Annotated in this window: 113 protein-coding genes and 7 pseudogenes (2 of these 120 only partly in view); 52 read left to right on the forward strand and 68 right to left on the reverse strand. The window is 70.1% G+C overall.

Annotation, left to right across the window (positions count from 1 at the left end):
- Window positions 1-368, forward strand: the 3' end of a protein-coding gene (locus tag DFR74_RS04645; protein ID WP_067510407.1) for an SDR family oxidoreductase. The gene continues 502 nt to the left of window position 1, outside the view; only the last 368 of its 870 coding nucleotides appear in the window; its start codon lies off the left edge, out of view; its stop codon occupies window positions 366-368.
- Between the two features lie 486 nt (window positions 369-854).
- Window positions 855-1,027: pseudogene (locus DFR74_RS04650) on the forward strand (NlpC/P60 family protein); the annotation flags it as partial.
- Here the strand turns inward: DFR74_RS04650 and DFR74_RS37760 are convergent.
- The 3 genes from DFR74_RS37760 to DFR74_RS04660 all read right to left on the reverse strand — a co-directional run bounded on the left by DFR74_RS37760 (window position 993) and on the right by DFR74_RS04660 (window position 4,703).
- Window positions 993-1,253 (reverse strand): alpha/beta fold hydrolase, encoded by a 261-nt coding sequence (locus DFR74_RS37760; protein WP_325050971.1) that lies wholly within the window; start codon window positions 1,251-1,253, stop codon window positions 993-995. The pseudogene DFR74_RS04650 and the gene DFR74_RS37760 sit on opposite strands and share 35 nt — an antisense overlap.
- Window positions 1,254-1,973: 720 nt before the next feature.
- Window positions 1,974-3,059 carry a DUF1214 domain-containing protein gene (locus tag DFR74_RS04655; RefSeq protein ID WP_232331777.1) on the reverse strand — a complete coding sequence of 362 codons (1,086 nt, stop codon included), beginning with the start codon at window positions 3,057-3,059 and terminating at the stop codon, window positions 1,974-1,976.
- Between the two features lie 513 nt (window positions 3,060-3,572).
- Window positions 3,573-4,703, reverse strand: coding sequence for a PucR family transcriptional regulator (locus DFR74_RS04660; RefSeq protein WP_067510402.1), 1,131 nt, complete (start codon window positions 4,701-4,703; stop codon window positions 3,573-3,575).
- A gap of 131 nt (window positions 4,704-4,834) precedes the next feature.
- On the opposite strand from DFR74_RS04660, the gene DFR74_RS04665 reads away from it, so the two are divergent.
- From DFR74_RS04665 to DFR74_RS04675, 3 genes are all read left to right on the forward strand, one after another.
- The gene (locus tag DFR74_RS04665) at window positions 4,835-5,158 is read left to right on the forward strand and encodes a hypothetical protein (protein WP_067510400.1); all 324 of its coding nucleotides are present in this window, start codon (window positions 4,835-4,837) and stop codon (window positions 5,156-5,158) included.
- A 56-nt stretch (window positions 5,159-5,214) separates the two neighbouring features.
- Window positions 5,215-5,610 carry a nuclear transport factor 2 family protein gene (locus tag DFR74_RS04670; RefSeq protein WP_067510398.1) on the forward strand — a complete coding sequence of 132 codons (396 nt, stop codon included), beginning with the start codon at window positions 5,215-5,217 and terminating at the stop codon, window positions 5,608-5,610.
- 379 nt (window positions 5,611-5,989) lie between these two features.
- The gene (locus DFR74_RS04675; RefSeq protein WP_232331776.1) at window positions 5,990-6,961 is read left to right on the forward strand and encodes an alpha/beta fold hydrolase; all 972 of its coding nucleotides are present in this window, start codon (window positions 5,990-5,992) and stop codon (window positions 6,959-6,961) included.
- On the opposite strand, the gene DFR74_RS04680 is transcribed toward DFR74_RS04675, so the two are convergent.
- Both DFR74_RS04680 and DFR74_RS04685 read right to left on the reverse strand, forming a co-directional pair.
- Entirely contained in the window at window positions 6,951-7,328 is a 378-nt protein-coding gene (locus tag DFR74_RS04680; RefSeq protein WP_067510395.1) for a VOC family protein, read from the reverse strand. The genes DFR74_RS04675 and DFR74_RS04680 overlap by 11 nt on opposite strands.
- Before the next feature lie 274 nt (window positions 7,329-7,602).
- A complete protein-coding gene (locus DFR74_RS04685) occupies window positions 7,603-9,018 on the reverse strand; it encodes a serine hydrolase domain-containing protein (protein WP_170160698.1) in 1,416 nt (471 codons plus the stop codon).
- Window positions 9,019-9,137: 119 nt separating this feature from the next.
- On the opposite strand from DFR74_RS04685, the gene DFR74_RS04690 reads away from it, so the two are divergent.
- Window positions 9,138-9,767 carry a TetR/AcrR family transcriptional regulator gene (locus DFR74_RS04690; protein ID WP_067510392.1) on the forward strand — a complete coding sequence of 210 codons (630 nt, stop codon included), beginning with the start codon at window positions 9,138-9,140 and terminating at the stop codon, window positions 9,765-9,767.
- A gap of 37 nt (window positions 9,768-9,804) precedes the next feature.
- Here DFR74_RS04690 and DFR74_RS04695 read toward each other — a convergent pair whose 3' ends face one another.
- Entirely contained in the window at window positions 9,805-10,011 is a 207-nt protein-coding gene (locus DFR74_RS04695) for a WHG domain-containing protein (RefSeq protein WP_325050972.1), read from the reverse strand.
- A gap of 23 nt (window positions 10,012-10,034) precedes the next feature.
- On the opposite strand from DFR74_RS04695, the gene DFR74_RS35825 reads away from it, so the two are divergent.
- Together DFR74_RS35825 and DFR74_RS04705 are read left to right on the forward strand one after the other, a co-directional pair.
- Complete coding sequence (locus tag DFR74_RS35825; RefSeq protein WP_170160679.1) at window positions 10,035-10,463, forward strand: hypothetical protein; 429 nt, start codon at window positions 10,035-10,037, stop codon at window positions 10,461-10,463.
- Window positions 10,464-10,564: 101 nt separating this feature from the next.
- Window positions 10,565-11,116, forward strand: coding sequence for a putative glycolipid-binding domain-containing protein (locus DFR74_RS04705; RefSeq protein WP_067510390.1), 552 nt, complete (start codon window positions 10,565-10,567; stop codon window positions 11,114-11,116).
- A gap of 12 nt (window positions 11,117-11,128) precedes the next feature.
- Here the strand turns inward: DFR74_RS04705 and DFR74_RS37925 are convergent.
- Both DFR74_RS37925 and DFR74_RS37930 read right to left on the reverse strand, forming a co-directional pair.
- Window positions 11,129-11,482, reverse strand: a pseudogene (locus DFR74_RS37925) (flavoprotein); the annotation flags it as partial.
- A gap of 51 nt (window positions 11,483-11,533) precedes the next feature.
- The gene (locus DFR74_RS37930) at window positions 11,534-11,773 is read right to left on the reverse strand and encodes an FAD-dependent oxidoreductase (protein WP_067510386.1); all 240 of its coding nucleotides are present in this window, start codon (window positions 11,771-11,773) and stop codon (window positions 11,534-11,536) included.
- 101 nt (window positions 11,774-11,874) lie between these two features.
- On the opposite strand from DFR74_RS37930, the gene DFR74_RS04715 reads away from it, so the two are divergent.
- The 3 genes and pseudogenes from DFR74_RS04715 to DFR74_RS04725 all read left to right on the forward strand — a co-directional run bounded on the left by DFR74_RS04715 (window position 11,875) and on the right by DFR74_RS04725 (window position 13,533).
- A complete protein-coding gene (locus DFR74_RS04715) occupies window positions 11,875-12,720 on the forward strand; it encodes a helix-turn-helix domain-containing GNAT family N-acetyltransferase (RefSeq protein ID WP_067510384.1) in 846 nt (281 codons plus the stop codon).
- A 209-nt stretch (window positions 12,721-12,929) separates the two neighbouring features.
- Window positions 12,930-13,154: pseudogene (locus tag DFR74_RS36950) on the forward strand (arsenic resistance protein); the annotation flags it as partial.
- A 49-nt stretch (window positions 13,155-13,203) separates the two neighbouring features.
- Window positions 13,204-13,533, forward strand: a complete 330-nt coding sequence (locus tag DFR74_RS04725; RefSeq protein WP_325050973.1) for an FUSC family protein — start codon at window positions 13,204-13,206, stop codon at window positions 13,531-13,533.
- A gap of 18 nt (window positions 13,534-13,551) precedes the next feature.
- Here DFR74_RS04725 and DFR74_RS35830 read toward each other — a convergent pair whose 3' ends face one another.
- A complete protein-coding gene (locus DFR74_RS35830; protein WP_170160699.1) occupies window positions 13,552-13,728 on the reverse strand; it encodes a hypothetical protein in 177 nt (58 codons plus the stop codon).
- A 73-nt stretch (window positions 13,729-13,801) separates the two neighbouring features.
- Between DFR74_RS35830 and DFR74_RS04735 the strand changes: the two are divergent.
- A pseudogene (locus DFR74_RS04735) lies at window positions 13,802-13,909 on the forward strand (LysR family transcriptional regulator); the annotation flags it as partial.
- Between the two features lie 440 nt (window positions 13,910-14,349).
- Here the strand turns inward: DFR74_RS04735 and DFR74_RS04740 are convergent.
- A complete protein-coding gene (locus tag DFR74_RS04740) occupies window positions 14,350-14,757 on the reverse strand; it encodes a hypothetical protein (protein WP_067510376.1) in 408 nt (135 codons plus the stop codon).
- 131 nt (window positions 14,758-14,888) lie between these two features.
- On the opposite strand from DFR74_RS04740, the gene DFR74_RS04745 reads away from it, so the two are divergent.
- Window positions 14,889-15,464 (forward strand): dihydrofolate reductase family protein, encoded by a 576-nt coding sequence (locus DFR74_RS04745; protein WP_084537779.1) that lies wholly within the window; start codon window positions 14,889-14,891, stop codon window positions 15,462-15,464.
- Here the strand turns inward: DFR74_RS04745 and DFR74_RS04750 are convergent.
- Complete coding sequence (locus DFR74_RS04750) at window positions 15,446-16,156, reverse strand: helix-turn-helix domain-containing protein (protein WP_067510374.1); 711 nt, start codon at window positions 16,154-16,156, stop codon at window positions 15,446-15,448. The two genes, DFR74_RS04745 and DFR74_RS04750, sit on opposite strands and share 19 nt — an antisense overlap.
- 63 nt (window positions 16,157-16,219) lie before the next feature.
- On the opposite strand from DFR74_RS04750, the gene DFR74_RS37585 reads away from it, so the two are divergent.
- Window positions 16,220-16,348, forward strand: a complete 129-nt coding sequence (locus DFR74_RS37585; protein WP_267898889.1) for a hypothetical protein — start codon at window positions 16,220-16,222, stop codon at window positions 16,346-16,348.
- An 11-nt stretch (window positions 16,349-16,359) separates the two neighbouring features.
- Here DFR74_RS37585 and DFR74_RS04755 read toward each other — a convergent pair whose 3' ends face one another.
- Window positions 16,360-17,094, reverse strand: coding sequence for an enoyl-CoA hydratase/isomerase family protein (locus DFR74_RS04755; RefSeq protein ID WP_067510372.1), 735 nt, complete (start codon window positions 17,092-17,094; stop codon window positions 16,360-16,362).
- A gap of 199 nt (window positions 17,095-17,293) precedes the next feature.
- On the opposite strand from DFR74_RS04755, the gene DFR74_RS04760 reads away from it, so the two are divergent.
- Both DFR74_RS04760 and DFR74_RS04765 read left to right on the forward strand, forming a co-directional pair.
- Window positions 17,294-18,205, forward strand: a complete 912-nt coding sequence (locus tag DFR74_RS04760) for a fumarylacetoacetate hydrolase family protein (protein ID WP_067510368.1) — start codon at window positions 17,294-17,296, stop codon at window positions 18,203-18,205.
- Between the two features lie 294 nt (window positions 18,206-18,499).
- Entirely contained in the window at window positions 18,500-19,855 is a 1,356-nt protein-coding gene (locus tag DFR74_RS04765; protein ID WP_067510366.1) for a PucR family transcriptional regulator, read from the forward strand.
- Between the two features lie 253 nt (window positions 19,856-20,108).
- Here DFR74_RS04765 and DFR74_RS04770 read toward each other — a convergent pair whose 3' ends face one another.
- The gene (locus tag DFR74_RS04770; protein WP_067510364.1) at window positions 20,109-21,038 is read right to left on the reverse strand and encodes an FAS1-like dehydratase domain-containing protein; all 930 of its coding nucleotides are present in this window, start codon (window positions 21,036-21,038) and stop codon (window positions 20,109-20,111) included.
- Between the two features lie 43 nt (window positions 21,039-21,081).
- Window positions 21,082-21,684 (reverse strand): YdcF family protein, encoded by a 603-nt coding sequence (locus tag DFR74_RS04775; RefSeq protein WP_067510362.1) that lies wholly within the window; start codon window positions 21,682-21,684, stop codon window positions 21,082-21,084.
- A gap of 509 nt (window positions 21,685-22,193) precedes the next feature.
- Here DFR74_RS04775 and DFR74_RS04780 point away from each other — a divergent pair.
- Both DFR74_RS04780 and DFR74_RS04785 read left to right on the forward strand, forming a co-directional pair.
- Complete coding sequence (locus DFR74_RS04780) at window positions 22,194-23,405, forward strand: esterase/lipase family protein (protein WP_084537778.1); 1,212 nt, start codon at window positions 22,194-22,196, stop codon at window positions 23,403-23,405.
- 142 nt (window positions 23,406-23,547) lie between these two features.
- Window positions 23,548-24,567, forward strand: a complete 1,020-nt coding sequence (locus tag DFR74_RS04785) for an alpha/beta hydrolase (RefSeq protein WP_084537777.1) — start codon at window positions 23,548-23,550, stop codon at window positions 24,565-24,567.
- Between the two features lie 4 nt (window positions 24,568-24,571).
- On the opposite strand, the gene DFR74_RS04790 is transcribed toward DFR74_RS04785, so the two are convergent.
- From DFR74_RS04790 to DFR74_RS04815, 6 genes are all read right to left on the reverse strand, one after another.
- Window positions 24,572-25,525 carry an alpha/beta hydrolase gene (locus DFR74_RS04790; RefSeq protein WP_067510360.1) on the reverse strand — a complete coding sequence of 318 codons (954 nt, stop codon included), beginning with the start codon at window positions 25,523-25,525 and terminating at the stop codon, window positions 24,572-24,574.
- A 127-nt stretch (window positions 25,526-25,652) separates the two neighbouring features.
- Window positions 25,653-27,032, reverse strand: a complete 1,380-nt coding sequence (locus DFR74_RS04795) for an ABC1 kinase family protein (RefSeq protein ID WP_067510358.1) — start codon at window positions 27,030-27,032, stop codon at window positions 25,653-25,655.
- Window positions 27,033-27,179: 147 nt separating this feature from the next.
- On the reverse strand, window positions 27,180-28,067 hold the full coding sequence (locus DFR74_RS04800; RefSeq protein ID WP_067510356.1) for a bifunctional helix-turn-helix transcriptional regulator/GNAT family N-acetyltransferase: 888 nt from the start codon (window positions 28,065-28,067) through the stop codon (window positions 27,180-27,182).
- A 79-nt stretch (window positions 28,068-28,146) separates the two neighbouring features.
- Complete coding sequence (locus DFR74_RS04805) at window positions 28,147-29,085, reverse strand: carbohydrate kinase family protein (protein WP_067510354.1); 939 nt, start codon at window positions 29,083-29,085, stop codon at window positions 28,147-28,149.
- Window positions 29,082-30,506 (reverse strand): mannitol dehydrogenase family protein, encoded by a 1,425-nt coding sequence (locus DFR74_RS04810; protein WP_067510352.1) that lies wholly within the window; start codon window positions 30,504-30,506, stop codon window positions 29,082-29,084. Before DFR74_RS04810 ends, DFR74_RS04805 begins: the two co-directional genes overlap by 4 nt.
- Window positions 30,503-31,501, reverse strand: a complete 999-nt coding sequence (locus DFR74_RS04815; protein ID WP_067510351.1) for an NAD(P)-dependent alcohol dehydrogenase — start codon at window positions 31,499-31,501, stop codon at window positions 30,503-30,505. Before DFR74_RS04815 ends, DFR74_RS04810 begins: the two co-directional genes overlap by 4 nt.
- A gap of 136 nt (window positions 31,502-31,637) precedes the next feature.
- On the opposite strand from DFR74_RS04815, the gene DFR74_RS04820 reads away from it, so the two are divergent.
- From DFR74_RS04820 to DFR74_RS04855, 8 genes are all read left to right on the forward strand, one after another.
- Entirely contained in the window at window positions 31,638-32,639 is a 1,002-nt protein-coding gene (locus tag DFR74_RS04820) for a sugar-binding transcriptional regulator (protein WP_067510469.1), read from the forward strand.
- Window positions 32,640-32,709: 70 nt separating this feature from the next.
- Window positions 32,710-34,008 carry an ABC transporter substrate-binding protein gene (locus DFR74_RS04825; RefSeq protein WP_439955904.1) on the forward strand — a complete coding sequence of 433 codons (1,299 nt, stop codon included), beginning with the start codon at window positions 32,710-32,712 and terminating at the stop codon, window positions 34,006-34,008.
- Window positions 34,005-34,982, forward strand: coding sequence for a carbohydrate ABC transporter permease (locus DFR74_RS04830; protein ID WP_067510350.1), 978 nt, complete (start codon window positions 34,005-34,007; stop codon window positions 34,980-34,982). Before DFR74_RS04825 ends, DFR74_RS04830 begins: the two co-directional genes overlap by 4 nt.
- Window positions 34,982-35,833 carry a carbohydrate ABC transporter permease gene (locus DFR74_RS04835; protein WP_067510349.1) on the forward strand — a complete coding sequence of 284 codons (852 nt, stop codon included), beginning with the start codon at window positions 34,982-34,984 and terminating at the stop codon, window positions 35,831-35,833. The genes DFR74_RS04830 and DFR74_RS04835 overlap by 1 nt, the downstream gene beginning before the upstream one ends.
- Before the next feature lie 27 nt (window positions 35,834-35,860).
- The gene (locus DFR74_RS04840; protein ID WP_067510348.1) at window positions 35,861-36,943 is read left to right on the forward strand and encodes an ABC transporter ATP-binding protein; all 1,083 of its coding nucleotides are present in this window, start codon (window positions 35,861-35,863) and stop codon (window positions 36,941-36,943) included.
- 198 nt (window positions 36,944-37,141) lie between these two features.
- Entirely contained in the window at window positions 37,142-37,708 is a 567-nt protein-coding gene (locus DFR74_RS04845; protein ID WP_067510344.1) for a PadR family transcriptional regulator, read from the forward strand.
- A 45-nt stretch (window positions 37,709-37,753) separates the two neighbouring features.
- The gene (locus DFR74_RS04850) at window positions 37,754-38,485 is read left to right on the forward strand and encodes a hypothetical protein (protein WP_067510342.1); all 732 of its coding nucleotides are present in this window, start codon (window positions 37,754-37,756) and stop codon (window positions 38,483-38,485) included.
- Window positions 38,486-38,715: 230 nt separating this feature from the next.
- A complete protein-coding gene (locus DFR74_RS04855) occupies window positions 38,716-39,585 on the forward strand; it encodes an alpha/beta fold hydrolase (protein WP_067510340.1) in 870 nt (289 codons plus the stop codon).
- 92 nt (window positions 39,586-39,677) lie between these two features.
- Here the strand turns inward: DFR74_RS04855 and DFR74_RS04860 are convergent, their stop codons facing one another.
- The gene (locus tag DFR74_RS04860) at window positions 39,678-40,154 is read right to left on the reverse strand and encodes an SRPBCC family protein (RefSeq protein ID WP_067510338.1); all 477 of its coding nucleotides are present in this window, start codon (window positions 40,152-40,154) and stop codon (window positions 39,678-39,680) included.
- A 16-nt stretch (window positions 40,155-40,170) separates the two neighbouring features.
- On the opposite strand from DFR74_RS04860, the gene DFR74_RS04865 reads away from it, so the two are divergent.
- Complete coding sequence (locus DFR74_RS04865; protein WP_067510335.1) at window positions 40,171-40,497, forward strand: ArsR/SmtB family transcription factor; 327 nt, start codon at window positions 40,171-40,173, stop codon at window positions 40,495-40,497.
- A 7-nt stretch (window positions 40,498-40,504) separates the two neighbouring features.
- Here the strand turns inward: DFR74_RS04865 and DFR74_RS04870 are convergent, their stop codons facing one another.
- Window positions 40,505-41,119, reverse strand: a complete 615-nt coding sequence (locus DFR74_RS04870) for a TetR/AcrR family transcriptional regulator (RefSeq protein ID WP_147265737.1) — start codon at window positions 41,117-41,119, stop codon at window positions 40,505-40,507.
- 208 nt (window positions 41,120-41,327) lie between these two features.
- Between DFR74_RS04870 and DFR74_RS04875 the strand changes: the two genes are divergently transcribed.
- Together DFR74_RS04875 and DFR74_RS04880 are read left to right on the forward strand one after the other, a co-directional pair.
- Window positions 41,328-42,143, forward strand: coding sequence for an SDR family NAD(P)-dependent oxidoreductase (locus tag DFR74_RS04875; protein WP_067510333.1), 816 nt, complete (start codon window positions 41,328-41,330; stop codon window positions 42,141-42,143).
- 29 nt (window positions 42,144-42,172) lie between these two features.
- The gene (locus tag DFR74_RS04880; protein ID WP_067510331.1) at window positions 42,173-43,537 is read left to right on the forward strand and encodes a flavin-containing monooxygenase; all 1,365 of its coding nucleotides are present in this window, start codon (window positions 42,173-42,175) and stop codon (window positions 43,535-43,537) included.
- Between the two features lie 266 nt (window positions 43,538-43,803).
- Here the strand turns inward: DFR74_RS04880 and DFR74_RS04885 are convergent, their stop codons facing one another.
- From DFR74_RS04885 to DFR74_RS04895, 3 genes are all read right to left on the reverse strand, one after another.
- Window positions 43,804-44,862: a lysophospholipid acyltransferase family protein gene (locus tag DFR74_RS04885; RefSeq protein ID WP_232331775.1), complete on the reverse strand. Its 1,059-nt coding sequence runs from the start codon at window positions 44,860-44,862 to the stop codon at window positions 43,804-43,806.
- Between the two features lie 6 nt (window positions 44,863-44,868).
- Window positions 44,869-45,696, reverse strand: coding sequence for a GNAT family N-acetyltransferase (locus tag DFR74_RS04890; RefSeq protein ID WP_067510463.1), 828 nt, complete (start codon window positions 45,694-45,696; stop codon window positions 44,869-44,871).
- Between the two features lie 203 nt (window positions 45,697-45,899).
- Window positions 45,900-47,216, reverse strand: coding sequence for an NAD(P)/FAD-dependent oxidoreductase (locus DFR74_RS04895; protein ID WP_067510327.1), 1,317 nt, complete (start codon window positions 47,214-47,216; stop codon window positions 45,900-45,902).
- 137 nt (window positions 47,217-47,353) lie between these two features.
- Here DFR74_RS04895 and DFR74_RS04900 point away from each other — a divergent pair, with 137 nt between their 5' ends.
- Window positions 47,354-48,211, forward strand: coding sequence for a LysR family transcriptional regulator (locus tag DFR74_RS04900; RefSeq protein WP_067510325.1), 858 nt, complete (start codon window positions 47,354-47,356; stop codon window positions 48,209-48,211).
- Window positions 48,212-48,322: 111 nt separating this feature from the next.
- On the opposite strand, the gene DFR74_RS04905 is transcribed toward DFR74_RS04900, so the two are convergent.
- The 4 genes from DFR74_RS04905 to DFR74_RS04920 form a co-directional block, all read right to left on the reverse strand.
- Window positions 48,323-48,739, reverse strand: coding sequence for a hypothetical protein (locus tag DFR74_RS04905; protein WP_147265738.1), 417 nt, complete (start codon window positions 48,737-48,739; stop codon window positions 48,323-48,325).
- A 224-nt stretch (window positions 48,740-48,963) separates the two neighbouring features.
- Entirely contained in the window at window positions 48,964-50,520 is a 1,557-nt protein-coding gene (locus tag DFR74_RS04910; RefSeq protein ID WP_067510321.1) for an MDR family MFS transporter, read from the reverse strand.
- 27 nt (window positions 50,521-50,547) lie between these two features.
- Window positions 50,548-51,030, reverse strand: coding sequence for a MarR family winged helix-turn-helix transcriptional regulator (locus DFR74_RS04915; RefSeq protein WP_067510319.1), 483 nt, complete (start codon window positions 51,028-51,030; stop codon window positions 50,548-50,550).
- 485 nt (window positions 51,031-51,515) lie between these two features.
- On the reverse strand, window positions 51,516-51,932 hold the full coding sequence (locus DFR74_RS04920) for a nuclear transport factor 2 family protein (protein WP_067510317.1): 417 nt from the start codon (window positions 51,930-51,932) through the stop codon (window positions 51,516-51,518).
- Window positions 51,933-52,051: 119 nt separating this feature from the next.
- Between DFR74_RS04920 and DFR74_RS04925 the strand changes: the two genes are divergently transcribed.
- Entirely contained in the window at window positions 52,052-52,636 is a 585-nt protein-coding gene (locus DFR74_RS04925) for a PadR family transcriptional regulator (protein ID WP_067510315.1), read from the forward strand.
- 241 nt (window positions 52,637-52,877) lie between these two features.
- Here DFR74_RS04925 and DFR74_RS04930 read toward each other — a convergent pair whose 3' ends face one another.
- Together DFR74_RS04930 and DFR74_RS04935 are read right to left on the reverse strand one after the other, a co-directional pair.
- Window positions 52,878-53,834, reverse strand: coding sequence for an electron transfer flavoprotein subunit alpha/FixB family protein (locus DFR74_RS04930; RefSeq protein WP_067510313.1), 957 nt, complete (start codon window positions 53,832-53,834; stop codon window positions 52,878-52,880).
- Window positions 53,835-53,926: 92 nt separating this feature from the next.
- A complete protein-coding gene (locus DFR74_RS04935) occupies window positions 53,927-54,712 on the reverse strand; it encodes an electron transfer flavoprotein subunit beta/FixA family protein (protein WP_067510312.1) in 786 nt (261 codons plus the stop codon).
- Window positions 54,713-54,901: 189 nt separating this feature from the next.
- Between DFR74_RS04935 and DFR74_RS04940 the strand changes: the two genes are divergently transcribed.
- From DFR74_RS04940 to DFR74_RS04950, 3 genes are read left to right on the forward strand one after another with little or no spacing between them, the layout of a single operon-like run.
- Window positions 54,902-55,708 (forward strand): class I SAM-dependent methyltransferase, encoded by an 807-nt coding sequence (locus DFR74_RS04940; RefSeq protein WP_407675101.1) that lies wholly within the window; start codon window positions 54,902-54,904, stop codon window positions 55,706-55,708.
- Window positions 55,705-57,261 (forward strand): 1,4-alpha-glucan branching protein domain-containing protein, encoded by a 1,557-nt coding sequence (locus DFR74_RS04945; RefSeq protein WP_067510310.1) that lies wholly within the window; start codon window positions 55,705-55,707, stop codon window positions 57,259-57,261. The genes DFR74_RS04940 and DFR74_RS04945 overlap by 4 nt, the downstream gene beginning before the upstream one ends.
- Complete coding sequence (locus tag DFR74_RS04950) at window positions 57,258-58,520, forward strand: glycosyltransferase family 4 protein (protein ID WP_067510308.1); 1,263 nt, start codon at window positions 57,258-57,260, stop codon at window positions 58,518-58,520. The genes DFR74_RS04945 and DFR74_RS04950 overlap by 4 nt, the downstream gene beginning before the upstream one ends.
- A 322-nt stretch (window positions 58,521-58,842) precedes the next feature.
- Here the strand turns inward: DFR74_RS04950 and DFR74_RS04955 are convergent, their stop codons facing one another.
- On the reverse strand, window positions 58,843-60,171 hold the full coding sequence (locus tag DFR74_RS04955; protein WP_232331774.1) for an outer membrane protein assembly factor BamB family protein: 1,329 nt from the start codon (window positions 60,169-60,171) through the stop codon (window positions 58,843-58,845).
- Between the two features lie 190 nt (window positions 60,172-60,361).
- Between DFR74_RS04955 and DFR74_RS04960 the strand changes: the two genes are divergently transcribed.
- Both DFR74_RS04960 and DFR74_RS04965 read left to right on the forward strand, forming a co-directional pair.
- Window positions 60,362-61,102 carry an acyltransferase gene (locus tag DFR74_RS04960; protein WP_195126000.1) on the forward strand — a complete coding sequence of 247 codons (741 nt, stop codon included), beginning with the start codon at window positions 60,362-60,364 and terminating at the stop codon, window positions 61,100-61,102.
- A gap of 11 nt (window positions 61,103-61,113) precedes the next feature.
- A complete protein-coding gene (locus DFR74_RS04965) occupies window positions 61,114-61,662 on the forward strand; it encodes a DUF1697 domain-containing protein (protein WP_067510302.1) in 549 nt (182 codons plus the stop codon).
- Here the strand turns inward: DFR74_RS04965 and DFR74_RS04970 are convergent.
- The 9 genes from DFR74_RS04970 to ctaD form a co-directional block, all read right to left on the reverse strand.
- Entirely contained in the window at window positions 61,610-62,857 is a 1,248-nt protein-coding gene (locus tag DFR74_RS04970) for a THUMP-like domain-containing protein (protein WP_067510300.1), read from the reverse strand. The genes DFR74_RS04965 and DFR74_RS04970 overlap by 53 nt on opposite strands.
- The gene (locus DFR74_RS04975) at window positions 62,858-63,835 is read right to left on the reverse strand and encodes a class I SAM-dependent methyltransferase (protein ID WP_067510298.1); all 978 of its coding nucleotides are present in this window, start codon (window positions 63,833-63,835) and stop codon (window positions 62,858-62,860) included. It lies immediately after the preceding gene.
- 155 nt (window positions 63,836-63,990) lie between these two features.
- Window positions 63,991-64,761: an enoyl-CoA hydratase-related protein gene (locus DFR74_RS04980; RefSeq protein ID WP_067510296.1), complete on the reverse strand. Its 771-nt coding sequence runs from the start codon at window positions 64,759-64,761 to the stop codon at window positions 63,991-63,993.
- A gap of 322 nt (window positions 64,762-65,083) precedes the next feature.
- On the reverse strand, window positions 65,084-65,905 hold the full coding sequence (locus DFR74_RS04985; RefSeq protein ID WP_067510294.1) for an NUDIX hydrolase: 822 nt from the start codon (window positions 65,903-65,905) through the stop codon (window positions 65,084-65,086).
- A 73-nt stretch (window positions 65,906-65,978) separates the two neighbouring features.
- A complete protein-coding gene (locus DFR74_RS04990; protein WP_067510292.1) occupies window positions 65,979-66,812 on the reverse strand; it encodes an ABC transporter ATP-binding protein in 834 nt (277 codons plus the stop codon).
- A gap of 289 nt (window positions 66,813-67,101) precedes the next feature.
- Window positions 67,102-67,881 carry a peptidyl-tRNA hydrolase gene (locus tag DFR74_RS04995; RefSeq protein ID WP_067510290.1) on the reverse strand — a complete coding sequence of 260 codons (780 nt, stop codon included), beginning with the start codon at window positions 67,879-67,881 and terminating at the stop codon, window positions 67,102-67,104.
- A 1-nt stretch (window position 67,882) separates the two neighbouring features.
- Window positions 67,883-68,338 (reverse strand): protease inhibitor I42 family protein, encoded by a 456-nt coding sequence (locus DFR74_RS05000; RefSeq protein ID WP_067510288.1) that lies wholly within the window; start codon window positions 68,336-68,338, stop codon window positions 67,883-67,885.
- 54 nt (window positions 68,339-68,392) lie between these two features.
- Window positions 68,393-69,628 (reverse strand): phosphoserine phosphatase SerB, encoded by a 1,236-nt coding sequence (serB, locus tag DFR74_RS05005; RefSeq protein WP_067510286.1) that lies wholly within the window; start codon window positions 69,626-69,628, stop codon window positions 68,393-68,395.
- A 119-nt stretch (window positions 69,629-69,747) separates the two neighbouring features.
- A complete protein-coding gene (ctaD, locus tag DFR74_RS05010) occupies window positions 69,748-71,490 on the reverse strand; it encodes an aa3-type cytochrome oxidase subunit I (RefSeq protein ID WP_084537772.1) in 1,743 nt (580 codons plus the stop codon).
- Window positions 71,491-71,728: 238 nt separating this feature from the next.
- On the opposite strand from ctaD, the gene DFR74_RS05015 reads away from it, so the two are divergent.
- From DFR74_RS05015 to DFR74_RS05025, 3 genes are all read left to right on the forward strand, one after another.
- Window positions 71,729-72,520, forward strand: a complete 792-nt coding sequence (locus DFR74_RS05015) for a VOC family protein (protein ID WP_067510282.1) — start codon at window positions 71,729-71,731, stop codon at window positions 72,518-72,520.
- Window positions 72,521-72,737: 217 nt separating this feature from the next.
- Window positions 72,738-73,805 carry an ABC transporter substrate-binding protein gene (locus tag DFR74_RS05020; protein WP_067510459.1) on the forward strand — a complete coding sequence of 356 codons (1,068 nt, stop codon included), beginning with the start codon at window positions 72,738-72,740 and terminating at the stop codon, window positions 73,803-73,805.
- Between the two features lie 107 nt (window positions 73,806-73,912).
- Entirely contained in the window at window positions 73,913-74,785 is an 873-nt protein-coding gene (locus DFR74_RS05025) for a dioxygenase family protein (RefSeq protein ID WP_067510280.1), read from the forward strand.
- A 199-nt stretch (window positions 74,786-74,984) separates the two neighbouring features.
- On the opposite strand, the gene nrdF is transcribed toward DFR74_RS05025, so the two are convergent.
- Complete coding sequence (nrdF, locus tag DFR74_RS05030) at window positions 74,985-75,947, reverse strand: class 1b ribonucleoside-diphosphate reductase subunit beta (RefSeq protein ID WP_067510278.1); 963 nt, start codon at window positions 75,945-75,947, stop codon at window positions 74,985-74,987.
- Between the two features lie 347 nt (window positions 75,948-76,294).
- Here nrdF and DFR74_RS05035 point away from each other — a divergent pair, with 347 nt between their 5' ends.
- Window positions 76,295-77,272, forward strand: coding sequence for a hypothetical protein (locus DFR74_RS05035; protein ID WP_067510276.1), 978 nt, complete (start codon window positions 76,295-76,297; stop codon window positions 77,270-77,272).
- Between the two features lie 28 nt (window positions 77,273-77,300).
- Here the strand turns inward: DFR74_RS05035 and mgtE are convergent, their stop codons facing one another.
- Entirely contained in the window at window positions 77,301-78,665 is a 1,365-nt protein-coding gene (mgtE, locus tag DFR74_RS05040; protein WP_067510274.1) for a magnesium transporter, read from the reverse strand.
- A gap of 357 nt (window positions 78,666-79,022) precedes the next feature.
- Window positions 79,023-79,523 carry a hypothetical protein gene (locus tag DFR74_RS05045; RefSeq protein ID WP_067510457.1) on the reverse strand — a complete coding sequence of 167 codons (501 nt, stop codon included), beginning with the start codon at window positions 79,521-79,523 and terminating at the stop codon, window positions 79,023-79,025.
- Window positions 79,524-79,708: 185 nt separating this feature from the next.
- Between DFR74_RS05045 and DFR74_RS05050 the strand changes: the two genes are divergently transcribed.
- Window positions 79,709-80,701, forward strand: a complete 993-nt coding sequence (locus DFR74_RS05050; protein ID WP_067510272.1) for an LLM class F420-dependent oxidoreductase — start codon at window positions 79,709-79,711, stop codon at window positions 80,699-80,701.
- Between the two features lie 43 nt (window positions 80,702-80,744).
- Here the strand turns inward: DFR74_RS05050 and DFR74_RS05055 are convergent, their stop codons facing one another.
- Window positions 80,745-82,145, reverse strand: coding sequence for a DUF2252 domain-containing protein (locus DFR74_RS05055; protein ID WP_084537771.1), 1,401 nt, complete (start codon window positions 82,143-82,145; stop codon window positions 80,745-80,747).
- Window positions 82,146-82,291: 146 nt separating this feature from the next.
- Here DFR74_RS05055 and DFR74_RS05060 point away from each other — a divergent pair, with 146 nt between their 5' ends.
- Complete coding sequence (locus DFR74_RS05060) at window positions 82,292-82,645, forward strand: DUF6086 family protein (RefSeq protein WP_067510453.1); 354 nt, start codon at window positions 82,292-82,294, stop codon at window positions 82,643-82,645.
- Between the two features lie 53 nt (window positions 82,646-82,698).
- On the opposite strand, the pseudogene nrdE reads toward DFR74_RS05060, so the two are convergent.
- The 6 genes and pseudogenes from nrdE to DFR74_RS05080 all read right to left on the reverse strand — a co-directional run.
- Window positions 82,699-84,393 (reverse strand): annotated as a pseudogene (gene nrdE, locus DFR74_RS37765) (class 1b ribonucleoside-diphosphate reductase subunit alpha); the annotation flags it as partial.
- Between the two features lie 198 nt (window positions 84,394-84,591).
- Window positions 84,592-85,545, reverse strand: a pseudogene (locus DFR74_RS37770) (LAGLIDADG family homing endonuclease); the annotation flags it as partial.
- A pseudogene (locus DFR74_RS37775) lies at window positions 85,534-86,007 on the reverse strand (ribonucleotide reductase N-terminal alpha domain-containing protein); the annotation flags it as partial. The pseudogenes DFR74_RS37775 and DFR74_RS37770, both read right to left, overlap by 12 nt.
- Window positions 86,008-86,069: 62 nt before the next feature.
- On the reverse strand, window positions 86,070-86,531 hold the full coding sequence (gene nrdI, locus DFR74_RS05070) for a class Ib ribonucleoside-diphosphate reductase assembly flavoprotein NrdI (protein WP_067510270.1): 462 nt from the start codon (window positions 86,529-86,531) through the stop codon (window positions 86,070-86,072).
- Between the two features lie 47 nt (window positions 86,532-86,578).
- A complete protein-coding gene (gene nrdH / locus DFR74_RS05075; protein WP_067510268.1) occupies window positions 86,579-86,812 on the reverse strand; it encodes a glutaredoxin-like protein NrdH in 234 nt (77 codons plus the stop codon).
- 435 nt (window positions 86,813-87,247) lie between these two features.
- On the reverse strand, window positions 87,248-87,814 hold the full coding sequence (locus DFR74_RS05080) for an NAD(P)H-dependent oxidoreductase (RefSeq protein ID WP_067510266.1): 567 nt from the start codon (window positions 87,812-87,814) through the stop codon (window positions 87,248-87,250).
- A gap of 96 nt (window positions 87,815-87,910) precedes the next feature.
- Between DFR74_RS05080 and DFR74_RS05085 the strand changes: the two genes are divergently transcribed.
- Window positions 87,911-88,579 carry a TetR/AcrR family transcriptional regulator gene (locus tag DFR74_RS05085; protein WP_407675102.1) on the forward strand — a complete coding sequence of 223 codons (669 nt, stop codon included), beginning with the start codon at window positions 87,911-87,913 and terminating at the stop codon, window positions 88,577-88,579.
- Window positions 88,580-88,585: 6 nt separating this feature from the next.
- Entirely contained in the window at window positions 88,586-89,410 is an 825-nt protein-coding gene (gene nadE / locus DFR74_RS05090; RefSeq protein WP_067510264.1) for an ammonia-dependent NAD(+) synthetase, read from the forward strand.
- 7 nt (window positions 89,411-89,417) lie between these two features.
- Here nadE and DFR74_RS37780 read toward each other — a convergent pair whose 3' ends face one another.
- From DFR74_RS37780 to moaA, 7 genes are all read right to left on the reverse strand, one after another.
- Window positions 89,418-89,600 carry a hypothetical protein gene (locus DFR74_RS37780; protein ID WP_067510263.1) on the reverse strand — a complete coding sequence of 61 codons (183 nt, stop codon included), beginning with the start codon at window positions 89,598-89,600 and terminating at the stop codon, window positions 89,418-89,420.
- 14 nt (window positions 89,601-89,614) lie between these two features.
- Window positions 89,615-89,854, reverse strand: a complete 240-nt coding sequence (locus DFR74_RS37785) for a hypothetical protein (protein WP_067510261.1) — start codon at window positions 89,852-89,854, stop codon at window positions 89,615-89,617.
- A 77-nt stretch (window positions 89,855-89,931) separates the two neighbouring features.
- Window positions 89,932-91,164 (reverse strand): RNA polymerase sigma factor, encoded by a 1,233-nt coding sequence (locus DFR74_RS05100; protein ID WP_067510259.1) that lies wholly within the window; start codon window positions 91,162-91,164, stop codon window positions 89,932-89,934.
- Between the two features lie 2 nt (window positions 91,165-91,166).
- A complete protein-coding gene (locus DFR74_RS05105; protein ID WP_067510257.1) occupies window positions 91,167-91,880 on the reverse strand; it encodes a YciI family protein in 714 nt (237 codons plus the stop codon).
- A gap of 105 nt (window positions 91,881-91,985) precedes the next feature.
- Window positions 91,986-92,354: an iron chaperone gene (locus DFR74_RS05110; RefSeq protein ID WP_067510255.1), complete on the reverse strand. Its 369-nt coding sequence runs from the start codon at window positions 92,352-92,354 to the stop codon at window positions 91,986-91,988.
- A 182-nt stretch (window positions 92,355-92,536) separates the two neighbouring features.
- On the reverse strand, window positions 92,537-92,779 hold the full coding sequence (locus tag DFR74_RS05115; protein WP_067510253.1) for a MoaD/ThiS family protein: 243 nt from the start codon (window positions 92,777-92,779) through the stop codon (window positions 92,537-92,539).
- On the reverse strand, window positions 92,772-93,830 hold the full coding sequence (gene moaA / locus DFR74_RS05120) for a GTP 3',8-cyclase MoaA (protein ID WP_067510251.1): 1,059 nt from the start codon (window positions 93,828-93,830) through the stop codon (window positions 92,772-92,774). The genes DFR74_RS05115 and moaA overlap by 8 nt, the downstream gene beginning before the upstream one ends.
- Before the next feature lie 171 nt (window positions 93,831-94,001).
- Between moaA and DFR74_RS05125 the strand changes: the two genes are divergently transcribed.
- From DFR74_RS05125 to DFR74_RS05140, 4 genes are all read left to right on the forward strand, one after another.
- Window positions 94,002-95,204 (forward strand): molybdopterin molybdotransferase MoeA, encoded by a 1,203-nt coding sequence (locus DFR74_RS05125; RefSeq protein WP_067510249.1) that lies wholly within the window; start codon window positions 94,002-94,004, stop codon window positions 95,202-95,204.
- A gap of 43 nt (window positions 95,205-95,247) precedes the next feature.
- Window positions 95,248-96,306, forward strand: a complete 1,059-nt coding sequence (gene moaCB, locus DFR74_RS05130) for a bifunctional molybdenum cofactor biosynthesis protein MoaC/MoaB (RefSeq protein WP_067510246.1) — start codon at window positions 95,248-95,250, stop codon at window positions 96,304-96,306.
- Window positions 96,293-96,727, forward strand: a complete 435-nt coding sequence (locus DFR74_RS05135; protein WP_067510244.1) for a molybdenum cofactor biosynthesis protein MoaE — start codon at window positions 96,293-96,295, stop codon at window positions 96,725-96,727. The genes moaCB and DFR74_RS05135 overlap by 14 nt, the downstream gene beginning before the upstream one ends.
- Before the next feature lie 108 nt (window positions 96,728-96,835).
- Window positions 96,836-97,843, forward strand: a complete 1,008-nt coding sequence (locus DFR74_RS05140) for an AraC family transcriptional regulator (protein ID WP_067510242.1) — start codon at window positions 96,836-96,838, stop codon at window positions 97,841-97,843.
- Window positions 97,844-97,883: 40 nt separating this feature from the next.
- Here the strand turns inward: DFR74_RS05140 and DFR74_RS05145 are convergent, their stop codons facing one another.
- The 3 genes from DFR74_RS05145 to DFR74_RS05155 form a co-directional block, all read right to left on the reverse strand.
- The gene (locus tag DFR74_RS05145) at window positions 97,884-98,075 is read right to left on the reverse strand and encodes a hypothetical protein (protein WP_067510241.1); all 192 of its coding nucleotides are present in this window, start codon (window positions 98,073-98,075) and stop codon (window positions 97,884-97,886) included.
- A 164-nt stretch (window positions 98,076-98,239) separates the two neighbouring features.
- Window positions 98,240-99,289 (reverse strand): CobW family GTP-binding protein, encoded by a 1,050-nt coding sequence (locus tag DFR74_RS05150; protein ID WP_067510239.1) that lies wholly within the window; start codon window positions 99,287-99,289, stop codon window positions 98,240-98,242.
- A 46-nt stretch (window positions 99,290-99,335) separates the two neighbouring features.
- Window positions 99,336-100,517: an N-acetylmuramoyl-L-alanine amidase gene (locus tag DFR74_RS05155; protein WP_067510237.1), complete on the reverse strand. Its 1,182-nt coding sequence runs from the start codon at window positions 100,515-100,517 to the stop codon at window positions 99,336-99,338.
- Between the two features lie 384 nt (window positions 100,518-100,901).
- On the opposite strand from DFR74_RS05155, the gene DFR74_RS05160 reads away from it, so the two are divergent.
- The 4 genes from DFR74_RS05160 (at window position 100,902) to DFR74_RS05175 (ending at window position 103,055) form a co-directional block, all read left to right on the forward strand.
- On the forward strand, window positions 100,902-101,273 hold the full coding sequence (locus DFR74_RS05160; RefSeq protein WP_067510235.1) for a hypothetical protein: 372 nt from the start codon (window positions 100,902-100,904) through the stop codon (window positions 101,271-101,273).
- A 30-nt stretch (window positions 101,274-101,303) separates the two neighbouring features.
- Complete coding sequence (locus tag DFR74_RS05165) at window positions 101,304-102,053, forward strand: SDR family oxidoreductase (protein WP_067510233.1); 750 nt, start codon at window positions 101,304-101,306, stop codon at window positions 102,051-102,053.
- 90 nt (window positions 102,054-102,143) lie between these two features.
- Window positions 102,144-102,545 (forward strand): PaaI family thioesterase, encoded by a 402-nt coding sequence (locus DFR74_RS05170; RefSeq protein WP_067510230.1) that lies wholly within the window; start codon window positions 102,144-102,146, stop codon window positions 102,543-102,545.
- Between the two features lie 168 nt (window positions 102,546-102,713).
- The gene (locus DFR74_RS05175; protein WP_067510228.1) at window positions 102,714-103,055 is read left to right on the forward strand and encodes a hypothetical protein; all 342 of its coding nucleotides are present in this window, start codon (window positions 102,714-102,716) and stop codon (window positions 103,053-103,055) included.
- A 4-nt stretch (window positions 103,056-103,059) separates the two neighbouring features.
- Here the strand turns inward: DFR74_RS05175 and DFR74_RS05180 are convergent, their stop codons facing one another.
- The 7 genes from DFR74_RS05180 to DFR74_RS05210 form a co-directional block, all read right to left on the reverse strand.
- Window positions 103,060-104,373 carry an MFS transporter gene (locus DFR74_RS05180; RefSeq protein ID WP_067510226.1) on the reverse strand — a complete coding sequence of 438 codons (1,314 nt, stop codon included), beginning with the start codon at window positions 104,371-104,373 and terminating at the stop codon, window positions 103,060-103,062.
- Between the two features lie 193 nt (window positions 104,374-104,566).
- On the reverse strand, window positions 104,567-105,367 hold the full coding sequence (locus DFR74_RS05185; RefSeq protein ID WP_407675104.1) for a 3-oxoacyl-ACP reductase: 801 nt from the start codon (window positions 105,365-105,367) through the stop codon (window positions 104,567-104,569).
- Window positions 105,364-106,722 (reverse strand): aldehyde dehydrogenase family protein, encoded by a 1,359-nt coding sequence (locus tag DFR74_RS05190; protein ID WP_067510222.1) that lies wholly within the window; start codon window positions 106,720-106,722, stop codon window positions 105,364-105,366. Before DFR74_RS05190 ends, DFR74_RS05185 begins: the two co-directional genes overlap by 4 nt.
- Window positions 106,716-107,471: a gamma-glutamyl-gamma-aminobutyrate hydrolase family protein gene (locus DFR74_RS05195; protein ID WP_067510220.1), complete on the reverse strand. Its 756-nt coding sequence runs from the start codon at window positions 107,469-107,471 to the stop codon at window positions 106,716-106,718. The genes DFR74_RS05190 and DFR74_RS05195 overlap by 7 nt, the downstream gene beginning before the upstream one ends.
- On the reverse strand, window positions 107,452-108,816 hold the full coding sequence (locus DFR74_RS05200) for a glutamine synthetase family protein (RefSeq protein WP_084537769.1): 1,365 nt from the start codon (window positions 108,814-108,816) through the stop codon (window positions 107,452-107,454). The genes DFR74_RS05195 and DFR74_RS05200 overlap by 20 nt, the downstream gene beginning before the upstream one ends.
- A gap of 624 nt (window positions 108,817-109,440) precedes the next feature.
- Entirely contained in the window at window positions 109,441-110,907 is a 1,467-nt protein-coding gene (locus DFR74_RS05205; protein WP_067510447.1) for a bifunctional phosphatase PAP2/diacylglycerol kinase family protein, read from the reverse strand.
- A gap of 5 nt (window positions 110,908-110,912) precedes the next feature.
- Window positions 110,913-111,245: the 3' end of an NADP-dependent oxidoreductase gene (locus tag DFR74_RS05210; protein ID WP_067510216.1), read on the reverse strand. Its footprint extends 579 nt past the window's final position; the window shows 333 of its 912 coding nt (coding positions 580-912); its start codon lies beyond the right edge, outside the window; it ends in the stop codon at window positions 110,913-110,915.

Genomic DNA, 111,245 nt, shown 5'->3' on the forward strand with positions numbered 1-111,245 from the left:
TGGAATACCGGGACAGCGGAGTGCGGATCTCGACCGTCCTTCCGGGCGCGGTCAACACCGAGCTGGTCGCGGGCCTGGACGGGACCGTCTCCCTCCCGGTGCCGGGAACCAGTCTCCGTATTCCCCTGGTCAAGCCGGTCGAGGCGACGGAGGTGGCCCGTGCCGTGGTGGACACGGTCACCCGCGATGTCGCGCGAGCACGGGTGTACGTGCCCCGGCTGGCGGGGGTCCTGCTGGCCGGACAGCGGCTGCTGCCACGCCGCGCCGCGGAATCGCTCAATCTCCGGATGGGCGGGAAGAACGCCCTGAACACCGACCACGAAGAACGCCGCGGCTACCACGACCGGATCAGTCGCGACACCCGGTGAGGGTGGGCCACGGGGACGTGACGCGGCGGAAACAGGTATGTCCCCGGTCGTTCGGCCGTGGTGGGCGACGGCGTGGAGGTCCCACGCTGGACGCTACTGCCGTAACCACGATCGAGCGAAGGTGTCATGTCTCGAGTCATCCATGGTCACAGCGCGGTTCACCGCGACCACACACAGCATCCACACTCGTCTTCCAGCGGACAGGCCGGTGCCCGATGACGGACCCGGCTGCCATCATCGCGGTCATCGCGATCGCGACCTCCGACGCCGCGAACGACAACCGAACACCTGATCGGCTCCGCCCGGCCGTCACCCGCGGTCGGCGACGCCGTCCAGATGTTCGTGCCGGTCATCACACCGATGGTCGACCAGGCTGTGGCGAGCCTGCCCGAGCCGATCCAGAACGAGGTGGATACCGCGCTCGACGCGGCGGCGGCCCGCCTCGGCGCCGACGCGTCCACACCACCCACGGCTCCCGACGGCTCGGGCGTCCGGATTCCACCACCCGGCGATCTCCTCTTCGGGAACTGGGGCCGGACGGACCCGGTCATGTCGCGATTTCCCTAGGCGACGGCACCATGGTGCACGCACCGACCACCGGCGACGACGTGCGGGTCGGGCCGGTCATGACCGGCATGGTGACACGCCGGATTCTCTGAGCTGCTCGAGGATCGCGTCGGCGCAGCGCTGGGGATCGTCGTAGAAGGGGATGTGGCCGCACCCCGGCATCGCGATGTGCCGGCTGTGCGGCAACCGGGTTCGCGCCTCGCGACTCTGCGTCCGGTACACCAGCAACCGGTCACGTGTGCCCCAAGCGATGGTGACGGGAAGCGTGTGCAGCCGAGCGGAATCCTGAAATCGAAAGCGTCGCACCCTGGCCGGCACGGACAAAGTTGATTTCGGCTACCTCGGCGATCCTGGGTGCACGACAGGCGATCGGCCATGGCCGCTGCGGACAACCCGATGTCCTTTCCGGACAGGATGTCGCGGGGCGGGAGCAGTCAGGATTGATCAGGCGCCCGTGCCAACCCCCGATCCAGGCCGCGATCTGCGCGCGCGAGGTGAACCCGAGTGTTGCCAGGATGTGCCTGGAGGAGGCGCCTCGTTCCGGCTGTGCGGACGCCGACTCCCCCTGCCGCGGGCGTCGCCACCCGAACCACTCTCATTTTTCGTCGGGCTACTCGGCGTACTGGTCGGCAGTGCACCGCGAGAATCAGGACTGGAAGACCTCGGCTGGATCGTCGGTGTCTCCTCCGAGGGATACCTAGCCGGAACCATCGGCGACTACATTGCCGCCGGCCGATACACACGAGCCAGGACCGCTCAGCGGCTCGGAGCACGTGGCGAGGCGCCCTCCGTGGAGCGGGACGTGCAGGTAGTCGGGTCGCCGTCAGAATGCGGCCGATAGCAGTCCATGCGGGACCGCGATGATCTGATGAGGCAGATCCAGGTGATCGTCTTCGCGATCGGCAGGCGAGCGAGGAGGTCCCGCGCACCCTCTGCCGCATCGGCGTCCTGGACGTCAAAGCCTTGGTGTACTCGGCGAGGCGAGCTCTTCGATCTTGCCGCGACCGGGACCAGCAGCCGAACCTGCCCGGAGGGTCGCTACCGGAGGGGTTCCGCGTTCGGGAAGGTCCAGGTGCTGTCGATGATTTCCTGGTGCGGGCGGTAGAGGCGCACGGTGTAGTTCCAGCCGGGTGCGGTGGGCAGGCAGTTGGGTGTCGACTCATCGCAGCCGCCGAACTGGATATCGACCGAGCCGTCCGGGTTGGTCGCGGCGGTGACGTTGTTGACCGAGTAGGCATTCTGCGGGTTGGGCTGCATGTAGCCCTCGGCGTTGTAGACGGTGATCGACCAGAATCCGTCCACCGGAACATCTTCGACATGCAGACGGTAGGTGGTCCGGCCGTCGTTCTCGGTCGGGGTGATCGACTCGTACACCGCGTCGCGCGCTGGGTTGCCACCCCAGCCGGCCGCGGCGCCGATCACATGCGCGACGGGGTCGACGGCGTCCTGCTCGCCGAACGCGGAGGTGAAGTTCGACATGGTGGAGGCCAGCGTGAGCAGCGCGCCGCGGACCTTGTCCTGGCTGGTCTTGTCCCACTGCGGGATCTCGAATTTTCCTGGGCCGCCGGGTTGTTCGACCTTGATCGCGTCTTGCAGAGCGTGCGCGGCGGCCATATCGGCGGGATTGCCGGGATCGACGAAGGTACGGATGACGATCGCGGCGTATCGAGTACCGACGGTGTCGCGGTCGAGGGTGTGGCTGCCCGCGCCATAGAGGGCGTCAGGAGCGTACTCGTCTTGATTGATGATCTGCATGGACATGAACCGGGTACTCGGATCAGGCAGGGTGACCGTGACCGGTCCCGCATCCAGGTCGAACACCCCGGTCGAGTAGATCGTGTCGCGGTTCATCCGGACCACGGGCTGCCGGTCGATCGGAGCGACTTCCCGCGCGTGATAGAGCTTGCCGAACGCTCCCCGGTCGTCGACGAATACAGCGAACTGCCGGTCGGTCTCGGCGCGTACGAAGTTCAGCGGGGTAACCACGAGCGGCTGGTTCAACGGATACTCCGATCCGGGGCGCTCGCCCCTGGTAGCGCTGCGGGCAGTGGTGGCCTTGCTGGGCTCGGAGGAGTCGGCGCCCCACGCCTTGGCGCCGGCCAGAGCCGCACCGACGAGCATCATGCACCGTCGACGAGGTTTGGACAGTCCTGCTCCTTCGCTACCGGGGCCTGGACCGAGCCAGGGGTACAGATTGGACGATCAACGCAGCGATGGTACCGGCGGGTGACGCGGTCAGGTCGGATACGCCACGGCATGTCCGGTAGCTGAACCGTCGGCTTCACCCTTCGCGGGACGGTGTGTGAGAACGCCATCTACCGGGATCCCTGACATCAATCACGGCCGTCCTCACCCCCTGGCGGATCGGGCGGTGTGCAGGTAGATCAACCGCTGCCGACATCCCACACAGTTGAGCCATGGCCGAGCGGCTCCCCCGTTGACGGTGCCCGGTGGCCGGTCCACGGAATGGGAGAGCCGGCCATTGACGTGTGCGGACCGCAATGTATCCGGCTGGGGTGCGCGGGGCCGGAGACAACGAAGCGTCTCGACGAACCGCCCGCCTGCTCAGAGCCGCGGTCCCACCCCGGTTCGCCGATTGGGCGGGGCGTGCTGACGTGCGGATACCCGCCCGACTGGTCAGGTATCCGGATCGCCCACCTTCCGAGCCGACAACAGCCGGGCCTGCAAGGTGAGATACAGCAGGGCGGCCTCGGCCGGGACGGCGAACGCCTTCCCGGTCAGGCGCTCGATCCGGTTGAGGCGGTGCAGCACGGTGTTGCGGTGCAGGTGCAGGTGCTTGCCGACCGCCGTGGTGGAACCGCCGAGCTCGTACCAGGCCAAGGCCGTCTCCACCAGGGCGTCGGCGTCGGCCGCCGGGAGGGTCGCGAGTGCGGCGAGCGGATCGGCGAGCACGTCGGATGTGAGGTCCGGATGGGCCGCGAGCAGCGCCCGCACCGGCGACGACGCGTAGGCGTGTACACGGTTCTCCGACGGCGCCGAGCACCGGAGGGCGAGGCGGGCCTGGTCGAGAGCGACGGGCGCGCAGCGCAGATCGGTGAAGGGACGGCTGGCACCGGATCGGGCGGTGATCGCGCTCAGGGCGTGGTCGAGCAGGCCCGAGGAAGCCGCGGCCACCAGCGTCACGCGGTCGTCGCCGATCAGCGTACGGACGGTCGTGACCCCCGTCGCGGCAACGCGGACATCGCCGACCAGGAGGGCGAAGGTCGCGCCGGGCGCCATCCCCATCTTCTCGGGCAGACCCTCGCGTTGAGCGGCGGGCAGATCGGGATCGAGCAGCACCCGCAACAGCAGTTGCTTCGGTCGCCGATCCTCGGTTCCGGCGGCGCGCCGGTGTGCTTCGGCGGCGGCGAGGGAGAACTTGTCGACGGTCGCCCACACCAGCGTCGACAGCTGCGGGAGTCCCGGGCGATCCTCGCCACCGGCGCGGTCGACGGCGACCTCCCAGATGGCCAAGCCGGCGACCCGGAAGGCGTGCAGCACGCTGTCGAGCGGAACTCCGCGCTCGGCCTTGAGGCGCCCGGTGCGGCGGGCCGGTTCGAGCGAGTAGGGGGTGCCCGCCATCGCGTCCAGCAGCGCGGCGGTGTTGTCGGTGACGAGGGTGCGCAGTTCGTCGTGGCCGAGTACGGCGTCGCCGTAGTCCTGCCCGTCGTGTTCGATCCGGGTGGTCACGTGCTCGGAGATCGCGTCCAGATCGCTGCGCAGCGCGTGCAGCAGGTGCACCGAGGCGATCTGGGTGTGCTGCGTCACAGTTCCGACGATAGCCCGCCGTTGTGCGACGGCACAACGGCGGCGGCGGAAGTGGCGGCGTGCGCCCGTCGCCCGGGCCGAAGGTCCCCGGCCACACTGGAATTCCCCGATCCGCACCGAGGGAGACACCGTTGACGAAACCCTCGTACCCGACCGATCCCGAGATCCTGGGCGATGCCGAGACCGCCGCACTGGATCGCGCCGTCGCCGAGCGGCGGCCCGGCGCCGAGCGGTGGTCTCGACTCGGGATCGCCGAGCGCGCCGACCTGCCGGCGAGCACGCACGCCTCGATCCGCGCGCATGCCGAAGAGTGGGCTGCCGTCGCCGCCGAGCGCAGGCCGACCGGATCGTGGGACGGCGAGGAATGGGCTGTCCGGGCCGTACGCGGCGTTGACGAACGTGGCGGCGAGTTGGCCGCGGCTGCCGAGCTCTTCGGCTCCGCGTTGCGCGGGTGACGAAGCCCGTCGAACGCCCGGCTGTCCGCCGGGATCACAGAGATAGGAACACCGCCATGAGCACCGCCACCCGCGAACTGTTCGAGCGCTACCACGCGTGCTGGCAGGATCGCGCGCCCGACCGGATCGCCGAACTCCACACCCCCGACTCCCTGTTCCACCTGCACGCGAGCCAGGAGCCCGCGCACGGTCGCGCGGCCATCCGCGAGGCGGCGGCCGGATTCCTGACTCTCGTCCCCGACCTGACGTTCCACCAGATCGCGCTGCGCGTCGGCGACGACTTCTGGGTCGCGCAGTTCGAACTCACCGGCACGACCGCCGTCGGCAATCCCCTGCGGATGGATCTCGCGGACTTCGTCCTGGTCGAGAACGGCGCGATCAAGGAGAAGCACTCCTACGTCGACGGGGTCGCGATGCAGGCCGCGCTGACGCCCGCTACCGCCGACCGGTAGAGCGCGGCCGTTCCGCACCCGGTCGCTCGACGAGTTCCGTGGCCGATGCCGCCCTGTTCCGAGATAGCCGCTACGACAAGCGATCCCGGAACAGGCCGGCGTCGGTCGACGGCGCGGCCTTCGATTCGACCGACACGAAGGGCACCCCCGAGGGTGTGCAGTGGATGAGGGGCTGCCGGTGCGCGGCGGGCGGCCCGCACCGGCGAATTGCCGAGTCGGCAAATTTTCGCGCCAGAAATGTTGCGGGGCGCTGAAACTGGGCCGGACGTCACCCGCCCGACCGGCGGCCGACATCCACCGCGATGTCGACGCACGCCGACTCCCCCTGCCTGGAAAGGACCCCATGCCCCCGTCATCGATACGCCGAACCTCGCGACCGGTGGCGAGTCTCGTGCTCGCCCTGCTGCTCGCGATCGGCACGGCCGCCTGCGCCACTCCGGCGGCCGACACCGCCGCACACACCTCCGCCACGCGGGACGACCCGGCGTTCCAGGGCACGTTCCGGCACGAGTTCGCCGACGTGGACGGCGTCCGGATGCACTACGTCGCCGGTGGCAGCGGGTCGCCGGTGGTGCTGCTGCACGGCTGGCCGCAGACGTGGTACGGCTGGTGGTCGATCATGCCCGCCCTCGCCGAACACCACACCGTCTACGCCGTCGACCTGCCCGGACTGGGCGACAGCACCGGCACGCCGACCGGCTACGACAAGGCCACGCTGGCGCGGTACGTGCACACGCTGATCGCCGATCGGCTCCAGATCCGGGACGCCGCGATCATCGGACACGACTTCGGCGCGGCGGTGGCGTTCCAGTACGCCGCCCAGTTCCCCGGCGACACCGCCAAGCTCGGCTACCTGGACCTGCCGCTTCCGGGACCCGCGATCGACGCGTCCACGTACCGAACGTTGAGCTGGCACATCGCGTTTCATACTCAGCGAGAGGTCCCCGAGACGGTCGTGAGCGACGACGTGCGCGACTACCTGGCGCTGTTCTATCCGCAAGTCTCTTTCGGCGGAACAGCTTTCGGTGGCACCTCGGACCACTCCCCCTTCACCGATGCCGAAATCGATGAGTACACCCGCACATACAGTCGGCCCGAGGTCTTGTCCGGCGGTTTCGAGCTCTACCGGGCGCTCGACGACGACGTGCGCGACACCGTGGCAGCGGCGCCGGTTACTGTGCCCACCCTGCTCATGGCGGCCCCAGGCCAAGTGGACGCCATCCGCGCCACCGTCGCCCCGCGTATGACCACGATCGTGCGCGCGGTCGACGTGCCGCGCGCGGGCCATTGGCTCGCCGAGGAGAACCCCGAGTTCGTCACGGCGGAACTGCTGCGCTTTCTCAGAGAGTGAATCCGTTGGGCGGCAACGTGAGACAGAAGGGGTGGCCCGAGGGATCGAGCAGCACCCGCCACTTGTCCGGCGCGGGCTGGGTGTCCGGTTTCGTCGCGCCGATCGACAGCGCGGCGGATTCGGATTCGTCCAGGTCCGAGACGAAGAGATCGAGATGCATCTGCTTGGGGATCCGGTCGTCCGGCCAATCCGGAGCCTTGTAGTCGGCAACCTTTTCGACGGTGATCGTGACGTCGCCGCCGCGGAGCACCACCAACTCCGCCGACTCGTAAACCAGTCTCAGATCGAGCAGTTCGCGATAGAACCGACCCAGCGTGCTCGGGTCGTCACTGTCGAGTGATACCGCGCCCAGCCGTGCGATCGCCATGAACTTCCCCTGCCGACGGAATCAACGTCGTGACTCGACATTGCCGAGACTACGTCGATTCGGCGGCTCCGGCCATCGCGCCGGGGTGGACGCTCGACGCTCGTTGCCGACGGGAAGTCGGCGATCGGGCGGCCGACTGCCGCGCCGTCCTCGAGCGGGACCAGGGTGACGTCGGGATCCCAAGCCATCGTGAACGCCCGGGCCCGGGCCGGCGGGCTCACGTGGACGGCGACCTCGCGATGGGCGGACAGGCCGCGGGGACTCAGGGGCAGAGTCAAACCCGCGTTGCCGTCCTGAGGGATGTCCGGCCGCGCACCGTGCGCACCGCGAGCACGGTGCGGGCCAGCAGCAGGGTGGTGGTCAGGAGGAGGATGCCGTAGACCAGCCAGGCGAGATCGGGGGTCCACAGGACCATCTGAGGCAGCGTGGTTCCCTGGGAAGCGGGCAGCATGGAGCCGAGGCCGTACAGCACACCGGCGGCGACGAGGACCCGGGCCAGACCGAGTGCGATCGGCCGCCACAGCGGTCCGTCGGCTGGGCGCCGGGTGATCAATCGGAGCGTACGGACGTTCAGCGCGAGCAGGAGTGCCAGGCAGAGCGCGAGCGCGGTCAGGGCCGCCGGGTAGACGCGGCCGGCGCTGTCGTCAGGAGCGGGCGTGCCGGTGGCCAGCAGCCGGGCCAGGCCGAAACCCGTGTGGAGGTAACGGGATTCGTGCAGTGGACTGTAGGAATTGGCCAGCAGCACCACGGCACGCTTTTGCTCGGGCAGCAAAATGACCTGCGCGAAGTATCCGGGCGCCGCGCCACCGTGCCAGACGATCGGCGTCTCGGTGCCGGGCAGCGACCACAGCCGCCAGCCGAGGCCGTATTCCCGGCCCGTGCCGGTCGAGGTCTCACCGCGAAACATGCTCGCGCGCTGGTCGTCACTGATCACACCCGTGCTGCCACCCAGTGCCCCGGACGCGAAAGCGGCTGCGTCGCGCAGGGTTCCGCCGAGATAGCCGTAGGCCACGCCGGCCGGATCGACAGGCGCGTCGAACGGCACGGGCCGGCCGAAGACGAAGCGGTGGCCCTTCGGCACCTCACTCGCCCGGTTCGCGTCGATGACGGCGGAATCCATGCCGAGAGGCACGAGCAACCGTTCGGTGAGCACGTCGATGAACGACCTCCCGGTGACCGCTTCGACGACCGCCGCGAGCACCAGATAGTTCGTACTCGAGTAGTGGTGTTCGGCCCCGGGTTCGCTGACCAGGTCCTCCTCCGTCAGTTCCGCGACGGCGCTCGTCGGCGTGCGTCCGGCATCGGGGCGGTCGGTGTACCGGGTGGAGGTGGGCAACCCGCTGGTCTGAGCGAGCAAGTGGCGCAGGGTGATCCGCTCCGAGCGGGCGGCGTCGCGCAGCCGGAAAGACGGCAGGTAGGTGATGACGGGCGCGTCGAGCCGCACCTCGCCGCGCTCGGCCATGCTCGTCACCACCGTGGCCGCCACCGGCTTGGCGACCGAGCCCCACAGGAAGGGTGTCGATGCCGTCACCGCGTCACCGTCGCCGTCGACACCGAAGACGCCGGTGTGCGCCACACCCGTCGGTTCTACGACCGCATAGGCGATTCCGGGAATGCGCACAGCCTGCATGCGGGACAGCGCATAGCGGTCCAGCTCGGCGTATTCGCCTGTCGCGGAATCGAATTGCACGGTGTGCCTTTCGGCAGCGCACCCGACCAGAAGCGTCAGCACCGGCAGGAGCCACACCAGACGACGTAACAATACGGCCATACTGGAACACATAACCATATGGGTATATTGTTTGTCACGTGCCCCGCGTCGCCGACCATGACCAACGCCGCGAGTCGATCGCGCGCGCCTTCCAGCGCCTGCTCGCCACCGAGGGACCGGCGCGGGTGACCTTCGCCCGCGTCGCCGCCGAAGCGGGCATCTCGGTGGGACTCATTCAGCACTACTTCGCGAACAAGGATGCGCTGCTGCGGTTTTCGTACGAAGAATGCCTGCACCGCATCGACGAACGCATCGCCGCCCGGATCACCTCGGGCGAAGCCGCGCAGCAGCCGATCTCGGTCATGTTGCTGGACTGCCTGCGCGAGCTGCTACCGCTCGACGCCGAACGGACCATCGAGTTCCGCGTCGAACGCACCCTGTGGACCTCGGCGTTCCATGACGACTCCCTCGCCGAACTCGCCCGGCGCGCGAACGCCGACACGCACCGCCGCGTCGCCACTGCCGTCGAGAACGGAAAAGAGTGCGGCGAGGTCCGCGGCGAGGTGGCCGGCGACACCGCCGCGACCATGATCCTCGCGACGGCTCGCGGTATCGCGGACTCGCTCGCCCTCGAACCCGGCGGCGCGGCCGAGACACTCGTCGACACGTCGCTGCGGCCGGTGATCGCGACCGTCTTCACCGGCCGATGCCGACACCACGATCGGTGAAACCGCTTCCCACACAGCAGCTTCCGAACGCCACGAGTCACCGCCGTCGGGCGCGTGCCTCGAGCATGTTGCGCACGGCCGCGCGCACCGTGTCGGCGGGCGCGCCCGGTGCGGTGGCGTCGAACTTGCCGTGCAGGAACAGGAACGCCAGGCCGTGCACCATCGACCACATGGCCGTGGCCATGGCCTCCTCGTCGTCGTCCGGGAAGGCCTGGCGCACAATCATTCTGACGTACCCGTGGATGGCGGTGGTGGCCGCGAGCCGCGATGTGCTACCTGGCCGCCGCCGCGATCGGCTCGCGCCGCAGCGGTTGGGTGATGGTCGGTGTCGCCGGCGGTGTCGTGTTCCCGGCCCCGCTCGTCGGCGTGGACCCGACCGCGGCGTTGCTCGCCATGGGCGTCGGGTTCGCCGTGTTCGGATTCCTCCGGGGCGACCGCATCGACCGCCGCGAATTGGGCGTCCAGACACTGGGATTCGCGGGATTCGGCGCGATCGCGCTCACCGCGATGATGTCGGGGCCGCTGATCGCCGCGCACCTCGCCGCGGTCGCGGCGCTCGGCCACGCGCTCTGGGACGTGATCCATTTCGCCCGCGAGAAGGTGGTCAGCCGGTCGCTCACCGAGTTCTGCGTCGTGCTCGACTTCGGGCTGGGCGTGCTGCTGCTCCTCACGGCGTGGCAGGTGTTTCCCGGCTGAGTTCGGCCCCTCGAACCCGCGTCGGCACCGGCGCGGGCTCGATCCACGCCGCGGCGGGTGCTGTACTGAGGCGGTCGTGAATCTCGCGCAAAAGGGAGCCCATGGCACAGGACGCGTCCTACATCTGGCACGGGGTCGAGACGCCGAGCACCGAACGTCTGCGCCTCACCGCCGCCGACCGGATCGACGTCCGGTCGACCGTCGAGGTCGGCGACCAGCGCTACGACTACGCGGTGGAACTCGACTCGGAGTGGGTGTTCCGAGCCCTGACCATCCGGACGCGGGACGGACGGGGACTGCTCCTGCGCCGGGACACCGACGGCGCGTGGTTCGCCGACGACGAACCCCGGCCCGACCTCGCGGGCGCCGTGGACATCGATCTGTCGTTCAGCCCGTTCACCAACACGCTGCCGATCCGGCGACTGAACCTGCCGCCCCGCTCGTCCGCCGAAATCGTCACCGCCTACGTCGAATCCCCCTCCCTGCGCGTACTCCCCGACCCCCAGCGCTACACCCGCCTCGCCCCCGACACCTACCTCTACGAATCCCTCGACAGCGACTTCACCCGCCGAATCACGGTCGACCCCAACGGATTCGTCGTGGACTACCCGGGATTGTTCCGCGCGGGCGGCGGTTCAGCGCTCGAAGGGTGAACAACCTCCGGATCATGACGGCCGCGAGTCCGGCGGCGTCAGGCTGATCAGCTCGGCGGCCGGTGCGGGCCGGCAGCAGGAACTCTCGGCGGAGGCGTCCGGGTCGTCGAAAACGCCTGCGCCGCCGCATACTCCGGTTTCGGGGAGTACCAGCTCGACCCGCTCGGCCGACTCGTGGTCGCCGGCCAGGGCGGCCGCGAGCGAGCGGACCTGTTCGTAACCGGTCATCGCCAGGAACGTGGGGGCGCGGCCGTAGCTGTTCATGCCGGCCAGGTAGAAGCCCGGTTCCGGATGGGTCAATTCGTGCACGCCGTGCGGGTAGACGGTGCCGCAGGAGTGGACGTTGGGGTCGATCCGCGGCCCCAGCGCCGATGCCAGCGGGACGAGATGGTCGCGCACCCACTCCCGCCCGGTCGGCTACGCGTCGGCGTCCGGCGCGGTCCACGCAGCCCCGTCGAGCAGCCGGCGGGCGGCCGGGGCGACGAGCTCGGCCCACCGGGAGCACAGCCGGACGTGATGCCACTCGGCCACGGCCGCACCCGCGCCGGGGCCGCGTTCCAGCACCACCGCCTGCACCCCGCGCTCGCGCAGTTCCGCCGCGGCGGCCAGCCCGACCGGACCGGCGCCGATCACGACGACAGGAAGCTCCGAAGCCATCACACACCTCTTTAATCGATGTTCATCGATCAATGTTCCCGAGACTCTGCCGACACACGTCGATGAAGGCAACCATCGACGTTCGTCGATATACTGGGCGCATGACTGCGCTCGACATGCCGACCGTCCGCACCGGCGGCTCGGCCCGGGACGACGCGCTGCCGGTGGCCGAGGCGACCAGGTACGCGGGCTGGTTCGCGACGCTGGCCGATCCCACGCGGGTGCGCCTGTTGCACCAGGTCGCGACCCGCGCGGGCGGGATCACGGTGGGCGAGTTGGCCGAGGCGCTGGGCATCGGCCAACCCACGGTGTCGCACCACCTGCGCAAACTCGCCGAAACGGGCTTCGTCACGCTGCACAAGAACGGCACGTCGACAGTGGTCGCGATCAACCCGGCCTGCTGCACCGGCCTGCCGCACGCCGCCGATGCCGTGATGGGCGTCCTCGCGCCGCGGCCGTGCTGTCCGAGCGAGCTGCCGCCCGATGTGAGCGTGCGCGCCGCCACCGACGCCGACGCCGGGGCGATCCGCGAGATCTGTTCCGAGGCAGCCGAATTCGACGCGGTATCCCCCGCCGACCCGACCGCGCACTGGCTTCCGGACCATCGGTGGGTCGCCGAGGTCGCGGGCCGGGTGGTCGGCTGGACGGCGTTGAGCCCGGTCTCCGACCGCCCCGCCTATCGCGGCGTCGCCGAGAGCGAGATCTATGTGACCGAGCGGGCCCGTGGCCGGGGTATCGGGAAGTCACTGCTGTTCACGCAGGTCGTCGCGGCCGACGAGGCCGGGCTGTGGACCGTGCAGACCTCGCTCTCCCCGGAGAACCGCGCCGCCCTGGCCCTGCACCACAGTGCCGGATACCGCACAGTCGGCGTGCGCGAGCGCGTGGTGCGAGTGGGCGACGCGTGGCGGGACGCGGTCTTCCTCGAACGCCGCAGTCCGGTGCGCTGAGTCCGATCGGGGTCACGTTCACCGGCCGTTCGCTTGGCATTGATATCGATAACTGTCAATATCGATGTATGTCTAAGGCTGCGCGAGACAGGCCTGCTGACCAGTGAACGCCGCGCATCCTGGGTGTATTACCGCGTGGTTCACGAAGTGCTGCAACGGATTTCCGGCGTCCTCGCCGGTGACTCCGATCGCCTGACGGTGGCCGGCGCATGACGATGGACACCGCGCCACCGGCCGTGGCCGGCAAACTCTCGACGCTCGACCGCTACCTGCCGGTGTGGATCGGAGCCGCGATGGTGGCGGGCCTGCTGCTCGGACGACTGATCCCCGGCCTCGGCGAGGCGCTGGGCGCGGCGGAGATCGACGGCATCTCGCTGCCCATCGCGATCGGGCTGCTGATCATGATGTATCCGGTGCTGGCCAAGGTGCGCTGGTCGGATCACCCGTGGAATCCACCGGATCCTGGGCACTTTCGCCGGACTGCTGGTGACGGCGGCGCTCCTGCTGCCGAATCCGTCGCCGGGCGCGCTCGCGGTGCTGGTGATGGTGCTGCTGTCCCCCACCGAACTGTTCATGACCCGCAATTACGCGCTCTCGCTGGGGTTCTTCACCCCGCTGATCATGCTGATGACCGATCTGGCCGCACCCGCCGAGCCGATGACCATGCTGACCGAACGCGGCGTCGACACATTGATCGGCGTGAGCGCGGGGATCGCGGTGGCGGTGCTGGTGCGCCGGTCCCGCACTTCGCGCACGGATGACGACGTCAGCGCCCCGACCCCGGGGGTCGAGGCGCGGAGTGGTCGTGGCTGAGGCGACCGTCGCGGGCGCTCAGTCCTCGTCGTCGGCGTCGGCGGCCGCGTTGCGCTCACGGGCGATCTCGAGCGCCCGCTCGGCGGTGGCGCGGTCCGGGTAGGGCCCCATCCGGTTGCCGACCCACCCGAGCTTGCCCTGCTCGGCGCGGTGCGTCTCGAGGTTGTAGTACCAGGCGGTCTCGTCGTCACTCATGCCCACCAGCATGGCACCGATCGCCCGCGAGGTGTGTGATGTCGAGGGGTCCGTACCGAGATCGGAGTGGAGCATGTTGTTTCGTCAGCTCGAGTACTTCGTGGCACTCGCCCGTGAACGGCACTTCGCGCGCGCCGCGGCCGCCTGCTACGTCTCCCAGCCCGCGCTGTCGGAGGCGATCCGCACCATCGTCCCCGACACCTGGCTACACGCCCTGCGCCGCCCACCCGGCACCCGCGTCCTGCACCTGGACGACCCGTCGATCTCCGCCGACGTCGCACTGTTCACCCCGGCGAGCGAGCCCGGCTCGGTGCTCGCCCGCGCCCTCACCGAGACGGCGCGGGGGCACGATCTCGACGCGATCCTGGGCCGGGCACCGGACTGACCGAGCCGTAAGAGCCCGGGTGCGCCGCCCGAGTCCTACCTCGCGGAGAAAGAACACTCCCGACGCGCGATTTCGCGGTCGCCGGCCGCAGGGCTGTCGAAGGCCCGCACCCGGAAGCCGCCGACGGCCCGTTCACCACCCGCACCGGAGATCCGGTGCGCGGCAAGACCACTGCCTTGACCATGGCGTGGCGTGCGGATTACCGCGACGACCTCACCGGCTCGGGCGTCTCGCTCCTACGCGACCGCTGCCGGCCGGGCGCTCAGCACCAGCAGCACCGTCGCCGGACTCAGCTCGAGATCGTCCGGATGCCACGTGAGCATCCGCGCCAATCCGCCGACCATGCCGTGCGATAGCTCGTCCGGCCGGTCCGAGCCGTAGAACTCGGCCGCGTGCAGCCGGAGGAGCCGCGCGTACGTCGGCGCGTCGACGCCGCCGATCTCCCCGGCGGCGGTGACCTCGGGAACGTGCCGGTGCCGGTGGCGCCAGGCCAGGTCGACCAGCACCGCCGCACGCATCGACGGATCCGCCCGCCGCCACGCCGTCGCGAACGCGGCATCGCCGGCCAGCGCGACCGGATCGCTCCCACATCGGCGCAACGCGGACTCGGCGCTCTCGTTCAGTGCGTCCCTCGGTCCGGCCATGCAGGGAGGTTATCGGTGTCGGTTTCGTCCAAGACGGCCGGATCGTCCGCCCCTACGCTGGGGACGACAGCGCGCCGAGTGGGGGCGCGAGTGGCCGGGTTCGGCCACAACATTCGGTCTCAGGAGGGTCGTTGACACGCGAATTGGTCTACACGGGTTTCATGTCGGTCGACGGGGTGGTCGATTCGCCCGGCGGGACGGTGGAGGGGCACCGCAGCGGCGGGTGGGTGCTGGACACCGAGTTCCTGCCGGAGGCCTTCGCGCTCAAGGGCGAGGAGCTGGCGGACACCACGGCGTTGCTGTTCGGGCGGCGCAGCTATGAGGCCTTCGCCCCGGTCTGGCGGGATTCGGAAGACCACGCCGCGTACAAGGAGCTGCCCAAATACGTTGTCTCCACGAGCCTTTCCGCCGACGCCCTGGTCGACGGATGGGGCCCGACCACCATCCTGCGATCCACCGAGGAGGTGGTGAAGCTCAAGGAGACCGAGGGCGGGGGCATCTTCATCCACGGCAGCGCGGAACTGGCCCGGCGGCTCGGCGAGGCCGACCTGATCGACCGGTACAACCTGCTGGTGTTTCCGGTGCTGCTGGGCGCGGGCAAACACTTGTTCAGCCGAGAGGACCGCGACAAGCAGTCGCTGCGCTTGCGGGAATCGGAGTCCTACCCCAACGGCATCACGAAACTGATCTACGCCGTCGTGCGCTGAGCCGGGTCCAGGGCGATCGCGCCGCCCACGCCCTCGCGCAGTTCGCGCGCCGTGCGCCCGACGAATCGGCGCAGCGCGCGGGCGAGGTGCGGCTCGTCGTAGTAGTCGAGTTTGCTCACCACGTCGCCGGGCGTCTCGCCCGAGGCGAGCAGGATCGCGGCGGTGCGGGCCCGCTCGATCTGGCGCACCGCACCGCGGGTGAGGCCGGTCGCCGCGCGGAAGCGGCGTTCCAGCGTTCGCTCGGTGACCGTCGGCGGCGCGCCGTGCAACGTCTCGGCGACCAGCGGGTCTCGCGCGACGACGCCGCCGCGTACGAACCGCTCGACCAGCGCTTCGACATCGTCGGGGCGCGGTGTCTCCCAGCGGGAGCCATCGAGCCAGAACCCGCGGTCGGTCACGTCGGGCAGCATGATCCCGCTGTCCACCAGCGACGGTGCGGCCACCGCGCGCAGCGACGTCCCGACCGCGAATTGCACGCCGACGAAATCCGCGCCCTCCGGAACCGGCGCGGTGCCGGTGCGGCTCTCGGGCCCGGTGACGCCCGCGTGCGCGGCGCCCTCCTGCTCCCAGAACACCAGCCCCCAGGTCTCGGTCGCCACGGAGGTCATCTCCGCGATCCGCTCGCTACGGCACGTCCACACCGAGGAGATCCACGGCGAATCCGACGCCCGCCTCTCGAACACCAAGCCCACCGTCGGCAGTCTAGTTCGCGGCCCGAACTGCGTCTTTCCGAGTTCGGCACGTCCCTGAACCCCATGCCGCCCGAGGCGTCGAAACACCCCGAGCAGCGGCACTTCAACATCCACGAAGACCACGCCGTGGACGACGCCCAGCTCGTAGCGTGGATTCGCCAGGCGAGCGAACTGCCCGGCGAAAAGCACTGAGCCGCCGGGGTTTACCCGCCCGACCGGCCGAGTCGTTCGGCGATGTCGTCCGGAAGCCCGTGCGGCAGTTCGCGTTCCGCCGCCAGCGCCGCGCGCCGGCCCGACGTGGCGGTGTCGGCGTAGAGCTTCTTGTAGATCGCGTTGGTGCCGGGCGAATTCGCGACGATCTCCGCCGCCAGCGCCTCGACCGCGGCGTCGAGTCCGTCGTCGGGCACGCAGTGGTCCACCAGTCCGTACCGCAGCGCGGTGGGTCCGTCGATCCGCCTGCTGGTCCAGCTCAGTTCCTTGGCGCGCGACATTCCGACCCGTTCCGGCAGCCGCACCGACATCCCCCACACCGGGACCAGGCCCCACTTCCCGTGGGTGTCACCGAGACTCGCGGATTCCGTGGCCACCAACAGGTCGCAGCCCAGCGCCAGCTCCAGCCCGCCCGTCAGGCAGTGCCCACGGATCTTGGCGATGGTGGGGCACGGGAACGACTCGAGCAGGTCGACGGTCTCCGCCTCGAAATGACGGGAGCCCTCGGCGTCGCCCGAGGCCAGCGCGGTCAGATCGTGGCCCGCGCAGAACGAGCGCCCCGCCCCGGTGAGCACCAGGCATCGCGGCACCGACTTCGCCAGATCCTCCAGATGCGCGCGCAGATCGGCGAACACACCCTCGTGCAGGGCATTGAGCTTGTCGGGACGGTTGAGCGTCAGCGTGGTGACGCCGTCGCGGTCCTCGCGCGCCACCAGTGCGTCGGTCATGGGTTCCTCACTCGGCAGCGGGTCCGCGTGCCAGGGTCGAACGGAGGGGCACACGTCCGCCGCACACGAGCGACCCGCGCCCCGTATCTGGCAGCATCCTCTACCAGAACTGACGACCGGGCAAGACCCGGCTCCGTGCCGGTGAGCCGTCCCGCGCGCTACGGTCGGATCAACCGTTCCGAAACAAGGTGAGGACACCATGACCACGTTGCGGCGAGTGCGCGTCGACGACCATCTGGAACTCCAGGCCAGGACCGACGACGGCGAATGGCGCGCCTCCGACAGCACGGCGCTCGGCGGCGGCACCTTCGCGCCCGAGTGGGAGTGGGCCAATGCCCAACGCCACCTGGCGGATTCGGACCACCTGCTGCCGTTCCAGCCGCTGTCGTTCCGGGACTTCATGCTCTACGAGAAGCACACCGTCGACGCCAGCCGCGGGCTGGTGCGGCGGTTCCACCCCGGCCAGCACCGGGTGACCAGCGCCTACGAGTCGGTGACGGGCCGGCCGTTCCCGCTGTTCAAGCCCAACGCGCTGTTCCACCGCCAGCCGATGTACTACATGTCCAACCACCTCACGTTCGTGCCGACCGGCACGCCGATCCGCCCGCCCGCCTACACGACGGCGCTGGACTACGAACTCGAGATCGGTTTCGTGCTCGCGGCCCCGCTGCTCGACGCGACGCCGGAGGAGGCGCTGGCCGCCGTCGGCGCGTTCGTGCTGCTCAACGATTTCAGCGCCCGCGACGTGCAGCGCGCGGAGATGGCCAGCGGGTTCGGGCCGCAGAAGTCCAAGCACTTCGCCAACTCGATGTCGGCCACCGCGGTCACCGCCGACGAGATCGCGCCCCGCGTCGCGGCGCTCACCGGGACGGTGGCGATCAACGGCAGCACCGTGAGCACGGTGAGCAGCGCCGGAATGCGGTGGAGCATCGGCGAAGTCCTCGCCCACGCCTCGCGCTCGGAACGACTCCTGCCCGGCGAGCTGTTCGGCACCGGCACCCTGCCCGGCGGGAGCGGCATGGAGACCGGCCACTGGTTGCGGGCCGGCGACACGCTCACCCTGACCCTCGACGGCATCGGCGAGGTGGAGCACACCGTCATCGATCGCTGAGCAGCGCACGGCCGAGTGACCCGGACGCGCGCCGAAAAGATGAGCACTCACCTGAACAGTTGGTGAGTCGCACGCACATCCGGCCTGTCCGAGCCAGCCATCGCCCATGGTAGACGCCCACTTTTCCGTCGTACGAAACGGAAATGAAACGGAGTAGAAGGTGAGCGCCAGCTCAGATTACCGTTCCTATAGAGCGAACGGCCGGTAACAGCAACAGTGTTCGATCGGTGATCGCTCGGCGCTCGCGGTCCCCGGGCCGCGGCGCGTACGGCAGTACGTGACAAGGAGGTCACCGTGACGATCGAGAGCATCGCCCGCCCCACCACCCACCCCGCGGGACGGGCAGTGTCGCCCGCACCGCACGACCTGCACGCGCTGGCGCGCGAGGTGGTCGCCCACCTGGAGGAGTCCGTCGCGACGTGCCGGACCCTGCCGGGCGACGGGCTCGGCCCCGGCGTCACCGGCGTGGTGCGCGTCTGTCTCGGCTGGTTGATCGACCGCCTGCGCGGCGGTCCGCTGCCCGCGCGGACCGAGCGGCTGGAGGCCGCGGCCGCGAACTGGGCGTGCGAGGGCATCCCCATCGAGGTGGTCATGCACGCGGTGCACGAGGGGTTCAAGGCCGGGCTCGACCTGCTGCCCGGCCGCGTCGGGCCCGCCGCCGAGTTCGACATCGTGGCGGGCACGGCGGCCATGCTGGAATTGCTGAACCTGGTCACCGCCACCGTCAGCAAGTCCTACGTCCGCGAGCACAAGGCCATCGCGGGCCAGCACCACACCGCCGCCCACACCCTCACCTCGGCGTTGCTTGCCGGGCACGCCGACTCCGCGATGGCGCGCGAATGCGGAATCGCCATCGCCGCGGAGTATTTCGTGCTGGCCGTCGAGTTGCCCACCCACCCCGACGAGCACAACGCGGAGCTGGACCGCCAGGTCGTCGCGCGCCGCAAGCTGCGCCGCGTGCAGGCCGCCCTCGCGACGCAGTTCGGCGAGCAGGTGCTCTCGCTGCTCTCGGTGGACGGCGGCACGATCCTGGTGCCCACCACCGCGTGCGCCGAATCCGGTCTGGCGGATCTGGTTGGCCGGCTCGGCTCCGCCGCGCGGGTGCCGTTGCGCGCCACGGTCGTTCGCGCACCGGCCGACCGGATCTCGACGGCGGCCCGCGACGCGCACGAACTCCTCGACACCGTCGACCAGCTCGGCCGCGCCCCGGGCCTGTACCGGTTCGCCGACCTGGCGCTGCACTTCCAGCTCACCCGCCCCGGGATGGGCCGCGACCTGCTCGACGCGCGGCTCGCGCCGCTGGACGGGCACCCGGATCTGTTGCGCACCTTGGCGACCTACATCGACAACGACCTGAGCAGACGGCGCACGGCCCGACTGCTGAACGTGCACCCGAACACCGTCGACTACCGCCTGCGCCGCGTCGGCGCCCTCACCGGTCTGGACCCGGCCGAGGCCGACGGATTGTGGTACCTGCGCTCGGCGTTGATCGCCCGCGCCAATCGCGCGGCGGCACACGGGGAATCGTCCGGCGATACGGCGTCACGGCCGCCCGCCGAGCCGCGCCCCACCGCGCACCGCTACCGGTTCCACAACGCCAGGTCCGAATCGCTCGTGGGCGCGGCACCCGGCGCGCATCGCATCCCGTAGGACGAGGCCGGCCGGCACGAATCCGATCCGCGCGCCCTGGACCGCGTCGTCCGGCACGCCTAGGAAACCGTCGACCACGGTTCCGGGCCGGCCCCTCGAACGCCCGCCGCGATCCGGACTACGGTGAGCGGCGCACCCCGCCGGTCCGCCGACGCCTCGGGCGGCCACCGCACGCACTGTCCGGCGACCCGAGCCGATCGGATGTCGCGGCGGCGTTCGCCGCCGCGATCCGGCGAATGGTCCCCTGCCGACCTCAGACCGTGAAATCGATATCGGCGGCGGCATATCCGAACACGCGCCGACCCTCGGCACGCATATCGATCGTCACCGTCGCCCGCCGGCGCTCGGTGTCCAGCGCCGTGATCCGGCCGCGAATCGCGAGCCGCAGGTTCCGGCGCGCCGCGCAGCCCGGGTGGTGGATGCCCGGCGCCCGCTGCACGCGCAGCCGGGTGAGCGCGCCGGGGTCACCGATCCAGTCGGTGAGGTAGCCGGTCAGGTAGCCGAGATCCAGCGCGCGGAACGCGGCGGCGTCGACCGGGTCGGTCACCAGCGGATAGGTTCCGGCGACATCGTAAGTGCGCACGGGCAATTCGGCGTCCACGGCGAGGCTCTCGAAATCGAGGCTCGTGTTCGGATAACGCCGGGGAATCGCAGGCCGCGTCGGAGTGCGTTGCGCCCCCGACGATTCCGGGAACTGCTGCGACCCGGCCGCCGGTCCACCCGAGGCGCGGGCCAGCATCGTCGTGCGATCGCATTGCAGCGTGCGGCCCCATTCGTCGATGAGCGCGGTCCGCAGGCACAGCACCCGGTAGTCGGCGAAATACCGGAACGATTCGGCGTGCACCCGGCACAGCAGCCGGTCCCCCGCCATCAGCGGTTCGTAGAAATCGACGGTCTGATCGGTGTGCAGGATGCGCAGGTCGGGCACATCGCGGGTGTGCAGCGCCACCGCGTCGCGGCGCAGGCGGTCCAGGTGGACCAGCGAGAACGCCGGCGGCGCCACGACATCGCCGAAGCCCAGTTCCTGCGCGGCGTCGGGGTCCCAGTGCGCGGCGTGGTGATTCTTGGTGGCGGCCGCGAACTTCTTGATCGCTTCCATCCGGACCGACCAGGTCACCGACGTGCCGCTGTCGAGGAGGCGATCGGCGTGGTGGGTGGAGACGGACGGCTGCTGTTCGGTCATGAGGCGAATTCCGTTCTGATTCGGCGGATCCGGGTCGGCACGGTCACGGCCGGGGACCGAACGCGGCGGGCAGGTTCGGCACCTGATCCGGGGTCACCTCGGCGATCACGGCGACACCCGCGTGCTGGAACAGGCGCGTGGCCCGCGCGATGTGGTCGGCCGACGTGACGAGCACCGCGTCGGCCGCCCCCACCTCGCGCAGCATCCGCGCCGAGTAGAAGGCGTTCTCCGCGGTGGAGGTGGCCCGGTCCTCCACCACCACCCGATGCGCCGGGAGTCCGTGCCCGATCAGCCAATTCGCCATGGCCTGCGCCTCGGTGCGCCCGTTGCGCGGGTTGCCGCCGGTCACGATGACCGGTGAGGCGGGCGCCAGCAACGCCTGCGCGTAGCCGGCGCGCAGCCGCGCGTAGAGCTCGTCGCGCATCCCGCCGTCGGGCAGCAGTCCGTGCCCGAGGATCACGATGGCGGTGGCCGGGCCGCGGAACGCCAATCCCGCGGCGGGCGCCACCGACGGAGCCGGCGGCGGGCCGCCGCTGTCGGCGACGGCGAAGGAAGCACCGAGGAGCGTGGACGCGATCGCCACCACACCGGCCAGCGCCACCACGGCGCCGAATCGGGATCGCGTCTTCGAGATCGAAACGAGCATGGGACTACTCCGGGGAAAGGCCGTCGATATCCGCACCGGGCGGGCGAAGGCGTGGGGAATTCCCTTCCATGGTTTCTCGGAATCGACCGTTGCGGACCGCACCGGCACGAGTCGAGGACAACTCACCGCACGCGCTACTCTGTAATTGGCTGCCGCACAGACGGTCTTATGATCGGGCCTAGACGGTGGCGGCCGATCGTTGTGAATTCGCCGCGATCGGCGGCATATTCGGCTTCGCCACGCCTGATCGCCGCGCCCGCGGATCGGCTTTGGGATGCCGTCCACACCCTGGCGGCCCAGTTTTGTGAGTTCCTCGGAAACCCTGGCCTGTTCGGCCTTTTTATGCCTGACCACCACGTCCGGGATTCGTCGGTGAAATGTCCAGACGACCGCCTCACGGTGCGATTCAACACCTTTCGAAGGAATAGCGTTTGCCCGAGTTTCCGGCGGCCTACCGGCAGTCGCCCGAAACCGAGTAGGACGACGTCGTTCTTCAGGAAGGCATCCGAATGAAACGAAGTATCAGCCGCCGCCCGTGGGCGGGTCTGTTCAGTGCCGCGGTGATGGCGGGTGTCGCCGTGCTCGCCGTGAGCCTCACGGGAGTGACCGCCAACGCTTCCCCCGAAGCGCCCACCGAGCAGGATCTCGCGCAGTACATCGCCGAGGGCCGCAAGGCCGGGCCGGTGGCCGATTCCGGCAGCGGCGCCGGCTCCTCGTGCGACTCCGGCAGCGGCACCGGTTCCGGCAACGGGTCCGGCGACTGCTACGCGGGTTCCGGTTCCAGCTCCGGCTCCTCCGGCGGGTACGCCAGCGACACCATCGGCCACGGGCCGCAGATGACCTCGTGGCTGGCGGCGTTCGGCTACGGCCTGGCCAATCCGGACGCGGCGCCCCCCGGCGCCAACGACTGGAACTGCAAGCCGACCGCCGAGAACCCGCGTCCCGTGGTGATGCTGCACGGCACCTGGATGAACGCCTACAACGGCTACGCGTTCATGGGCCAGCCCATCAAGGACGCCGGGTTCTGCACCTTCACGTTCAACTACGGCCGCTCGAACCTGCTCGAGGGTGGTGGGCTCGGGTCGGTGCTGCCCGGCGTGATGGGCACCGGATACATCTGGGATTCGGCCAAGCAGCTGGCCACGTTCGTGGACCGGGTGCTGGCCGCCACCGGCGCCTCCGAAGTGGACATCATCGCCCACTCGCAGGGCGGCTCGATGGCCAACTGGTACACCAAGTTCGAGGGCGGCGCCGACAAGGTGAAGAACCTGATCACCTATGGCGCCACGCACCACGGCACCACGCTGATCGGCATCGGCGCGCTTGGGCGGGCGATCAACAATCTCGGTATCGATATCCTCGGATTCATCGAGATCTTCGTCGGCCACGCCGGTATCCAGCAGACCGTGGGCTCGGAGTTCGTGCAGAAGCTCAATGCCAACGGCGACACCATCCCCGGGGTGGACTACACCGTCGTCGGCACCCGCTACGACGAGATCACCACGCCGTACGACTCGACCTTCCTGCAGGCCGGGCCGGGCGTGAAGGTGGACAACATCACCCTTCAGGAAGGCTGCGAGCAGGACCTGTCGGATCACCTGACCATCCTGTACTCGCCGCGCGCCCTGTCCATCGCGCTGCGGGCGCTCGACCCGGTCCGGTTCCCGAACCTGAACTGCACCTTCAACCCGTGGCTCATCGGAGGCGGTGGTTCCCTCTGACGGGAACCTGCCGGTCCGCCATCCGGTGAAAACGGCCCACCGAGCGCATCCCGACACGGCCGCTCGGTGGGCCTCCCGGCGCCTCGGAACCGAAATCCGCGCGCCGCGAACGAGATCCGCCTACTTCACGAGGAAGACAGCCATGAGTGCGCCCACCCGATCCCGCCACCCGGCCCGGATTCTTCTGGTCGCCTGCACCGCCCTCGCCCTCGCGGCGGGGTTGTCCGCCACACCGGTCTCGCACGCCGAGCCCGACCGGGCCGCCGTGACCGGCTCGTGGGTGGAGAACGACCGCACGCTGCAACTGCGCGTCCATTCCGCGGCGATGGGGACCGACATCATGGTGAAGGTGCAGCGCCCCACCGATCGCTCCACGCCCGCCCCGACGCTGTACCTGCTCAACGGCGGGGGCGGCGGCCAGGACAGCGCCACCTGGCAGGGCAACACCGACGTGCTGGAGTTCCTCGCCGACAAGCACGTCAACGTGGTGCAGCCGGTCGGCGGCCGATGGAGCTACTACACCGACTGGCGCGACGACGATCCCCGGCTCGGCCGGTACAAGTGGCGCACCTTCCTCACCGAGGAACTGCCGCCGCTCGTCGACGCCGAGGTCGGCGCGAACGGCGTGAATGCCATTGCGGGACTGTCCACCTCGGGCACCTCGGTGCTACAACTGGCGATCGCCTCGCCCGGACTGTTCCGCGCGGTGGCGGCCTACAGCGGGTGCGCGCAGACCAGCGACCCGATCGGCCAGCGCTTCATCCGGCTGGCGGTGGAGAACTGGGGCGGCGGCGACGCCGACAACATGTACGGCCCGCCCGACGATCCGATGTGGGCCGCCAACGACCCCTACATCCACGCCGAGAAACTGCGCGGCACAAAGCTTTTCCTGTCCACCGGCACCGGCGTGCCCGGCATGTACGACGTGTACGGCGGCACCCACATGCAGCCGGGGCCGCGCGGGTTCCTCAACCAGCTCGTCCTGGGCGGCGCCATCGAGGCCGCGGTGAACTGGTGCACGCACAACATGCGGAACCGGTTGGGCGAGTTGGGCATTCCGGCGACGTTCGACTTCCAGCCGACGGGCAGCCACTCGTGGGGGTACTGGCAGGACGCGCTGAAGAAGTCGTGGCCGGTGCTGGCCGAGGGGCTGGGGATCTGAGCGGTCAGCCCGCCTGGGCCTGCGCTCCGTCGACGACGTCCAGGACGAAGTCCGCGATCTCGGCGAGCGCGGCCCGGCTTTCCGGCAGGATGTTGCCCAGCACGGGGAAGCAGTGCACCTGCCCCTCCCACACCTTCAGCCGGTGCGGCACGCCGCGCGCCTGGAGCCGGTCGGCCATCAGTTCGGCGTCCACGCGCATGACTTCCTCGGCGGCGCAATGCAACAGCACCGGCGGCAGCGACGACAGCGGCCCGTTCACCGGCGACAGCGCCGGGTCGACCACGCCCTCGTCGTCACCGGCCATCAGCCGCGCGATCTCCGGGAAACGGCGGGCGGGCAGGAACACATCGGTGCGGGCGTTGGGATGGGCCTGCTTCGCGGCCGGGTCCATGTCCAGCCACGGCGACAAGCCAACCACCCCAACGGGTTTCGCCACGCCGCGCGCCGCCGCCTGCAAGGCCAGCTGGAACGCGAGGAAGCCGCCCGCCGAGTCGCCCACGAACACCAGGGGTTCGCCGCCGGTGTAGTCGCCGAGCCAGCGGGCCGCGTCGGCGGCGTCGTCCAGCGCGTCGGCGAGCCGACCGACGGGATGCTGCCGGTAGTCCACTGACAGCACCGGCATCCCGGTGCGCAACGCCAAGCGCTCCACGATGCGGCGGTGGGTCGCCACACCGCAGAACACGAACGCGCCACCGTGGAAGTAGATGATCGCCCCCGGCCGCGCCGGCCGCCGCTCCGGCGTGACCAGCTCGGCGCGCCACCGCCCGCCCCGCACAGTGCGCAACTCCGTTTCGGCCAGGCGCGGCACGGGCCGGTGCACCAGATCCACCAGTCCCATGAACGGCGCCAGCGGGCCGCGCACCGGCCAGATCGTCAGGGTCGGCCGCACGAAGATCCGGCACAGCAGCCGGACGATCCGCGCCCCGCGGCTGTGGCCTCCGGCCTGGAATTCCCGCATCGCCCACCTCTCCTCCGGGTCGGCCGGTACCGACCCGCTCCGAGGATGCCCGACACCCGAACCTGGTCAGACGTCCGTCTGCGGAGATTCCGACAGGTCCCAGCGGGGAGCGCGAATGTTTGTGCCGCTACCCAACGGCGTCCGCGCGCCACCGCGCCACGGCCCGGCCGATCTCGGTGGCGGGCGGTTCGTCGTAGAGCCATTCGCGCGCCAGGCGATGCCAGTTGTTGGTGGTGCCGAGCTGCCCGAGCGCGGCGAAGGTCCACAGGTCCACCCGGCGCGAGAAGACGTGCTCGGGCGGCAGCAACTGGTGGCGCATATTGCGGAACTCGGCGGCCCTCGGGTCCACGGCCAGCAGGATCGCGCTGGTGGCGACCTCGGGGGTCACCGTGATCTCCTCGTCCAGCAGGTGCCACCCCGCCGCCGCCCACACGTACTCCAGGCACTCCTCCGGCGTGACGGCCGACTCCGGGTCGACGATGCCGCGCGCCACCCACGTCGTGTAGATATCCTTCGGACGGAACTCGCCCGCCGCGCGCAGCACCATGCGCTCGAAGTCCAGGTGCGCGGGGTCCATCCGGTTGTAGAGCCCGAAATCCACGAAGGCCAGGCGCCCGTCGGCGGCCAGCAGGATATTGCCGGGATGCGGGTCACCGCAGAACTCGTGGTCGGCGAACATCGCGCTGATGTAGAAGCGGTAGATCAGCTCGCCGAACTCGTCGCGCGCCGCGTCGGGCAGTTCCTGCAGGCGCTGGAACGGATGCCCGGCCACGAATTCGCTGACGAGCACGTGGTGCGAACAGAGCTCGGGCACGGTGTCGGGAACGGTGATGTACGGGTGCCCGCGGTAGCGCTCCGACACCCGGTGCTGGGCCAGCGCCTCGCGCGGATAGTCCAGCTCACCGGCGATATTGCGGCTGATCTCGTCCAGCACACCGGCGTCGGCCGCGCTGGGCAACATCGACTTCCACAGCTTGCTGAACAGGTCGAGGTTGCGCATGTCCGACTCGACTGCTTCGTCGACGCCCGGGTACTTCACCTTGAGCGCGACGTCGCGACCGTCGTGGGTCCTGGCCCGGTACACCTGGCCGATCGAAGCGGCGGCGACCGGCGTCTCGTCGAAGTCGGCGAATGCCCGCGCCAGCGGTCCGAGATCCTGTTCGATCACCGCGCGCATGGTGTCGAACGGCACCGTCGGCGCGCGGTCGGTGAGCTCGGACAGCTTGGTGCGGAACAGTTCCCGATGCGATTCGGGCACCAGGTCGATGTCGAGGACCGACAGCATCTGCCCGAGCTTCATCGACGCGCCCTTCATGCCGCCGAGCACGGTGACGACCTGCTGGGCGGCCTGCAACGCGGACCGCTCGGCCAGCAACTGCCTGGCCTGCTCGGGTTTGCCGATCATCGACAACCGCGTCCCGACGCCGCGCACCGCCTGCCCGGCGGCCAGACGTCCGATCCGGCCGCTGCGCGCGAGCCGTCCCTTGGGCAACCGACCGGCGACCATGCCTCACATCCCTCCGAGACGAAGCGGTACGCGCGAACTTACGGCACAGGTCGCGGTTCGGGGCCGGGTTGCTCCGGGTGCGCCGGATCCTGTCCACCGTGACGAGGATCAGGCCGGTTTGGCTGTGATCGCTCCCAAAAAGCTCCGCTACGAGCCGATCCGCTTCTCGAACCAGTGGTCGGCGTAGGGCTCGTCGTTGAACGGCGCGATCTCCTCGAAGCCGTGCGCGCGGTAGAGGGCGATCGCGGCGGTGAGCGTCTTGTTGGTGTCGAGGCGGACGCGGTCGTGGCCGTGTCGGGCGGCGTGTGCTTCCAGTTCGGTGAGCAGCCTGCGGGCGAGGCCGAGGCCGCGCACGTCCGGGGAGACCCACATCCGCTTGATCTCGGCGACGCCGTGCACGGGCAGTTTCAACCCCGCGCAGCCGACCGGTTCGCCGTAGAGGCGGGCGACCAGCAGCAGGCCGCGCGGCGGGCTCAGCTCCCCGGCGTCGGGCAGCAGGCTCCGGCCGGGGTCGAATCCGGTGTCGAAGTTCTCGTGGAGTTCGGCGTAGTAGGACCGCAGGCAGTGTGCGGCGTCGGGGTGATCGGGCGCGACGACGTCGACGGTGACGGTGGACGCGGTGAGCAGCCGGTCGACCTCGGCCATCGCCGCCACCAACCGCTCGCGCTGAGCCCCGTTGAGCGGGCCGAGCAACGAGGCCGCCAGTTCGTCACTGCGACGGTCGAGTTCGGCCCGCTCGGCGCGGCCCGCGTCGGTGAGGTGGACGGTGCGCAACCGCCGATCGCCGGGGTGCGGCGCCACCGTCACCAAGCCGTCGGCCTCGAGGGAGCGCAGCAACCGGCTGACATAACCCGAGTCCAAGCCGAGCCGCTGCCGCAACCACCGCACGTCACACCCGCCCTCCCCCACCTCCCACAGCAATCGGGCCTCACCGATCGGCCGATCACGACCGAGGTAGTGATCATGCAGCACCCCCACACGTTCGGTGACCGTCCGGTTGAACCGCCGCACCCGCCCGATCAGCTCGTCGCCCATTTCTTTGACTTTAGTCAGAGAGTTGTGGGGAGTTCAAACCTTGGGCGGACGCGATCGTGCCGCTCCGCACGCCCGGTCGTCAGCCGGACAATCCGGCGAAGCGGGCCGCGGCGGCGTCATGGGTGGCGCGGTCGGGGAGGTCGGCGCCGGCGCGGGCGACCGTGAGAGCGGAGTTGAGGGTGGCGGTGCGGAGGATGCGGGCGACGGTGGTCGTGTCGATGTCCGCCAGGGCGGGGCGGCGGTGGGCGCCGAGGAGGTCGGCGGACCAGAGGGCGTCGAGCAGGCCCGCGGTGGCGGCGTCTCCCGCGCCGACGGTGTCGATCACGTCGACCGGGTAGGCGGGCACTGTCACCAGGCCCGTACCGCTCACCGCGAAGGCGCCGCGGCCGCCCATGGTGACGACGACGAGCGCCGGGCCGGAGGCGAACCAGTCGCGGGCGACCTCCTCCGGGGTCCGGTCCGGATCGAACCAGTGCAGGTCCTCGTCGCTGACCTTGACCACATCACTCAACGCGACGAGGTCGGCGATGCGCGCGCGGGCCGCGTCCTCGTCGGCGATGATCGACGGCCGGACGTTCGGGTCGTAGGTGATCGTCGCCGATGTCCTTCCTGCGCGCAGCATTTCGGCCACGGCATGGCACCCGGGTTCGAGGACCGAGGCGATGGAACCGGTGTGGATCACCCGTGGATCGCCGAGGTCCGAGGGCACCGGCAGGTCCCAGTCGAGGTCGAATTCGTAGTCGGCCGAGCCGTTTTCGTCCAGGGTGGCGATCGCGGTGGAGGTGCGCGCGGCGGAGCGTCCGGGCGGCAGCCGGACTCCGGAGGCGGTGATGTACTCGACCACGTCGTCGCCGTGCAGATCCGGTCCGAGGTGGGTGCGGAAGTCGACGGGCCTGCCGAGCCGCGCGAGTCCGACCGCGACGTTGAGCGGGCTGCCGCCGACGTGTTCGTCGCGAATCCGCCCGTCGCGCACGACGACGTCGATCAGTGCCTCGCCCACGACGAGCGCGCCGTTCATACCGTCACCTCGGAGATCAAGTGCGCCAACGTCTCCCGAGCACCATGACGGTGCAGGGAGTCCAGCGCGCGCACATACGCGTCCACGAAGCGCGGCTGCTCGGCCAGATCGCCGAAGACGGCGGTGTCGGTGAGGAAGGCGATCGGATCGTCCCGCTGCGACCGCGCCAGCGGAACCAGCCGGTCGGCCAGCTGGTCCACCACGTGGATCGGCTCGCCGTGCTCGTCCACCCCCTCGGCATACCGCGCCCACGACGCGACCGTGGCGGCCGCCAGGCGCACCGAGCCCCCGGACGCCAGGTTGGCGCGGACGACCGGCAGCAACCACTGCGGTATGCGGTCCGACGACCACGCGCACAGCCGCTCGACGGTGTCGGCGATGCCGGGGTTGGCGAAGCGGCGCAGGATCGTGCGCCGGTAGTCGGCGAGGTCGATTCCGGGCACCGGCAGCAGAGTGGGTGTGGCCTCGTATTCCATGTAGGCGCCGACGAATTCGGCGAACAGCGGGTCGGCCGCCGCCTCGTGGACGAGCCGGTATCCAGCAAGATAGGCGAAGTAGCACAGACTTTGGTGCCCGGCGTTGAGCAGCCGCAGCTTCATCAATTCGTAGGGCGTCACATCGTCCACCAGCAGCACGCCCGCGTCCGCCAGCGGCGGCCTGCCGTCGGCGAAGTCGTCCTCGAGCACCCATGCCGAGTACGGTTCGGCCACCACCGGCCACCGGTCTGCCACGCCGAATTCCGTTGCCACGGCGTCGATCACGGACTCGGTGGTGGCGGGGGTGATGCGGTCGACCATCGAACTCGGGAACCGCACCTCGGCGGCGATCCACGCGGCCAGGCCCGGATCGATCCGTTCGGCGTACCCGGTGAGCGCCCGGCGCGCGACCACGCCGTTGCCCTCGATGTTGTCGCACGACACGATGGTCGGCGCGGGCACCCCGCGCTCCCGCCGACGCGCCAATCCCGCTGTGAGCAAACCGAATACGGAGACCTCGGCATCCGCCGCCGCGTCGATGTCGTACCCGCCCTCGGTGATGGTGAGCGACACGATCCGGGTGGACGGCGCGGCCAGCAGTTCGACGACCGACTCGGGATCGTCGGGCGCGTACCGGTAGTCGACCAGCGACCCGATCACGCGGGCCGACCGGGTGCCGTCGGGATGTTCGACGAGCAGCGTGTACAGCCCGTCCTGCACGGTGAGCGCGTCGGCCATCCGCCGGTCGCCGGGCAGCACCCCGACCCCGCAGATGCCCCACTCCCGCGCCTCTCCCGCGTTCATCAACCGGTCCAGATAGACGGCTTGGTGGGCGCGATGGAAGCCGCCGACACCGAAATGCACGATGCCGACGCCGATTCCGGCGCGGTCGTACTCGGGTGCGGGAATGCCGATCTCCGGCAAGGTTTTCGCGTCGAGCCTCATGACACCTCCACCACCGTCTTGACGTTGCCGGGCACGCGATCGGCGTCCAGCGCTTCGGCGACCCGTTCGAGCGGGAACCGCGCGGTCACCAACCCGTCCAGGTCGATCCTGCCCGTCACCGTGAGCGCGATCGCCGCGGGCCAGGTGTGGGCGTAGCGGAACACGCCGGTGACCGTCAGCTCCCGGTTCTGGATCAGCTGGGTCGGCAGTTCCATACTGCTCGCACCGGACCCGACCAGCACCACCGTGCCCGCCGGGCGCACCGCCCCCATGCCCGCCACGACGGCCGAGGCGGCACCGGAGGCGTCGATGAACGCATCCGCCCGCAGGCCGGAGAGGTCGTCGCCCGGCTCGCACACCGTGGTCGCTCCAGAGGCCACGGCCCGCTCCCGTCGCGCGGCGTCCGGATCGCTCACCACGATCTCCACCGCCCCGCAGGCGCGCGCCACCTGCGCGGTGAGCAGGCCGATGGGCCCCGCACCGGTGATCAGCACGCGAGAACCACCGGATATCAACGCTTTTCGCACGGCCGCGAGCGCCACCGACAGGGGCTCGCACAGCGCCGCCGCCTCGTCGGACACGCTGTCGGGCACCGGGTGCGCGAAGTCGGCGCCGATGGTCACGTAATCGCAGAACGCACCGTCGACGGGCGGCGTCCCGAAGAACCGCATGTGCGGGCACAGGTGATAGTCACCGCGACGGGTCTCGGCGCTGCTCGGGTCGGGCCGCTGCGGCTCGATCGAGACCCGCTGCCCGATCCGGCTCGCGTCGACGCCGGCACCCACCCCGACGATCCGGCCCGCCGCCTCGTGCCCGAGCACCAGCGGTTGCGCGACGACGAAATCGCCGACGCGCCCGTGCCGGAAGTAGTGCGTGTCGGACCCGCACACCCCCACCGCCGTCACCTGGACCAGCACGTCACCCGGCGCGGGCGCGGGCACCGGCCGCTTCTCGATCTCGATGCGTCCCGGCGCGACCAGGACCGCCGCCCGCATCCGCGCGCCCGGCGAAGGTGTTGTGTACGTCACAGTCCACATGTTAGCGTATTGAGCATCTACTCAGGCTACTGAGCACATGCTCACCGAGAATCGGCCTGAGGCGCGGAGCATCCGGAGGTCGACGGTGACAGAGGTGGCGGTTCCGGCGGCCGAGGGCGGCCAGGGCGCGAACGCACCCGACGAGCTGCGCCTGGCCCTGCGCGCCGCGACCATGTACTACCTCGACGGCCTCACCCAGGCCGAGATCGCCAAGCGCCTCGGCGTCTCCCGCCCTACCGCGGGCCGGTTGGTGGCGCGCGCCAAGGCCAACGGACTGGTCCGCATCGAGGTGGTCATCCCGCCCGGCCTGCGCGACGACCTGCACGCCGACGAGGAACGCGAGCTGGAACGCCGCTTCGGCCTCACCGAGGCCGTGGTGGTCGCCGCGCCGCGCTTCGACCCCGGGCCGCCCGGCGACCCGTCGCTCTACACCGGCATCGGACGGGCCGCCGCCGCGCTGCTGCTGCGACGCCTCGCGCCCGACGATGTCCTCGGCATCACCTGGGGCCCGGAGCAGGCGGCCGTCGCGATGGCGCTCACCTCGGGGCTGGCCACCTGCCGCGCCGTGGTGCAGCTCGACGGCGCGATCACCACCGCCGACTACCAGACCGGCACCGAGTTCATCCTGGGCCGCTGCGCCCAGATGTTGCAGGCCGACATCGTCCGCCTGCCCGCCCCGCTCTACGCCGACGCGGCCACCGTGGCCTCGCTGCGCGCGGATTCGATGCTCTCGCAGACGCTGGAGGCCGGTCGCACCGCCGACGCGATGCTCTTCGGCGTCGGCCCCGCCTCCACCGCGACCACGCTGTTCGAAGGCAGCTTCCTGAACGCCGAAACCCTCGACGAACTCCTCGATCTCGGCGCCGTGGGCGAGATCGGCGGCCGGTTCTTCGACGCCGAGGGCACACCGGTGGACAGCGGCCTGCAGGAGCGCACCCTCTCGGTGCCGCTGGAGGACATCCGGGCCTGTCCCAAGACGATCCTGATCGCCGGCGGCGCGGGCCGCCACCGCGCCATCCTCGGCGCGGTGCGCGGCGGCCTGGCCAAGCTGCTCGTCTGCGATATCGACTGTGCCCGTTATCTGTTGGATCAGTGAGGATGAGTTGACCGTGAAAACACAACGACGTGTCCGGCGCCGCACCGCGGGCTGCCTCGCGGCCGTCGCGCTGCTGGCATCGGCGGGTTGCGCCGGTGCGGGAACGCTCGGCACGACCGATCAGACCGTCACCATCGCCATGGTGTCCAACTCCCAGATGACCGACGCCCGCGCGCTCTCGGACCGCTTCGAAGCCGAGAACCCCGGTGTGGACCTGCGTTTCGTCACGCTGTCGGAGAATCAGGCGCGGGCCAAGATCACCGCCTCCACCGCGATGGGCGGCGGCGAGTTCGACGTGGTGATGATCAGCAACTACGAGACCCCGCAGTGGGCCGAAAACGGTTGGCTGGTCAATCTTTCCGACTACATCGACCAGACGCCCGGTTACGACGCCGACGATTTCATCCCCTCGCTACGCGAATCCCTGTCCTACGAGGGCGATATGTACTCGGTGCCGTTCTACGGCGAGTCCTCGTTCCTGATGTACCGGCAGGACCTGTTCGACCAGGCGGGCATCACCATGCCGCGCGAACCCACGTGGCAGCAGGTCGCCGACGCGGCGCGCCAACTGGATTCGCCCGACATGTCGGGAATCTGCCTGCGCGGCAAGCCCGGCTGGGGTGAGGTGCTGGCGCCGGTGAACACGGTGATCAACACCTTCGGCGGCCGCTGGTTCGATAACGACTGGAACGCCCAGCTCACCAGCCCGGAAACCGAGAGCGCCGTGCAGTTCTACGTGGACCTGCTGCGCGACTACGGCCAGTCCGGCGCCGCGACGAGCGGATTCAACGAGTGCGCCACGCAATTCGGCCAGGGCCGCACCGCGATGTGGTACGACGCCACCTCGGCGGTGTCGGTGCTGGAGGATCCGAACTCCTCCACGGTGGCGGGCAAGATCGGCTACGCGATGGCCCCGAAGGTCGACAAGGCCAGCCCCGGCTGGCTCTACACCTGGTCGCTGGGCATCCCGGTGAGCAGCGACAAGCCCGACGCGGCATGGAAATTCATCTCCTGGATGACCGACAAGGACTACATCCAGCTGGTCGGCACCGAACTCGGCTGGGAGCGGGTACCGCCGGGCAGCAGGCTCTCCACCTACGAGATCCCGGAGTACAAGGAGGCCTCGGCCGCCTACGGTCAGCTGACCCTCGACTCCCTGGGCAACGCCACCCCGAACCAGCCGACGCTGGATCCGGTGCCCTACACCGGAATCCAATTCGTGGCCATCCCGGAGTTCCAGGACCTGGGCACCCGGGTGAGCCAGCAGATCAGCGCCGCGATCGCCGGCCAGAAATCGGTCTCCGCCGCGCTCGAGCAAGCCCAGGACTACGCGCAGTCCGTCGGCCGCACCTATCAGGAGACGTCATGACCGCCATCGCCCCGGAGACCCCGCAGGAACACAGTCCGCGCACCCAGGCCGACCGCGTCGCCGCGATCCGGAAGTCGAAGAACACCACCATCTCTCGCGCCGAAGGGTGGCGCAGGCGCGGACCGCTGCTGCCCGCCCTGATCTTCATGATCGTGGTGACCCAGATCCCGTTCCTGTTCACCCTCTACTACTCCACGCTGTCGTGGAATCTGGTGCGGCCGGGCTCGCGTCACTTCGTGGGGCTGCGCAACTACCTCGACGTGGTGGTCGACAGCACGTTCTGGCAGGTCGCGTTCAACACCGTGATCCTCATCGTGGGGACGGTGCTCATCTCGGTGGTGCTCGGCCTGCTGCTGGCGCTGCTGCTGGACCGGGTCTTCCTGGGCCGCGGCATCGTTCGCACACTGCTCATCACACCGTTCCTGGTGACTCCGGTGGCGGGCGCGCTGCTGTGGAAGACCGCCATGCTCGACCCGGTGTTCGGCATCGTCAACTTCGTGCTCTCCCCGTTCGGGGTGGGTGAGGTCGACTGGGTGAGCCGCTTCCCGCTCGCCGCGGTGATGATCAACCTGGTGTGGCAGTGGACGCCGTTCATGATGCTGCTGATCCTGGCCGGCCTGCAATCGATGCCGCGCGACGTGCTCGAGGCGGGCCGCGTGGACGGCGGCGGCGCGTTCCAGCTGTTCCGCGAACTCACCCTGCCGCACCTGCGCCGGTTCATCGAACTCGGCACCGTGCTGGGCGCGATCTACCTGGTCAACACCTTCGACGCGATCTACATGATCACCCAGGGCGGGCCGGGCACGGCCAGTTCCAACCTGCCGTTCTACATCTACCAGCGCGCCTTCCTGGGCTTCGACATCGGCCAGGCCGCGGCGATGGGCGTGATCGTCGTGATCTTCACCCTGGTGATCGCCAACTTCGCACTGCGGTTGATCTTCAAGACATTCACCGGCAAGGAAGAGGCAGCGTGATGAGTACCGCAACCACCACGGCGGGGCGCGCGAACAAGGTCAAGCGCCGCAAGTTCGAACCCTGGGGCGTGATCGCCTGGATCGCCGGGCTGGGCTTCTTCTTCCCGGTGTTCTGGATGGTGCTCACCGCTTTCAAACAGGAGGTCGACGCCTACACCACCACCCCCAAGGTGGTGTTCAGCCCCACGCTGGACGGTTTCCGCGCGGTCTTCGACCAGGGCGTCGGCACCGGATTCCTGAATTCCCTGTTCGCGACCGGCATTTCGACGGCGCTGGTGCTGCTGCTCGGCGTGCCCGCGGCGTTCGCGCTCTCGCTGCGGCCGGTGGCCAAGACCCAGGACGCGCTGTTCTTCTTCATCAGCACCAAGATGCTGCCGATCGTCGCGGCGATCGTGCCGCTGTATGTGATCGTGTCGAATATCGGCCTGCTGGACAACATCTGGGCCCTGGTCGTGCTCTACACGGCGATGAACCTGCCGATCGCGATCTGGATGATGCGCTCGTTCTTCCTCGAGGTGCCCGGCGAACTGCTGGAGGCGGCGAGCCTGGACGGCGCGAGCCTGTGGCGCTCGGTGCGCGAGGTGATCCTGCCGCTGGTCTCCCCCGGCATCGCGGCGACGGCGCTGATCTGCGTGATCTTCTCGTGGAACGAATTCTTCTTCGCCGTCAGCCTCACCGCGGTGCGCGCCCAGACCATGCCCGTGTTCATGGTCGGTTTCATCGCCGGTGAGGGCCTGTACTGGGCCAAGCTGTGCGCCGCGGCGACCCTGGCCGCGCTGCCGGTGGTGCTGTGCGGCTGGCTGGCGCAGAACAAGCTGGTCCGCGGCCTGTCCTTCGGCGCAATCAAGTAATCCCCGTTCCCGGAAGGCATTTCACTCATGGCAACGATCACCTACCGCAACGCCTCGTGCATCTACGAGGGTTCGGATCGACTCGCGGTGGATTCGCTGGATCTCGACATCGCCGACGGCGAATTCGTCGTGCTGGTCGGGCCCTCCGGTTCGGGCAAGAGCACCGCGCTGCGCATGCTGGCCGGGCTCGAGGACATCGACGACGGCACCATCGAGATCGGCGGCAAGGACATGGTCGGCGTCGCGCCGAAGGACCGCGACATCGCGATGGTGTTCCAGAACTACGCGCTGTACCCGAACAAGACGGTCGCCGAGAACATGGGCTTCGCGCTGAAGTTGCGCGGCGTTCCCACGGCCGAGCGCCGGGCCAAGGTCGAGGAGGCCGCGCGCCTGCTCGACCTCACCCAGTACCTGGATCGCAAGCCCGCCAAGCTGTCCGGCGGGCAGCGCCAGCGGGTGGCGATGGGCCGCGCGATCGTGCGCGAGCCGAAGGTGTTCTGCATGGACGAGCCGCTGTCCAACCTGGACGCGAAGCTGCGCGTGCAGACCAGGACCCAGATCGCGGCGTTGCAGCGCAGGCTCGGCACCACCACCGTCTACGTCACGCACGACCAGGTCGAGGCGATGACGATGGGCGACCGCGTGGCGGTGCTGCGCGACGGCAGGCTCCAGCAGTTCGCCTCGCCCACCGAGCTCTACGACCGTCCGGCCAACGCGTTCGTCGCCGGGTTCATCGGCTCGCCCGCGATGAACCTGATGACCGCGCCGATCACCGCCGAGGGCGTGCGCATCGGCGAGAAGGCCACGCTGGAACTCGAGCGCGACCAGCTGACCCTGCTGCACGAGGCCGGGCTGAGCGAGGTCACCGTCGGCATCCGCCCCGAACAGCTGGAGCTGTCCGAGGGCGAGGGCATCGAGATCGTCATCGACCTCATCGAGGATCTGGGCAGCGAGGCCTACATCTACGGCCACCCGGCCCCCGGCACCCAGCTGGTCGCCCGGTCGCTGCCGCGCATCCCGGCCAAGCTCGCCGACGCGGTCCGGCTGCGCAAGCGGTCCGACGCGACGGTCCACCTGTTCGACCCGGAGACGGGCGAGCGAATCGGCTGAACCGCGGCGGCGCCGGGTACGTCCACCTGGGCCGCCACGGACGCCGCGCTCGGAATCGGCGGAGCACGCGGCGAGTGCGAGAGCGGCGTCGACGGCGATCGAGAGCAACGGGCGCGTACCTCCGAGGCTAGTGATCTTGCGCGGTCCGGTGTAGCCTCGCGATTAGCCAAATTTGGCTAATCGCTCGGAAGGAAGGTTGTGAACTCGGTACGGCTGTTGGTCTCAGGCGCGTTGCGCAGGCGGGGGCGGGCGCACGGGTATCAGATCCGCGCGGATCTGGAGTCGTGGGGCGCGCACGAATGGTCCACGGCCACTTCGGGTTCGGTGTATCACGCGCTCAAGAGCATGACGCGACAGGGACTGTTGATCGCGCACGAGACGGCGCCCTCGGAGGCGGGCGGGCCGCCGCGGATCGAGTACGAGCTCACCGAGGCGGGCGAGCGCGAATACCTCGCGTTGCTGGGCCGCGCGCTCACCGATCACGCGCCGGGTCTCGACGTGCTCGGCGCGGCCGTCGGCCTGATCGAAGACCTCCCCCGCGATCAGGCGCTGGAGATGCTGCGCGCCCGCGCCCGCGCGATGGACGAGTGGCGCGCGAGCATCACCGCCCACCTGCCCGGCGAAGCCGATCTCGACGCGTGGGGGCCGGTCGGCGAGGTGATCTCGCTGTGGCTGCGCACCGCCGACAACGGCGCGGAATGGACGCGCCGGCTCATCCGCCGCCTGGAGGACGGCGCGTTCACCATGGCCGGCGAGCGCGAATGACCTTCGCACCCAAGGCAACCCGATCACCGAAGTGAGGAGGACATCGTGGCGAACGAGACCATGGTGCCGATGCTCCCCTGCCCCTCCATCGACGAGATCGTCGAGTTCTACACCATGCTCGGCTTCTCTCGCGCCTACTACCAGAAGGTCCCGAACCCGTACGTGTCGTTGCGCCGCGAGGACATCCGGCTCGATTTCTTCGGCATCCCCGGTTTCGACCCCGAGGATTCCTACGGCACCTGCGGAGTCCTGGTGTCCGACACGGGCGCGCTGTTCGACTCGTTCGCGGCGGGCATGCGCCGCGTCCACGGCAAACTCCTGGTCTCCGGCATCCCCCGCATGACCCGTCCCCGCATCCGCAAGAACGACGGCAACCGCACCGGTTTCACCGTCATCGACCCCGGCGGCAACTGGGTCCGCTTCATGACCGACGACCCGTCCCCCACCCCCGCCGACCCGGCCGCGACCAAACTCACCACATCCCTGCGCCGCGCGATCGTCATGGGTGACTCCCACGGCAAACACGTCCGCGCGGCGGAGATCCTGGACGCCGCATTGGAGCGCGACAAAGACACCGCCACCCCGGCCGAACTCGTCGAATCCTTCACCTACCGAGCCGAACTCGCGCTGCGCGCGGAGGATTTCGAGGCCGCCGAGCATGCGTTGGCGCGCGCCCGCGCGGTGCGTCTGGAGGACACCGATCGCGAGCGTCTGGCGCGGGTTCTCGCGGAGCTGGACGAGATGGAAGCCGGGCTTCGCACCGCCCGAGATCGGTAGCGTCCGAACTTCAACGTGAACCGGCCACGGATTCCGAGCCGGCGGTCGCGGAGCGCGAACTGTCGCCGGGCCGCCTACTCGAACCAGCCTGTGCCGCCGGAGAGTAGTGGCACAAATTCCCGGGCGAGGACGCCGCACGTCGCGACCGTCCCCCGCTCGCAGTCAGGTCGTCCGACCGGCCTGCGAATTCGCACCGATGAGTTTTCGTTCCGGGCGTCGTCTACACCCGTATGACGACTCACGTACTCGAGCTCGACGGGGTCGACCTGACCTATGACGTGCACGGTCCGCTGCCCACCGCCGACGGGCGGCCACCCTTGGTGCTGATCGCCCAGCCGATGGACGCGAGCGGCTTCCGCGCGCTGGTGGCCCGGTTCCCGGAGCGCACGGTCGTGACCTACGACCCGCGCGGACTCGGTCGCAGTGTGCGGTCCGACGGGGTCGAAACACACTCGCCCACTGTGCAGGCGGGCGATGTGCACGCGCTGATCGAGGCGCTCGGCGCGGGGCCGGTCGAATTGTTCGGCAGCAGCGGCGGCGCGATCGTCGGCCTCGCGCTGGTCGCGGCCCATCCCGGCGACGTGCTCACCCTCGTCGCGCACGAGCCGCCGCTGATCACCTTGCTCCCCGACGCCGAGCCCGCAGCGCGCGCCCGCGCGGCCGTCACCGAGGCCTACCGGGCGAAGGGTTTCGGGGCCGGCATGGCTGCCTTCATCGCCATGACCTCGTGGCCGGGCCCCTATACCGACGACTACTTCGCCACTCCCCCACCGGATCCCGCCCAGCTCGGCATGCCCACCGAGGACGACGGCACCCGGGACAATCCCCTGCTCTCCGACCTCGCCTGGGCCGTCAGCGACTACCGCCCCGACGTCGACGCCCTGAAATCCGCCCCCACCCGCCTGGTGATCGCCGTCGGCGAGGAATCCCTCGACGTGGAGACCGGCCGCACGGCGCTCGCGACCGCCGCATTCCTCGGCACCGAGGCCGTGGTCTTCCCCAGCCACCACGGCGGCTTCATGGACGGCGAATTCGGCTACGCGGGCCAGCCGGAAGCTTTCGCCGCCAAGCTGCGCGAGGTGCTCGCGGGGAGCTCCTAGCCGGAACCGGCCAGCCACCACGAGGATTCGCCTGGCACACCGAGGCGTGCCGACGCGCGATCGGCCACCTCCGCGAATCGCGCGGCCACCCGTCAGGCGTAGAAGCCTTCGCGCAGGACGATGCCGTGCTCGAGCCAGACCTTCATGGCGGCGAGCATGCCGGTCCAGCCTTCGCAGTTGCCGGTCGCGCTCTTCACGCCCTCGGGGGTGGGGCGCCAGGAGGATTCGGTGATGGTGACCAGGGTGCGGGTGTCGCCGTCGAGCGGCTCGAATTCGAAAGTGGTTGTGGTCTTGCCGGATTCGCCCGCGGTGTGTTCACCCTCCCAGCGGATCACGATGCGTCGCGGGGGAATCGCCTCCACCACTTCGACGGGAAACGCGCCGGGGAAATCGTGGAAGTCCCAGGTGATGTCGGCGCCGGGTTCAAGGCGGCCCCGCGCGCCGCCGGTGGTGAAGTACTTGGAGAGCTGGGCCGGGTCGGCGACGGCTTCGTACACCTCGGCGCAGGGGCGCGCGATCCGCCCCGAAACGGTGAAGGAGATCTCGGTGAGTGCGTCGGTAGCTGTCATGTTGTAAATTTACAACATGTCAGAGCGCGCGGACAAGACCTCCGACGATGACGCGGTGTTCAAGGCACTCGCTTCCGCAACGCGGCGCGGGATGCTCGACGCACTGAAGGAATCGCCGCTGACCACCGGTGAACTGTGCGCGCGCTTCCCCGACCTCGACCGCACCACCGTGTTGCAGCACCTGCGCGTGCTCGAATCCGCCGAACTCGTCACGGGGCGCAAGATCGGCCGCGAGCGCCACCTCTCCCTGGCCCCGCTGCCGATCAAACGCATCTACGACCGCTGGATCGGTGAGTACGCGCGCGCGGCGGTCGAACTACTGGATCGGCTGGATACGGAGTAGGCGGTCCTCACTCCCGACCATCGGACGAACCCTCCGCCAACCCGATTACCGCTTCGGCCAGCGCACGCAGCGATTCACCAGCCGTCTCCGTGTCACGATCCGCGAGCCACGCCAACACCGCCCCGTCGATGGAGGTGGCGACCATGCGAGCCAAGGCCGGGACGGGCACGCGCCAGCGCACGCCGAAACGCCTGGTCAGCGCGCCCAGCAGGGCGGTCGCGCGTTCGGTGTAGAGGCGGTACTGCCAGCGGCCCAGCGCGCCCGGATCGTCCTCGGCGCGCAGGTCGAGCAGCATGAGTTCGTAGAGGACGGCCTGGCGGCCCGGTTCGGTGACGGTCGCGGCGAGCAGGTGCTCGAACGCCGCGTGCACCATGCCGCGCAGGGTGGTCGCGGTGACGTCGAGATCGTCCAGCGCGGCGGTCTGCGCGTTCACCACCACCGCGGTGAGCTCGCGCAGCAGCTCCTCCTTGGACCGGAACACGTAATGGAACGCGCTCTGCGGCATCCCGGCCTCGGCGCAGATCGCACGCGTGCTGGCCGCCGCGACCCCGTCGCGCGCCATGACGGTGAACGCCGCGTCGACCAGCAGGCGCCGCCGCTGCTCGGCCTTCAATCGCGTCACGCGCAGCCCCTTCCGTTCCGTCCGCACCGCCGACGTGGCACGGGCACACCGCCGCAGCCTACTGAGCCGCGCGGCCCGACATTTCTGGACGTTTGACCAATTCGTAACACGAAACACTGGCGGGCCGCCCGCGCGCCGCCTATCCTCGACGGAATTCGGTCAGTCGACCTGTTCGAGTGACCGAATCGTATCGCGCCGAAGGAGAAGCATGACGAAATCCACATATGCGCTGGTCACGGGCGCGGCAGGCGGCATAGGGCTGGAGGTCGCCCGGCGGTTGGCGGCGCGCGGGCACCGCGTCCTGGCCGTCGAGCGCGACCGCGAACTCGCCGCCGAAGCCGCCCGGCAGATCGGACCGACAGCCGAACCGGTGGCCTGCGATCTCGCCGACGACGCGGCCGTCGCGGCGCTGGCGGACCGCATCGAACACGAGTGGGGCCCCGACCTCGAGATCTGTTTCCTCAACGCGGGCATCATCATTCCCGGCGACGTCGTCGAAACCTCGCCGCGCGCCATCGATCTGCAACTGCGCGTGATGCTCACCTCGGCGATCGCGCTCGCCAGGGCCGCGGCCCGCGCGCTGCGCGCCCGCGGCTCCGGTCACATCGTGGCGACCGTGTCGCAGGGTGCCATGCTCGCGCTGCCCGGGTCTGCCACCTACACCGCCGCCAAGGCCGGACTGCGCGGCTTCCTCGCGGCGCTGCACCTCGAACTGCGCGCGACCGGCGTGCGGGTCTCGGGTGTCTACCCGAGCGCCGTCGACACCCCGATGCTGCGGCACGAAGCCGAAAACGGCGGCAGCGTACTGAATTTCGTCGGCAAGCTCTCCACCGTGGCCGAGGTCGCCGACGGCGTCGACACGGCGATGCGCACGGGGCGCGTGGAGGTCTTCGTCCCCTTCTCCGACGGCGTGCTGGTCCGCCTGTTGCAGGCCGTGCCGCGGATCGTGCCCGTGCTCCTGCCCGCCCTCCAGCGCGTCGGCGAACGCGGCCGGCTGCGCTATCTCGCCCGCCCCGCCGGCTGAAACCACCGCTCGAACCCACGGGAGTCACCATGACCGAGACCATCATCCAGCGTGAGCAGGCCGTCGCCGTCGTCGGCGCGGGCCCCGCCGGACTGAGCGCGGCCCGCATGCTGCGCCTGCACGGCATCGACTACGACCACTTCGAACGCCACACCGACGTCGGCGGACTCTGGGATATCGACAACCCGGGCACGCCGATGTACGAGTCGGCGCATTTCATCTCCTCCCGCGATGTGTCGGGCTTCTACGACTTCCCGATGCCCGGCCATTTCGGCGACTATCCGAGCCGCCGCCAGATCCTCGAATACACAAGGAATTTCGCCGACACCTTCGGCCTGCGCGACGGCATCGAGTTCGGCACCGCGGTGGACTCCGTCGTGGCCGACGGCGACGGCTGGCTGGTCACCCCGGCCGGTGGTGCGCCCCGTCGGTACCGGGGCGTGATCTGTGCTTCCGGCACCAACTGGCACCCGCGCATTCCGCACCACCCGGGCGAGTTCGACGGCGAGATCCGGCACGCCGTAACCCACCGCAGCGCACGGGAATTCGCGGGCAAGCGGGTGCTGGTGGTCGGGCTCGGCAACTCCGGCGCCGATATCGCCTGCGACGCCGCGCAATCGGCGGATGCCGCGTTCATCAGCGTGCGGCGCGGTTACCACATCGTGCCCAAGCACATCTTCGGCGTCCCGGCGGACCAGCTCGACGAATCGGGGGCGAGTCTGCCGCGCTGGATCGAGCGCCCGGTGCTGGCGGGCCTGCTGCGCCTGCTGGTCGGCGACGTCACCCGCTGGGGCCTGCCCAAGCCCGACCACAAGCTGTTCGAATCGCACCCGCTACTCAATTCCCAACTGCTGCACCATCTCCAGCACGCCGACATCACCGCCAAGCCCGATATCGCCCGGTTCGACGGCCCCGACGTGGTGTTCGCCGACGGGTCGCGCGAACGCGTCGACGTGGTGCTCTACGCCACGGGGTACGAGATGCGCATCCCCTACGCCGACCCGGATCTGTTCTCCTGGAACGGCGATCGCCCCGCGCAGTACCTCACCGCGTTCAACCGGCGCCACCGCAACCTGTTCACGCTCGGCTTCCTGGAGGTCAACTCCAGCGCTTACACGTTGTTCGACAACATCTCCCACGTCCTCGCTCAGTACCTGCGCGACCAGACCGACCGGCCCGCCGCGGCGGCCCGTTTCGACCACCTCATCGCCACCCACCACCCCGACCTCTCGGGCGGACTGCGCATGGTGAGTTCCGCCCGGCACGCGGGCTACGTCGACGCCAAGACCTACAAGAAAGTGCTGGCCGACGTCCGAACCCGCATGCAGTGGCCCGATCTCGAACCCGGCTTCGCCGACCACCTACGGCGCACCGAGGTCGGCGTATCCCGCTGATACACAGGGCCTTCGACGATCACCTGCCCGCTAGCGGGGGGATCGGCCTGGGGTGATCGCCGCCGCTCACCTCTCGGCCGACAACCGGCACCGGCACGAAAACCCTCCCACCGCAACTGGATCGGTCGGACCTGTCGCCTCCGAGTCAGTCGAGAAGCCCATGGCCACGGCCTTGGTGTTCCTCAGCGACGGGCCCCATCAGACCGTCTCCGGGGGCAACGGGCGTGCCCATGTCCGAGGCCGAAGGTGGCAGCCTCCGTTGCGGCTCAGGCCGCCCCATGCGAACGTCCCCGCAGTACCGCCAGCGCTCGGCGGTGCAGACCCGGGCGGGCCGGCATCGGCGGGTCCGGGACGGCCGCGTCCACGGGCGCCGGGTCTTGGACGCGGGTGGTGGTCGCCTCGATCCAGGTCGCCGAGTCGCGGCCGTGGCGGGGGCGCCCCGCGCCGCGCACGGCCCGCTCACAGCGGCGGGCGAGGTCGCGACGGTCGGTGCCGGGGTATTCCGGTGCCTCCAGGACGATTTCGACGGTGATGCCGCGGGAGCGGAAGATGCGCCCCGCGGAGTCGCCGAAGGAATCCTCACCGACGAATCCCGGTACGGTGCACTGGGTTCCGTGCCGGTCGAGGTAGCGCAGGCGCACCGGCTGGACGTAGGTGCCGGTGTCGATCGCCGCCTGGAACAGGGCGGGCCGCATGCTGCCGTAGGCGCGCCCGCACCACGTGGTGCCCTCGGGGAACACGGCGACCCGCTCCCCCGCCGCGAGCCGGTCCGCGATCTGCTCCACGATGCCGGGCAGTGCGCGCAGGCGCTCGCGCTCGATCGGGATGACGCGCATCAGCCGGGCCAGCGCGCCGAGCACGGGCCAGTCGATGAGGTCGGCGCGCGCCACGAACCCGAGCGGCTGCACCGCCGCCAGCGCCACCACATCCGACCAGCCGACGTGTCCGGTCACCACCAGCACCCCGGTTCCGGTGTCGGCGTAGCGCGCGGCGGCGTTCGCCGCCCGTTCGGCCCCGATCCGCGCGGCCACCGCCCGTTCGGCCGGCACGGGCTCGGTGGGCACCCGGTTGTCGACCACGCGCAACCGCATTCCCATGCAGCGCAATAACACTCGCGCGTACTTGCGTTGCAGCTCCTCGCGATGCGCGGCGGGCGTGGCGAGGTGACCCACCGGGTAGGTCAGGAGCAAGCCCGCCACACCGAGGGCGCGGACCACCACCCCGGCCGTCCCGATCTCATCGGTCGGCTCGATGCAGCCGGGCCCGCAGGGGCTCGACGGCATCCACGCGTGGACAGCCTGTGCGGGTGGCGCGTCGAAAACCATGGGTACTCACCGTCCTCCGTCCAACGACGCGGCCGCGCCTTGCAGCCGCTCGAGGTAGCGCGTGTTGATGGTGTCCAGGCCCAGCAGCGCGACGAAGTCGGCCACCGCGAAATCGGGATCGTGCGCGGGCTCACCGCAGATCTCCGCGCCCAGGCGCAGGTAGCCACGCAGCAGCGGCGGCAGCTTGGGCCGCGCGGGCGGGGTGAGCTCGTCCAGGGTGCGTCCGTCGACGATCACCGGATTGTGCGGGCGCACACGGCGTTCCGGGTCCGAGGCGTGCCTGCCGAGCAGCAGGTCCCGCACGCCGCGCACGTTCACGCCCGGCTCGTCGGCCGGGGTGTCGCGCATGGGCACGGACACGCAGCCCATCACCCACTCGTAGCCGGTGAGCTGGATGTAGTGCAGGATGCCCGCCCACATGAGGGTCAGCACCGAACCGTTGCGGTGCTCGGGCACCACGCAGGCCCGCCCCATCTCCACGATCCGCTGGCCTTCGGGATCGAGCTGGGTGAGATCGAATTCGGTGGCGGTGTAGTAGCCGCCCGCCGCGGCGACCTTGTCCGGGGGCAGCATGCGGTAGCAACCGACGAAGCTGTCGGTCGCCTCGTCGCGCACCAGCAGGTGGTCGCAGTGGTCGTCGAACCGGTCGGCGTCGCGGCCGGTGCCGTCGTCGGGGATCTGGAAGCCGGGTTCGGCGGCGAACACGCCGTAGCGCAGCCGCTGCGCCGCCTCCCGGTGGTCGGCGTCGGAGGACACGACGAGCGAGTAGCGAGACCGTTCCGCCCCCGAGTCCGTCGGGCGAGCCGGGGCCGTCAACACGGACGAAATAGTCATATCCGTGATGAAGCCAGTCCGAGACTGCGCCCCAGCGACCTCGAAGTGTCGCGTCGATGCCGGTTCGGTGAACGAGATCGCGGTCACACCGAGCGTTCACCGGCGCGATGCGTCCCGTTCGCGCCCCCGCGCCGCAATCGCGCCTTTTCCCTGTTCACGACACACGAACGCCCCCGGCGAACCGAGGGCGTTCGGGGCGGATCTCAGGCGGCTATGCGTTCCCGCGCTCGGGGCGCCTCGGCCCGCTTCTCCTTCTCGATCTCCGCGAAGCCCGGCCTGCCGTTGCCGGTGAACGACACCAGCCACGAGAGCACGGCCATGAAGCGGTTGCGGAAGCCCACCAGGTAGAACAGGTGCACCGCGAGCCACATGTACCAGGCGATCAGGCCGCGGAAGCCGATCTTGTCGTTGAGCTTGGCGATGGCGCTGCGGCGGCGGATCACCGCCATGCTGCCCTTGTCCCAGTACCGGAACGGAGTGCCCGCGGGGATCTCGCGCCGGATGATGTCGGCGGCGTGCCTGCCCTCCTGCATGGCCACCGGCGACTGGCCGGGGTAGCCGTTGAGCGAGGTCATGTCCCCGATGGCGTAGATGTCGGCGTGGCCGCCGACGGTCAGGTCGGGGTTGATCAGCAGCCGGCCCGCGCGGTCGGTCTCGGCGCCCGTCGCCTCGGCGAGGACCCGGGTGAAACCGCTGGCCTGCACGCCCGCCGACCACACGACGGTCTCGGCGGCGATGCGGCGCTCCACGCCCTCTTTGTCCTTGACGGTGACCTTGCCCGGCTCGATGTCGGTGACGAACGTGCCGAGCAGCACCTCGACGCCGCCCTTGGTGAGCGATTCCTTCGCGTACTCCGACAGCCCGCCGCCGAACGGGGGCAGCACCTCGCCCGCGCCCTCGACCAGCGTGACGGTGACGTCCTTCTTGTAGTACCGCTTCGCCAGTTCCGCGAGCTGGCCCGCGACCTCCACGCCCGTGGCGCCCGCGCCGACCACCACGAAGCTGAGCAGGCGGCGCCTGGTCTCGGGATCGGCGTCGGCGGCCTCGCGGTAGACGCGGTCGATCTGGGCGCGCAGTCGTTTCGCGTCGTCGATGGTCTTGAGGGCGAAGGTCTTCTCCGCGAAATCGTCACGGCCGAAGTACGACTGGTTCGCGCCGGTGGCGGCGATCAGCGAGCCGTAGCGCAGCACGCGCCTGCCCTCGGGAGTCTCGTAGGTCACCTCGGCGGCGTCGGCGTCGATCGCCACAACCTTGCCCAGGCGGGCCTCGCCGCCATGGCGGCGCACGATGGTCGCGATCGGCGGCGCGATCTCCTCGGCCGACAGCACACCCGTGGCGACCTGGTACAGCAGCGGCTGGAACAAGTGCTCGGGGGTGGCCGAGAGCAGGACGTAGTCCACCCCCGACTTGGCCAGCTGCTTGGCGGCCGCCAGCCCGCCGAACCCCGATCCGACGATCACCACACTCGCGAACTCCGGCTCCGCGGTGTCGAGCACCCGTACCGGACCCTTGTCTCGCATCCTCACATCTCCCCGGTCGATCTCGTGAACATCTCTTCTCTCATGAAGAACCGTTATCGAGTTCCGAGATATTTCACCCGATGGGGCGCATAATTTAGATGACTCTTATCTGCATCGCTCATGAATGGAGATCAACTATGGAGCTCCGCCAGCTCACCTACTACGTCGCGGTGTGCGAGGAGCTGAGCTTCAGCCGGGCGGCCACCCGGTGCTTCATCTCACAGTCCGCGATCAGCCATCAGATCGCCCGGCTCGAGCACGACCTCGGGGTGCAGTTGTTCGAGCGCTCGACCCGATCGGTGTCGCCGACCGACGCGGGTGTGCGCCTGCTGCCGCTCGCCAAGCAGATGCTGAGCCTCGAATCGGCCATCCGCGCGGCCGTACGCACGTCGCGCCCGCGCGTGCGGCTGGCCGCCAACATGTCGTTCGCCACCCGGTCGCTCTCGGCCATCGCCGGGGCGCGCGAGGCGCATCCGGGGGCGGAGATCGAGTTCGTGATCAAGCCGTTCCGCCAGCGGATCGCCGCCGTCGCCGACGGGGACTGCGACCTCGCGCTCATCCGCGGCAGCGTGGAACAGCCCGGTCTCACCGTCGAGCAGTTGTGGGTGGAGGATCTGGTGATCGCGACCTCGACCATGCATCCGCTGGCCGGCCGTACCGACGTCACGCTGACCGACCTCAGCGGCTTCCCGCTGCTGCTGCCGCCGGAATCCGAACAGGTCCTGCTGCACAACGTGGTGCGCGCCGCGTTCGCCGACCAGCCCTCGGGGCCCACCTACGGCCCGCCGATCCCGCCCGACCACACCGCGACCATGGAGCTGATCAACCGGCCCGACGCCTGGACGATCCTCTACGCCAACAGCCCGACCGAGGGAATCGCGACCCTCATGCTGTCGGGCAAACCGCTGCGCATCCCGGTGTCGGCCGTGCTCCGAAGCGGGGCGCGACGGGCCTCGATTCTCACGACGTTGCTTGCGGCGCTGCATAGTTCGTAGCGGGCGGGGTCTGCGCTCGGCGGCCGGCGAGGCGTGAGTCAGCGCGTAGCGGCCCGACGGAAGCGACTCGGCGCGCACGCATTGAGCGCACAGTGGCCGGGCGGACGCGCCTTACCGCGCCCGACGCGCCTGCCGCAGCGCGACGCGATGGTGCACCCAGCGCTTGGTGGCGGGCACCACCGCGCAGACCAGCACACCGGTGTAGAGGAACGTCAGCGGCACGAACACCGCGAGCGGGCCGAAAGCGCCGGTCGAGCCGATGCCCACGCAGATCAGGACGAGGATGCCCCAGGACAGCACGGCGCAGACGATCGTGAGGATGCACCCGGCCTTGCGGCCCATCAGCAGCAGGGTTCCGGAGCCCAGCCACAGCGCCGCAATGCTCGCCACGAACAGCAGGGCGAGCACCGCCCCTGGGTCGCCCGGCTCGATGGTGCCGCGCAAGACGTCGTTTCTCGTCCGGACCACCCCGAGTCCGAGGATCCCGAGCGCGATCAGACCGAAGAACAGGATGAACAGACCGGCCATGATCGCCGTGGCCGCCGGCGGCGCTCGCTGGGCAGCGCGCGACGCGACCGCGACGTTTTCGCCCCGGCCCACCGCGTGCGGAAGGCGGCCGATTACGGGGGATGGTCCCAGCCGAGGGTTCTCGCCGCCGCACCGCTTTCGGTTCGGGGCGACAGTCATTCCCCGCACCTACGACTACCCGGCGGGCACGGACGGCGAACCGCCCGTGCCCGCCTCGGTCGTTCCTACGCCGAGCGCGCACCCACCGGCTCGGGCTCGTGCTCGCGCATCGGGTCCAGTTCCGGGTCGATGTCGACGGTCCGGCGCAGCGGACGGTTCGGCAGCAGCGCCGTCGCGATCAGCGCCACCACGGTGGCCACCGCGGCGATGAGGAAGATGCGGCCCGTGGCGTCACCGTAGGCCGCGCGGATCACGGTCGCGATGGGCTCGGGCAGCGCGCCGATGTCGAGGTTGCTGCCGCCCTCGGCCGCGCCGCCGATGCCCAGCTTCGCGAAGCCCTCCGTCGACAGTTCGCTCACGCGGGTGGCCAGCACCGAGCCGAGGACCGAGACGCCGATCGCGCCGCCGAACGTGCGGAAGAACGCGACGCTGCTGGAGGCGGCGCCGATATCGTGCACGCTGACGGTGTTCTGCACGGCCAGCACCAGGTTCTGCATCATCATGCCGACGCCGAGACCGACGACGGTGATGAAGGCGCCGACCAGCCACAGGTTGGTGGCGTGATCGATGGTCGACAGCAGGCCGAACCCGACCACCAGCAGACCGGCGCCCGACACCACGAACGCCTTCCACTTGCCGAACCGCGTGATCAGCTGACCGGAGGCGACCGAGGCGATCAGCATGCCCGCCACCATCGGGATGCTCAGCACGCCGGCGATGGTCGGCGAGAAACCGCGCGAGGTCTGGAAGTACTGGCCGAGGAATGTCGTCGCGCCGAACAGGCCGATGCCCACGGCCACCGAGGCGATGATCGCCAGGCCGGTGGTGCGCTCGGTGACGATAGGCAGCGGCACCACCGGCGACTTCGCCTTGGACTCCACCCACACGGTCGCGGCCAGCAGCAGCACACCCGCGCCGACGTAGAGCGCCGATTCCCGGGAGAACCACGCGTAGTAGCCGGCCTTGCCCGCGAACGACACCCAGATCAGCAGCACCGAGACACCCGCGGTGAGCAGGGCGGCGCCGAGCCAGTCGATGGAGACGCCCTCCTTGCGCTCGGTCGGCAGGCGCAGCGTGCGCTGCACCAGGATCAGCGCGATCACCGCCAGCGGCACGCACACGAAGAAGCACCAGCGCCAGCCCAGCGGGCTGTCGACGATGACGCCGCCCAGGATCGGCCCGCCCGACATCGACACCGCCATCACCGCGCCCATGTACCCGGAGTACCGTCCGCGTTCGCGCGGGGCGACGATGGAGCCGATGATGGCCACGACCAGCGCGGTCAGCCCGCCCATGCCGACGCCCTGGATCACGCGGGCGGCCAGCAGCACGGGCACGTTGTGCGCCACACCGGCCAGCACCGAACCCGCCACGAAGATGACGATCGCGAGCTGGACCAGCAGTTTCTTGTTGAACAGGTCGGCGAGCTTGCCCCACAGCGGGGTGGAGGCGGCGTTGGCCAGCAGCGCCGAGGTGATGACCCAGGCGTAGGCGGTCTGCGAGCCCTGTAGGTCGCCGATGATCGTCGGCAGGGCGGTGGCGACGATCGTGGTGCTCAGCAGCGCCGTGAACAGGGCGGCCAGCAGGCCCGTCATCGCCTCGAGCACTTCGCGATGGGTCATCGCCGGGGGTTGGGTTGAATTCGACACTTACACTTCCCGATTCCTGGTTGCGGCCGGGCGCTCCGCGTCGCGGTGCGCGTGGGCGGCCAGTGAGTTCCTGAGTTCGCGGACCGAGTCGAGGGCTGCGGCGGCGTCCTCGTCGCTCCAGCCGTCGAGGGCGGCTTGCAGGCCGCGGGCGCGCGAGGCGCGCACCCGGCGCAGCAGTGCACGCCCGGCGTCGGTTACGTGGATGAGCGTGGCGCGACCGTCCTCCGGGTCGGCGTCGCGCGCCAGGTATCCGGCCGCGACGAGTTCGGCGACGTGCCTGCTCAGCACCGACGCGCTGATGCACAGCTCCCCCGCCAGATCCACCTGCCGGCACGGTCCCCTGACCTCGACCGTCCCCAGCACCCCCACCCCGCCGGGCAACATCTCGCCCTCCTCGGGATGCAGGAGGGTCGCCCGGATCGCCCGCCCGATCAGATACAGCTCCTTGATCAGCCCTTCGGCTGTCTCACCCGAAACCCCCACACCACCCTCCTCCACTCGTTTACTTGCAGAAAGCAACTATATATCCAGTTACTTGCAGCAAGCAACAATCGGTCAAGCGCGCGAATCCGGCACTACCCGCTCGCACCCGGCGGGCATCTCGAGCTACCGAACGAGCCGCGAAGGGACCTCGACGCCCGACCGGCGGTGATGTTTACGGCGTCGCCCGGCGTCCTCCGCTACCGGGTCCAGCGAGTCGTCTCCCCCGCACAACGATCGACGTCGCCGGGCCATCGGGCACACACGGATCCAGCACATCGGCCAGGGCCGCATCCGGAGCTGCGGTGCCGTCCGCCCACGGTCTGCGAGGTGGACAGATGGAAACCGCCGCGCCCCTGAGCATCCGGGGCGCGGCGGTTCCGTTTCCAGTCAGAAGATTGCTTCGTCGGCGTGCGTGACCAGTTGCCAGCCGATCATTGATCCGGGCGGGGGATCTCCCGCGACCGGCCCGCCGGCCGTCGGCGCACTCAGACCGAGGCAGTGCCCTCGATCGCTTCGCGGGCCTCTTGCTGGATCCGTGGAAACTGCTCGGCCATGCGCGCGGCCAGCGCCTTGGCCGCCGAGAGCGGGCGGACCATCACCGTGAACTCGTCGATGCGACCGTCGGCGTCCATGTGCAGGAAGTCGCAGCCCGTCAGCTGCAATCCGTCGACGGTGGCCTCGAACCGCAGCGCGTGGTCGCGTCCCTCTGCGCCGGCGAGCTCACCGACGTAGCGGAAGTCTTCGAACACGCGCAGCACCGCGCGCAGGATCGCCGCGGTCACCGGCTTGCCCTCGTACGGCGCGAAGGCCACGGGGCTGGTGAACACCACGTTCTCGGCGAGGAGTGCTTCCACGGCGTCGAGATCCCTCGACTCGATCGCGGTACGGAACGGATGGGACACGCCGACCTCCTAGGCAAATTATTGAGTAATGGTTGGCAGGCTAGCGCTGTTCCGGTGCGGCAGTCCAGTGACGCGACACTTCGGGAGTTGAATAATCGAAATACTGTTAGGGTGACCGGATGGCGTTACGGGATGCGGTGCTGGCCGCGTTGATGGACGGCGAGGCCTCCGGCTACGACCTGGCCAAGGCGTTCGACGCGTCGGTGGCGAACTACTGGATGGCGACGCCGCAACAGCTCTACAAGGAGCTCGAGCGGATGACCGCCGACGGCCTGATCGAAGCTCGGGTCGTCGAGCAGGAGCGGCGCCCGAACAAGAAGCTGCACTCGATCAGCGACACCGGCCGCCAGGTCCTGCGCGACTTTATCGCCGACGCCACCAAACCCGCCGCCATCCGCGACGACATGCTGGTCAAAGTGCAGGGCATGGAGACCGGCGACAGCGAAGCCGTCGAGGCCGTGCTGGTCGAACGCATGGGCTGGGCGCGCGCCAAACTCGCCCGCTACGAACGCCGGCGCACCCGCCTGCTCGCAGGCCGCAGCGAGCAGGCCTACCTGACCGAATCCGACCGCATCGGCCCCTACCTGACCCTCCTGCGCGGAATCGCCTTCGAGCAGGAGAACATTCGCTGGGCCGAGTTCGCACTGGGGGTTATCCGGAGACGCCGCGAGGCAACGGACGAGGCACCCGTCAGCCAGAGCTGAAACCGACTGCGCCCGACATATCCTGCCGTTCCGCCATCAACCTCCGACCGGAGCGCGCACACGGGGACCAAACCAAAATGCTCGCCAAACCTGTTGCCACACAACGCAACAACAGATCTGGCGAGCACATGGGTAACTCACCGGGAACGGGCTGACCCGACCACCTCCCCCACCGGAGACGGCAGACCAAACCAACCCGAACCCTCACCCAGCCGCCTTGAACGCGGAGAGGCGGGGGAGCTCAGCCCTTGTGGGCCTTGACCGCTTCGGTGAGCTGCGGGGTGACGTTGAACAGGTCGCCCACGATGCCGTAGTCGGCGATCTCGAAGATCGGCGCCTCTTCGTCCTTGTTGACCGCGACGATGGTCTTCGAGGTCTGCATGCCCGCGCGGTGCTGGATGGCGCCGGAGATGCCGAGGGCGATGTAGAGCTGCGGGGAGACCGTCTTGCCGGTCTGGCCGACCTGGAACTGGCCCGGGTAGTAGCCGGAGTCGACGGCGGCGCGGGAGGCGCCGACGGCCGCGCCGAGGGAGTCGGCGAGGGCCTCGACGACCGCGAAGTTGTCGGCCGAGCCGACACCGCGACCACCGGAGACGACGATGGCCGCCTCGGTGAGCTCCGGACGGTCGCCGCCGACGATGGGCTCGCGCGCGGTGACCTTGACGACGCCCTCTTCCTGGACGGGGACCTCGACGGTCACCTTCTCGCCGGCACCGGCCTGTGCCACGGCCTCGACCGCGCCGGGGCGCAGCGAGATGACCGGCACGTCGCCGGTGGCCTTGGCGTCGACGGTGAAGGCGCCACCGAAGATGGAGTGCACGGCGGTGCCGTCCTCGCCGACGCCGATGACGTCGACCAGCAGGCCGGAGCCGATGCGGGCGGCGAGGCGGCCCGACACCTCCTTGCCCTCGGCCGAGGCGGGCACGATGACGGCGGCCGGGGAGACCGACTCGACCAGGCCGGCGAGCACGTCGACCTTGGGGGTGACGAGGAAGTTCTCGACATCGTCGGACTCGGCGATGTAGATCTTCTCGGCGCCGGCGGCGGCCAGGGCGTCGGCCAGCTTCTCGCCGGTGCCCGCGGTGCCGAGCACGACGGCGGCGGGGGTGCCCAGCGCGCGGGCGGCGGTGATCAGTTCGGTGCTGACCTTCTTGAGCGCACCGTCGGCGTGCTCGACGAGCACGAGTACTTCAGCCATGTGTGTTCTCTCCTAACAAGTCTCGGATCGGGCTCATCCCGCGCGCGCCGGGAGCGCTCGGGGAGCCACCGATACGGTTCGGCGTCGCCGGATCAGATGATCTTCTGGCCGATCAGGTACTGGGCGATCTGGTTGCCGCCCTCGCCCTCGTCGGCGATCTTCTCGCCCGCGGTGCGCGGCGGCTTCGGGGTGGACGCCGTGACGGCGGTGCCCGCGTTGGCGACACCGACGGTCGACGGGTCGACGCCGAGGTCCTCGAGGGTGAAGACCTGAACTTCCTTCTTCTTGGCGGCCATGATGCCCTTGAAGGAGGGGAAGCGCGGCTCGTTGATCTTCTCGTTGACCGAGACGATGGCCGGGAGGGTGGCCTCGAGCTTGAAGACGCCCTCGTCGGTCTCGCGCTCGCCGGTGATCTTCTCGCCGTCGACGGTGAGCTTGCGCAGGTGGGTGAGCTGCGGCAGGCCCAGGTACTCGGCGATGATGGCGGGCACGGCGCCGGCGCGGCCGTCGGTGGACTCGTTGCCCGCGATGACGAGCTCGACGCCCTCGACCTGGCCCAGCGCGCTGGCCAGGATCCACGCGGTCTGCACCGCGTCGGAGCCGTGGATGGCCGGGTCGTTGATGTGGATGGCCTTGTCGGCGCCCATGGACAGCGCCTTGCGGATGGCCTCGGTCGCGCGGTCCGGGCCGGCGGCCAGCACGGTGACCTCGCCGCCCTGGGCTTCCTTGATCAGCAGCGCTTCCTCGACGGCGCGCTCGTTGATCTCGTCGAGGACGGCGTCGGCGGCCTCGCGGTCCAGGGTGAAGTCACCGTCGGTCAGCTTGCGCTCGGACCAGGTGTCGGGAACCTGCTTGATGAGTACGACGATGTTCGGCATCGGTCTTCGTCGACCTCCTGTTCTGGGGGCGTATGTCTGGCGGTCGCACGAACTGGGCCGTACGTCCTTTGAGTAGCTCAGGGCGGAACACTACCCCATCCCAAGTTACTCGTGGGTAACTTAGTCCGGCAACCCCGCAACACAGGTCCGGGCGTTATCGTGCGCGGACCTTTCAGTAACGTCGGCATGATGAGCGAGGCTGTGATCCCTGCCGCAGTGGAAGACCCGAATGTCACAATCACGGGCGCGAGCGGCGTCGAACCGCTGCCGCTGACCGGCGAGCGCACGGTGCCCGGCATCGCCGAGGAGAACTACTGGTTCCGCCGCCACGAGATCGTCTACGCGCGCTTGCTGGAGCGTTGCGCGGGCCGCGTGGTACTGGAGGCGGGCTCCGGCGAAGGCTACGGCGCGGACATGATCGCGGGCGTCGCCACGAAGGTGATCGGCGTCGACTACGACGCGAGCGCGGTGGCGCACGTGCGGGCGCGCTACCCGCGCGTGGAGATGATCCAGGGCAACCTGGCCGCGCTGCCGCTGGACGACGCCGCGGTCGACGTGGTGGTGAATTTCCAAGTGATCGAACACCTTTGGGATCAGGCGCAGTTCCTGCGCGAATGCCTGCGGGTGCTGCGCCCCGGCGGCGAGCTGCTCATCAGCACACCGAACCGGATCACCTTCTCCCCCGGCCGCGACACCCCGCTCAACCCGTTCCACACCCGCGAGCTCAACGCGGCGGAGCTCACCGAGCTGCTGGTGGAGGCCGGTTTCGAGGTGGCCGAGATGACCGGCGTGCACCACGGCGCCGCACTGAAAGCGTTGGACGCCAAGCACGGCGGCTCCTTCATCGACGCCCAGATCGAGCGCGCGCTGGCCGGTGAGCCGTGGCCCGCCGAGCTGACGGCCGACGTGGCCGCGGTGTCGATCGACGATTTCGACCTGATCGCCGCGGACATCGACGCGAGCCTGGATCTCGTGGCGATCGCGGTGAAGCCTTGAGCGGTAACGCGGTTCCGGGCCAGTTCACGCTGGTCCTGCATTCCCATCTGCCCTGGCTGGCCAATCACGGCCGCTGGCCGGTGGGTGAGGAATGGCTCTACCAATCCTGGGCCGCCACTTACCTGCCCGTCGTGGAGGTGTTGAGAACCCTTGCGGCCGAAGGTCGTTCGCATCTGCTGAGCCTGGGCATCACGCCGGTACTCGCGGCGCAGCTGGACGATCCGCACTGCCTGGCGGGCATGCACCACTGGCTCGGCAACTGGCAGTTGCGCGCCGACGAGGCCGCGCTGGCGGGCAACGTGGCGCTCGGCAGGCACGAACACCGGCTCGCGGCGGCGGCGCTCACCGAGTTCGAGACGAACTGGCGTCACGGCGCCGCACCAGTCTGGCGCGCGCTCGCCGACGCGGAAACCATCGAGTTGCTGGGCGGCCCGCTGGCGCACCCGTTCCAGCCGCTGCTGGACCCGCGCCTGCGCATGTTCCAGCTCACCGAAGGGCTCGCCGACGCGCGCCTGCGCTGGGGCGCCACCCCCACCGGCATCTGGGCGCCCGAGTGCGGTTTCACGCCCGGTATGGAGACGGAGTACGCCGCCGCCGGTGTGACTCATTTCATGGTCGACGGCCCCGCGCTGCGCGGCGACAGCAGCCTCGGGCGGCCGGTGCGCGACTCCGACGTGGTGGCGTTCGGGCGCGACCTCCAGGTGAGCTACCGCGTCTGGTCGCCGAAATCGGGCTATCCCGGCCACGCCGCCTACCGTGATTTTCATCACTACGATCACGCGACGGGTCTCAAACCCGCGCGCGTCACCGGCAAGACGGTGGCGGGCCCGGACAAGGCGCCCTACGACCCCGAACTCGCCGCCGCGGCCGTCGAACGCGACGTCGAGGACTTCGTCCGCACCGTCCGCGAACGGCTCGTCGCCGAGTCCGAGCGCATCGGCAGGCCCGCCCTCGTGGTGGCCGCGTTCGACACCGAACTGTTCGGCCATTGGTGGCATGAGGGGCCGCAGTGGCTGGCCCAGGTGCTGCGCGCGCTGCCCGAGGCGGGCGTCACCGTGGGCACTCTCGCCGACGCCAGAGACCGCGGTTACGTCGGCGAACCGGTCCCGCTGGCCGATTCCTCGTGGGGCTCGGGCAAGGACTGGCGCGTCTGGGCCGGTGAGCAGGTGCGCGATCTGGTCGAGCTCAACGACGACATCGTGCGCCTCGCGCTGGACACCCTGGACAAGGCCCGCGCCGCCGAGGGCGGCGCGCCCGCGCTGCGCGATCCGGTGGCCGACCAGTTGCTGCGCGAGGCGATCCTGACCGTCTCCAGCGACTGGGCGTTCATGGTCAGCAAGGACTCCGCCGCGGGGTACGCGCGGGAGCGGGCGCACCGGCACGCGCACGCCGTGCGCGAGATCGCGGGCGCGCTGGGCGCGGGTCAGGTCGCGAAAGCACGGCGGTTGGCGGCAGGATGGAACGCGGCCGACGGTCTCTTCCCCGGAGTGGACGCGCGGCGCCTGCCGACCGCCGCGGGATGCGACGGCCCCGTCTCAGAAGGACATGCATGAAAATCTTGATGGTGTCGTGGGAGTACCCACCCGTCGTGGTGGGCGGGCTCGGCAGGCATGTGCACCACCTGGCCACCGAGCTGGCGGCGGCGGGCCACGAGGTGGTCGTGCTGTCGCGGCGTCCCTCCGGCACCGACTCGGCCTCCCACCCCACGCATTCGTTCATCGAGGACGGCGTGCTGGTGGTGGCGGTGGCCGAGGATCCGCCGGTGTTCGATTTCGGCGAGGACATGCTGGCCTGGACCCTGGCCATGGGCCACGCGATGGTGCGCGCGGGCGTGGCGCTGGGCAAGCCCGGCATCGGCGACGGCTGGACCCCCGATGTGGTGCACGCGCACGATTGGCTGGTCGCGCATCCGGGGATCGCGCTGGCGGAGTACTACGACGTGCCGCTGGTGTCGACCATCCACGCCACCGAGGCGGGGCGGCACAGCGGGTGGGTCGCGGGCAAGGTCAACAAGCAGGTGCACTCGGTGGAGTGGTGGCTGGCCAACGAGTCCGACGCGCTGATCACCTGTTCGTCGTCCATGCAGGACGAGGTGGAGCGGCTCTACGGCCCCGAGCGCGTGCCGATGACGGTCATCCGCAACGGGATCGACGTGGGCGCGTGGACCTTTCGCCCGCGCGCGCCGCGCACCGGCCCGCCGCGCCTGCTGTATGTGGGCAGGCTGGAGTACGAGAAGGGCGTGCAGGACGCGATCGCCGCGCTGCCGCGCATCCGCCGCGCGCACCCCGGCACCACGCTGACCGTCGCCGGCGTCGGCACCCAGTTCGAGTGGTTGCGCGAGCGGGCCCGGGTGCACCGGGTGGCGCGCGCGGTGAACTTCGCCGGGCAGCTCGGGCACGACGAACTGCTGGGCTGGTTGCACGGCGCCGACGCGATCGTGCTGCCGAGCCGGTACGAGCCGTTCGGGATCGTCGCGCTGGAGGCGGCCGCGGCGGGCACCCCGCTGATCACCTCGACCGCGGGCGGGCTCGGCGAGGCCGTGATCGACGGCGTGACGGGCGCGTCGTTCGAACCCGCCGATGTGGACGGCTTGGTCGACGCGGTGCGCGCCACCCTCGACGACCCCGCCGCCGCCCAGGACCGCGCCTACGCGGCCCGCGAACGCCTCACCGCCGACTTCGCCTGGGACGTGGTCGCCGCCGAGACCGCGCATGTGTACTCCGCCGCCAAGCGCCGCGTCCGCAATCCGCTGGGGCGGCCGACCATCGTGGAACGTCCACTGCCGGAACGGGATCCGAACAACCCGGTGTGAACGGCGGCGTCCGCCGTTCCTCACGGATGCCGCTCACCGGCACCGAACCTCCGGCGACTCGACGTCGACGCCTCCCACCTGGGCATGCGCAGGCTCACACCTCGAGGCGGGCGAATCCGCCACCGACGTGGACGATCTCGACATCCCCGCCTGATCACCCGGGCTTGGCGCGACCGCTCCGAGCGCGCTGTCCGGTCGGCGAACGACGCACGCGCCGACCGGTTTCCGGGCCGGTGCCCTCGGCAGACAACACTCGGCGTCGCGAGCATCTGATCGACCACGCCGGTGACCGTCCGCGATCGGGACGCAACCCCCTCACCGCCTACTCCGGCTTGAAGGCGAACACCTCACCGATGCGCGTCGCCACCACCACGTCACCGTCGGCGCTCACCGATGTGCCGGTGGTGGTGCCGAGGGCGCCCGGCAGGACGTCGGAGTCGATGGTGGCGCCGGTTTCGGTGTCGAAGGTGATGAGGTTGAGGCCGTCGCCGATCGCGGCGGCGGTGTAGCCGGTCGCGCCCGCCGTCTGCACCGGGGTGCCGCGCAGGGCGAGATCCTTGCGCTCCCAGGCCAGTTCGACGCCGTCGCCGGTGTCGCGCAGGGCGTGCAGGTAGCCCTCGTCGCCCGCGGGGATGATCAGGCCGTCACCGTCGACGGAGATGCCGCCCTTGGGGGTGAACTCCAGCTGCCGCACCCATTTGGTGCTGCCGTTCGCGGCGTCCACGGCGATCAGCCGCTTGCTGTTGTCGCCCACGTAGACCGTGGCGCCGTCGGCCGACAGCGTCGGGCTGGTGGCGCTGCCCTCGGTGAGCATGTCGGCGCTCCACTCCTGCGCGAGCCTGCCGTCGGCGTAACGCAGCGCGACCAGCGAGCCGGTGGGCGAACCCGGCCGCCACACCGTCACGAACACGCGCCCGCTGCCCTGGTCGACGGCGGAGACGGTGGCGATCGAGCAGCGCGGACCGCCGTCGAGGCAGTCCAGCAGACCGTCCCCCGAGGCGGGGCGGGTCAGGTCCGGGTGCTCGAGGAAGTCCGGTTCGCCGAGCAGCTGCACGGTGGGCACCGTGCGCCTGCCGGTCTGGCGGTCGAGCACGTCGACCTGACCGGTCTGGGTGATGGTGAGGACGTGGCCGTCGCCGGTGAACTGCAACGACACCGGCACACCCGCGACCGGTGTGCGCCAGCGCGGCTGGCCGAGGTAGTTGTAGGAGTTCACCGCACCGTCGTCACCGAAGTACACGTTGGTGAGGCCGTCCACGACCGTCGGCGAGGAAATGGTGTTGGGGCCCAGGCGATCACAGAAGCGTTTGCGTCCGGTCGGCATCTGGAGCGAGAGGATGGCGCAGCCGCTCGGCGTGCGGGTGGTGAGGAAGAGCTGTCCCTCCGCGCCGATGCTCACCGGTCGCTCGATCGGACCGCCCACGGGCCGAGTCCAATTCAGCGTCATCTTGCGGGAGCCCTCGACGGGGCTGACACCGCTGTTGCGGCTGTCGTGATGGGCCGCGGGCCAGCCGGTACCGGGGCCGACGGCGATGTCGTCGACGTCGGTGCCGCATCCGGCCAGCACGGCGCCGAGGGCGGTCAGCGCCACCGCCGCGCGCACGCCGGTTCGCCGCGGTGTGGATACAGCCCGCACGCTACGGGTTCGCACCTGCTGTTCTCCCCTCTGTCGATGGCCGCTCGCAAGACTAGCCGGTGCCCGATCCGCCGCGCCCGCGGCACAGCGGGTTCACGGCACCCGCGCTCGCGCGCGTTGCGCGCGAAAGTACTCTGTCTACCCAAAGACAGGCCCCCCGGGTCGCCGCCCGGGGAACACGACGGGAGAACGGTTCGTGACGAGCATGTGGGGCGCACCGCTGCGCTCGCGGTGGCGGGGTTCGCGCCGCCGGGATCCGCAGCAGGCGCGCTTTCTGACCGTTGCCTCACTGCGGTGGGTGCTCGCCAACCGCGCGTACACGCCGTGGTACCTGGTCCGCTACTACCGGCTGTTCAAGTTCAAGCTGGCCAACCCGCACATCGTGCTGCGCGGCATGGTGTTCCTGGGCCGCAACGTGGAGGTGCACGCGACGCCCGAGCTGGGCCGCATGGAGATCGGCCGCTGGGTGCACATCGGCGACGGCAACGCCATCCGCTGCCACGAGGGGTCGCTGCGCATCGGCGACAAGGTGGTGTTCGGCAAGGACAACGTCGTCAACACCTACCTCGACATCGAGATCGGCGAATCCACGCTGGTCGCGGACTGGTGCTACATCTGCGACTTCGACCACCGGATGGACGACATCACGCTGCCGATCAAGGACCAGGGCATCGTCAAGAGCCCGGTGCGCATCGGCCCCGACACCTGGATCGCGGCGAAGGTGACCGTGCTGCGCGAGACCCGCGTGGGCCGCGGCTGCGTGCTCGGCGCGCACGCGGTGGTCAAGGGCGAGATCCCGGACTACAGCATCGCGGTCGGCGCGCCCGCGAAGGTCGTGAAGAACCGCAAGGCCACCTGGGAGGCGGGCGCCGAGGCGCGCGCCGCCTACGTCGCGGCGCTCGAGGACATCGAGCGCAAGAAGAACGGTGTCGCCCGGCAGGCGTAGTTTCTCCTCCCATGAACGACTACGCGGCGCTGCTGCGCGGGATCGCGCCGAGCAACCCGAACATGCGCAACGAGAAACTGCGGGCGGTGTTCGAAGGGCTCGGTTTCACGAACGTGGGCTCGGTGGTGGCCTCGGGCAATATCGTGTTCCGCGCGCCGGAGACCGACGAGGCCGAGCTCGAGGACCGCATTCAGGAGGCGCTGCACCGCGAACTCGGCATTCCCGGCGGCACCATCCTGCGGAACCTGCCGGACCTGCGCGCCCTGCTCGACCGCGACCCGTTCGACGGACTCGTCCACCAGCGCACCACCTACCTCACGGTGACGTTCTTCAAGCACCGCATCGAAGCGCCCGCGCTCTCCGACGACCCGCTGACCCGCGTGATCGGCTACGACGAGGACGCGCGCGCCTTCCTCGCCGTGGTCGACAACAGCACCCCGCGCACACCGGATTACATGGCGTGGCTGGACAAGGCGTACGGCAAGGACATCACCACCCGCACCTGGCTCACGGTGCAGCGGATCGTGAAGAAGATGGAGAGCTGGCCGCCGGCGGCGTAGTACAGAGGAATGCGGTGCCGGTGCGGCCGATGCGGGTGAGCACGAGCGTGAACGCCCGGGAACCGCGCAGCTTCAGGCGTTTCCGCAGTGCGTCGGGGTCGACGTCGACGCCGCGGACCAGGATCTCCAAGGTGCCGCAGTCGCGGCGGGCGAGTTCCTGGCGCAGCGTCTTCTCGCGCAGGTCCAGCCGGTCCTCGACGCGGAAGCCGCGGATGCCCTCGGGGACGTGATCGCCGGTGAGATAGGCGATCTGAGGGTCGAGCTGCCACAGGCCGTGGCGGGCCGCCCAGTGGCGCACGAGTCCGGCGCGCACGATCGCGCCGTCGGGGTCGATGATCCACTCCCCCGGCGCGCGTTCGGGGATGTCGTCCGGCTCGGCGTCGGTGACCGTTTCCGGCGGGGTGTGGGAGTGCGGGGGGCGAGAACGCAGCACCGTCGCGCGACGGGTGACGCCCGGATCGGCCAGGCCCTGCGACCACAGGCACGCCTCGCGCACCGCGCCGTCGAGCGAGACCACCTCCACCTCGCCCGCCCAGTCGAGGCGGTCGAAATCCAGTCCGGGAGCGCACTTCACGGCCAGCTCCCGGCCCGCGTACGCGTTGAGCAGGTCCGGGAGCGGGGGTTGGAGTCTCGCCGGGTCGTGGGTGCGTTTGCCGTCGGCGCGGCGGGCCGGGTCGGCGATCACGACCGTGCCCCTACTGACCGGAACCAGGGCGTCGGCACGGGCCAGCACCACGTTCCCGCCGGATTCGACACCGAGGGGGCGCAAGCTCGCGGCGAGGTTGTGCGCGGCCATGGCCAGGCGCACGTCGTCGAGGTCGCTGCCGAGCACAGCGGGACACACGGCGGCCAGGGCCGTGAGATCGGCGCCGACGGAACAGGTCACGTCGTGGACGGCGCGTCCCGCCAGTCGCGCCGCGCGATGGCGGGCGACGGCGGTCGGGGTGGCCTGCTGGAGTGCGTCGTCGGTGAACAGCCAGTCCGCCGCGCCCTCGAGTTTGGCGGCGGCCTTGCGGCGCAGGCGAATCGTCTCCACGAGCGCGGCGGCGCGATCACCGTGCGCGCGACGCATTTGCTCCAGATCGCGCAGATGCGTCGCGGGCGTGAGGTCGAGCGCACCCGCCTCGGCCAGGGCGGACCGGCCGGCCGCGCCGCCGAGGAACTCGACATCGGCGCGGCCGAAGCGGTAACCCACCTACTTGGCGGAGGAGCCCGGCTTCACACCGGTGATCATGGCGTTGTAGAAGAGTTCGCGCGGCACCACGCGGCGCATCACGTTCTCGTCCACCCAGCTCAGGCCGAGCCAGGCGCGGTACATCGCCATGCGGTACTGCCAGGTGAGCTTCTCGGCGGGCACGGCCGCCTCGAAGGTGCGCACCGGCCAGCCCCACAGCGCGGCCGCGAACTCCTCGGTGGTGGCCTTCACCTCGACCGCGCCCGCCGAGCGCGCCATGGCCTCGAGATTGCTCGGATCGAAGGTGTGCAGATCCACGACCGCCTCCAGCGCCGCGGCGCGGGAGGATTCGTCCAGCTCCTCCTGCGGCCGCCGCCAGCCCGACAGCAGCGGGAGCTTGGTGACGGTGGTGGTGGCCTTCCAGGTGATGCGGCCGAGCCAGCGGGCGTAGAAGTTGCCCGCGGTGGTGGGCTCGCCGGCGAACACGAAGCGACCGCCGGGCTTGAGCACGCGCAGGCACTCCTTGAGCGCCAGTTCCACGTCGGGGATGTGGTGCAGCACGGCGTGGCCGACCACCAGGTCGAAGGTGTCGTCCTCGTACGGGATGGTCTCGGCGTCGGCGACGCGGCCGTCCACGTCGAGGCCGAGGTGTTCGGCGTTGCGCAGCGCGACCTTCACCATGCCGGGCGAGAGGTCGGTGACCGAGCCGGTCTTCGCGACGCCACCCTGCATCAGGTTGAGCAGGAAGAAGCCGGTGCCGCAGCCCAGTTCGAGGGCGCGCTCGTAGGGCAGGGGCGCGGGGCCGACCGCGGCGTCGAAGCGGCCGCGGGCGTATTCGATGCAGCGCTCGTCATAGGAGATGGACCACTTGTCGTCGTAGGTCTCCGCCTCCCAGTCGTGGTAGAGCACCTGGGCGAGCTTCGTATCCTTGAACGCTGCTTCGACCTCGGCCTCGGTGGCGTGCGGGTTCGGCGCGGGGTCGTCGGGACGTACCGTCATGGTCGCCTAGCCTACATAAATGCCCAGATGAGCGGTGCTGTCGGCCCGGCGGTTCCGAGGGGCCGCAAAACGAGAACACGTTCTCATCAGGGCAATCGCCCGGCGATCATGTTTCCGACCGATCGGTCTGCGGGAAACAGTGGCTGGTCGGACGCTCAACGCCCGACGAATGCCGCCGAACCCGGGCCGTCGGCGACGTAGGACGCGGTGCCGATGCGGAGGTCTTCGGTGTCGAACAGGTCCGCCCATTCCTTCCGCGCGCGGTCGTGACCGTGGGGGCCCGCCTCGAAGACGGCTTTGGCGGCGGCGAGGGCGCGGGACGGGCCGTCCACGAAACGGCGGGCCCACGCCATGGCGGCGGCGTAGACGTCGTCGGGCGGGACGACCTCGTCGACGAGGCCGAGGGACAGGGCCTCGTCCGGCTCCACGAACCGGCCGGTGTAGACGAGGTCCTTGGCGGCGCCGGGGCCGATCAGGAGGGAGAGGCGGCGGATGCCCGCGAGCGGGATCAAGCCGGCGCGGATCTGCGGCAGGCCGAGTTTCACGTTGTCGCCGATGATGCGGCGGTCCGCACCCAGGGCGAGTTCGAGGCCGGCGCCGAGGGCGTACCCGCTGATGGCGGCGACGGTGGGCTGCGGCACCGCGGCCAGGCAGCCGAGCGCCGCCTGCACGTCTCCGGCCATCGCGGTGGCCTCGGCGGCGCTCAGCGCGGAGAGCTCGGCGAGATCGTCGCCCGCGGAGAACACGCGCTCGTCGCCGTAGACCACCAGCGCCGCCACGCGCGCATCCCCGGCCACCGCCGCCGCGGCGGCCGCCACCTCCCGCGCCACCTGGACGTTGATCAGATTCATCGGCGGTCGGGCGATCCGCACCACGGCGACACCCCGCTCGCCCTCCGGCAGCTCCAGGGTCACGAATTCGGCCATGGGACGCACGCTACCGCCCTGTGCCGCACCGCCCCGCATCCGCGAGCCGAATCCGGTGCGGCAGTTGGGTCGGACGGGTCGAACTCAGCGTCGTGCGGTCGGGCGCGCACGTGAACAGCGACCGGGTGTCGACCTCGCCGCCATGCCGGTCGGGCGCGCACGAAACGGCGAACGGGCGCGGGGCCCTCGCCGCCATGCCGGTCGGACATGCACGAACAGCAACCGGGCGCGTGCCGGGCATCCCTGGTGCCCGGCGCGATCCCCCCGCGCGCTCGCCGAGCCGTGCCGCGCAGTCGAAGATCGGGTGGCCCCGAGATCGGAATCAGCGTGCCGTACCGCGCAACTGCCCCGTGTCGGGCAGGTCGGCGAAGTAGCGGGCGGCGTCGGGGAAGGAGAGTGGCTTCGCGCCTTCGGAGGCGGCGAACACGGGCATGATCGGGTCGATGACGGGTTCGGCCGCGAGGATCTCCGCGGTGGACGCGTAGGCGGCGAGCGCGTCGAGCTGCGCCCAGGTGGGCGGAAGCAGGATGTCCTCGCCCGCGCGCCAGCGGCCCAGCTCCTCGGCGGGGGTGTGCCAGCGGACCTCGGCGGCCTCGGTGGTGGCGCCGTCGGCGAGCTGGCCCTCGGGCAGGACGGCCACGAAGAAGTGGGTGTCGTAGCGGCGGGGTTCCACGACGGGGGTGATCCAGTTCGCCCACGGCCGCAGCAGATCCGCGCGCAAAACCAGATCCTGCTCGGCCAGGAAAGCTGCGAGCGAAAGTTCTCGGCGCTCGAGCTTGCCGCGCGCCTCGCGGTAGCGGGTGGTGTCGCCGACGACGGTGTCCGCGGTCGGGCCGGCCAGCAGCACACCGCATTCCTCGAACGTCTCCCGCACGGCGGCGCACACCAGTGCCTTCGCCCGCGGCTCGGTGGTGTCGAAGCGCCGCGCCCACCACGCGGGTTCCGGCCCGGCCCAGGCGATCTCGGCGGTGCCGTCCGAGGGGTCCACGCCGCCGCCGGGGAACACGGTCATCCCGGCCGCGAACGCCATCGCGCCCACCCGTCGCTGCAGGAACACCTCGGGCCCGCGCTCGCCGTCGCGCACCAGCATCACGGTCGAGGCGTCCTTGGGCGCGGGCGCCTCCGGCTGAGAGCCCGCCGACATCGTTGTCTCACTCACCCAGCCACCATAACCGGGCCCCTGACGGCCGCGCGCCGGGTGCGCCGCCCTGTCTCCCCTACCGCGAGCGGTGCTTGCCCGCGCGCCGCGAGCGGCGGGCGAAGTAGCGCCCGTCCACCCGGTCGAGGGTGATGGACTGGCGGAACGCCTCGCTGAGGTTCTCGGAGGTGAGCACGTCGGAGAGCAGGCCCTGGGCGACGACTTCACCCTCGTTGAGGAGCATGCCGTGGGTGAAGCCGGGCGGGATCTCCTCCACGTGGTGGGTCACCAGCACCATGGCGGGAGCGTCGGGGTCGGCGGCCAGATCGCCCAGGCGCTCCACCAGTTCCTCGCGGCCGCCCAGGTCCAGGCCGGCGGCGGGTTCGTCCAGCAGCAGCAGTTCCGGGTCGGTCATCAACGCGCGCGCGATCAGCACCCGCTTGCGCTCCCCCTCGGACAGGGTGCCGTAGGTGCGGTCGGAAAGGTGTTCGGCGCCCAGGCTTTCCAGCATGTCGACGGCGCGGTCGGTGTCGATGTCGTCGTAGCGTTCGCGCCAGCGGCCCAGCACGGCGTACCCGGCCGACACCACCAGGTCGCTGACCTTCTCGTCGATCGGCACCCGGCCCGCCACCGCCGCCGACGACAGGCCGATGCGCGGGCGCAGTTCGGAGACGGCGACTTTGCCGAGCACTTCGCCCAGCAGATGCGCGGTGCCGGAGGTGGGGTGCACCTCCGCGGCGGCCATGCGCAGCAGCGAGGTCTTGCCCGCCCCGTTGGGGCCGAGCACCACCCAGCGTTCGTCGAGTTCTACTTGCCAGGTGACCGGACCGACGAGGGTGTGTCCCGATCGTCGGATGGTCACGTCGGTGAAATCAATGAGCAGATCCGGATCCGGTTGCGGCACGCGCTCCATCTTGGCCCACGGCCGCCGAACTCGCCCGCCCGCCCCATCTCCGTCGCGAGCGCGCGGCCCGCGACGCCGGGACACCGCGCTCCGGTGGCGCTGCGCCCTTGCGGAACATCCTGGCCACGACGAACGCGACCGGTATCGAGAGCAGCACCCACGCGGCGAGCACCCACAACAGCGTCGTCATGACAGTCCTCCGGTGACCTGGCCTATGTCCGAGTCGGGTACCCGATCCGCCGCTCGCGACACGCACGGCGCCGGTGCCGGGTCCCTACCAGTGTCGCAGGTCCGCGACTCACCACGCGTCGGGCGCCACCGCGATCACCGTCAGCGAGCCGGGCGCGATCTCGGTGAAGCCCGCGTCGCGCACGGCCACCGCCGATCCCTCGGCCACCCGGCGCGTCAGCGCGCGCCACCGCTCCGGATCGGATTCGCGGACGGCACAACGGAATCCGGCCTCGGCCCACCGGTATGCGCCGTCGGCGGAGAGCGCACCGGCCAGCAGCATGCTCGCGTGCCCCACCTGCGCGGCGGATTTGCCGAGCGTCATGCCGAGCGCCGAATTCACCCACAGCACGGGCAGATCCGGATCGGCGGGGCCGGGGTCGTCGTGTTCGAGGTCGGTGCCGCCGATCTGGAGTCGCTTGATCCGCGGGTCCACCTCGCCGACCGGCCCCGGCACGAAAGCGCGCGCCTGGGCGCCGTCGATCTCGACGGTCACGCCGTCGACCTCCCCCGCGGCCACCCATTGCGCACCACGGGCCCGTCGCGCGACCTTGCGGATCCGGGAGCGCTTCCACGCGAGATACGGCTGTTCCCATACGCCGCCGGGCCCGACACGCTCGTCCAGGCAGAGCGCGACCGCCGACGCCGCGGCCGCCGCGAGCAGGGCACTGCGCGCGGGCGGATCCACCTTGGGCAGGTGCAGCACCATCTGCATGGCGAGCACGCGCGCCGGATCCTCGGGGTCGGCCCCGCCGCCGTAGCCGAGGGCGAGTTCGGCGTGCCGGAGGCGGAAACCCGCCTCGTCCGTGGGCAGTTCGCCCACCGCCGCACCCGGCTCGGGACCGCTCATATCACTCCACCTCGATCGTCACCGTGAACGTGCGCGCCGGTTCCACCCCGTGCTCCCAGGGCCGCGTGTACTCCAGTGCGAGCCCGGTCGTGCCCGCCGCATTCCCCGCGAAGGTCCACACCTCGACGCCGCCCGCACCGGGCAGGACGGGGCCGTCGCCCTCGTTCCGGAAGTCCGATTCGCCGACCTGGTCGACGACGGCGCGATCCAGCGCGGCCAGCCGCCAGGTGTAGCCGGTGGACGGGTTGCTGGGCAGCGTGATCGTGAACCGCTCCCCCACGCGCACCGTGCGTTCCTGTCCCGCATCGGCTTCGGTGAGATGCACGGCGTCCTCCTGCGCGGGCGGGGTCGGTGGGGTGGTGCTCGCGGGATCGCCTGAGCCGCACGCGGCGACCGTCAAGCCGCACGCGGCGACGGTCAGTCCGAGCAGGAGCACGAGCAGGGATTTGCGCACCACAACCCTCCGATCGCCGACTTCGTTGCCGCCCAACCCTACCGACGCCGGCGCCCCCTACTGGTTCAGCGGGACCCGGCGCAGCAACCCGTCGCGGGCATCCGCCGCCTCCACCTCGTGCCGCGTCACCCCGAGGATGAACAGCACGGCGTCCAGGTACGGGTGCGAGAGCGCGGTGTCGGCGACCTCGCGCAGCGCGGGCTTGGCGTTGAACGCGACACCCAGACCGGCCGCGTTCAGCATGTCGATGTCGTTGGCGCCGTCGCCGACCGCCACCGTCTGCTCCATCGGCACGCCCGCCTCGGCCGCGAACTCGCGCAGCGCCACGGCCTTCGCGGCGCGGTCCACGATCTTGCCGACCACCCGGCCGGTGAGCTTGCCGTCGACGATCTCGAGCGTGTTCGCCTGCACGAAGTCGAGTTCGAGTTCGTGCGCCAGCGGCTCGATCACCTGGCGGAACCCGCCCGACACCACACCGCAACGGAAACCGATGCGGCGCAACGTGCGAATGGTGGTGCGCGCGCCGGGGGTGAGCTCGATGCGGTCGGCCACCTCCTCGATCACCGACTCGTCCAGACCGGCCAGCGTCGCGACGCGCTGGCGCAGCGATTCGGCGAAGTCGATCTCGCCGCGCATGGCCGCCTCGGTGACCTCGCGGACCTGGTCCTCCACTCCGGCGTGCGCGGCCAGCATCTCGATGACCTCGCCCTGGATGAGCGTGGAATCGACGTCGAACACGATGAGCCGCTTGCCGCGCCGCGCCAGACCGGCCCGCTCCACCGCGACGTCCACTTCCTCGGCCACCGCCACCTCGGCCAGCGCGGTGCGCAGCCGGGAATCGGTGTCGGCGCCGGTGTCGGTCGCGGTGACCAGCAGTTCCATGCCCGTCACCGGGTAGTCGGCGATGCCGCGGATGGTGTCGATGTTCGCGCCGAGCGCGGCCAGCTGCCGCGACACCGCGCTGAACGCCCGCGCGGTGACCGGCGCGCCCAGCACCACCACGGCGTGCGTCGACATCGGCGGACGCGCGGTGGCGGCGCCCACCTCCACGTCGACCGACATGCCGACGGTGTTCATCGCCTCTTCGAGCTCGTCCTGCAACGCCTCCGGATCGTTGGGGCAGGTGACCAGCACACCCAGGGTGAGGCGACCGCGGATCACCACCTGCTCCACGTCGAGCAGGCTCACCTGGTGCCGCGACATCGCCGCGAGCAGCACGGACGTCACGCCGGGCCGGTCGGGCCCGGTGACGGTGACGAGAACGGTGGTGTCGGCCAAGTCGCTGTGCTCCATGTCTGTGGGTACTCCCCTGCGTGCGGCGCCGTTGTCGCGATTCGTCCGGGGTGTCACGTGCTCACCAAACGAGTGTGCACCCGCCGTCGACCAGCGGGTGCACACTCGTCCGTTGCATGCTAGTGCTTTGCCAGCTCACCTTCGCTGACGGTGTGGGCGTGCTTGCCCGAGCCCCAGCCCACGTGCGCCTCGGCCCGCATGCGGTCCACCATGTGCGGATAGTGCAGTTCGAAGGCGGGACGCTCGGAGCGGATGCGCGGCAGCTCGTAGAAGTTGTGCCGCGGCGGCGGGCAGGAGGTGGCCCACTCCAGGGAGTTGCCGTAGCCCCATGGATCGTCCACCGTGACGACCTCGCCGTACCGGTAGCTCTTGAAGACGTTCCAGATGAACGGCAGCATCGAGGCGCCCAGCACGAACGCGCCGATCGTGGAGATCGTGTTCAACGTGGTGAAACCGTCCGACGGCAGGTAGTCGGCGTAGCGGCGCGGCATGCCCTCGTTACCCAGCCAGTGCTGCACCAGGAACGTGGTGTGGAAGCCGACGAAGGTGGCCCAGAAGTGCCACTTGGCCAGGCGCTCGTCCACCATGCGGCCGGTCATCTTCGGGAACCAGAAGTAGATGCCCGCGAAGGTGGCGAACACGATGGTGCCGAAGAGCACGTAGTGGAAGTGCGCCACCACGAAGTAGGTGTCCGACACGTGGAAGTCCATCGGGGGCGAGGCCAGGATGACACCCGACAGGCCACCGAAGAGGAAGGTCACCAGGAAGCCGATCGACCACAGCATCGGTGATTCGAACGTCAACTGCCCGCGCCACATGGTGCCGATCCAGTTGAAGAACTTCACACCGGTCGGGACGGCGATGAGGAAGGTCATGAACGAGAAGAACGGCAGCAGCACCGCACCCGTGGCGTACATGTGGTGCGCCCACACCGCGATGGACAGCGCCGCGATGCCGAGCGTCGCGTACACCAGCGTGGTGTAACCGAAGATCGGTTTACGGCTGAAGACCGGGAAGATCTCGGACACGATGCCGAAGAACGGCAGCGCGATGATGTACACCTCGGGATGGCCGAAGAACCAGAACAGGTGCTGGTAGAGCAGGATGCCACCGGTGGCCGGGTCGTAGATGTGGCCGCCCAGGTGCCGGTCGTAGGCGAGGCCGAACAGCGCGGCGGTGAGCAGCGGGAAGGCCAGCAGCACGAGCACGCTGGTGACGGCGATGTTCCAGGTGAAGATCGGCATCCGGAACATGGTCATACCGGGCGCGCGCAGGCAGACGACCGTGGTCAGCATGTTCACGCCACCGAGGATGGTGCCCAGACCGGAGACGGCCAGGCCCAGGATCCACAGGTCGGTGCCGACGCCGGGCGAGTGCAGGATGTCGGTCAGCGGAACGTAGGCGGTCCAGCCGAAGTCGGCCGCGCCGCCCGGGGTGACGAAGCCCGCGGTCGCCATGGAGCCGCCGAACAGGTACAGCCAGTAGCTGAAGGCGTTCAGGCGCGGGAAGGCGACGTCGGGGGCACCGATCTGCAGCGGGAGGATGATGTTGGCGAAGCCGAACACGATCGCCGTCGCGTAGAACAGCAGCATGATCGTGCCGTGCATGGTGAACAGCTGGTTGAACTGCTCGGGCGAGAGGAACTGCATGCCGGGGCGCGCCAGCTCGGCACGCATCAGCAGCGCCATCAGACCGCCGACCATGAAGAAGCTGATCGCGGTCACCAGATACATGGTGCCGAGCACCTTGGGGTCGGTCGTGGTGACCATCTTGTAGAGGAAAGAACCCTTGGGTCCGGTCCTGGCCGGATACGGTCGAGTCGCTTCCAACTGAGGGACTGGTCTGGGCTCTACCGCAGTCACTGATCCTCCTGAAGGTGCCTTTAGGTCGCTCCGCAGGCTCCGCTGCTCGCCTCCATCCCGTTTCCGAGACAGCGGACAGTTCGCTTGCGCTCCAGTGATCGTAAACGGTGCCGGGGCCGCTGGAGACACGGGTCCTACTCTGCGTCGTATTTCCCCGATTCCCAGGGGTGACCGATGAGTTCCCGGCGCGGGCGGGGTCTGTACCGGTGTCAGTGTTCCCACCTGCGAGGAGACGCGCATGAGCACCGTCAGGCCAGGAGACCCCGTATGGGTCGACCTCTACACCGCCGATCCCGACCGCAGCATCGCCTTCTACGGCGATCTGTTCGGCTGGACCGCCGAACGCAACGAGGATTTCGGCGGCTACATCACCTTCCGTAAGGACGGACTCGCCGTCGCGGGCGGCATGGGCAAGCAGGAAGGCGACACCGGTCCCGACCTGTGGACCGTCTATCTGGCCGCGTCGGACGCGCGCGCCACCGCGGCCGCGGCCGTGTCGCACGGCGGTTCGGTGCAGCTCGAACCCATGGACGTGGCCGATCTCGGTGTGATGGCGGTGCTCGGCGATCCGGGCGGCGCGAGCGTCGGCGTGTGGCAGGCGGGCACCTTCCCCGGCATCGAGACCGACGCGCTGGTGGAGAGCGGACGGTGGCGCGACTGCGCGGGCGCGCCGTCCTGGTTCGAGCTGAACAGCCGCGCCTACGACGCGGCGCTGGCCTTCTACCGCGACGTGTTCGGCTGGTCCGACGTCTTCGTGATCTCCGACGATCCGGCCTTCCGCTACAGCACGATTCACGCCACCAGCCCGATGCTGGGCGGCGTGGCCGACACGGCCCGCTTCGAACCCGGCGACGCGGCGCTGGGCTGGGGCGTGTACTTCGGCGCCGACGACGTGGACAAGACCGTCGAGAGCGTCGTCGAACTCGGCGGGCAGGTGGTGAACCCGCCGGAGAACAGCCCGTACGGCCGGATGGCGACGGTGCTCGATCCGACCGGAGCGCGGTTCAGCCTGGGTGGCGACGCGGACTGAATCGCGACCGGGCGCGGTTCAGCGTGGGTCACGACGCGAACCGAATGCCAGCGGGCGCTGACGTGTGGGATCGAGGCCCGCCGACGAGGGGTGCGGGCTTCGATCCGATCGCGTGACGGGTGCGCACGCCGGGCAGTTCGCCGCCCCGGCGTCACGTGGCGACGCGCGGGGCGCACCCGCGAACCCCCGCGTCCCGCGCGCCTGTACCCTCTCCCGCATGCCGGTGAGCGCACTCGTACGCACCCGATTCCGCACTGTCGCCGCCCGGTTCGGCGCGGCCGCCGTGGCCGTCTGCTGTGCCGCCGCGATGGCCGGATGCTCCTCGGAGTCCGATCCCGCGAGCTCCATCGTGCGCACCACGACCAGCATCGCGGGCGCGGGCGTGGTCGGCCTGGAGCGCGACACCACGCAGGCGTGCCCGCTGCCGAGCGCGCCCGACGCCAGTGGCGCGACGCGAAGCGTCACGCACGCGGCGGGCGTCACGGAGGTGCCCGCCGATCCGCAGCGCATCGTCGTGCTCACCACCTCGGCGCTGGACGCGGCGTGCGCGGTCGGGCTGTGGGAGCGTGTGGTGGGCGCGGTGACGGTGCCCGGGGAGCGCCCGCAGCCGATGTTCCTCGGCTACGGCGTGCTGGAGATCCCCGGCCTCGGGACGGCCGCCGCCCCCGATCCGGCGAAGATCGCCGAGCTGAACCCCGACGTCATCCTCGGTGATGTGCCGTCGGGCGCGGCCACCTACGAGGCGCTCAGCGCCATCGCCCCGACCGTGCTGGTGGGTTCGCCGGCCAATTGGCAGGCCGAATTCACCGCCTACGCAGAAGGTTTGAACCGCCGCGCCGCCGCCGACGCGGCCCTCACGGCCTACCGGACCGAGGCCCGCGAGACCGGTGTCGCGCTGGCGGCCGAACTCACCGAGGCGTCGGTCGTGCGGATCACCGCCGACACCGTCCAGGTCCAGGGCGACAACAGTTTCGCGGGCCAGGTGCTGGCCGACGTCGGCGTGCGCCGCCCCGCCGCCCAGCGCCGGGCGTCCTTCGACGTCCAGCCCGGCGCGTACGCGACCGAGGTCGAGGGCGATCTCGTGTACGTCATCCTGGCCGGCCCCGAGGGCACCGAGTACGGCGAGCGGGTCATGCGCGGTGACGAGTGGAAGGACCTCGGCGCGTCCACCGACCGCCGCGTCTTCGCGGTGGAGGACCATGTCTGGCGCGGCGACGGCCTCACCGCCGCCCGCGCCCTCCTCACCGACCTGCGCGACACCCTCAACGGCTACGTGAACGACTGAGCGACCACCCGCATCGCCTCACAGCGAACTCCCAGCGATTGCCCAGGGTGGGCGGAGTGGGCGCGCCTACCTTCGGCCAGGACACGGAACCGCAAGGAGGACGCAGGATGGCCGAGGAACGGGACGAACACGATCTGGGGTTGGCGCACGACCTGAGGGTGATGTCGCGCAGGCGGGCGCTGTTCTTCCTCGGGGCCGCCGGGGCGGCGACGGCCGTCGCGGGGTGCGCGGCAACCGATGGTGGTGGCGCGACGACGACCACCGCGACCACCTCGGAGCTGCCCGAGGCCGCGCCGCAGGAGACCGCCGGTCCCTACCCCGGCGACGGGTCGAACGGACCCAACGTGCTGATCGAGTCGGGCGTGGTGCGCTCCGACATCACGAGCAGCTTCGGCGCGTATTCCGGAGTGGCGCAAGGTGTTCCGATGACGCTGGAACTCTCGCTGCACGATCTGGCCGCCGGTGCGGTCGGCGCGGGCATGGCGGTCTACGTGTGGCATTGCGACCGCGAGGGCAACTACTCCCTCTACAGCCCCGGCGTCACCGAACAGAACTACCTGCGCGGGGTGCAGGTGGCGGACTCCGCCGGCAAGGTCACCTTCACCTCGATCTTCCCCGCCTGCTATACGGGACGCTGGCCGCACATCCACTTCGAGGTCTACGACTCCCTGGAAACCGCCGTCGCCGGCAGCAACGCCCGGCTGACCTCGCAGATCGCCCTGCCCGAGGAGGTCTGCACCGAGGTGTTCGCCTACGACTCCGGCTACTCCGCCAGCGTGCGCAATCTGTCCGGCGTCACGCTCGCCTCGGACAACGTCTTCGGCGACGGGTGGGACGCCGAGATGGCGACCGTCGCCGGGACGCCGGCCACCGGCCTCGCGGTCTCGCTCACAATCGGCGTCGCGGCCAAGTCAGAGAACGTCGAATCCGGAACAGGACCGGGCGGCGGCGGGCCGGGCGGTCCCCCGCCGGGACGCTGAGTGAGGATGATCCCGTTGCGGGGCAGGAACTTTCCCAGCGACGGCACCGTCCGAGCCACCGTCGCACACGAGACGATCCCTGCCCCCGACGCCACGCGCGAACGAAATACCCTGCGGGACAGTCGAACCCGCCCACTCCGGCACGGGAACGAAAAACGGCGGCGGGCAAGGCAACCCGCCGCCGTTCAACGGACGGAACTCAGAACTCCCAGTCCTCGTCCTCGGTGTTGACGGCCTTGCCGATCACGTACGACGACCCGGAGCCGGAGAAGAAGTCGTGGTTCTCGTCGGCGTTGGGCGACAGCGCCGAGAGGATGGCCGGATTGACGTCGGTCTCGTCCTTCGGGAACAGGCCCTCGTAGCCGAGGTTCATCAGCGCCTTGTTCGCGTTGTAGCGCAGGAACTTCTTGACGTCCTCGGTGAGGCCGACCTCGTCGTAGAGGTCCTGGGTGTACTCCACCTCGTTGTCGTACAGCTCGAACAGCAGCTCGAAGGTGTAGTTCTTCAGCTCGTCGCGCTCGGCCTCGGAGACCAGCTCCAGGCCCTTCTGGTACTTGTAGCCGATGTAATAGCCGTGCACCGCCTCGTCGCGGATGATCAGGCGGATCATATCGGCGGTGTTGGTGAGCTTGGCCCGCGAGGACCAGTGCATCGGTAGGTAGAAGCCGGAGTAGAACAGGAAGCTCTCCAGCAGCGTGGACGCCACCTTGCGCTTGAGCGGATCGTCACCGTTGTAGTAGGCCAGCACGATCTCGGCCTTGCGCTGCAGGTTGCGGTTCTCCTCCGACCAGCGGAACGCCTCGTCGATCTCGCGGGTGGAGCACAGCGTGGAGAAGATCGAGCTGTAGCTCTTCGCGTGCACCGACTCCATGAAGGCGATATTGGTGAGCACCGCCTCCTCGTGCGGGGTGAGCGCGTCGGGGATCAGGCTCACCGCGCCGACCGTGCCCTGGATGGTGTCCAGCAGCGTCAGGCCGGTGAAGACCCGCATGGTGAGCTGCTTCTCCTCGGCGGTGAGGGTGTTCCACGAGGGGATGTCGTTGGACACCGGCACCTTCTCCGGCAGCCAGAAGTTGCCGGTCAGCCGGTCCCAGACCTCGGCATCCTTCTCGTCGGGCACCCGATTCCAGTTGATGGCCGACACCCGATCGATCAGTTTCATCCTGCCTCCACACCCTTTCGGCGAGCACACGTCCGCACGGAAGTTTCTTCCCCTCGAACACTACTCCTTGTGGGTAAAAACTCCATGCAGCACAACACCTTGTGTCGCGACACTGCGGAATGCCGACCCCTCGATCCGTGGGGAACCCGCCGCGCGCGGCACCCATTGTGCGCGACGCGGCGCCGGGGCGATGCAGCGGTCCCCCGACTCCGCGGCGCGTGTCGCCCAGGGTTAGCTGGGCGCGCCCTGTTGTCCCAGCCCGCGCCCGTGCGGCAGACTCGGCGCGGCGATCGGGTTCCGGTCGCCGCGCCCGAGCCGGGCGCCCGGACCGAAGAAGGGGGACTCCCGTGCGCCGAACCCTGCTCGCGGCCGCCGCCGTGGCACTCGCCGTCAGTGGTTGTCAGAGTGATCCGGCCGAGGAGGCCGCGCCGACCGGTGGATTCTGGGGCACGGCACCGGCGAATGAGGAGCAGCGTCTCGAGGTGCTCGAGCGCGCCCGCCTGATCGATCCGTGCGCGCTGCTGACCCGGGACCGGCTCGGCGAACTCGGCGAGGTGCGCGAGGTTACCCAGAACGACATCTCCGCCTGCCAGGCCTCGGTCGGCCCGGAGTCGCTGGACGAGCGCATCGAGCTGAGCTGGTCGGTGGAGGTGCCCGGCACCGCGTCGGAGCGAGCCGAGGAGGGTGAGGTCATCCAGGTCGGCGATGCTTCGGTGCGCCTGCTCAGCGACGCCGACGCTCTCGGCGAGGAGTCCGTCGCCTCGATGACCCGGCTCGGCTGCCATGCGGCGGCGGAACTCCCTTCCGGCGCGGAATTCGTACTCGACATCCGCATTTCGCGCGACCAGGACGCCTGCGCGGTCGCGACCGAACTGACCGAGTCGGCACTGACGGAGTGGTGGCAGGACCCCCGACCGGGCACCTCACCCGACGGCGCGCGCACCGTGCTGACCGGCGCCGATCCGTGCGCCGTCACCGGGAAACTCGGCGTCACCGTCCCGGCCGATGAGCAGACGCTGAGCGTGTGCCGTTTCGTCTACCGGGACAGCGAGGTGATCGTCACCTACGAGTACGAGGAAGAATCGCTCGCCACCGGCGACGAGGCCGCGTTCACCGTGGGTGAGCGCCCGGTGTACGCGCTCGGCCCGAGCGGCGGCGGGGAGTTCGGGAACATCCGCTCCTACAGCGCCGTCGTGGGCCCCGCACTCTACCCCGGCGTCGACCCGGGCACGTTCAGCAGTCCGACCGTGCCCTCGGTCCGCGCGACGGGCACCGAGGGCGTGGTCGAGGACGTGCTGCGCGAGCTGCTGCCGACCATCTCGTAAGCCGTTCTCGCGCAGCGTCTTTCGCCGCTCAGATGCCCAGCACCAGCTTGGCGGTGGTGAAGTAGATGACGAGGCCGGTGGCGTCCACCAGGGTGGTCACCATCGGCGCCGACACCACGGCGGGGTCGATGCGCAGCTTCTTCGCCAGCAGCGGCATGGTGCCGCCGATGGTGGCGGCCCACCCGCAGATCAACACCAGGGTGACCGCGACGACCACCGCGATGCGCGGGCCGACGAACACCGCAGCGATCGCCAAACCCGCTGCGGCCAAGAGGCTTCCGAGCACGAGGCCGACTCGGCACTCGCGCCAGATGACCTTGAACAGGTCGGAGCCGCGCACCTCGCCGACCGCCAGCGCGCGCACGCACGCGGTGGCGGCCTGCGCGCCCGCGTTGCCGCCCGCGCCGATCAGCAGTGGGATGAACAGCGCCAGCTGCGCGACCTGCTCGAGGGTGCCCTCGAAGAATCCGGTCACGCTCACGGTGAGCGTCGCCGCGAACAGCAGCAGCATCAGCCACAGCGCCCGGTAGCGGGCCAGCTGGAACACCCCGGCCGCCATGTAGTGGCCCTCCCACGGCGCGGAACCGGCCTGGCGGGCGACGTCCTCGCTGTCGGCGGCCTCGATCACCTCGACCGCGTCGTCGATGGTGAGCAGACCGACCAGGCGGTCCTCGCTGTCCACGACGGGCAGGTTGATGTCGTTGGTCTCGCGCATCAGCCGGGCCGCCTTCTCGGCGGCGTCGGTGGCGCGCGCGAACGCGGGTTCGGTGACGACCAGCTCCGAGACCATGGTCTCGGGTTCGGCCAGCACGAGTTCACGCAGCTCGACGATGCCGGTGAGCCTGCGGCCCGAATCCACCACGGGCAGCGTGTAGACGGTCTCGGCCGCGCTGCCCTTCGCGCGGACCATCGCCAGGGCCTGCGCGACCGTGAGGTTCCGGGGCAGCGCGACCACTTCGGGCGTCATGTACTGGCCCGCCGACCCCTCGGGGTAGCCGAGCAGGCTGGCGGTCATGCGCCGCTCGCGCGGGCTCAGGCCGGCGAGCACTTTCTTGGCGACCTTGGCCGGGGCCTCGCGGAGCATGCGGGCGCGATCGTCGGGGGCCATGCCCTCGACCAGGTCGCGGAAGCTCTGGTCGCGCAGGCCCTGCAGGATCTGCTGCTGGTCGACCGGTTCGAGTTCCTCGAAGACGGCCAGCGCGCGGTCCTTGTCGAGCAGGCGGAAGGCGACGCCGGCCTGCACCGCGTCCATGCGGGCCAGTTGGTCGGCGATGACGTGCGGCGGCTGGTCGCCGAGCCAGTCCAGCGCGGCCGCCATCCGGTGTTCGGCGACGAGGTCGGTGAGGGTTTCAGGGGTCGTCGGACGTGCTTCGATCAGGTCGATCTGCGACATGGGAGGTCCTCAGCACAGCGTGGGGTGTAAGAGAGCACGGGTACACCGCGCGGGCGCCCACCCTGGACGCAGACCTACCGGGTATGCGAAGGGGCGGCGCCGCGCGGCCTTCGACTGGGAGGTTCACTGCGCATGACATCCACCTCCCGCTCGTCACCGGCCCGACCCGACTGGTCGCGGCCTCGCCAAAGGATTTCCACAGTGATCGGACACGAATGCGTCCCCGTCGCAGGATACACGCCCCCGCGGAAATGATCACATCGGTTGGCGTGTCGCCTGGTGCGTGGTCCGATTCGCCGGGATCGGTGTCACCGCAACGGATTCCGCTTCGCCCGCGTGATCCGTCACGCACCGGCGCTATCGGGTGACCGAGGCCACCACGGCCGTCTCCACGGCGGGCCACGTCGCCACGTGCTCGACCCAGTCCGGCGCCGGTTCGGGCTGGACGCCGAACAGATACAGGTGCGGCACCAGCCCGCGCAAGGCGCGATGCACGTCCAGCCGGTCGTCGATCATGTGGGTGATGCCGAGTTCGGCGCAGTGCGCCGCCTTCTCGTGGCGACGCAGGCAGAACCGCACGTTCTCGCGCGGAATGCCGGTGCGCCCGTGGAAATCGTGGTGCTCGAGCCACTGCCGGGTGCGCTCCTGCACCCGCGGACCGCATTTGGAGATCACCCACGCCCGCCCCGCGAACAGCGGCACCAGCCTGGCGATCACTTCGAAAGCGTTGGGGCTGGCCGGAGTTCGCATCGCCTCCGCGAACCCACCCGACAGGAACACCGTGTCGGCTTCCCCCGAAGCCAACGTCGCCCCCTGAATCACCCGCCCGAAATCCACTCCGAGCCCAACTCTGTTCATCTCATTCATCTCCGGCCAGCATGACCCACCCACCCCACCCCGGTCGACCCATTTTCGGCAGTCCCGCAGTGGCCCGGAGTTCGGCGCGGCGCGCGTTAAATGGTTGATCGTGGGGGGTGGGGCGGTGAGAGTGGGTGGGGGCGGCGGGTCGTCGTCTGTCGAGTCATGCCCGGAAGGAGAGCGCGGTGCGCTTCGGATTGTTCGTTCCGCAAGGGTGGCGGTTGGATCTGGTGGGGATCGAGCCCGCCGCGCAGTGGGAGGTGATGCGGGGGCTGGCGCAGCGGGCCGACGCGCGTCCGGAGTGGGAGTCGATCTGGGTGTACGACCATTTCCACACCGTGCCGGTGCCGACCGAGGAGGCGACGCACGAGGCGTGGACGCTGATCTCGGCGTTCGGCGCGGTCACCTCGCGGGTGCGGCTCGGCCAGATGTGTACCGCGATCAGCTACCGCAACCCCGTGTACCTGGCGAAGGTGGCGGCGACCGCCGACATCATCTCCGGCGGACGCGTCGAGATGGGCATCGGCGCGGGGTGGTACGAACACGAGTGGCGCGCTTACGGTTACGGCTTCCCGCCGGCCGGTGAGCGCCTGCGCCGCCTCGACGAGGGCGTGCAGATCTTCCGGCAGGCGTGGACCACCGGCGTCGCGACCCTGGACGGCGAGGACTATCAGGTGGACGGCGCGATCGTGCGCCCGCTGCCCTTGCAGGAGGGCGGCATCCCGCTGTGGATCGCGGGCGGCGGAGAGAAGAAGACGCTGCGCATCGCCGCGAAGTACGCGAACTACACCAACTTCAGCGGCGTGATCGAGGAGTTCACCCGCAAGTCCGACATCCTGCGCGACCACTGCGCCGAGGTGGGCACCGATTTCGACGCGATCACGCGCACCGCCAACTTCAACGTCGCGATCGGCGCCACCGAAGCCGAGGTCCAGCAGCGCCTCGACGACCTGCGCGCCCGCCTGGCCCCGTTCGTCGGCGAGGAGGCCGCCGCCCTGCGCGTGCAGGAACAGTTCGGCACGTCCGCCACCGTCGGCACCCCGGAGCAGATCGTGGAGAAGCTGGGCAAGGTCGGCGACCTCGGCCTCGCCTACGCCATCCTCAACTTCCCCGAGTCGGCGTACGACACCTCCGGTATCGAACTCTTCGAACGCGAAGTGATCCCGGCCCTGCGCTGAGTGGGTGCGCCGGTATCGGTGTTCGCGACGGAACCGAACTCCCTCAGGCCCATCCAGATTCATACGCATCCACCCGTCCGTCGGCGATGGCGGTGACGAGTTGGGTGTGGTCGCGTTCGGTTTGGTCTGCGTAGGCGTTGGCGAAATTCACCAGGGTGGTGTCGGTGCGGGGGGAGGTGCCGAGGTAGTCGGCGATGCGGGAGGCGTCGCCGGAGCGGGCGTGGGCGCGGGCCAGGACTCTGGCGCAGGCGCGGGCGAAGTGTTCGAGCTGGGGCGCCACCATGGGGCCGTCGGCGGTGATCTTCATATCGCGGAACTGGCGGACGTAGAAGTCCATGTCGGCGACGCGTGTCCAGCCGAGGAACTGGTCGGTGGTGGCCTGGAGCATGCGCTGGCCGTGCGCGACGCGGGAGCCGTGGTTGTCGTAGCGGCTCGGCGCGAGGAAGTTCTCGTACACCGAGGGGCCCGCCTGTTTGACCTGCACGAAGAACGGGTCGCCGGTGCGGCGTTCCTCCAGCAGCGCCAGCAGCACCCGCATGCCGACGCTGCCCACGCCGACCACCTGCCGCACCACGTCGATCACGCGGTAGCGGGTGAGCAGCGACCAGATGTGGTCGGGCACGGATTCGGCGTACCCGTGCACGATGGCGGCGGCCAGCCTGCGGTGGTCGTCGCCGACCTCGATGCGGAACGGCGGCTGCTGGGTGATGCGCCGCCGTCCGTCGCGGATCTCGGTGAGCTTCTCGAACGCGCCGCGGCTGGTGCGTTTGCGCACCTTGCGCTCGATCTGCTGGGTCGCCATCTTCCGCGCCCGCGGCCCGAAGTAGCCGAGGAAGTCCTGCACGTCGACCCGCTCGTACCAGATGTCGATCTCGGGCGTGCCCGCGTACTCGGCCATGGCCTCCCGGTAGCCGGCCGAGGTGGCCGCGACCGCCGCGTCGGCCCGCTCGGGCGACACCCCGTTCTCCCGGGCGAGCACCACCAGCGAGGCCCCCAAGCGCAGCAGGTCCCATTCGAACGGGCCGGGCAGCGTCTCGTCGAAGTCGCGCAGGTCGAAGACGAGGTTGCGTTCGGGACTGGCCCACATGCCGAAGTTGAGCACGTGCGCGTCCCCGCACAGCTGCACCTCGATCCCGGTGTGCGGACGCGAGGCCAGATCGGCGGCCATCACCGCGGCCGCCCCGCGATAGTAGGTCCACGGCGAGGCCGCCATCCGCGCCATCCGGATCGGCACCAGATCCGTTGCGCGCATGGCGTTCTGGGCGAGAATGGTCTCCAGGGCGTCGTGTCCGCGCCGGTCCGGGTCCCAGTCCCCCAGCGCCGAGCGCGACACGATCTTGCGCGCCCCCCGCCCCCGCGCGCCCCGCTCGGGCCGCTCGATCCCCGCCCGCGGTGACAGTGGAGGGTCGAGTTCTTCCGGCTCGACGGTGGCAGCGAGGGTCATCCCGCCTCCTGGACTCGGTGCCGTCGAGCACGCTCCGGCACAACGGGTGTGCGAACTGCCCACAGCATAGGCCGCGAGCAACCCCGCAGCTGTCGAATTCACCACCGCGCCCGCCGAACCCGACCAGCGTGCGGCACAGTGACGAGATGAGCTACGTCTTCGACGTCGGCGGTGAGACCGTGTGGAGCCCCGCCCTGCGGGTCGGCGACCTGTATGTGCGCGCGGCCCTGAACATCGCGGACGTGCTGGGCGTGCCCAGCGGCCTGACCGCGGAGGCCGAGGACCTGTGGCAGATCGACATCGACGCGTTCGAGGGCCTGATCACGGCCGTGCGCGAGGTGTATTTCACGCGGCACCACGAGATCCAGCGAGCCCTGCTCGCCGGGGTGCTCGGGCCGGCGATCGTGATGCTCGACCGCGCCGGTCGCCCGATCGAGCCCCGTTCCACCGCCGAGCGGGATTTCGCGGCGTGGGCGCGCACGCTCTCGATGCCGCGCTAGAACGCCGAAAGGGGCGGCCTCCCAATGGAAGCCGCCCCGAACTCCGACGATGCTCAGAGCATGCAGCTCACGCAGCCCTCGACTTCGGTCCCTTCCAGCGCCATCTGGCGCAGGCGGATGTAGTAGAGGGTCTTGATGCCCTTGCGCCAGGCGTAGATCTGGGCCTTGTTGAGGTCGCGGGTGGTGGCGGTGTCCTTGAAGAACAGCGTCAGCGACAGGCCCTGGTCCACGTGCTGGGTGGCCGCGGCGTAGGTGTCGATGATCTTCTCGTAGCCGATCTCGTAGGCGTCCTCGTAGTACTCGAGGTTGTCGTTGTCCATGTAGGGCGCCGGGTAGTAGACGCGGCCGATCTTGCCTTCCTTGCGGATCTCGATCTTCGACGCCACCGGGTGGATCGAGCTGGTGGAGTGGTTGATGTAGGAGATCGACCCGGTCGGCGGCACCGCCTGCAGGTTCTGGTTGTAGATGCCGTGCTCCATGACCGAGGCCTTCAGCTCGCGCCAGTCCTCCTGGGTGGGGATGTGCACGCCCGCGTCGGCGAACAGCTGCCGCACCCGGTCGGTCTTCGGCTCCCACACCTGGTCGGTGTACTTGTCGAAGTACTCACCGCTGGCGTACTTGGACTCCGGGAACCCGCCGAAATAGGTGCCGCGCTCCTTCGCGATCAGGTTCGAGGCCCGGATCGCGTGATAGACCACGGTGTAGAAGTAGATGTTGGTGAAGTCGATGCCCTCTTCGGACCCGTAGTGGATCCGTTCGCGCGCCAGGTACCCGTGCAGGTTCATCTGCCCCAGGCCGATGGCGTGCGAGGAGTTGTTGCCCTGCTCGATGGAGGGCACCGAGTAGATGTGGGTCTGATCCGACACCGCGGTCAGCGCGCGGATCGACACCTCGATGGTGCGCGCGAAATCGGGCGAGTCCATCGCCTTGGCGATATTGAGCGACCCGAGGTTGCACGAGATGTCCTTGCCCACCTTCGAGTAGGACAGGTCCTCGTTGAACTCCGAGGGCGTGGAGACCTGCAGGATCTCCGAGCACAGGTTGGAGTGGGTGATCTTGCCCGCGATCGGGTTGGACCGGTTCACCGTGTCCTCGAACATGATGTACGGGTAGCCCGATTCGAACTGCAGCTCGGCGATGGTCTGGAAGAACTCGCGCGCCTTGATCTTCGACTTGCGGATGCGCTTGTCGTCGACCATCTCGTAGTACTTCTCGGTGACGTCGACGTCGGCGAACGGCTTGCCGTAGATGCGCTCCACGTCGTAGGGCGAGAACAGGTACATGTCCTCGTTCTTCTTCGCCAGCTCGAAGGTGATGTCGGGGATCACCACGCCCAGCGAGAGCGTCTTGATGCGGATCTTCTCGTCCGCGTTCTCACGCTTGGTGTCGAGGAAGCGGTAGATGTCGGGGTGGTGCGCGTGCAGGTACACCGCACCCGCGCCCTGCCGCGCGCCCAGCTGGTTGGCGTAGGAGAACGAGTCCTCCAGCAGCTTCATGATCGGGATGACGCCCGAGGACTGATTCTCGATCTTCTTGATCGGCGCGCCGTGCTCGCGAATGTTGCTGAGCAGCAACGCGACACCGCCGCCGCGCTTGGACAGCTGCAGCGCCGAGTTGATGGAGCGCCCGATGGACTCCATATTGTCCTCGATGCGTAAAAGAAAGCAGTTGTGCACGACGGTGCCGCGGATCGTGTAGGTGTGGGTGCCCTCGACGTGGAGGTTGTACACCTTCTCCGGAATCTCGGTCGTGTGCTCGATTGAACGGATACCGTAGACGTGACGACCATGAACCACCTGGTAGGTCGTGCGCTTCACGCCCTTACGGCCGACGTAGTTGTGCAGATTCTTACCGATGTCGAAGATGAACTCTTCGTTCGTACCGGGAAGGCCGGGCACGAAGACCTGGCCGGTCACATTGCCCGCTTGGTTGATGTAGCCACGGACCACCGACACGATGCCGAGACGCCGCAGAATCAACTGGACCTGGTCGACAAGTGCGGGGTTGACCAGATCGAGCATCATCCCGCCCGAAGTACTGCACCCGTCGCCACGGAACAGCCCGGCCAGCAGGCCACGCTGAAAATCCTCGTCTGCGGTCAGCACGTCATGGGACAGCTGCTTGGCGTTGTAGCCGGTACCTGCCAGCGACAGCAACAGGGAAGCGACAACTTTGCTGTTGCACACCATCCTCGTGGAGTGGTCGGAATGATTGGTATGCAGGGAGAGATCGGTTCCGAACACCTGCTTGAACGCCATGCCCAGCTCGACGTGGTATTCGACCTCATGGGCACCCAGGGTGAAGTGAACGCCGTTGGGCTGCTCATCGTCACGGCCCGACCGCTTCGACACATGCCCCTCGGCCAGGTACCAGCCGAGAATCAGCCCCAGTTCGTAGGACTCTTCGACGTAGCGGTTCACCGCGACGAAACGTTGGCTGTGCCGGTCCCTACTGCGATGTTTGGCATCGGTGTTGACCTTGCGGATCAGCCCGTCGACCTCTTCATAGACACCCGAACCGGTGTGATCCATGAGATCGAACACGCGCCGTGCGCGATCGACGGTCGGTGCCGCCGTCACGATGAAGTCGGTCGGTCGCACGTCCCGCGCGGCCAACCACACGAACCCGTTGAACGGATCGGCGCCGTCACCGTCGATCAGAGTGCCGACCTCACGGGAGGTCCACACCAGGATCGGATGCTCGGGAGTGCACCGAATCGGCTCCTTGTGCCCGAAGTGCGAAATCGACACCAGCGCCTGATCGTTCGGGTTCTCCACCAGCGTCTCCACCACGCGGAAAGAGCCGTCGTGGGACAGCACACGATCGCCGGGTCGCAGGGTCTCGATGGCGCGGGGTCCGTCGATGGTGTCCACCGGTGTGCCCGCCGGGAAGCAGCTCACCGGTTCGCCGCGCTGCTTCTTGCCGGAGTTGAGGAAGGTGGGGGTGGCCGGTTGGAAGCGGCCGTCGATGATCTCCTCGACCAGCTTGCGGGCCAGGTCCTCGTCACCGTCGGCCAGGGTCAGCGCGACCATGCAGACCCGGTCCTCGAACCGCTCCAGGTAGCGCTTGCCGTCGAAGGTCTTGAGCGTGTACGAGGTGTAGTACTTGAACGCGCCGAGGAAGGTCGGGAACCGGAACTTCTTGGCGTAGGCCTGCTGGAACAGGCTCTTGATGAACTCGCGGCTGTACTTGTCGAGTACCTCGGTCTCGTAGTAGTTCTCCTCGACCAGGTAGTCCAGCTTCTCGTCCAGATTGTGGAAGAAGACGGTGTTCTGGTTGACGTGCTGGAGGAAGTACTGCCGGGCGGCCTCACGGTCCTTGTCGAACTGGATCCGGCCGTCCGGACCGTACAGGTTCAGCATCGCGTTGAGCGCGTGGTAGTCCAGGCCCTCGGTCGCGGCGTCGGTGCGCACCGGCGGCTGTTCTAGGCGGGCCGACTTTCCAGCGGGCGCTGTCGTTGCTGTTGCCAAAACAATCCCAATCCCTCTCGGACGCGCTCGACGTCCTGCGCGGTTCCCATGAGTTCGAAGCGGTACAGGTACGGCACCCCGCACTTGCGCGAGATCACCTTTCCCGCATAGCAATAGGTGTCGCCGAAGTTCGTGTTGCCCGCCGCGATCACGCCGCGCAGCAGGGCGCGGTTGTGCGGATCGTTGAGGAACTTGGCGACCTGTCTCGGCACGAAGTCCTTGTCGGATCTGTTCCCCCCCAGGACGTGCCGACCGCCCCCGTAGGTGGGGACGATCAGCACGTAGGGTTCGTCCACGCGCAGCGAATCGGCGGTGTGCAGCGGTATGCGAGTCGCCGGGAGGCCCAGCTTCTCGACGAAACGGTGCGTGTTCTCCGAGGCGCTGGAGAAATAGACCAGCGCGTTGTCCGCGGTCACGGCCTGCCCTCCTGCCTTCCCGGATGAACCGGACCGGTTGGTGTCGATCAGGCCGCCACGGTGGCGAGGGCCTTGATGCGGTCGGGGCGGAAGCCGGACCAGTGGTCCTCGCCCGCCACCACGACCGGCGCCTGCAGGTATCCCAGCGCCATGACGTAGTCACGCGCCTCGTCGTTCACGGAGATGTCGACGACCTCGTAGTCCACCCCGGCCTTGTCGAGCGCCTTGTAGGTGGCATTGCACTGAACGCAAGCGGGCTTGGTGTAAACGGTGATGGTCATTGGTGTCCCTCTCTCCTGATCCACAGCCGGTGATCCGTGTGCAGTGCGTGTTCCGACGTACGCTGCGCAAACTCCTGGATCAGGTCGAGAAACTCCTGCTCACGCCCCCTCGGGGTGGAGCCCAACGCGGTGTGTCTCGCGCCGTCTTCCAGTACCGAAGACACTACACCTAGTGGCCGACAGAAAGAAACGACACGACATGTTGCGAGTCGCAAAGATGTAATTTCACCGGCAGAAGTACCAGGACGCTCGATTCGCAACCCGACACGACAGTGCCCCAGATCACAGTTTTGTGTCGCAGCGTTTCTTCAGCAAACACTTCCGTCACACCCGCCACACCCGGCTCGAACACCCCGGACGACCCATCGCGGCACACCCGGCACACGCGAGCGCCCCCGCCTCGCGAACCGAGGCGGGGGCGCGGCGGAGACGAGATCAGGCGGAGACGCCGGCCCGCACCGCTTCGAGCAGCTCGTGCACGGAAGCGCCCAGCTGGGTCAGCGCCTCGGCGTCCTCGCGGGGGTGCGCCTCGCCGAAGCGCTGGCCGATGACGCCGAAGTGCGCGTGCGCGCCCTCCACCACGACACCGCCCGCGACGCCCACGGACTTGACCGCGTCACCGTGCGCCCACTGCGCGGCGTTCGGGCTGATCGACGCGCTCACGATGGCCACGGGCTTGCCCTTGATGACACCGGCGCCATAGGGGCGCGAGATCCAGTCGATGGCGTTCTTCAGCACGGCCGAGAGAGTGCCGTTGTACTCCGGGGTCATGACCAGCAGGGCGTCGGCCGCGCCGACGGCGGTGCGCAGCCGCTCGGCGGCCGCGGGCGCCGACTCGGGGGTGTCGATGTCCTCGTTGTAGAACGGGATGTCGCCGAGGCCTTCGTAGATGTCGATCTCGACGCCCTCCGGCGCCGTCTGCGCGGCGGCCTCGGCGAGCTGCCGGTTGATCGAGCCCGCGCGCAGGCTGCCGACGAGTGCGAGGATCCGGGTCTGGGCCATGAGATCTCCTGGTGTACTGAATGTGATGTCCCTGCTTACCTTCGTGATTAACCGGACCTCGGTCCGATTACTTCCCGGGAGACGGCGAGAATCTCTGTGACCTACCGCACACCTTCGTCCGGCGGCCCGCTCGCCGAGCGTCCGCTGCTCCCCGTCGGCGCCGTCCGGCTCGGTCCCGGCGAGCCCACCGAGCGCGCCGACGCCGCCCGCAACCGCAGGTTGCTGCTGGACGCCGCCCAGGAACTGGTGCGCGAGCACGGCGTCGACAACCTGACCATGGACGAGGTCGCCAAGCGCGCCGGCGTCGGCAAGGGCACGGTGTTCCGGCGGTTCGGCAGCCGCGCCGGCCTGATGCTGGCGCTGCTCGACCACTCCGAACGCAAGTTCCAGGAGGCGTTCATGTTCGGCCCGCCGCCGCTGGGCCCCGGCGTGCCGCCCCTGGAGCGGATCGTCGCGTTCGGCCGCGCGCGGCTCACCGACTACGAGCTGGAGGGGCATCTGCACCGGGCCGCGGAGGTCGGCGAGGCCGCCGAACGGTACGCGGGCAGCCCGTACAACCTGCACAAGGCGCACCTCATGATGCTGCTGCGCGAGGCCGACGCGTCGGGCGAGATCCCGCTGCTCGCCGATACGCTGCTCGCCCCGCTCGGCGCCCTGCTGGTGGTGCATCAGCGCGGCGTGCTCGGCTACACGCTCGAGCAGATCGGCGACAACTGGGAGGTGCTCGTACGCCGGCTGGTCGCGCCGCGCCCGCCGGTAGAGTGAGGCGTCATGGCTAGCGTGCGCGAACAGATCATCGCCGAACTGGGCGTCCGGCCCGAGATCGAACCGAAGGTCGAGGTGCGGCGGCGGGTCGACTTCCTGAAGGAGTACCTGCGCGCCACGCCCGCACGGGGATTCGTGCTCGGCATCAGCGGCGGACAGGACAGCGCGCTCACCGGCAGGCTGTGCCAGCTGGCGGCCGAGGAGCTGCGCGCCGAGGGCCACGACGCCACCTTCCTCGCGGTGCGCCTGCCCTACGGCGTGCAGGCCGACGAGGCCGACGCCGCGATCGCGATGACGTTCATCGCGCCGGATCGCGCGGTCACCGTGGACGTGCGACCGGGCGCCGACGCCGTCGCCGCCGAGGCCGCCGCCGCGCTGGGCGCCGAGCGGCTGCGGGATTTCGTGCGCGGCAATATCAAGGCCCGCGAGCGGATGGTGATCCAGTACGCCCTGGCCGGACAGGAGAACCTGCTGGTGGTGGGCACCGATCACGCGGCGGAGGCCGTCACCGGGTTTTTCACCAAGTACGGCGACGGCGGCGTGGACCTGACCCCGCTCACCGGGCTCACCAAGAGCCAGGGCGCGGCGCTGCTCCAGGAATTGGGCGCACCCGCCAGCATCTGGTCGAAGGTGCCCACCGCCGATCTGGAGGACGACCGGCCCGCGCTGCCCGACGAGGAGGCGCTCGGCCTGCGCTACAGCGAGATCGACGATTACCTCGAGGGCAAGGACGTCGCCCCCGAGGTCGCCGCGAAGCTGGAGTCGATCTTCACCAACACCAGGCACAAGCGCGCCGTACCCGTGACGCCGCTCGACACCTGGTGGCGCTGAACGACTTTCAGCGGGCGGTGCGGCCGAGCAGCGGGACGAAGCGCCCCACCTCGGCGGTGTGGTCCCGGTAGCGATCGCCGTGCACGCGGCGCAGATACGGCTCCTCCACCACGCGGACGTGTCCTTCGATGCCGGCGACGACCAGCGCGAAGCCCACGGTGCACACCAGGCCCGCCGGCGCGAGAAGCACACCGATGGTTCGAACTATTCCGTTGTCCAGCAACGAGATCGGGTCCACCAACCGAACAGCTGGGCGACCGGGGCCGCCACCGCGCACACCACCGCCACGACGAACGAGAGCTCCGCGAACCACGCCGCCGACCCGTGCTCGCCACGCTCCCCGAGTAATCCGGTCGGCCCCGTGCGCCGGTAGTGCAGCCGACTGCGCCAACCGAATCCGCCCGCGGCGAACACCAGGTAGAACGCCAGCACCGTGCCAGCCATGCGACTCCTTCCGAGAGAACCTGGTACTCGCGGGAGGAATCGCGGACCGTCGCGGGCCAGGTACGGATCCGGCGGATTCAGCCCGCCTCGACCTCGGCGAGACGGCGGGCGAGGAAGCGGCGGGTCTGGTCGTTGCCGACGGTGGCCAGCGCGGCGCGATAGTGTTCGGCGGCCTCGCGCGGGCGGCCCGCCCGGCGCAAGAGGTCGGCGCGGGTGGCGGGCACGACGTGGGTACCGGCCAGCCGCGGATCGGCCGCCACCTCGTTCAGTGCCGCGAGACCGGCGGCGAAGCCGTGCGCGAAACCCACCGCCACGGCGCGATTCACGCGGATCACCGGGGAATCGGCATACCCGAGCAGCTCGTCGTAGCCGGAAAGTACCGCGTGCCAATCGGTTTCGCCCCAGCTCGGCGCCGTGGCGTGCGCCGCGGCGATGCGTGCCTGCGCCAGATACGGTCCCGATCCCCCGGCCGCCGCCGCGTGCAGACAGGACAGTCCGGCCGCGATCGCGGCGCGATCCCACCGCGCGCGGTCCTGCTCGTCGAGCGGCACCGATTCCCCGTCGGCGGACCGGCGCTGTGCACGCCTGCTGTCCTGCAACAGCATCAGCGCGAGCAACGCCCGCGCCTCCGGTTCCTCCGGCAGCAGTCCGCACACCAGCCTGCCGAGCCGGATCGCCTCGTCGCACAGTTCGTCGCGCACCGCGACCGGACCGGAGGTCGCCGAATACCCTTCGGTGAACACCAGATACACGCACGACAGCACCACCGGCACCCGGTCGGGCAGCAGGTGCGGCGGCGGCACCCGCAGCGGGATACCGGCCTGGCGGATCTTCGCCTTGGCGCGCGTGAGCCGTTGCGCCACCGTGTGTTCCGGTTGCAGGAACAGCCGCGCGATCTCGGCCGTGCGCAGGCCGCACACCAGGCGCAGGGTGAGCGCCACCTGCGACGGCGGCGACAGCGCCGGATGGCAGCAGGTGAAGATCATCCGCAGCTGGTCATCGGCCACCGGGGACACCTCGGCCTCCTCGACCGGCGCGCGCAGCAGTGCCGCGTCGTATTCCTTGTCCGCCCTGGCCGATTCGCGCCGCAACCGGTCCAGGGCGCGGTGCCGGGCGGCCGTGGTGATCCAGGCGCCCGGATTGGCGGGCCACCCGCGCTCGGGCCAGGTGCGCATCGCGTCGGCGAACGCCTCCTGCACCGCGTCCTCGGCCAGCCCGATATCGCCCGCCAGCCGGGCCACGGTCGCCACGGCCCGGCCGAATTCGGCGCGGTAGACCGCGTCGAGGGTGACGGCCGGGCCGGTGCGCACGCTCAGTCGTCCAGCTCGACGACCTGTCGCACCTCGGCGCGGCCGCCCGCGCCGAGCGGGATGGCCAAGGCGATCTCGGCGGCCCGTTCGCGGCTGTCGGCGGCGAACAGGTAGAGCCCGTCGACCACCTCGGCGAACTCGGGGTAGGGGCCGTCGGTGAGCAGGAGCCGTCCGTCGCGCACCCGGACCGTGGTGGCGGTGGACGGCGGGCGCAGCGCCCCGCCGCCGCGGATCGCGTCGGCGTACTTCTCGCCGAACCGGCCGTGTTCGGCCGCCATCGCGTCCCACTCCGGTGTGCCAGGTTCGACCACCGCGTCGGGCCGCTCCCACAGCAGCGCCACCCACCAGTCCGCGCGCGGGGTGTCGTGGGGCAACCACTCGGCGAACGGGCGCACCTCGATGCCGCCGGTCTCGGCGGCGGGCAGCTGCCGGGCCAGGCCGATGGCCTCGTCCAGATCGGCGGCCTCGAAGACGTAGAACCCGCCCACGATCTCGGCCTGTTCGGCGTAGGGGCCGTCGGTGACCAGGGTGCGGCCGTCCGCGCGCCGCACGTGCAGCGCCGCGTCGGACGGGTAGAGCGCCGCGCCGCCCGCGACGGCCGCGGCTTCGCGCTCCTCGAACGCCGCGTACAGCGCGACCTCGGCGTCGAACTCCGGTGAACCGGGCTGGGCGGCCGGGACGTCCTCGCGCCCCACCAACGTAGCCAGATAGTGCATGGCGTCATCCTTCCTCGCTGCGAGGGGCCTGATACCCCTTCTCTACCAGGACGACGAACCGTGCGGCGCGTTCTCTACATCGAGGCCGGAAGAAATTTTCCGGCGTCAGCAGATCGAGCCGGGCGGCAGTGCGGCCGTGGCCCGCAGCAGATCGCGGACCAGATCGAAGTCCACCTGGTCGGCCCGGCGAAAGCGCAGGCAGCCCTTGCCCATGTCGTATCCCGCCAGCCGGTCGGCGAACATCTCGCGTACCTCCGTGCGCAGCAGGTAGATCGACAGGTACTGCTTCTGACCGGCGAATGCGACCTCGCCGACGCCGTCGCGCGCGTAGTTCGGCATCCCGTAGGCCATGACCTCGGTGAATCCCGGCAGTTCGGCCCGGCACAGCTCCCGCAACCGGGTCAGCGCCGCCCGCCGCTCCTCGGGCAGCTCGGCGAGATATTCGTCGACGTCCGAAGCCTGACTGCGCACCATGCGCCGACTGTAGCCCGGCCGACACTTGTGGTGCTGCGACCCGCACGGCGGCGCCAGCGCCGAGATCCCGGCCCGAAGCCCGGGCGTATCCGGCGTGTGGACCGCTCAGGTGACCGTCGGCGCGGGGGACGACGCTCAGCCCCGGGCTGAGCACCCGGGACAGGCTGGTCGCGACGGAAGTATTACCCGCCCGCGAAGGGCGGCAACACGTCCACGCGCGGGGTGAGGGTGGTCGACGGGTCGCGGGTGAGTTCGTCGTCCACCAGGTACGCGCACACGCCGAGCATCTTGTCCAGGTCGGGGCCGTAGGTGTCGGCGAGCGCGGTGCGCAGGTCGGCGACGGTGGCCCCGGCGGGCAGCGACAGGTGTTCGCTGTCCTTGCCGACGGCGTCGGCGATGGCGGCGAAATAGCGGACCTCAACCACCGATGGCTCCCATCGTGCGTTCGGGCGGGACGAACCCCGCGGCGTCGATACCGTGCCCGGCCCACTTCTGCCACATGGCGCCGCGCCAGATCTCGGCGACGTCGTCGTCGCTGGCGCCGGAACGCAGTGCGCGGCGCACATCGAACTCCTGATCGCTGAACAGGCACGAGCGCAGCATGCCGTCGGCGGTGAGGCGGGTGCGGTCGCAGCTCTCGCAGAACTTGCGGGTGACGGTCGCGATCACGCCGACGGTGGCGGGTCCGCCGTCCACCAGCCACTTCTCGGCCGGGGCCGAGGGGTCGGCGCGCCCGGCCGGGGTGAGGGTGAACCGGGAGCCCAGCACGTCGAGCAGTTCGGCGGCGGTCACCATATTGGCGCGCGCCCACTCGTGGTCGGCGTCGAGCGGCATCTCCTCGATGAACCGCAGCTCGCAGCCCTCGTCCAGGCACCAGCGCAGCAGATCCGGTGCGCCGGAGAGGTTTTCGCGCATGAGCACGGCGTTCACCTTGACCGGCGCGAGCCCGGCCTCGCGGGCGGCGCGGATGCCTGCCAGCACCGAGGGCAACCGGTCGCGGCGGGTGAGCCGGGCGAAGGCGTGCCGGTCGACGGTGTCGAGCGAGACGTTCACACGGGTGAGCCCGGCCGCGACGAGACCGCGTACGCGATGTTCGAGCCCGACGCCGTTGGTGGTCATGGCGATCGGCAGGCGCGGCAGCCGGGCGCGGCAGCCCGCGACGATCTGTTCGAGTTCGCGCCGCAGCAGCGGCTCGCCGCCGGTGAACCGCACCTCGCGCACGCCCAGCTCGCGCACCGCGAGGGTGACCAGGCGCACGATCTCGCCCGCCGTGAGCAGTTCGTCCTTCGGGATCGGCGGCAGCCCCTCCTCCGGCATGCAGTAGGTGCAGCGCAGCGAGCACTTCTCGGTGATCGAGACCCGCAGATCGCGCGCCACCCGGCCGAAACGGTCCACCAGCAGCGGCGTCTCAGGGCGTCCGTCGAGCGAGGGGCGCCCTGATCGCACGGCGGGGATGCCCATCTCGACCAACGTCACCCCTCCATTATGACCGGTCGACCGATTCGCCGTGGCACCCCGCCGCCGCGCCGAGAACCGGCGAGATCTCACAAACTCCCATGTCAGTACGTGAGATTCCGGTAGCGAGAGGTGCGCGGGCGGCGGGGGACGGTCGCCGGGCACGCGCGTGGCGGGGATAGGCTGACCGGTATGAAACACCGGTCGGCCGCAACCACGGCCCGGTCCGTCGACGACCACCGCGACCGCATCGAGCAGGTGCTGCGGCCGCTGGCCGCGCGCCGCGTGGAGTCGGTCGCGGTGCCGTCCGCGCTGGGCAGGCAGCTGGCCGAGGACGTCCGCGCGCCGATCGACCTGCCGGTGTTCCGCAACTCCGCGATGGACGGGTACGCGGTGCGCGCCGACTCCGTCGCGGTCACGCCCGTCACCCTGCCGCTGGCCGGCGTGGTGGCGGCGGGCGATCCGGGGCGGCCGCTGCCGGAGGGCGCGGCGCTGAAGGTGATGACCGGCGCGCCGATGCCGCCCGGCGCCGACTGCGTGGTGCCGGTGGAGGACACGCACGCCGACGGCGCCCGCGTGACGGTCGAAAGAGGCCGCAGCGCGGGCGAATTCGTGCGACTGCCGGGCGCCGACGTGCGCGCGGGCGAACTGCTCGTCGCGGCGGGTGTGGCGCTGAACCCCCGCCACATCGCCGCCCTCGCGGCCGCCGGACTGCCCACGGTTCCGGTGTTCCGGCCGGTGTGCGCGGCCGTGATCACCACCGGGGACGAACTCGTCGCCGCCGGTACGCCGCTGCGGCCGGGCCAGATCTACAACTCCAACGGCATCGCGCTCGCGGCCGCGCTCACCGCGAACGGGGTGGCGGTGCAGTCCGTCGAGCACAGTGTGGACGACCCCGGGGTGTTCGGCCGATTGCTCACGGCCGCAACGCGATCCGCTGATGTGGTGTTCACCACCGGCGGCGTCTCCAAGGGCGATTTCGAGGTGGCGCGCGATGTACTGGCCGCCCGCGGCGGCGAATTCGGGTCGGTAGCCGTGCAACCGGGTGGTCCGCAGGGGCTCACGGTGGTGGACGGCGTTCCGGTACTGAGCTTTCCGGGCAATCCGGTGAGCACCATGGTGTCGTTCGAGGTGTTCGCGCGCCCGATCCTGCGCCACCTCGCCGGTCTGCCGCCGGTGCGCGTCAGCACGGTCGCGCTGCTCGAGGACGTGCGCTCCCCCGCCGGGCGGCGCCAGTTCCTGCGCGGGCGGCTCACCGAAGGCGGCGTCACCTCGGTGTCCGGCCCTGGTTCGCACCTGGTGGCCGGGATGGCCAAGGCCGACGTGCTGATCGACGTGCCCGCCGAGGCCACCGACCTCCCCGCGGGCACTCCCGTGACGGTGCGGGAACTGTGAGCGCGCCGTCGGGGCCGCGGGCCCGCTGTGCCAGGCTGGTGTCATGAGTGAGCTGTCCCATCTCGACCGGGAAGGCCGCGCCCGCATGGTCGACGTGAGCGCGAAGGCCGACACCGTGCGCGTCGCGGTGGCGGCCGGGGCGCTGCACACCACGCCCGAGGTGGTGGCACTGGTGCGCGCCGACGGACTCCCGAAGGCCGACGTGCTGTCCACCGCGCGCCTGGCCGGAATCGCCGGTGCCAAGAAGACTTCCGAGCTGATCCCCCTGTGTCATCAGCTCGCGCTCTCCTCGGTGAAGGTGGAGTTCGGGTTCACCGGCGACACCATCACGATCGAGGCGACCGCGAAGACCAAGGGCCCCACCGGCGTCGAGATGGAGGCGCTCACCGCTGTCGCAGTGGCCGGCCTCACCCTGCACGACATGGTGAAGGCGGTGGACCCGGCGGCGGTGCTGAACGGGGTGCGGCTGCTCACCAAAGACGGCGGGAAGCGCGGACATTGGGAACGTCCCGGCGCCGAGCATCACGAGGGCGAAGGCACGAACGCCGCGGAGAGTCCGGGTCCCGGCGCGGACCATCCGCGCATCACAGCATCGGACCCCACCGAAAACGGCGGTCCCGCACCGCGATCCGCGGTCGTCGTGGTCGCCTCCACCCGTGCGTCGGCGGGCACGGCTACCGACACCACCGGCCCCGTGCTCGTGGAATGGCTGACGCGCCAGGGCTTCTCGGTGCGCGGCCCGCTGGTCTACGCCGACGCCGAGATCGCCGCCGGCCTCGCCGACGCGCTGAGCCCCGCCCCCGCGCTGGTGATCACCACGGGCGGCACCGGCGCCTCCCCCACCGACGCCACTCCCGAGGCGACACTCGCCCTGCTGGACCGGGAACTGCCCGGCGTCGCCGAGGAGATCCGTCGGCGTGGCGCCGAGAAGTTCCCGCTCGCCGCCCTCAGCCGGGGCGTCGCCGGACTGGCGGGCCGCTCGGTGATCGTGAACCTGCCCGGATCCCCCGGCGGCGTGAAAGACGGTATGGCCGTGCTGGAACCGCTGCTCGACCATCTGCTGGCCCAAGTGACCGGAGGCGGCGACCATGACCGCGTCTGAAAGCACCGTGCGGCTGGCCCGCATCAGCGACCAGCCGCTCGATCCCGCCGAAGTCGAGGCCGCCGTGACCGGGCCGGAGCACGGCGCGGTCGTGGTGTTCACCGGCAAGGTGCGCAACCACGATGGCGGACAAACCGTATCGGCGCTGGAGTACTCCGCGCACCCGCAGGCCGAGCGCTTCCTGCGGGAGTGCTGCGCGAGCGCGGCCGCGGCGAGTGGGCTGCCCGTCGCGGCGGTGCACCGCGTGGGCCCGCTCACCATCGGCGATCTCGCGATCGTCGTCGCGGTGGCCGCGCCGCACCGGGCCGAGGCGTTCACGGTGTGCGCGGCGCTGGTCGACCGGATCAAACACGAGGTGCCGATCTGGAAGCGGCAGCGCTTCGCCGACGGCATGTCCGAGTGGGTCAACGCCTGTGGGTGATGTCACGGCCGGCTGACAAGGTCGTAACCCGAATCCGATGACGGATCACATCCGGCGACGTTAGCGTTCTCGTCCGGAGTTGTTCCGCCCCGGACGGCAGGAGGACGCGTGGGAACCGATCAGGTGCTGCTGCATCGCTTCGTCATCTCGCAGCTGACGGCCGCCGGGCTGGACCGCGACCGATTGATCAAAGAGACCGGGCTACCGGTGTGGACCATGTCGGGCGACGACGTCCACTTGCCCAGCCAGACCTTCTCGCGCCTGTGGGAACTCGCGGCGCACGGCCTGGGTGATCCGGACATCCCGCTGCGGGTCGCGCACCGCTACGAACTGCGCAGCCTCGGGCTCTACGACTACCTGTTCGCCACCGCGCCGACGCTCGGCGAGGGGCTGGCCACCTGCGGGCCCTACGTCTCGGCGGTCACCACCAATCACCGCTTCGACCTGGTCACCCACGACGAGCACGAGACGGCGCTGTACCTGGAGATGATCGACGGCGAGGGCCTGGGCCGCGACCTCACCCAGCTGTGGGGGTTGAGCGCGGTGCTCAGCCGCGCGCGGCGCGTGGTCGACGGTCCGCTGGTGCCGCTGCGGGTCACGCTGCGCAGACGCGCGCCCGCCGACCACCGCGCCTACGTCGAGGTCTTCGGTACCGACGCCGTCGAATTCGAGGCCGACGCCGACGCCCTCGTCTTCCGCACCGCGGATATGTCCCTGCCGCTCACGACCGCCGATCCGGTGCTGGCGAAGATCCTGCGCCCGCTGGCGGCCGCGCTGCCGCCGCCACCGCCGCTGCCCTCGGCCTGGCCGCAGCGGGTCGCCGACGCCCTCGCCGACGCGTTCGCCGCCGGCGACACCTCGCTCGACGCCGTCGCCCGGCGCCTGGCCACCAGTCCGCGCACCTTGCAGCGCAGGCTCATGGAAGCGGGCACCACCTGGCGCAAGGAACTGGACCGGGCGCGCGCCGACCGGCTGCGCGCGGCCAGGGCGACGGGCCCGCTGAGCCGGTCCCGCCAAGCCCAGCTGCTGGGCTATTCCGACGCGGGCTCGATCCGGCGGGCCGCCCGGCGCTGGCGCGTCGAGGGCGGCGCGCGCCAGGCCGAACGCTTCGACTGAGCGGTAGTGGGTCACGGGCACCCGGCATATCGCCCGGTGCTCACACGCGCAGGAACGTGGCCGCGATACGCCAGAAGGTGGCGGCCTCGATGGCGCGGAAATCCCAGCTGTCGGCGATATCGCGGCTCGCGGCGACGATGGCGGGTACGTCGAAGTCGTGGCGCGTCGCCGTCCCTTTGGCCTCCAGGGCCGCGATCACGTAGGCGGTGGCGCTCTCCCAGGTCTCGGACACCGAACTCTCCCCTCACTCGCAGAACGAACGTCCGACCCATCCGGCCCCTCGCGCGGCGCAGTGCACCGACGCGGCGGCGGGCGTGCTAGCAGTGTCGCGGCAAACCAGGTGGCGCCGCCAGCACCGAACGCGCCAGCTCGCGGCAAACGCGCCAATGTGCGTACTCAGTGCGGCGTGTAGCGCCAAACGCCCAGCATGGCCCGCTCGTCGAGGGGGTCCTCGCCGGTGTGCACCGTGTCACGCAGACGCGCCAGCGCACGGTCGGCGGGCAGGCCCGCGCCGATGAGCACGAGGTTGCTGGCGCGCCGTTCGCCGCGCCGCCACGGGCTCGGCTCGAACACGATATGCCTGCCGACCATGTGCAGCTCGAACTTCCGGCGCTCGGCCGCGACGCCGAACGCCGCGAACCCCTTGGCGCGGAACAGTCCGCGCGGCGGGTCCTCCAGGAAACCGATCAGCGCGCGCGGGTCCAGATCGCGATCGCTGGTGAAGCTGACGCTGGTGTAGTCGTCGTGCAGGTGCTTGTGGTCCGGGTCGTTGTGATCGTGGTCGTGCTCGGCGAGCAACGAATCGAAGCTCAGCTGTTCGGCGACGCGCGGCTCGGCGCGCAGCGGCTCGTCGAAGAGCAGGCCGGGGTCGATGCGCCCGCGCGTGGTCGCGTACACCGGAACCTGCCCCACCAGGTCGGTCAACTCCGCGCGCAGGGCCTCGAGGTCGGCCTCGGGCACGCGGTCGGCCTTGTTCACCACGACGAGGTCGGCCAGGCGCAGGTGGGTGGCGAGTTCCGGGTGGCGGGCGCGGGATTCGCCGAACAGTTCGGCGTCGACCACCTCGACCAGCCCGCCGTAGCGGATGCGGGGGTTCTCGCTGCCGAGGACCATGCGGATCAGGTTGCGCGGCTCCGCGAGACCGCTGGCCTCCACCACGATCACGTCGATCCCGGCGCGCGGTTCGGTCAGGCGGGTGAACAGGTCGTCGAGCTCGGAGACGTCGACGGCGCAGCACACGCAGCCGTTGCCGAGCGACACCATCGCGTCCACCTGGCCCGCGACCAGCATGGCGTCGATATTGACGGCGCCGAAGTCGTTGACGACCACACCGATCCGGGTGCCGCGATTGTTGCGCAGCAGGTGGTTGAGCAGCGTGGTCTTGCCCGCTCCGAGGAACCCGGCGACGATCAGGACAGGTATCCGGTCAGCCACGCGGACCACCATAGCGGCCCGCGCGGCCGTGCTTTCCGGGTGAAGCCGCGCCGCCCGGTCAGTCGGTCGGCGAGAGCAGGGCGCTGGCGAGGGTGTAGGCCAGGTTGATCAGCTCGGCCGTGATCCTGGTGTCGTCCATGCCGAGCGCACCCGCGAGCGGCATGAGTAGTTTCATCACGGTGCCGACCAGCGAACTCGACTCGTCGGGCGAGGAGCCGGGCAGCGTGGGCGTCTTCGGCCGCAGCGGCGCCGAAGGCTCCGCACCGGGCGCGGGACGGCTCGGCGGCGCGAGTGCCGCCGGAACCTGTGGTGACCCGGGAGCTTGCGCGGCCGGGGTCTGCGGTTCGGAGGTCGGCGCGGCCTCCGGCTGCGGATCGGCGGGCGCCGGTGCCGAAGTCGGTGCGGCGGTGGGCGATTCCGGTGCGGCAGCCGGGGTGTCGGCCGGCGGCGCGCCGCCCAGCAGGTGGTTCACCAGACCGGTGGTGATGGCGACCGCGTGCTTCAACTGCCCTTCCGGGCTGCCGAGTTCGGTCGCGTCGTCGGCGTTGGCGCCGTTGCCCATCTCCACGAACACCAGCGGCACCCGGGTCAGCGCGGGGCCTGCGATATCGGTGCGGGTCTGCAATCCGTTCTGGATGCCCGCGTAGGTGGCGGCGGGGAAGCCGGCCGCGAGGTAGGCGTCGCGCACCGATTCGCTGAGCGCGCGACCCTCGCCGGACTGCGCCGCGTCAGCCTGGGAATCCGGGATCGGCAGCGCGGGCACGATGAGGTGGAAGCCGCGCTCGGCGGGCGGTGCGCTGTCGGCGTGGATGCTCACCGCGACGGCGGCGCCGGACTCGTTGGCGGCGCGGGCGCGCTCGTCGATGCAGCCGCCCCAGCCGGTGTCGTCGGCGCGGCTGAGCACCACGCGCGCGCCCAGGTGTTCGAGCGCGGTCTTGACCAGCTGGGAGACGTTCCAGTTGATGGTGTGTTCCGGCACGCCGTGCACGGAGGTCATACCGGTGGTCTGGCAGTCCTTGGTGCCGCCGCGTCCGTCGGAGACCTGTCTGCCGAGGTTCTCGGCGTGACCGGGGCCCTGGTGGCCGGGATCGAGGAACACCGTGGTGCCCGTGAGCCTGGCGGCGTTCTCGGGGGACACCGGTTCGGCCGACGCGGTGAGCGGGGCGATTCCGGCGAGGGTGACGGTTACCGCGGCCGTGACGGCGGTGGAGATACCGGCCTTGATGATGCTCGGCTTCATGTTCGGTCGGCGCCCCGGGACGGAGCACCCCTCCCTTCCCACTAGTAACACCAAACCCAGTGGTTCACTCTTGCAACGCCCGACACGGCGGGGCAACCCTGGTTACCGAACTGTTACCCGACACTCGGCCCGCATTCTGCCTGGTCAATCGGTATAGAGCGGGCTCGTCGGATGCGGATCAAGCCGCCCTGGCGACACATTCCCGCCGGTCCAGCAACCATTCCACCCCGAAACACGACCGCGCCCCCGGTGAATGTGACAGAAATCTCTTGAATCGAGGGACGGCGCGCCGGGACTCTGGTAGATCTGGCCTTCGAGACACGGGGATCTCAGCAGGTCAGCCGCCCGACTCGGGCGACACGCGAGCCGGAGGAGAACAACGTCATGCGTGCCAGCACGCTCTTGATCGCGGGCGCGATGGCGTCCGCGGCCACCCTGCTCGGGGCGGGCACCGCCGCCGCCCAACCCGCCACCGTCATGCCCGGCGACGGGCTCTACCTGGTGGGCGTCGACATCTTCCCCGGTGTGTGGGAGTCGCCGGGCACGCCCGACCCCGCCTACGGCTGCGATTGGCGCAGGCTGTGGAAGGTCGAGGGCGACAACACGAACATGAACTACATCATCGGCAACAACTTCACCCGCCTCGCCCCGGTGCGCGTGGTGATCAAACCGACCGACGTCGCGTTCAAGACCGAGAACTGCGGCGCGTGGCGGATGCTGCCCCCGCCGCCGTCCACGGGCTCAGCCGGCTTCTGAGCGGGGCGGCCCGCGCATTAGGGTCGCCGCATGACGAGGCAGAGGATTCTGATCACCGGCGCCAGCTCCGGGCTGGGCGCGGGCATGGCGCGGGCGTTCGCCGCCGAGGGACGCGATCTCGGGCTGTGCGCCCGTCGTACCGAACTGCTCGAGGAGTTGCGCGCCGAACTCACCGCCGCGCACCCCGGCAGCACCGTGGCGATCCGCGCGCTCGACGTGAACGACCACGCGGAGGTGCCGCGCGTCTTCGGCGAGCTGCGCGCCGAACTCGGCGGCCTGGACCGGGTGATCGTGAACGCGGGCCTCGGCAAGGGCGCGGTGATCGGCAGCGGGCGCGCCGACGCCAACCTGGCCACCGCCACCACCAACTTCGTCAGCGCGCTGGCCCAGGCCGAGGCGGCGCTGGAGATCTTCCGCGAGCAGAACGCCGGGCACCTGGTGCTGGTGTCCTCGATCAGCGCGCTGCGCGGGCTGCCGAAGAAGAAGGCCGCGTACTCGGCGAGCAAGGCCGGCCTGGCCGCGCTGGGCGACGCGCTGAGCACCGAGCTGGCGCGCACGCCGATCGCCGTCACCACTCTGCTGCCCGGCTTCATCGCCACCGATATGGCCGCGAAGGCGGGTGACGCGAAGCTGGTGGCGCCGCTGGACAAGGGCGTGACCGCGATGGTGCGGGCGATCGAGCGCGAACAGACCCGCGCGTGCGTCCCGGCCTGGCCCTGGCGCCTGATCGGCGCGGCGCTGCCGCACCTGCCCGCCGCACTCGTCGCGCGGATCGGCTGACTCGCCAGTTCCCGCCATCCCCGCGCGGATCGGCGCCGATTACCTCGCGGGTAATCGACCGGCGCGCCCGCGCCGGGCAGCATGGCCCCCATGATCGACGAGACCGGCACCGCCCTGTTCCATCAGTCCATGCCGTTCACCGAACGCCTCGGCGTCGAGGTGCTCGAACACGGCCCCGCCCTGGTGCGCAGCCGCCTGGCCTGGGACGAGTCGCTGTGCACGCTGGGCGGCGCGCTGCACGGCGGCGTCCTGATGGCCTTGGCCGACGCGACCGGCGCGGTGTGCGCGTTCCTGAACCTGCCCGAGGGCAAGCAGGGCACCACCACCGTGGAGTCCAATACCAACTTCCTGCGCGCGATCCGTTCCGGGCACGCGGTGGCCTCGGCCCGCGCGCTGCACGCCGGCCGTTCGTTCATCGTGGTGGAGACCGAGATCCACGACGACGCGGGCAAGCTCGTCGCCAAGGTGACCCAGACCCAGGCCGTGCTCTGACCCGATAAGCCCTCCTTAAGCCCCTGTCAAGCCCCCCGAGGCATGGTTCTTCCGAGCCCGGCCGAACCTGCTCCAGGAGGGGGGAGCAGGAGCGGCCGGGCCCTTTCTCGCACGGCGTCCTTCGCACAGCCCCTCCGCGGCCCGCCCGCGCGGGATACAGTCTCGGCCATGCGAGTCCACGCCTACCCCACCGGCGCGGCCACACCGGTGGACGCCACGGCCGCCCGGGGGATTGCCGACAAGTACTTCCCCCGCCAGGCCGGGGACGAAATCACCACTGTCATCACGGAATTCGACACCTGTTTCGTGGTGTCGGGCGTACTCGGACCGCTCGCGGCGAACGGGGAAGGCGTGCCACCGCCGCTCGCGGCCGGCTCGATGTCGGTGATAGACAAGGAAACCGGCGCGGTGTCGCTGTGGCCGACCTATCCCGTCGCGTGGATCGCCGAACAGTACGCGAAGGCGCGTGCCGAAGGCGGGGTCGTCGTGGAGGACGCCTGGCCGAAGTAGCGGGTCAGCTCACCGGCACCGCCGCGCGCTCCGCGTCGGGAACCTCGGTGCCGCGCAACGACGTTCCCGCCGTCTCGCGCAGGTACGCCCAGGCCACCAGGCCGATCAGCGAGGCGCCCACCATGTACGCCGCGGGGAACAGCGACCACCCGGTCGACTCGATGGCGGCCTCGTTGACCAGCGGCGCGGTGCCGCCGAACGCGGCCGTCGACACGTTGTAGGCCAGCGCGAAACCGGCGTAGCGCACGTGCGTCGGGAAGATCGCCGGGAAGGTGGAGCTGATCGTGGCCAGCTGCGGCACGTACAGCAGGCCGAGCACGATGAATCCCGTGATGGCCCAGGCGGTTCCCTGCCCCATCAGCCAGTACATCGGCACGGCGGCCACCGCGAGACCCACCAGCGAGACCAGCCACAGCGGCCTGCGCCCGACGCGGTCGGAGAGCAGCCCGAAGAACGGCAGCACCAGCATCATCACGATCTGGCCGGTCAGCATCATGGCGGTGGTGCCCGATTCCGACATGCCGATGGTGTTCTGGAGATAGGTGGGCTGGTAGGTGAGCAGCGTGTAGTTGACCACGTTCAGCGCGATCACCAGACCGCCCAGGGTGAGCAGCTCGCGGCGGTAGCCGGTGACCAGCTCGCGCAGGCCGGTCGGCGGGTGCGGCTTCTCGGCGACCTCCTCGAACACCGGCGATTCGTCCAGCTTGGCGCGCAGGTACCAGCCGGTGAGGCCCAGCGGCACGGCGATCAGGAACGGGATGCGCCAGCCCCAGTCGTGCATGGCCTCCGACCCCAGCGCGAGCTGGCAGGCGAGCACCACGGCCGAACCGCCGACGAAGCCGGCGAGGGTGCCGAATTCGAGGAAGCTGCCGAGGAATCCGCGCCTGCGGTCGGTCGCGCATTCGGCCAGATAGGTGGCCGCGCCGCCGTATTCGCCGCCGGTGGAGAAGCCCTGGACCACGCGCAGCAGGATGAGCAGGATCGGCGCGAGCACGCCCACCGAGGAGTGCGTCGGCAGCAGGCCGATGAGGCCGGTGGCGGCCGACATCAGCAGAATCGTGGTGGCCAGCACCGCTTTGCGGCCGATGCGATCGCCGAGCGGGCCCCACACCATGCCGCCGAGCGGGCGCAGCAGGAACGAGATGGCGAAGCCCAGCATGGTGCCGAGGGTGCCGAGCTCGCCGGGGAAGAACGCGTCGGTGAGGTAGGTGGCGGTCGCGGCGTACACGCCGTAGTCGAACCACTCGGTGGCGTTGCCCATCGCGGACGCGGCCACCGACCGTTTCAGCGGCCTCGCCTCCTGTGCGCGGTCGGTCATCTCCGCCTCCTCACCCGATGCGCCCCGTGGGCCTCGATTCGTCGATCGGGCCCGGGCGCGACGAGCGGCCGGGCACGGAAGGAGGCGTTACCCGCCGCGGCGGAACCCAAACGGCGCGGGCCCGATCACCCGTTCGGCATCTACCCGCTCACCTGCGCGGCAACCACGAATTGTGACAGTGGTCATAGGGGCGTCAGAGCGGGGTGACGTAGGCGCCCGAGATGCCGCCGTCCACCAGGAACTGCGACGCGGTGATGAAGGAGGCGTCATCGCTGGCCAGGAACGCGACGGCGGCCGCGATCTCCTCCGGTTCGGCGAACCGCCCGACCGGGATGTGCACCAGCCTGCGCGCCGCGCGCTCCGGGTCCTTCGCGAACAACTCCGCCAGCAGCGGGGTGTTCACCGGGCCGGGACACAGCGCGTTCACGCGGATGCCCTCCCGCGCGAACTGCACCCCCAACTCGCGGCTCATGGCCAGCACGCCGCCTTTGGAGGCCGTGTAGGAGATCTGCGAGGTGGCCGCGCCCATCACCGCGACGAACGAGGCGGTGTTGATGATCGACCCCTTGCCGCGCACCAGCATGTGCTCGATGGCGTACTTGCTGCACAGGTACACCGACGTGAGGTTCACCTCCTGCACCCGGCGCCAGGCGTCCAGACCGGTGGTGCGGATCGAATCGTCCTCAGGCGGGGAGATGCCCGCGTTATTGAACGCGATGTCCAGGCCGCCGTACGCGGCGACCGCCGCCTCGAACAGGGCGCGCACCTGCTCCTCGTCGGTCACGTCGGCGCGCACGAACAGCCCGCCCGCCTCCTCGGCGGCGCGCTCGCCCGCGGCGGCGTCGATATCGGCGACCACCACCCGCGCGCCCTCGGCGGCGAAGCGGCGCACGGTGGCCAGGCCGATCCCGCTGCCGCCGCCGGTGACCACGGCGACCCGATCCTGTAAGCGCTGCAACGCATCTCCTTTCGTGGGATGGCCTGAACCACTCACTCGGTGGCGAGGAAGACGTTCTTGGTCTCGGTGAAGGCCAGCGCCGCGTCGGGGCCGAGTTCGCGGCCGAGCCCGGACTGTTTGAACCCGCCGAACGGCGTCCAGTACCGCACCGACGAGTGCGAGTTCACCGACAGGTTCCCGGCCGCCACCCCGCGACTCACGCGCAGGGCGCGGCCGAGGTCGTTGGTCCAGATCGAGCCGGACAGACCGTATTCGGTGTCGTTGGCCAGGCGCAGTGCGTCGGCCTCGTCCTCGAAGGGCTGCACCGTCACCACCGGGCCGAACACTTCTTCGGTGAGCACACGGGCGGTCGGCGAAGTGGGCAGCACGACCGTCGGCGGGTACCAATATCCCGGGCCGCTCGGGCAGTCACCGGTGAACGCCACTTCGCCCGGCGTGACGAATCCCGCGACCCTTTCACGATGCGCCGCCGAGATCAGCGGGCCCATCTCGGTGCCGTCCGCGCCGGGGTCACCGACCTGCACACCGCGCACCGCCGGTTCGAACAGCTCCAGGAACCGGTCGAACACACTGCGCTGCAAGAGAATTCGCGAGCGCGCGCAGCAGTCCTGCCCGGCGTTGTCGAACACGCCGTAGGGCGCGGTGGCCGCGGCGCGCTCCAGGTCCGCGTCGGCGAACACGATATTGGCGCTCTTGCCGCCGAGTTCCAGCGTCACCCGCTTCACCTGCTCGGCGCAGCCCGCCATGATCCGCTTGCCGACCTCCGTCGACCCGGTGAACACCACTTTGCGCACGGCGGGATGGGTGACGAACCGCTCCCCCACCACCGAGCCCTTGCCGGGCAGTACCTGGAACACGTCGTCCGGAATGCCCGCCGCGCGCGCCAGTTCGGCCAGGCGCAGCGCGGTGAGCGGGGTGAGTTCGGCGGGTTTGAGCACCACGGCGTTGCCCGCCGCCAGCGCGGGCGCGAACCCCCACGCGGCGATGGGCATCGGGAAGTTCCACGGCACGATCACGCCGACCACGCCGAGCGGCTCGTGGAAGGTCACGTCCAGCCCACCCGCGACGGGAATCTGCCTGCCGGACAACCGCTCCGGCATCCCGGCCGCGAAATGCAGGACGTCGCGGACGTTTCCGGCCTCCCACCGGGCGTTGCCCAAGGTGTGGCCGGAGTTCTCGACCTCGAGCCGTGCCAGTTCCCCGAGGTCGGCGTCGACCGCCTCGGCGAAGCGACGCAGCAGCCGGGCGCGGTCGCCCGGCGCCATCGCGCGCCACGACTCCGACGCGCGGACCGCCCGGTCGACGGCGGCGTCGGTCGCGGCCAGATCGGCGAGTTCTACTGTCGCCACGACCTTTTCGGTCGCGGGGTTCACCACCTCGGTGGTCACCATCCGTTCCACTCCTCTCCGCTCCCACCGGTCCGCCCGGACGCGGCGGCGACCAATCCCCGCACCAGCCGGTCGTCGTCCCGGTCGGCTTCCGGATGCCATTGGACGCCCACGAGGAATCCCTCGCCGGGCCGTTCGATCGCCTCGATCGTGCCGTCGTCGGCGCGCGCGCTCACCACCAGACCCGGCGCGAGGGCGTCGATCGCCTGGTGATGGTGACAGCGCACCGTCGCCTCGGCGCCGACCAGTCCCGATACGCGGGTGCCGCCGACGGTGCGCACCCGCACGTCTCCGAACGATCCCGGCCCGCCGGAGTGCTGCTCGTGCCCCACCACGTCCGGCACATGCTGGATCAGGGTGCCGCCCAACGCCACGTTGACCAGCTGCAAGCCGCGGCACACCGCGAGGATCGGCAGGCCCGCGGCCAGCGCGAGGGCGAACAGCGCGAACTCCGACTCGTCGCGATCGGCGCGGGTGTAGCCGAGCGCGGCGGGCGGGCGGCCGTAGCGAGCCGGCTCGATGTCCGCGCCGCCGGTGAGCAGCAGCCCGTCCAGCCGGTCCACCAGTTCAGGCCGCGCCACCCCGCCCGGCGGCAGCAGCACCGGGATGCCGCCCGCGCGCACCACCATCTCGACGTAGTCGTGGTGCAGGACGGCGGCGGGCACGTCCCAGTCGCCGAACCGCGTCCGCTCGGCGTAGGTCGGCAGCCCGAGGACGGGACGGCGGTCGCCGTCAGAGTCGTTCGAAGCCACGCACCCGCTCCCAGTCTGTGACGGCCGCGTCGTAGGCGTCCAGCTCGACCCGCGCGGCGTTGCGGTAGTGCTCCACTACGTCGGCGCCGAAAGCCGTTCGAGCGACGGCGCTCTCACCGAACAACTGCGCCGCCTCCCGCAGGGTGGCGGGCACCCGCGGACGGTGGGAGCGGTAGGCGTTGCCGTGGAACTCCGGTTCCAGCGGCAGCCGGTGCTCGATGCCGTGCAACCCGGCGGCGATCGAGGCCGCCACCGCGAGATAGGGATTCACGTCGCCGCCCGGGATGCGGTTCTCCACGCGCAGCGAGGGTCCCTCCCCCACCACGCGCAGCGCGCAGGTGCGGTTGTCGCGACCCCAGGCCAGGACGGTCGGTGCGAAGCTGCCCGGCACGAATCGCTTGTAGGAGTTGATGTTCGGCGCGAGGAAGTAGGTGAATTCGCGCAGGCAGTCCAGCTGGCCCGCGAGGAAGTGGCGCATGAGCGGGGACAGGCCGCCGGGGCCGTCTCCGGCGAACACCGGCGCGCCCGACCCGTCCCGCAGGCTCAGGTGGATGTGGCACGAGTTGCCCTCGCGCTCATCGTATTTCGCCATGAAGGTGAGGCTGCGGCCTTCCTGGGCGGCGATCTCCTTCGCACCGGTCTTGTAGATACTGTGGTTGTCGCAGGTGACCATGGCTTCGTCGAAGCGGAACGCGATCTCGTGCTGGCCCGGATTGCACTCGCCCTTGGCCGACTCGACATACATTCCGGCACCGGCCATCTCGTTGCGGATGCGGCGCAGCAGGGGCTCGACGCGGGCGGTGCCGAGCATCGAATAGTCCACGTTGTACTGGTTGGCCGGGGTCAGGTCGCGATATCCGGCGCGCCAGGCCACCTCGTAACTGTCGTCGAAGACCAGGAATTCGAGTTCGGTGCCGACGTAGGCGCGCAGGCCGTGCTCGGCCAGCCGGTCCAGCTGGCGGCGCAGCACCTGGCGCGGAGAGGCCACGACCGGTGCGCCCACGGGTTGTACGCGCTCCACATCGCACAGCACCAGCGCCGTGCCGGGCTGCCACGGCACCAGGCGCAGCGTGGTGAGGTCGGGGCGCAGGACGAAGTCGCCGTAGCCGGTGTCCCACGAGGACATCGCGTAGCCGTCGACGGTGGTCATCTCGACGTCGACCGCCAGCAGGTAGTCGCACGCCTCGGTGGCGTGCCCGACCACCTCGTCCAGGAAATACCGTGCCGCGCAGCGCTTCCCCTGGAGCCGCCCCTGCATGTCGGTCATCGCGACGAGCACCGTATCGATCTCCCCCGATTCGACCCGCGCGCGCAACTGCGTGAGTTCGAGCATCCCTGTTCGCATCACACGGCCCCTCTCGGCGTCGACCGTGCCTACGGTAGAGGAAGAGCTAGCGCCTGCGGCGTATTGCTTGGCATTTAGTGCCGTGGCAACAGGCGCAGGTAGTGGTTGCGTGGGGGTGGGACACGTAGTGGGGGCGGGCTACCGGCTGAGACGAACACGATCCCGACATCACGAAACCCGCGCGGTGTTGCCGCGCGGGCTTCGCGGGGAGGCGTGCAGAAGGTAGGTGAGTTTCGCCAAAATCGGATCAACCCCACATGCGCGGGGAGCAAACAACGTTTCCAGCGTGCAGCGGCGGGTCACCCCCATGTCTGCGGGGAACAGCTTCCGACTCGGATCAGAGAACGCCCCAGGCCTGGAGGATATAGGTTACGTTCGCCAAGATGCCGGTAACCGTGTTCGCCAGGTTCAGCGCTGACGAGCCGAGATCGATGATGTTCACCGGATTCCTCCGTGGGTGGGAACTACTGGATCGATGTCCAATGTATCGACGCCATCCGACCACCCCTTTCCATCAAGATCACCACGTGGCGCCCGGAATCCCACCGATCACACTGGCCCGCAACGACTTACGGCCCTTACCCAATCCCGCCGTCCCGAACAGTAATGTGATGCAGGTCATACTTATTCGGCGGGCGAATCCGGCATACGGAACACCGTGAGCGCCGCCGGTTTGCTCGTGAACACGAACTCCCGCCCGCTCGCGGCCACTTCACCGTCGGTGGCCAGGGCTACGGGCGCTCGCGCCGTCCGCACCACCAGCCGCTGCGCCTCCCGGTGCCGATACGCGGCCGAGGTGCCCAGCGTGCCGGTGAGCGTCGCCCAGATCAGGCGGGCCCGCGAGAGCGGCAGGTCGGCGCGCAGGTACCGCACGTCGAGGGTGCCGCGGTGCAGTTCCGGCCGCGACATCGGTACCTGGTCGGACGGGTGATAGCGCCCGTTGCCCACGAACAACATCCACAGCAGCACCGGCACGCCGTCCACGGTGGCGCGCACCGGACGGGCCCGCATCAGCACGCGCAGCATCGCCACGCCCGCGGCGGGCCATTTGCCCAGGCGCGGCCGCCAGCGGTCGCGCAGGCGCACGAAGCGCGGGTAGCCGCCCAGGCTCGCGGTGTTCACGAACACGCGCTCGCCCTCGTCGTCGTAGCGCACCGTCGCCGCGTCGAATCGGCACACCGATCCCGCCGCCAGCGCGGCCAGGGTCTTCTCGTGCGTCTCCACCCCGGCGTCCCTGGCGAAGTGGTCGAGGGTGCCGCCGGCGAACACCGCGAGCGGCAGATCGCGCCGCACCGCCACCTCGGCCACCGACGACACGGTACCGTCGCCGCCGAGCACGCCGAGGGCGACGACGCCGCCCGCCTCGATCGCCTCGTCCAGCTGCGCGCCGAGATCGCGGTCGGGATCCATCCGCAGGAACCGCGCCCGTGGCAGCCGCGCCCGCAAGCGGGCCTCGGTGAGCGCGGAATCACCCAGTCCGGCAAGGGGATTGGTCACCATCAGCAGTCCGCGCCCGTGCGGCAGCGGTTCGATGTTCTCGGTGACGCACTCGGTGGCGGGCTCGTCGTTGCGCACCGCCCACCAGCGATGCGTCGCCAGCGCGATGCCGGAGCCGAGCAGCGCGCCCGCCACGACGTCGGAGGGCCAGTGCACGCCGATGTGGACGCGCGAGTACGCCACCGCCAGCGCGACCGGCGCGACCACCGCCGCCGCGGCCGGACTCTCCAGCGCCACACCGGTGGCGAAGGCGGCGGCCGAGGCCGCGTGACCGGACGGGAACGACGAGGACACCGGCGGCGAGAGCGGCCTGCGCACGAACGGCACGGAGCCGTCGGGCGGGCGACGGCGCGGGAACAGCGGTTTGGCGATGCCGTTCGCGACGCCGCTGGCCAGCAGCGTCGCGAGCACGCCGCGCAGTCCACCGCGACGCACCGGTCCCGAGCCGAGCACCGCCATCGCCGCGCCCGCGGCCAGCCACAACTTGTTGTGGTTGGCCGAGGCGCTCAGATCCAGCAGGGCCCGGTCCGCGATCGTGGGCGGGACCCGGGCGCTGTGGTTCACCAGCCGGATATCCACCGCGTGCCAGCGCATTCCGGTCACTCCGCGCCGACGAGGAGCACGACCTTGCCCGGCCCTCGACCGTGCTCGGACTCGCGCTGTGCCGCACCCGCCCGCGCGAGGGGGAAGGTGCGCGCCGGGCCCGGCAGCCGGAACGCGCCGGCGGCCACCCGCTCGGCCACGTGGGCCAGCAACTCGGGCGAGCGCGGGCCCGGCGCCGAGGAGAAGGTGACGCCGAGTTCGGCCGCGGCGCCGTCGGCGATGGTGACGATGCGCTCGGTGCCGCCGCGCAATTCGATGGCCGCGGGCAACGCGCCGTGTCCGGCGGCATCGAACACGGCGTCCACGCCGCCGGGCGCGAGCGCGCGCAC

The organism is Nocardia puris (assembly GCF_003315035.1).
In the GTDB taxonomy this organism is placed as follows: domain Bacteria; phylum Actinomycetota; class Actinomycetes; order Mycobacteriales; family Mycobacteriaceae; genus Nocardia; species Nocardia puris.

What these genes read in the sequence shown, in the direction of transcription:
- DFR74_RS04655 (WP_232331777.1), bottom strand. Translation starts at nt 3,059, where the DNA reads ATGATGCTCGTCGGTGCGGCTCTGGCCGGCGCCAAGGCGTGGGGCGCC.
- DFR74_RS04670 (WP_067510398.1), top strand. Translation starts at nt 5,215, where the DNA reads ATGAGCACCGCCACCCGCGAACTGTTCGAGCGCTACCACGCGTGCTGG.
- DFR74_RS04680 (WP_067510395.1), bottom strand. Translation starts at nt 7,328, where the DNA reads ATGGCGATCGCACGGCTGGGCGCGGTATCACTCGACAGTGACGACCCG.
- DFR74_RS35825 (WP_170160679.1), top strand. Translation starts at nt 10,035, where the DNA reads ATGTGCTACCTGGCCGCCGCCGCGATCGGCTCGCGCCGCAGCGGTTGG.
- DFR74_RS04705 (WP_067510390.1), top strand. Translation starts at nt 10,565, where the DNA reads ATGGCACAGGACGCGTCCTACATCTGGCACGGGGTCGAGACGCCGAGC.
- DFR74_RS37930 (WP_067510386.1), bottom strand. Translation starts at nt 11,773, where the DNA reads ATGGCTTCGGAGCTTCCTGTCGTCGTGATCGGCGCCGGTCCGGTCGGG.
- DFR74_RS04715 (WP_067510384.1), top strand. Translation starts at nt 11,875, where the DNA reads ATGACTGCGCTCGACATGCCGACCGTCCGCACCGGCGGCTCGGCCCGG.
- DFR74_RS35830 (WP_170160699.1), bottom strand. Translation starts at nt 13,728, where the DNA reads ATGAGTGACGACGAGACCGCCTGGTACTACAACCTCGAGACGCACCGC.
- DFR74_RS04740 (WP_067510376.1), bottom strand. Translation starts at nt 14,757, where the DNA reads ATGGCCGGACCGAGGGACGCACTGAACGAGAGCGCCGAGTCCGCGTTG.
- DFR74_RS37585 (WP_267898889.1), top strand. Translation starts at nt 16,220, where the DNA reads ATGCCGCCCGAGGCGTCGAAACACCCCGAGCAGCGGCACTTCAACATC.
- DFR74_RS04755 (WP_067510372.1), bottom strand. Translation starts at nt 17,094, where the DNA reads ATGACCGACGCACTGGTGGCGCGCGAGGACCGCGACGGCGTCACCACG.
- DFR74_RS04760 (WP_067510368.1), top strand. Translation starts at nt 17,294, where the DNA reads ATGACCACGTTGCGGCGAGTGCGCGTCGACGACCATCTGGAACTCCAG.
- DFR74_RS04770 (WP_067510364.1), bottom strand. Translation starts at nt 21,038, where the DNA reads ATGACCGAACAGCAGCCGTCCGTCTCCACCCACCACGCCGATCGCCTC.
- DFR74_RS04775 (WP_067510362.1), bottom strand. Translation starts at nt 21,684, where the DNA reads ATGCTCGTTTCGATCTCGAAGACGCGATCCCGATTCGGCGCCGTGGTG.
- DFR74_RS04780 (WP_084537778.1), top strand. Translation starts at nt 22,194, where the DNA reads ATGAAACGAAGTATCAGCCGCCGCCCGTGGGCGGGTCTGTTCAGTGCC.
- DFR74_RS04785 (WP_084537777.1), top strand. Translation starts at nt 23,548, where the DNA reads ATGAGTGCGCCCACCCGATCCCGCCACCCGGCCCGGATTCTTCTGGTC.
- DFR74_RS04790 (WP_067510360.1), bottom strand. Translation starts at nt 25,525, where the DNA reads ATGCGGGAATTCCAGGCCGGAGGCCACAGCCGCGGGGCGCGGATCGTC.
- DFR74_RS04795 (WP_067510358.1), bottom strand. Translation starts at nt 27,032, where the DNA reads ATGGTCGCCGGTCGGTTGCCCAAGGGACGGCTCGCGCGCAGCGGCCGG.
- DFR74_RS04800 (WP_067510356.1), bottom strand. Translation starts at nt 28,067, where the DNA reads ATGGGCGACGAGCTGATCGGGCGGGTGCGGCGGTTCAACCGGACGGTC.
- DFR74_RS04805 (WP_067510354.1), bottom strand. Translation starts at nt 29,085, where the DNA reads ATGAACGGCGCGCTCGTCGTGGGCGAGGCACTGATCGACGTCGTCGTG.
- DFR74_RS04810 (WP_067510352.1), bottom strand. Translation starts at nt 30,506, where the DNA reads ATGAGGCTCGACGCGAAAACCTTGCCGGAGATCGGCATTCCCGCACCC.
- DFR74_RS04815 (WP_067510351.1), bottom strand. Translation starts at nt 31,501, where the DNA reads ATGCGGGCGGCGGTCCTGGTCGCGCCGGGACGCATCGAGATCGAGAAG.
- DFR74_RS04830 (WP_067510350.1), top strand. Translation starts at nt 34,005, where the DNA reads ATGACCGCCATCGCCCCGGAGACCCCGCAGGAACACAGTCCGCGCACC.
- DFR74_RS04835 (WP_067510349.1), top strand. Translation starts at nt 34,982, where the DNA reads ATGAGTACCGCAACCACCACGGCGGGGCGCGCGAACAAGGTCAAGCGC.
- DFR74_RS04840 (WP_067510348.1), top strand. Translation starts at nt 35,861, where the DNA reads ATGGCAACGATCACCTACCGCAACGCCTCGTGCATCTACGAGGGTTCG.
- DFR74_RS04855 (WP_067510340.1), top strand. Translation starts at nt 38,716, where the DNA reads ATGACGACTCACGTACTCGAGCTCGACGGGGTCGACCTGACCTATGAC.
- DFR74_RS04860 (WP_067510338.1), bottom strand. Translation starts at nt 40,154, where the DNA reads ATGACAGCTACCGACGCACTCACCGAGATCTCCTTCACCGTTTCGGGG.
- DFR74_RS04865 (WP_067510335.1), top strand. Translation starts at nt 40,171, where the DNA reads ATGTCAGAGCGCGCGGACAAGACCTCCGACGATGACGCGGTGTTCAAG.
- DFR74_RS04875 (WP_067510333.1), top strand. Translation starts at nt 41,328, where the DNA reads ATGACGAAATCCACATATGCGCTGGTCACGGGCGCGGCAGGCGGCATA.
- DFR74_RS04880 (WP_067510331.1), top strand. Translation starts at nt 42,173, where the DNA reads ATGACCGAGACCATCATCCAGCGTGAGCAGGCCGTCGCCGTCGTCGGC.
- DFR74_RS04885 (WP_232331775.1), bottom strand. Translation starts at nt 44,862, where the DNA reads ATGGTTTTCGACGCGCCACCCGCACAGGCTGTCCACGCGTGGATGCCG.
- DFR74_RS04890 (WP_067510463.1), bottom strand. Translation starts at nt 45,696, where the DNA reads ATGACTATTTCGTCCGTGTTGACGGCCCCGGCTCGCCCGACGGACTCG.
- DFR74_RS04895 (WP_067510327.1), bottom strand. Translation starts at nt 47,216, where the DNA reads ATGCGAGACAAGGGTCCGGTACGGGTGCTCGACACCGCGGAGCCGGAG.
- DFR74_RS04900 (WP_067510325.1), top strand. Translation starts at nt 47,354, where the DNA reads ATGGAGCTCCGCCAGCTCACCTACTACGTCGCGGTGTGCGAGGAGCTG.
- DFR74_RS04905 (WP_147265738.1), bottom strand. Translation starts at nt 48,739, where the DNA reads ATGGCCGGTCTGTTCATCCTGTTCTTCGGTCTGATCGCGCTCGGGATC.
- DFR74_RS04910 (WP_067510321.1), bottom strand. Translation starts at nt 50,520, where the DNA reads ATGACCCATCGCGAAGTGCTCGAGGCGATGACGGGCCTGCTGGCCGCC.
- DFR74_RS04925 (WP_067510315.1), top strand. Translation starts at nt 52,052, where the DNA reads ATGGCGTTACGGGATGCGGTGCTGGCCGCGTTGATGGACGGCGAGGCC.
- DFR74_RS04930 (WP_067510313.1), bottom strand. Translation starts at nt 53,834, where the DNA reads ATGGCTGAAGTACTCGTGCTCGTCGAGCACGCCGACGGTGCGCTCAAG.
- DFR74_RS04935 (WP_067510312.1), bottom strand. Translation starts at nt 54,712, where the DNA reads ATGCCGAACATCGTCGTACTCATCAAGCAGGTTCCCGACACCTGGTCC.
- DFR74_RS04940 (WP_407675101.1), top strand. Translation starts at nt 54,902, where the DNA reads ATGAGCGAGGCTGTGATCCCTGCCGCAGTGGAAGACCCGAATGTCACA.
- DFR74_RS04950 (WP_067510308.1), top strand. Translation starts at nt 57,258, where the DNA reads ATGAAAATCTTGATGGTGTCGTGGGAGTACCCACCCGTCGTGGTGGGC.
- DFR74_RS04960 (WP_195126000.1), top strand. Translation starts at nt 60,362, where the DNA reads ATGTGGGGCGCACCGCTGCGCTCGCGGTGGCGGGGTTCGCGCCGCCGG.
- DFR74_RS04965 (WP_067510302.1), top strand. Translation starts at nt 61,114, where the DNA reads ATGAACGACTACGCGGCGCTGCTGCGCGGGATCGCGCCGAGCAACCCG.
- DFR74_RS04975 (WP_067510298.1), bottom strand. Translation starts at nt 63,835, where the DNA reads ATGACGGTACGTCCCGACGACCCCGCGCCGAACCCGCACGCCACCGAG.
- DFR74_RS04980 (WP_067510296.1), bottom strand. Translation starts at nt 64,761, where the DNA reads ATGGCCGAATTCGTGACCCTGGAGCTGCCGGAGGGCGAGCGGGGTGTC.
- DFR74_RS04985 (WP_067510294.1), bottom strand. Translation starts at nt 65,905, where the DNA reads ATGTCGGCGGGCTCTCAGCCGGAGGCGCCCGCGCCCAAGGACGCCTCG.
- DFR74_RS04990 (WP_067510292.1), bottom strand. Translation starts at nt 66,812, where the DNA reads ATGGAGCGCGTGCCGCAACCGGATCCGGATCTGCTCATTGATTTCACC.
- DFR74_RS04995 (WP_067510290.1), bottom strand. Translation starts at nt 67,881, where the DNA reads ATGAGCGGTCCCGAGCCGGGTGCGGCGGTGGGCGAACTGCCCACGGAC.
- serB (WP_067510286.1), bottom strand. Translation starts at nt 69,628, where the DNA reads ATGGAGCACAGCGACTTGGCCGACACCACCGTTCTCGTCACCGTCACC.
- DFR74_RS05015 (WP_067510282.1), top strand. Translation starts at nt 71,729, where the DNA reads ATGAGCACCGTCAGGCCAGGAGACCCCGTATGGGTCGACCTCTACACC.
- DFR74_RS05020 (WP_067510459.1), top strand. Translation starts at nt 72,738, where the DNA reads ATGCCGGTGAGCGCACTCGTACGCACCCGATTCCGCACTGTCGCCGCC.
- DFR74_RS05025 (WP_067510280.1), top strand. Translation starts at nt 73,913, where the DNA reads ATGGCCGAGGAACGGGACGAACACGATCTGGGGTTGGCGCACGACCTG.
- nrdF (WP_067510278.1), bottom strand. Translation starts at nt 75,947, where the DNA reads ATGAAACTGATCGATCGGGTGTCGGCCATCAACTGGAATCGGGTGCCC.
- mgtE (WP_067510274.1), bottom strand. Translation starts at nt 78,665, where the DNA reads ATGTCGCAGATCGACCTGATCGAAGCACGTCCGACGACCCCTGAAACC.
- DFR74_RS05045 (WP_067510457.1), bottom strand. Translation starts at nt 79,523, where the DNA reads ATGAACAGAGTTGGGCTCGGAGTGGATTTCGGGCGGGTGATTCAGGGG.
- DFR74_RS05055 (WP_084537771.1), bottom strand. Translation starts at nt 82,145, where the DNA reads ATGACCCTCGCTGCCACCGTCGAGCCGGAAGAACTCGACCCTCCACTG.
- DFR74_RS05060 (WP_067510453.1), top strand. Translation starts at nt 82,292, where the DNA reads ATGAGCTACGTCTTCGACGTCGGCGGTGAGACCGTGTGGAGCCCCGCC.
- nrdH (WP_067510268.1), bottom strand. Translation starts at nt 86,812, where the DNA reads ATGACCATCACCGTTTACACCAAGCCCGCTTGCGTTCAGTGCAATGCC.
- DFR74_RS05080 (WP_067510266.1), bottom strand. Translation starts at nt 87,814, where the DNA reads ATGGCCCAGACCCGGATCCTCGCACTCGTCGGCAGCCTGCGCGCGGGC.
- nadE (WP_067510264.1), top strand. Translation starts at nt 88,586, where the DNA reads ATGGCTAGCGTGCGCGAACAGATCATCGCCGAACTGGGCGTCCGGCCC.
- DFR74_RS37785 (WP_067510261.1), bottom strand. Translation starts at nt 89,854, where the DNA reads ATGGCTGGCACGGTGCTGGCGTTCTACCTGGTGTTCGCCGCGGGCGGA.
- DFR74_RS05105 (WP_067510257.1), bottom strand. Translation starts at nt 91,880, where the DNA reads ATGCACTATCTGGCTACGTTGGTGGGGCGCGAGGACGTCCCGGCCGCC.
- DFR74_RS05110 (WP_067510255.1), bottom strand. Translation starts at nt 92,354, where the DNA reads ATGGTGCGCAGTCAGGCTTCGGACGTCGACGAATATCTCGCCGAGCTG.
- DFR74_RS05125 (WP_067510249.1), top strand. Translation starts at nt 94,002, where the DNA reads ATGAAACACCGGTCGGCCGCAACCACGGCCCGGTCCGTCGACGACCAC.
- moaCB (WP_067510246.1), top strand. Translation starts at nt 95,248, where the DNA reads ATGAGTGAGCTGTCCCATCTCGACCGGGAAGGCCGCGCCCGCATGGTC.
- DFR74_RS05135 (WP_067510244.1), top strand. Translation starts at nt 96,293, where the DNA reads ATGACCGCGTCTGAAAGCACCGTGCGGCTGGCCCGCATCAGCGACCAG.
- DFR74_RS05150 (WP_067510239.1), bottom strand. Translation starts at nt 99,289, where the DNA reads ATGGTGGTCCGCGTGGCTGACCGGATACCTGTCCTGATCGTCGCCGGG.
- DFR74_RS05155 (WP_067510237.1), bottom strand. Translation starts at nt 100,517, where the DNA reads ATGAAGCCGAGCATCATCAAGGCCGGTATCTCCACCGCCGTCACGGCC.
- DFR74_RS05160 (WP_067510235.1), top strand. Translation starts at nt 100,902, where the DNA reads ATGCGTGCCAGCACGCTCTTGATCGCGGGCGCGATGGCGTCCGCGGCC.
- DFR74_RS05165 (WP_067510233.1), top strand. Translation starts at nt 101,304, where the DNA reads ATGACGAGGCAGAGGATTCTGATCACCGGCGCCAGCTCCGGGCTGGGC.
- DFR74_RS05170 (WP_067510230.1), top strand. Translation starts at nt 102,144, where the DNA reads ATGATCGACGAGACCGGCACCGCCCTGTTCCATCAGTCCATGCCGTTC.
- DFR74_RS05175 (WP_067510228.1), top strand. Translation starts at nt 102,714, where the DNA reads ATGCGAGTCCACGCCTACCCCACCGGCGCGGCCACACCGGTGGACGCC.
- DFR74_RS05180 (WP_067510226.1), bottom strand. Translation starts at nt 104,373, where the DNA reads ATGACCGACCGCGCACAGGAGGCGAGGCCGCTGAAACGGTCGGTGGCC.
- DFR74_RS05190 (WP_067510222.1), bottom strand. Translation starts at nt 106,722, where the DNA reads ATGGTGACCACCGAGGTGGTGAACCCCGCGACCGAAAAGGTCGTGGCG.
- DFR74_RS05200 (WP_084537769.1), bottom strand. Translation starts at nt 108,816, where the DNA reads ATGCGAACAGGGATGCTCGAACTCACGCAGTTGCGCGCGCGGGTCGAA.
- DFR74_RS05205 (WP_067510447.1), bottom strand. Translation starts at nt 110,907, where the DNA reads ATGCGCTGGCACGCGGTGGATATCCGGCTGGTGAACCACAGCGCCCGG.